At 68.6% G+C, this 114,926-nt stretch carries 98 protein-coding genes, 2 tRNA genes and 1 riboswitch; of the genes, 38 read left to right on the top strand and 62 right to left on the bottom strand.

The window, feature by feature from the left end:
* Positions 1-95: 95 nt before the first annotated feature.
* Positions 96-1,196, top strand: coding sequence for a Gfo/Idh/MocA family oxidoreductase (locus ACIOJD_RS07425; protein ID WP_401909412.1), 1,101 nt, complete (start codon positions 96-98; stop codon positions 1,194-1,196).
* The gene (locus ACIOJD_RS07420) at positions 1,193-1,654 is read left to right on the top strand and encodes a heme-degrading domain-containing protein (RefSeq protein ID WP_401909409.1); all 462 of its coding nucleotides are present in this window, start codon (positions 1,193-1,195) and stop codon (positions 1,652-1,654) included. The genes ACIOJD_RS07425 and ACIOJD_RS07420 overlap by 4 nt, the downstream gene beginning before the upstream one ends.
* 178 nt (positions 1,655-1,832) lie before the next feature.
* On the opposite strand, the gene ACIOJD_RS07415 is transcribed toward ACIOJD_RS07420, so the two are convergent.
* The 5 genes from ACIOJD_RS07415 to ACIOJD_RS07395 all read right to left on the bottom strand — a co-directional run bounded on the left by ACIOJD_RS07415 (position 1,833) and on the right by ACIOJD_RS07395 (position 6,096).
* Complete coding sequence (locus ACIOJD_RS07415; RefSeq protein ID WP_401909407.1) at positions 1,833-2,690, bottom strand: fumarylacetoacetate hydrolase family protein; 858 nt, start codon at positions 2,688-2,690, stop codon at positions 1,833-1,835.
* A 196-nt stretch (positions 2,691-2,886) separates the two neighbouring features.
* The gene (locus ACIOJD_RS07410) at positions 2,887-3,654 is read right to left on the bottom strand and encodes a YidC/Oxa1 family membrane protein insertase (protein ID WP_401909405.1); all 768 of its coding nucleotides are present in this window, start codon (positions 3,652-3,654) and stop codon (positions 2,887-2,889) included.
* A 103-nt stretch (positions 3,655-3,757) separates the two neighbouring features.
* Positions 3,758-4,075 carry a DUF6412 domain-containing protein gene (locus ACIOJD_RS07405; protein WP_401909402.1) on the bottom strand — a complete coding sequence of 106 codons (318 nt, stop codon included), beginning with the start codon at positions 4,073-4,075 and terminating at the stop codon, positions 3,758-3,760.
* A gap of 186 nt (positions 4,076-4,261) precedes the next feature.
* Positions 4,262-5,833, bottom strand: coding sequence for a sodium:solute symporter (locus tag ACIOJD_RS07400; protein ID WP_401909399.1), 1,572 nt, complete (start codon positions 5,831-5,833; stop codon positions 4,262-4,264).
* Positions 5,830-6,096 carry a DUF3311 domain-containing protein gene (locus tag ACIOJD_RS07395; RefSeq protein ID WP_401909396.1) on the bottom strand — a complete coding sequence of 89 codons (267 nt, stop codon included), beginning with the start codon at positions 6,094-6,096 and terminating at the stop codon, positions 5,830-5,832. The genes ACIOJD_RS07400 and ACIOJD_RS07395 overlap by 4 nt, the downstream gene beginning before the upstream one ends.
* Before the next feature lie 72 nt (positions 6,097-6,168).
* Between ACIOJD_RS07395 and ACIOJD_RS07390 the strand changes: the two genes are divergently transcribed.
* From ACIOJD_RS07390 to ACIOJD_RS07360, 7 genes are all read left to right on the top strand, one after another.
* A complete protein-coding gene (locus ACIOJD_RS07390) occupies positions 6,169-7,167 on the top strand; it encodes an SEC-C metal-binding domain-containing protein (protein ID WP_401909393.1) in 999 nt (332 codons plus the stop codon).
* 212 nt (positions 7,168-7,379) lie between these two features.
* The gene (locus ACIOJD_RS07385) at positions 7,380-7,784 is read left to right on the top strand and encodes a very short patch repair endonuclease (protein ID WP_401911604.1); all 405 of its coding nucleotides are present in this window, start codon (positions 7,380-7,382) and stop codon (positions 7,782-7,784) included.
* A gap of 118 nt (positions 7,785-7,902) precedes the next feature.
* The gene (locus tag ACIOJD_RS07380; RefSeq protein WP_401909391.1) at positions 7,903-9,438 is read left to right on the top strand and encodes an ATP-binding protein; all 1,536 of its coding nucleotides are present in this window, start codon (positions 7,903-7,905) and stop codon (positions 9,436-9,438) included.
* Positions 9,431-10,405, top strand: a complete 975-nt coding sequence (locus ACIOJD_RS07375; protein WP_401909389.1) for a PD-(D/E)XK motif protein — start codon at positions 9,431-9,433, stop codon at positions 10,403-10,405. Before ACIOJD_RS07380 ends, ACIOJD_RS07375 begins: the two co-directional genes overlap by 8 nt.
* Positions 10,406-10,421: 16 nt before the next feature.
* Positions 10,422-13,367, top strand: coding sequence for a Z1 domain-containing protein (locus ACIOJD_RS07370; RefSeq protein WP_401909386.1), 2,946 nt, complete (start codon positions 10,422-10,424; stop codon positions 13,365-13,367).
* Between the two features lie 110 nt (positions 13,368-13,477).
* On the top strand, positions 13,478-14,485 hold the full coding sequence (locus tag ACIOJD_RS07365) for a DNA cytosine methyltransferase (RefSeq protein WP_401909383.1): 1,008 nt from the start codon (positions 13,478-13,480) through the stop codon (positions 14,483-14,485).
* 76 nt (positions 14,486-14,561) lie between these two features.
* Positions 14,562-15,809 (top strand): DNA cytosine methyltransferase, encoded by a 1,248-nt coding sequence (locus tag ACIOJD_RS07360; protein ID WP_401909381.1) that lies wholly within the window; start codon positions 14,562-14,564, stop codon positions 15,807-15,809.
* A gap of 7 nt (positions 15,810-15,816) precedes the next feature.
* Here the strand turns inward: ACIOJD_RS07360 and ACIOJD_RS07355 are convergent, their stop codons facing one another.
* From ACIOJD_RS07355 to ACIOJD_RS07345, 3 genes are read right to left on the bottom strand one after another with little or no spacing between them, the layout of a single operon-like run.
* Positions 15,817-16,722 carry a DUF6339 family protein gene (locus tag ACIOJD_RS07355; protein WP_401909378.1) on the bottom strand — a complete coding sequence of 302 codons (906 nt, stop codon included), beginning with the start codon at positions 16,720-16,722 and terminating at the stop codon, positions 15,817-15,819.
* Positions 16,719-17,684, bottom strand: a complete 966-nt coding sequence (locus tag ACIOJD_RS07350) for a hypothetical protein (RefSeq protein WP_401909376.1) — start codon at positions 17,682-17,684, stop codon at positions 16,719-16,721. Before ACIOJD_RS07350 ends, ACIOJD_RS07355 begins: the two co-directional genes overlap by 4 nt.
* Positions 17,681-19,762 carry a helix-turn-helix transcriptional regulator gene (locus tag ACIOJD_RS07345; RefSeq protein WP_401909373.1) on the bottom strand — a complete coding sequence of 694 codons (2,082 nt, stop codon included), beginning with the start codon at positions 19,760-19,762 and terminating at the stop codon, positions 17,681-17,683. The genes ACIOJD_RS07350 and ACIOJD_RS07345 overlap by 4 nt, the downstream gene beginning before the upstream one ends.
* A gap of 424 nt (positions 19,763-20,186) precedes the next feature.
* Here ACIOJD_RS07345 and ACIOJD_RS07340 point away from each other — a divergent pair, with 424 nt between their 5' ends.
* Positions 20,187-20,351 carry a hypothetical protein gene (locus ACIOJD_RS07340; RefSeq protein ID WP_401909370.1) on the top strand — a complete coding sequence of 55 codons (165 nt, stop codon included), beginning with the start codon at positions 20,187-20,189 and terminating at the stop codon, positions 20,349-20,351.
* A 22-nt stretch (positions 20,352-20,373) separates the two neighbouring features.
* Here the strand turns inward: ACIOJD_RS07340 and ACIOJD_RS07335 are convergent, their stop codons facing one another.
* Positions 20,374-21,027: an ATP-binding protein gene (locus tag ACIOJD_RS07335; RefSeq protein WP_401909367.1), complete on the bottom strand. Its 654-nt coding sequence runs from the start codon at positions 21,025-21,027 to the stop codon at positions 20,374-20,376.
* Positions 21,028-21,233: 206 nt separating this feature from the next.
* On the opposite strand from ACIOJD_RS07335, the gene ACIOJD_RS07330 reads away from it, so the two are divergent.
* The 3 genes from ACIOJD_RS07330 to ACIOJD_RS07320 all read left to right on the top strand — a co-directional run bounded on the left by ACIOJD_RS07330 (position 21,234) and on the right by ACIOJD_RS07320 (position 23,619).
* The gene (locus ACIOJD_RS07330; protein ID WP_401909364.1) at positions 21,234-22,079 is read left to right on the top strand and encodes a helix-turn-helix domain-containing protein; all 846 of its coding nucleotides are present in this window, start codon (positions 21,234-21,236) and stop codon (positions 22,077-22,079) included.
* The gene (locus tag ACIOJD_RS07325) at positions 22,079-22,273 is read left to right on the top strand and encodes a DUF397 domain-containing protein (RefSeq protein WP_401909361.1); all 195 of its coding nucleotides are present in this window, start codon (positions 22,079-22,081) and stop codon (positions 22,271-22,273) included. Before ACIOJD_RS07330 ends, ACIOJD_RS07325 begins: the two co-directional genes overlap by 1 nt.
* Positions 22,274-22,668: 395 nt before the next feature.
* Positions 22,669-23,619, top strand: coding sequence for a hypothetical protein (locus ACIOJD_RS07320; RefSeq protein ID WP_401909358.1), 951 nt, complete (start codon positions 22,669-22,671; stop codon positions 23,617-23,619).
* A gap of 1 nt (position 23,620) precedes the next feature.
* On the opposite strand, the gene ACIOJD_RS07315 is transcribed toward ACIOJD_RS07320, so the two are convergent.
* Entirely contained in the window at positions 23,621-24,571 is a 951-nt protein-coding gene (locus tag ACIOJD_RS07315) for a hypothetical protein (protein ID WP_401909356.1), read from the bottom strand.
* Positions 24,572-24,876: 305 nt separating this feature from the next.
* A complete protein-coding gene (locus ACIOJD_RS07310) occupies positions 24,877-26,328 on the bottom strand; it encodes a DUF445 domain-containing protein (RefSeq protein WP_401909353.1) in 1,452 nt (483 codons plus the stop codon).
* Positions 26,329-26,486: 158 nt separating this feature from the next.
* Here ACIOJD_RS07310 and ACIOJD_RS07305 point away from each other — a divergent pair, with 158 nt between their 5' ends.
* Complete coding sequence (locus ACIOJD_RS07305; protein WP_401909351.1) at positions 26,487-27,812, top strand: SGNH/GDSL hydrolase family protein; 1,326 nt, start codon at positions 26,487-26,489, stop codon at positions 27,810-27,812.
* A 48-nt stretch (positions 27,813-27,860) separates the two neighbouring features.
* Here the strand turns inward: ACIOJD_RS07305 and ACIOJD_RS07300 are convergent, their stop codons facing one another.
* From ACIOJD_RS07300 to ACIOJD_RS07285, 4 genes are all read right to left on the bottom strand, one after another.
* A complete protein-coding gene (locus tag ACIOJD_RS07300; RefSeq protein WP_401909348.1) occupies positions 27,861-28,628 on the bottom strand; it encodes a DUF1707 domain-containing protein in 768 nt (255 codons plus the stop codon).
* Between the two features lie 31 nt (positions 28,629-28,659).
* A complete protein-coding gene (locus tag ACIOJD_RS07295; RefSeq protein ID WP_401909346.1) occupies positions 28,660-29,745 on the bottom strand; it encodes an ATP-binding cassette domain-containing protein in 1,086 nt (361 codons plus the stop codon).
* 82 nt (positions 29,746-29,827) lie between these two features.
* Positions 29,828-30,676 carry an ABC transporter permease gene (locus ACIOJD_RS07290; protein ID WP_401911601.1) on the bottom strand — a complete coding sequence of 283 codons (849 nt, stop codon included), beginning with the start codon at positions 30,674-30,676 and terminating at the stop codon, positions 29,828-29,830.
* A 76-nt stretch (positions 30,677-30,752) separates the two neighbouring features.
* A complete protein-coding gene (locus tag ACIOJD_RS07285; RefSeq protein ID WP_401909343.1) occupies positions 30,753-31,553 on the bottom strand; it encodes an ABC transporter permease in 801 nt (266 codons plus the stop codon).
* A gap of 319 nt (positions 31,554-31,872) precedes the next feature.
* Between ACIOJD_RS07285 and ACIOJD_RS07280 the strand changes: the two genes are divergently transcribed.
* A complete protein-coding gene (locus ACIOJD_RS07280) occupies positions 31,873-34,380 on the top strand; it encodes a transglycosylase domain-containing protein (RefSeq protein ID WP_401909340.1) in 2,508 nt (835 codons plus the stop codon).
* Positions 34,381-34,432: 52 nt separating this feature from the next.
* On the opposite strand, the gene ACIOJD_RS07275 is transcribed toward ACIOJD_RS07280, so the two are convergent.
* The 3 genes from ACIOJD_RS07275 to ACIOJD_RS07265 form a co-directional block, all read right to left on the bottom strand.
* On the bottom strand, positions 34,433-34,753 hold the full coding sequence (locus ACIOJD_RS07275; protein WP_401909337.1) for a DMT family transporter: 321 nt from the start codon (positions 34,751-34,753) through the stop codon (positions 34,433-34,435).
* Between the two features lie 33 nt (positions 34,754-34,786).
* Positions 34,787-34,872, bottom strand: a riboswitch (guanidine-III (ykkC-III) riboswitch).
* Between the two features lie 61 nt (positions 34,873-34,933).
* Positions 34,934-35,236 carry a co-chaperone GroES gene (locus ACIOJD_RS07270; protein WP_046506547.1) on the bottom strand — a complete coding sequence of 101 codons (303 nt, stop codon included), beginning with the start codon at positions 35,234-35,236 and terminating at the stop codon, positions 34,934-34,936.
* A 161-nt stretch (positions 35,237-35,397) separates the two neighbouring features.
* Complete coding sequence (locus tag ACIOJD_RS07265; protein WP_401909335.1) at positions 35,398-35,718, bottom strand: DUF3618 domain-containing protein; 321 nt, start codon at positions 35,716-35,718, stop codon at positions 35,398-35,400.
* A 156-nt stretch (positions 35,719-35,874) separates the two neighbouring features.
* Between ACIOJD_RS07265 and bcp the strand changes: the two genes are divergently transcribed.
* The 3 genes from bcp (at position 35,875) to ACIOJD_RS07250 (ending at position 39,269) form a co-directional block, all read left to right on the top strand.
* Entirely contained in the window at positions 35,875-36,342 is a 468-nt protein-coding gene (bcp, locus tag ACIOJD_RS07260; RefSeq protein WP_401909332.1) for a thioredoxin-dependent thiol peroxidase, read from the top strand.
* 161 nt (positions 36,343-36,503) lie between these two features.
* A complete protein-coding gene (proP, locus tag ACIOJD_RS07255; protein ID WP_401909329.1) occupies positions 36,504-38,000 on the top strand; it encodes a glycine betaine/L-proline transporter ProP in 1,497 nt (498 codons plus the stop codon).
* A 1,183-nt stretch (positions 38,001-39,183) separates the two neighbouring features.
* Positions 39,184-39,269 (top strand) — tRNA-Leu (locus ACIOJD_RS07250).
* 78 nt (positions 39,270-39,347) lie between these two features.
* Here ACIOJD_RS07250 and rdgB read toward each other — a convergent pair.
* The 4 genes from rdgB to ACIOJD_RS07230 all read right to left on the bottom strand — a co-directional run bounded on the left by rdgB (position 39,348) and on the right by ACIOJD_RS07230 (position 41,845).
* Positions 39,348-39,950 (bottom strand): RdgB/HAM1 family non-canonical purine NTP pyrophosphatase, encoded by a 603-nt coding sequence (gene rdgB / locus ACIOJD_RS07245; RefSeq protein WP_401909327.1) that lies wholly within the window; start codon positions 39,948-39,950, stop codon positions 39,348-39,350.
* A gap of 84 nt (positions 39,951-40,034) precedes the next feature.
* On the bottom strand, positions 40,035-40,442 hold the full coding sequence (locus ACIOJD_RS07240; RefSeq protein WP_401911598.1) for a hypothetical protein: 408 nt from the start codon (positions 40,440-40,442) through the stop codon (positions 40,035-40,037).
* Between the two features lie 228 nt (positions 40,443-40,670).
* Complete coding sequence (rph, locus tag ACIOJD_RS07235; RefSeq protein ID WP_401909325.1) at positions 40,671-41,402, bottom strand: ribonuclease PH; 732 nt, start codon at positions 41,400-41,402, stop codon at positions 40,671-40,673.
* A 146-nt stretch (positions 41,403-41,548) separates the two neighbouring features.
* Positions 41,549-41,845, bottom strand: coding sequence for a glucose PTS transporter subunit EIIB (locus tag ACIOJD_RS07230; RefSeq protein ID WP_401909322.1), 297 nt, complete (start codon positions 41,843-41,845; stop codon positions 41,549-41,551).
* Positions 41,846-42,029: 184 nt separating this feature from the next.
* On the opposite strand from ACIOJD_RS07230, the gene ACIOJD_RS07225 reads away from it, so the two are divergent.
* Together ACIOJD_RS07225 and ACIOJD_RS07220 are read left to right on the top strand one after the other, a co-directional pair.
* On the top strand, positions 42,030-43,322 hold the full coding sequence (locus ACIOJD_RS07225; protein ID WP_401909319.1) for a PTS transporter subunit EIIC: 1,293 nt from the start codon (positions 42,030-42,032) through the stop codon (positions 43,320-43,322).
* 317 nt (positions 43,323-43,639) lie between these two features.
* Positions 43,640-44,917, top strand: coding sequence for a PTS transporter subunit EIIC (locus ACIOJD_RS07220; protein ID WP_401909316.1), 1,278 nt, complete (start codon positions 43,640-43,642; stop codon positions 44,915-44,917).
* Between the two features lie 82 nt (positions 44,918-44,999).
* Here the strand turns inward: ACIOJD_RS07220 and ACIOJD_RS07215 are convergent, their stop codons facing one another.
* The 8 genes from ACIOJD_RS07215 to clpS all read right to left on the bottom strand — a co-directional run bounded on the left by ACIOJD_RS07215 (position 45,000) and on the right by clpS (position 50,984).
* Positions 45,000-45,752 (bottom strand): MBL fold metallo-hydrolase, encoded by a 753-nt coding sequence (locus tag ACIOJD_RS07215; RefSeq protein WP_401909313.1) that lies wholly within the window; start codon positions 45,750-45,752, stop codon positions 45,000-45,002.
* A gap of 268 nt (positions 45,753-46,020) precedes the next feature.
* The gene (locus ACIOJD_RS07210) at positions 46,021-46,971 is read right to left on the bottom strand and encodes a PLP-dependent cysteine synthase family protein (RefSeq protein ID WP_401909312.1); all 951 of its coding nucleotides are present in this window, start codon (positions 46,969-46,971) and stop codon (positions 46,021-46,023) included.
* Positions 46,971-47,273, bottom strand: coding sequence for a MoaD/ThiS family protein (locus ACIOJD_RS07205; RefSeq protein ID WP_401909309.1), 303 nt, complete (start codon positions 47,271-47,273; stop codon positions 46,971-46,973). The genes ACIOJD_RS07210 and ACIOJD_RS07205 overlap by 1 nt, the downstream gene beginning before the upstream one ends.
* Before the next feature lie 103 nt (positions 47,274-47,376).
* The gene (locus ACIOJD_RS07200) at positions 47,377-47,493 is read right to left on the bottom strand and encodes a putative leader peptide (protein ID WP_401885142.1); all 117 of its coding nucleotides are present in this window, start codon (positions 47,491-47,493) and stop codon (positions 47,377-47,379) included.
* Positions 47,494-47,591: 98 nt separating this feature from the next.
* On the bottom strand, positions 47,592-48,005 hold the full coding sequence (locus tag ACIOJD_RS07195) for a Mov34/MPN/PAD-1 family protein (RefSeq protein ID WP_401909307.1): 414 nt from the start codon (positions 48,003-48,005) through the stop codon (positions 47,592-47,594).
* A 217-nt stretch (positions 48,006-48,222) separates the two neighbouring features.
* Entirely contained in the window at positions 48,223-49,719 is a 1,497-nt protein-coding gene (locus ACIOJD_RS07190; protein ID WP_401909305.1) for an amino acid permease, read from the bottom strand.
* A gap of 381 nt (positions 49,720-50,100) precedes the next feature.
* A complete protein-coding gene (locus tag ACIOJD_RS07185; RefSeq protein ID WP_401909302.1) occupies positions 50,101-50,679 on the bottom strand; it encodes a DUF2017 domain-containing protein in 579 nt (192 codons plus the stop codon).
* Positions 50,679-50,984: an ATP-dependent Clp protease adapter ClpS gene (gene clpS / locus ACIOJD_RS07180; protein WP_401909300.1), complete on the bottom strand. Its 306-nt coding sequence runs from the start codon at positions 50,982-50,984 to the stop codon at positions 50,679-50,681. The genes ACIOJD_RS07185 and clpS overlap by 1 nt, the downstream gene beginning before the upstream one ends.
* A gap of 183 nt (positions 50,985-51,167) precedes the next feature.
* Here clpS and ACIOJD_RS07175 point away from each other — a divergent pair, with 183 nt between their 5' ends.
* Together ACIOJD_RS07175 and ACIOJD_RS07170 are read left to right on the top strand one after the other, a co-directional pair.
* Positions 51,168-52,496: a nicotinate phosphoribosyltransferase gene (locus ACIOJD_RS07175; protein WP_401909297.1), complete on the top strand. Its 1,329-nt coding sequence runs from the start codon at positions 51,168-51,170 to the stop codon at positions 52,494-52,496.
* A gap of 167 nt (positions 52,497-52,663) precedes the next feature.
* Entirely contained in the window at positions 52,664-53,260 is a 597-nt protein-coding gene (locus tag ACIOJD_RS07170) for a nicotinamidase (protein WP_401909294.1), read from the top strand.
* A 63-nt stretch (positions 53,261-53,323) separates the two neighbouring features.
* Here ACIOJD_RS07170 and ACIOJD_RS07165 read toward each other — a convergent pair whose 3' ends face one another.
* On the bottom strand, positions 53,324-53,677 hold the full coding sequence (locus ACIOJD_RS07165; protein WP_401909292.1) for a hypothetical protein: 354 nt from the start codon (positions 53,675-53,677) through the stop codon (positions 53,324-53,326).
* Positions 53,678-53,801: 124 nt separating this feature from the next.
* Complete coding sequence (locus ACIOJD_RS07160; RefSeq protein ID WP_401909289.1) at positions 53,802-56,198, bottom strand: immune inhibitor A domain-containing protein; 2,397 nt, start codon at positions 56,196-56,198, stop codon at positions 53,802-53,804.
* A 438-nt stretch (positions 56,199-56,636) separates the two neighbouring features.
* Between ACIOJD_RS07160 and ACIOJD_RS07155 the strand changes: the two genes are divergently transcribed.
* On the top strand, positions 56,637-56,942 hold the full coding sequence (locus tag ACIOJD_RS07155) for a hypothetical protein (protein WP_401909287.1): 306 nt from the start codon (positions 56,637-56,639) through the stop codon (positions 56,940-56,942).
* A 38-nt stretch (positions 56,943-56,980) separates the two neighbouring features.
* Here ACIOJD_RS07155 and ACIOJD_RS07150 read toward each other — a convergent pair whose 3' ends face one another.
* Entirely contained in the window at positions 56,981-57,751 is a 771-nt protein-coding gene (locus ACIOJD_RS07150) for an RDD family protein (protein WP_401909284.1), read from the bottom strand.
* A 165-nt stretch (positions 57,752-57,916) separates the two neighbouring features.
* Positions 57,917-59,560, bottom strand: a complete 1,644-nt coding sequence (locus ACIOJD_RS07145) for an RDD family protein (RefSeq protein WP_401909281.1) — start codon at positions 59,558-59,560, stop codon at positions 57,917-57,919.
* A 728-nt stretch (positions 59,561-60,288) separates the two neighbouring features.
* Between ACIOJD_RS07145 and ACIOJD_RS07140 the strand changes: the two genes are divergently transcribed.
* Positions 60,289-60,765: an SsgA family sporulation/cell division regulator gene (locus tag ACIOJD_RS07140; protein ID WP_401911596.1), complete on the top strand. Its 477-nt coding sequence runs from the start codon at positions 60,289-60,291 to the stop codon at positions 60,763-60,765.
* Between the two features lie 100 nt (positions 60,766-60,865).
* On the opposite strand, the gene ACIOJD_RS07135 is transcribed toward ACIOJD_RS07140, so the two are convergent.
* Positions 60,866-62,233 carry an FAD-binding oxidoreductase gene (locus ACIOJD_RS07135; RefSeq protein ID WP_401909279.1) on the bottom strand — a complete coding sequence of 456 codons (1,368 nt, stop codon included), beginning with the start codon at positions 62,231-62,233 and terminating at the stop codon, positions 60,866-60,868.
* Between the two features lie 98 nt (positions 62,234-62,331).
* Between ACIOJD_RS07135 and ACIOJD_RS07130 the strand changes: the two genes are divergently transcribed.
* Positions 62,332-63,945 (top strand): tetratricopeptide repeat protein, encoded by a 1,614-nt coding sequence (locus tag ACIOJD_RS07130; protein ID WP_401909276.1) that lies wholly within the window; start codon positions 62,332-62,334, stop codon positions 63,943-63,945.
* An 80-nt stretch (positions 63,946-64,025) separates the two neighbouring features.
* Here ACIOJD_RS07130 and hppD read toward each other — a convergent pair whose 3' ends face one another.
* Positions 64,026-65,105 carry a 4-hydroxyphenylpyruvate dioxygenase gene (hppD, locus tag ACIOJD_RS07125; RefSeq protein ID WP_401911593.1) on the bottom strand — a complete coding sequence of 360 codons (1,080 nt, stop codon included), beginning with the start codon at positions 65,103-65,105 and terminating at the stop codon, positions 64,026-64,028.
* Between the two features lie 307 nt (positions 65,106-65,412).
* On the opposite strand from hppD, the gene ACIOJD_RS07120 reads away from it, so the two are divergent.
* The 5 genes from ACIOJD_RS07120 to ACIOJD_RS07100 all read left to right on the top strand — a co-directional run bounded on the left by ACIOJD_RS07120 (position 65,413) and on the right by ACIOJD_RS07100 (position 69,906).
* Positions 65,413-65,901 (top strand): Lrp/AsnC family transcriptional regulator, encoded by a 489-nt coding sequence (locus ACIOJD_RS07120; RefSeq protein ID WP_401909274.1) that lies wholly within the window; start codon positions 65,413-65,415, stop codon positions 65,899-65,901.
* Between the two features lie 64 nt (positions 65,902-65,965).
* The gene (locus ACIOJD_RS07115) at positions 65,966-66,613 is read left to right on the top strand and encodes an ABC transporter permease (RefSeq protein WP_401909271.1); all 648 of its coding nucleotides are present in this window, start codon (positions 65,966-65,968) and stop codon (positions 66,611-66,613) included.
* 52 nt (positions 66,614-66,665) lie between these two features.
* Entirely contained in the window at positions 66,666-68,012 is a 1,347-nt protein-coding gene (locus tag ACIOJD_RS07110; RefSeq protein WP_401911590.1) for a betaine/proline/choline family ABC transporter ATP-binding protein, read from the top strand.
* A complete protein-coding gene (locus ACIOJD_RS07105; protein ID WP_401909268.1) occupies positions 68,009-68,863 on the top strand; it encodes an ABC transporter permease in 855 nt (284 codons plus the stop codon). Before ACIOJD_RS07110 ends, ACIOJD_RS07105 begins: the two co-directional genes overlap by 4 nt.
* Positions 68,863-69,906 carry a glycine betaine ABC transporter substrate-binding protein gene (locus ACIOJD_RS07100; RefSeq protein ID WP_401909265.1) on the top strand — a complete coding sequence of 348 codons (1,044 nt, stop codon included), beginning with the start codon at positions 68,863-68,865 and terminating at the stop codon, positions 69,904-69,906. The genes ACIOJD_RS07105 and ACIOJD_RS07100 overlap by 1 nt, the downstream gene beginning before the upstream one ends.
* Positions 69,907-69,959: 53 nt before the next feature.
* Here the strand turns inward: ACIOJD_RS07100 and ACIOJD_RS07095 are convergent, their stop codons facing one another.
* The 4 genes from ACIOJD_RS07095 to ACIOJD_RS07080 form a co-directional block, all read right to left on the bottom strand.
* Positions 69,960-70,748 carry a S16 family serine protease gene (locus tag ACIOJD_RS07095; protein ID WP_401909262.1) on the bottom strand — a complete coding sequence of 263 codons (789 nt, stop codon included), beginning with the start codon at positions 70,746-70,748 and terminating at the stop codon, positions 69,960-69,962.
* Between the two features lie 131 nt (positions 70,749-70,879).
* Positions 70,880-71,521, bottom strand: coding sequence for an IclR family transcriptional regulator (locus tag ACIOJD_RS07090; protein WP_401885101.1), 642 nt, complete (start codon positions 71,519-71,521; stop codon positions 70,880-70,882).
* A 548-nt stretch (positions 71,522-72,069) separates the two neighbouring features.
* Complete coding sequence (locus tag ACIOJD_RS07085) at positions 72,070-73,860, bottom strand: DEAD/DEAH box helicase (protein ID WP_401909260.1); 1,791 nt, start codon at positions 73,858-73,860, stop codon at positions 72,070-72,072.
* A 543-nt stretch (positions 73,861-74,403) separates the two neighbouring features.
* The gene (locus ACIOJD_RS07080; RefSeq protein WP_401909258.1) at positions 74,404-75,927 is read right to left on the bottom strand and encodes an MFS transporter; all 1,524 of its coding nucleotides are present in this window, start codon (positions 75,925-75,927) and stop codon (positions 74,404-74,406) included.
* 211 nt (positions 75,928-76,138) lie between these two features.
* Between ACIOJD_RS07080 and ACIOJD_RS07075 the strand changes: the two genes are divergently transcribed.
* From ACIOJD_RS07075 to ACIOJD_RS07060, 4 genes are all read left to right on the top strand, one after another.
* Positions 76,139-76,210: transfer RNA gene (locus ACIOJD_RS07075), tRNA-Cys, on the top strand.
* 722 nt (positions 76,211-76,932) lie between these two features.
* Entirely contained in the window at positions 76,933-77,391 is a 459-nt protein-coding gene (locus ACIOJD_RS07070; RefSeq protein ID WP_401909255.1) for a hypothetical protein, read from the top strand.
* Positions 77,392-77,480: 89 nt separating this feature from the next.
* Positions 77,481-79,547, top strand: coding sequence for a hypothetical protein (locus ACIOJD_RS07065; RefSeq protein ID WP_401909252.1), 2,067 nt, complete (start codon positions 77,481-77,483; stop codon positions 79,545-79,547).
* Positions 79,548-79,571: 24 nt separating this feature from the next.
* Positions 79,572-80,198 carry a hypothetical protein gene (locus tag ACIOJD_RS07060; RefSeq protein ID WP_401909249.1) on the top strand — a complete coding sequence of 209 codons (627 nt, stop codon included), beginning with the start codon at positions 79,572-79,574 and terminating at the stop codon, positions 80,196-80,198.
* 372 nt (positions 80,199-80,570) lie between these two features.
* On the opposite strand, the gene mycP (ACIOJD_RS07055) is transcribed toward ACIOJD_RS07060, so the two are convergent.
* On the bottom strand, positions 80,571-81,818 hold the full coding sequence (gene mycP / locus ACIOJD_RS07055; RefSeq protein ID WP_401909246.1) for a type VII secretion-associated serine protease mycosin: 1,248 nt from the start codon (positions 81,816-81,818) through the stop codon (positions 80,571-80,573).
* Between the two features lie 842 nt (positions 81,819-82,660).
* On the opposite strand from mycP (ACIOJD_RS07055), the gene ACIOJD_RS07050 reads away from it, so the two are divergent.
* Positions 82,661-82,807: a hypothetical protein gene (locus tag ACIOJD_RS07050; RefSeq protein WP_401909244.1), complete on the top strand. Its 147-nt coding sequence runs from the start codon at positions 82,661-82,663 to the stop codon at positions 82,805-82,807.
* Between the two features lie 487 nt (positions 82,808-83,294).
* Here the strand turns inward: ACIOJD_RS07050 and ACIOJD_RS07045 are convergent, their stop codons facing one another.
* The 13 genes from ACIOJD_RS07045 to ACIOJD_RS06985 form a co-directional block, all read right to left on the bottom strand.
* The gene (locus tag ACIOJD_RS07045) at positions 83,295-83,783 is read right to left on the bottom strand and encodes a hypothetical protein (RefSeq protein WP_401909241.1); all 489 of its coding nucleotides are present in this window, start codon (positions 83,781-83,783) and stop codon (positions 83,295-83,297) included.
* Positions 83,784-84,069: 286 nt separating this feature from the next.
* Entirely contained in the window at positions 84,070-85,446 is a 1,377-nt protein-coding gene (gene mycP, locus ACIOJD_RS07040) for a type VII secretion-associated serine protease mycosin (protein WP_401909238.1), read from the bottom strand.
* A gap of 32 nt (positions 85,447-85,478) precedes the next feature.
* Positions 85,479-87,017, bottom strand: coding sequence for a hypothetical protein (locus ACIOJD_RS07035; protein ID WP_401909235.1), 1,539 nt, complete (start codon positions 87,015-87,017; stop codon positions 85,479-85,481).
* Between the two features lie 36 nt (positions 87,018-87,053).
* Positions 87,054-87,557: a hypothetical protein gene (locus ACIOJD_RS07030; RefSeq protein ID WP_401909232.1), complete on the bottom strand. Its 504-nt coding sequence runs from the start codon at positions 87,555-87,557 to the stop codon at positions 87,054-87,056.
* 150 nt (positions 87,558-87,707) lie between these two features.
* The gene (locus ACIOJD_RS07025) at positions 87,708-90,017 is read right to left on the bottom strand and encodes a xanthine dehydrogenase family protein molybdopterin-binding subunit (protein ID WP_401909229.1); all 2,310 of its coding nucleotides are present in this window, start codon (positions 90,015-90,017) and stop codon (positions 87,708-87,710) included.
* Complete coding sequence (locus ACIOJD_RS07020) at positions 90,014-91,540, bottom strand: (2Fe-2S)-binding protein (protein ID WP_401909226.1); 1,527 nt, start codon at positions 91,538-91,540, stop codon at positions 90,014-90,016. The genes ACIOJD_RS07025 and ACIOJD_RS07020 overlap by 4 nt, the downstream gene beginning before the upstream one ends.
* Positions 91,537-92,433 (bottom strand): FAD binding domain-containing protein, encoded by an 897-nt coding sequence (locus ACIOJD_RS07015; RefSeq protein ID WP_401885078.1) that lies wholly within the window; start codon positions 92,431-92,433, stop codon positions 91,537-91,539. Before ACIOJD_RS07015 ends, ACIOJD_RS07020 begins: the two co-directional genes overlap by 4 nt.
* Positions 92,434-92,737: 304 nt before the next feature.
* Positions 92,738-94,387 (bottom strand): beta-N-acetylhexosaminidase, encoded by a 1,650-nt coding sequence (locus ACIOJD_RS07010; RefSeq protein ID WP_401909223.1) that lies wholly within the window; start codon positions 94,385-94,387, stop codon positions 92,738-92,740.
* A 42-nt stretch (positions 94,388-94,429) separates the two neighbouring features.
* On the bottom strand, positions 94,430-95,269 hold the full coding sequence (locus tag ACIOJD_RS07005) for a carbohydrate ABC transporter permease (protein WP_401909220.1): 840 nt from the start codon (positions 95,267-95,269) through the stop codon (positions 94,430-94,432).
* Positions 95,266-96,402, bottom strand: a complete 1,137-nt coding sequence (locus ACIOJD_RS07000; RefSeq protein ID WP_401909217.1) for a carbohydrate ABC transporter permease — start codon at positions 96,400-96,402, stop codon at positions 95,266-95,268. Before ACIOJD_RS07000 ends, ACIOJD_RS07005 begins: the two co-directional genes overlap by 4 nt.
* A gap of 5 nt (positions 96,403-96,407) precedes the next feature.
* Positions 96,408-97,712 carry an extracellular solute-binding protein gene (locus ACIOJD_RS06995; protein WP_401909215.1) on the bottom strand — a complete coding sequence of 435 codons (1,305 nt, stop codon included), beginning with the start codon at positions 97,710-97,712 and terminating at the stop codon, positions 96,408-96,410.
* 348 nt (positions 97,713-98,060) lie between these two features.
* Complete coding sequence (locus ACIOJD_RS06990) at positions 98,061-98,348, bottom strand: DUF3039 domain-containing protein (protein WP_401909213.1); 288 nt, start codon at positions 98,346-98,348, stop codon at positions 98,061-98,063.
* A 135-nt stretch (positions 98,349-98,483) separates the two neighbouring features.
* Positions 98,484-99,044 (bottom strand): YqgE/AlgH family protein, encoded by a 561-nt coding sequence (locus tag ACIOJD_RS06985; protein ID WP_401909210.1) that lies wholly within the window; start codon positions 99,042-99,044, stop codon positions 98,484-98,486.
* Between the two features lie 263 nt (positions 99,045-99,307).
* On the opposite strand from ACIOJD_RS06985, the gene murA reads away from it, so the two are divergent.
* Entirely contained in the window at positions 99,308-100,648 is a 1,341-nt protein-coding gene (murA, locus tag ACIOJD_RS06980) for a UDP-N-acetylglucosamine 1-carboxyvinyltransferase (RefSeq protein ID WP_401909207.1), read from the top strand.
* A 343-nt stretch (positions 100,649-100,991) separates the two neighbouring features.
* Here murA and ACIOJD_RS06975 read toward each other — a convergent pair whose 3' ends face one another.
* The 8 genes from ACIOJD_RS06975 to ACIOJD_RS06940 all read right to left on the bottom strand — a co-directional run bounded on the left by ACIOJD_RS06975 (position 100,992) and on the right by ACIOJD_RS06940 (position 111,626).
* Complete coding sequence (locus ACIOJD_RS06975; protein WP_004571953.1) at positions 100,992-101,273, bottom strand: HU family DNA-binding protein; 282 nt, start codon at positions 101,271-101,273, stop codon at positions 100,992-100,994.
* 466 nt (positions 101,274-101,739) lie between these two features.
* Positions 101,740-103,176, bottom strand: coding sequence for an NAD-dependent malic enzyme (locus tag ACIOJD_RS06970; protein WP_401909205.1), 1,437 nt, complete (start codon positions 103,174-103,176; stop codon positions 101,740-101,742).
* 436 nt (positions 103,177-103,612) lie between these two features.
* On the bottom strand, positions 103,613-106,159 hold the full coding sequence (locus ACIOJD_RS06965) for a HelD family protein (protein WP_401909202.1): 2,547 nt from the start codon (positions 106,157-106,159) through the stop codon (positions 103,613-103,615).
* Between the two features lie 62 nt (positions 106,160-106,221).
* Positions 106,222-107,073 (bottom strand): zf-HC2 domain-containing protein, encoded by an 852-nt coding sequence (locus tag ACIOJD_RS06960; RefSeq protein WP_401909199.1) that lies wholly within the window; start codon positions 107,071-107,073, stop codon positions 106,222-106,224.
* Positions 107,070-107,657, bottom strand: a complete 588-nt coding sequence (locus tag ACIOJD_RS06955) for a sigma-70 family RNA polymerase sigma factor (protein ID WP_401909196.1) — start codon at positions 107,655-107,657, stop codon at positions 107,070-107,072. The genes ACIOJD_RS06960 and ACIOJD_RS06955 overlap by 4 nt, the downstream gene beginning before the upstream one ends.
* Positions 107,658-108,142: 485 nt before the next feature.
* The gene (locus ACIOJD_RS06950) at positions 108,143-108,745 is read right to left on the bottom strand and encodes a CGNR zinc finger domain-containing protein (RefSeq protein WP_401909193.1); all 603 of its coding nucleotides are present in this window, start codon (positions 108,743-108,745) and stop codon (positions 108,143-108,145) included.
* 180 nt (positions 108,746-108,925) lie between these two features.
* On the bottom strand, positions 108,926-110,065 hold the full coding sequence (locus ACIOJD_RS06945; RefSeq protein WP_401909190.1) for a uroporphyrinogen-III synthase: 1,140 nt from the start codon (positions 110,063-110,065) through the stop codon (positions 108,926-108,928).
* Between the two features lie 181 nt (positions 110,066-110,246).
* A complete protein-coding gene (locus tag ACIOJD_RS06940; RefSeq protein WP_401909187.1) occupies positions 110,247-111,626 on the bottom strand; it encodes a nitrate/nitrite transporter in 1,380 nt (459 codons plus the stop codon).
* A 485-nt stretch (positions 111,627-112,111) separates the two neighbouring features.
* Between ACIOJD_RS06940 and ACIOJD_RS06935 the strand changes: the two genes are divergently transcribed.
* Positions 112,112-113,497 (top strand): family 2B encapsulin nanocompartment shell protein, encoded by a 1,386-nt coding sequence (locus ACIOJD_RS06935; RefSeq protein ID WP_401909184.1) that lies wholly within the window; start codon positions 112,112-112,114, stop codon positions 113,495-113,497.
* Positions 113,484-114,809, top strand: coding sequence for a SufS family cysteine desulfurase (locus ACIOJD_RS06930; RefSeq protein WP_401909181.1), 1,326 nt, complete (start codon positions 113,484-113,486; stop codon positions 114,807-114,809). The genes ACIOJD_RS06935 and ACIOJD_RS06930 overlap by 14 nt, the downstream gene beginning before the upstream one ends.
* Positions 114,810-114,926: the final 117 nt, after the last annotated feature.

The raw sequence follows: 114,926 nt of genomic DNA, 5'->3' as shown, positions 1-114,926 counted from the left end.
TTCTCCCGATCGGCGCCCGTATCCGTACCTCTGTTCACATCGGCCATTGTGCACCGGCCTTGCACTTTGGCAACAGCGTTGCTTAAGTGGATCGCATGACTGGTACAGGCACTCCCCTGCGCGTCGGGCTCGTGGGCTACGGGCTCGCGGGCTCCGTCTTCCACGCCCCGCTGATCACCGCCGCCGAGGGGCTCGTCCTCGACACCGTCGTCACCTCCAATCCGGAGCGCCGGGCGCAGGCGCGCGCGGAGTTCCCGGACGTACGTTTCACCGCCTCGCCGGAAGAGCTGTGGGCAGGGGCACGGGCCGGCGAACTGGACCTGATCGTCATCGCCTCCCCCAACAAGACGCACGTCCCGGTCGCGGCGTCCGCCCTCAGGGCCGGTCTGCCCGTCGTCGTGGACAAGCCGCTCGCGGGCAGCGCGGCCGAGGCACGTGAGCTGGCCGCGCTCGCCGAGGAGCGCGGGCTGCTGCTCTCCGTCTTCCAGAACCGCCGCTGGGACAACGACTTCCTCACGCTCTCCCGCCTGGTCAAGTCCGGTGAGCTGGGCGACGTACAGCGTTTCGAATCCCGCTTCGAGCGCTGGCGCCCTCAGCCGAAGGGCGGCTGGCGCGAGTCGGGCGCGCCGGAGGAGATCGGCGGACTGCTGTACGACCTCGGCAGCCATGTCGTCGACCAGGCGCTGGTGCTGTTCGGGCCGGCGGTACGGGTGTACGCGGAGCGGGACGTACGGCGTCCGGGCGCCCAGGCCGACGACGACACCTTCATCGCGATCACGCACGCGAACGGCGTCCGCTCCCATCTGTACGTCAGCGCCACCACCGCCCAACTCGGCCCGCGCTTCCGGGTGCTGGGCTCGGCGGCCGGTTATGTGAAGCACGGCCTGGATCCGCAGGAGGCGGCCCTGCGCAGTGGCAGGCGACCCGGCGCGGAGCGTGGCTGGGGCGTGGAGGGCGAGTCGCTGTGGGGTCGGATCGGCGCGGGCGAGTCGGCGCTGACGGGCGGCGGCAACCCGGTGGAGACCGAGCCGGGCGACTACCCGGCGTACTACGCGGGGATCGCCACCGCGCTGCGCGAGGGCACCGCACCGCCGGTGACGGCGCACGAGGCGGCGGCGGCGCTCGACGTACTGGAGGCGGCGAAACTCTCGGCCGCCGAGGGCAGGACGATCACGCTGGAGGTCACGCACTCATGAGCAACCCCACTGTCGCCGAACTGGAGTCCCAGGAAGCGCGCCTGACGCTGCCTCACTTCACATACGACGACGCCTGGAAGCTGGGCAACCTGCTGGTCGAGCTGGCGCGCGACCGGAACGCGCCGGTGGCGATCGACATCCGCCGGGGCGCGCAGCAGCTCTTCCACTGCGCGCTGCCGGGCTCGTCGGCGGACAACGACGCGTGGATCGACCGCAAGCGCCGGGTGGTCGAGCGGTACGGCGCAGCCTCGTTCCTCGTGGGGACCCGTTTCCGCGCGAAGGGCACGACCTTCGAGGAGTCGTCCCGCCTGGACCCGGACGTGTACGCGGCGCACGGCGGCTCGTTCCCCATCGCGGTGGAGAACGCGGGGATCGTCGGCACGGTGACGGTCTCGGGTCTTCCGCAGGCGGAGGACCACGCGCTGGTGGTGGAGGCGCTGGAACGACTGGTGGGGTGAGGAACGACTGGTGGGGTGAGGCGGGGGCGCGAGGCGGGATGAGAGGGGGGCGGGACAAGGCGGGGCGCACTCGCATGCGCCCCCGCGCCCTTCCCTTCCGCTCCCTCTACGCGTCCCTCAGCTCCCCAAGGCCCTCAGCTCCCCAAGGCCCTTAGGGCCCTAAGGCCCCTCAGGCTCCCTACGCGTCCTTCAACTCCTGCCGCTGACGGCCCAGCCCCTCGATCTCCAGCTCCACCACGTCCCCCGCCCGCAGGTACGGCTTCGGCTCCGGCCTGCCCATGGCCACGCCCGCCGGCGTCCCCGTGTTGATGACATCGCCCGGGTACAGGGTCATGAACTGGCTGACGTACCGCACGACTTCGCCCACCCCGAAGATCTGCTCGGCGGTCGTCCCGTCCTGCTTGAGCTCGCCGTTGACCCGGAGCCGCAGCGGCAGCGCCTGCGGGTCGGGCACCTCGTCCGCCGTCACCAGCCAGGGGCCCAGCGGATTGAACGTCTCGCAGTTCTTGCCCTTGTCCCAGGTGCCGCCGCGCTCGATCTGGAACTCGCGCTCGGAGACGTCGTGCGAGACGGCGTATCCGGCGACATGCGCCAGGCCCTCCTCGGCGGACTCCAGATAGCGGGCGGCCCGTCCGACGACGACGGCGAGTTCGACCTCCCAGTCGGTCTTACGGCTGCCCCGGGGTACGAGAACGGTGTCATGAGGTCCGACCACTGTGTCCGGCGCCTTGAAGAAAATGATCGGCTCGGCGGGGATCTGCGCACCGGTCTCGGCGGCGTGATCGTGGTAGTTCAGCCCGATGCACACGATCTTGCCGATCCGGCCGAGCGGCGGCCCGACCCGTACCCCGTCGGCGTCGAGTACGGGCAGCTCGCCCGAGGCCCCGGCCGCCCTGATCCGGTCGAGCGCGGCCGCATCGGCGAGCAGGGCACCGTCAATGTCCGTGACCAGGGCCGACAGGTCCCGAAGGGTTCCGTCCTGATCGAGCAGCGCCGGGCGCTCAGCCCCCGCCGTACCGACACGCAGCAGCTTCATGGTCTGAATCTCCCTCTGACGGGGTGGGGCCGGCCGACGGGCTGACGGAGGTGGGTCCGGCCGACGGGGTGCGACCGGGCCGGTGGGCGCGACCGTCGGCGGACTCGGCCGATCCTCCAAGACATCGGATCACCCTGCAAGACCCGGTTCACACACTGGACTCACTCGCAGGGCTCACCGCCGACCGCCCTGACCGTCAGGCGGCACTCGCCGCGCCCGCCGCCTGTACCCCCGCGACCCGCATGTCCCGGTAGAGGAAGTACCGCTCGACCGCCGTCCAGGTCGTGCTGGTCACCACGTACAGCGCGGCGGCCAGCGGTACGAAGCCGACGGTGAAGAGCGTCGCGAAGGACATCAGCGGCATCATCCTCGTCATCGCGCCCATGCCCGGAACGGGCTGCCCGTCGGGTCCCGCCGGCATCGTCGTCGGGTTGGCCGCCATCTGGCGCTTCGTCTGGCGGAAGGTGAACGTGGCGACGCCGGCGACGATCGCGAAGAGGGCCACGTACACGATGCCCGCTCCACCGAACAGCCCGCCGTCCGACAGCGCGTCCGTCCAGCGGTCGCCGAGGGGCGCGGCGAAGAGCGAGTGGCCGAGCAGTCCGTTCGGCCGGCCACCGATCTCCCGGCTGGAGAAGAGGTGGTACATCAGGAAGAACGCGGGCATCTGCAACAGGCTCGGCAGGCAGCCGGACAGCGGCGAGACCTTCTCCTTGGTGTGCAGTTCCTGGAGCGCCTTCTGCATGCGCTCCGGGTTCTTGCCGTGCTTCTTGCGCAGCTCGGCGATCTGCGGCGCGAGTTTCGTACGGGCCTTCTGCCCACGGGCGGCCGCCCGGGAGAGCGGGTGGACCGCGAGCCGTACACAGGCGGTGAAAAGGACGATCGCCGCAGCGGTGGCGCCGGTGTGGAAGAGCGGCTGGAGCAGATCGGCGAGGTGTCCGACCAGGCTGGCGAAAACGGACATGTGAGCCCTCCGTGGGGTCTCTCGTCGTGCCGGATGAATGCGATTCGGCATGACGGACCCACGCGGGGTGCGACAGGAACGGAAGAGAGGGTGCCCTGTGCCCCTACGCGGCCGTCGGCAGACGACGGCCCGGGGCTCGGGGCCTGGTGCGGCCCGAGGCGTCGGGATCCCGTTGGGGCAGGAAGGCGGTGCGTTGCTCGCGGTCGCGGATGGCCGTCCGTACCCGCTGACGCGGTACGGCGGGCACGGAGCGCGCGCTGATCACGGCGCAGACGACGAGCGCGGATCCCACGGCGGCGGTGGCGGTGGCGGCGAGCGCGACGGTGGCGGTGAGGCCGCCGGCGTCGATGAGCAGGACTTCGGCGAGGAGGAACAGCAGCAGACCGGTGGGGCGCAGCTGACGCAGCACGCTGCGGACCATGTCCTGCTCCCCTCTCGTACGGTTTCTCCGGTTCATCCGATGTGTAGTACGACTGTCATCTCAGTACAGCGCAACCACTCCAGCCGTTATACACGATCGGGCTACGTCGACTGAAGCCGCTGACGGAGACGGAGCGGGGCCCGGCCGAACCGGATCCTGCGGGTCCGGACCGGGCCGCGGATCACGCTACGGACCGGGCGTATCGCTCGCGCCACCCGAAGAGCCCGAGGCGCCCGGAGCGCCCGAGACGCCCGGACCGACCGGGTCGTGGGCAAGCACGTCCCCGTCCCCGGCCCCGTCCCCGTCCCCGTCCGGCAGCCGGCCCCGACGGCCCACGTACGTCACGGCCAGCGCGACCAGCAGGTTCGCGGCGAGCGCGACGATCCCGGCGTTCACTCCCCACACCGGATCGTGACCGGTGAAGACCAGCCCGCACACCGCCCCCACCCCCACCGCGAGCCCGCTCAATCCACCGATCAGGGTGAATCTCCGCCACACCAGACCCAGCAGCATCATCGGCAGGAGCTGCGCCATGCCCTCGTACGAGATGAGGGAGAGCCGTACGAGCGTATTGGGCGCCATATACGTCAGGACCAGCGCGATCGCACCCGCCGCCACGACCACCACCTGCGCCGCGCCCTTCTCCCGGGCCCGCCAGCGCGGTACGAGCGAGAGCACACTGCGCCCCCACATCGTCCCGATCACCAGCATGAACACGGCCATCGGCACGATCGACGAGAGCGCCGCCGCCACCCCGATGATCCCGACCGCCCAGGCGGGCAGCGAGTCCACGACGAGCTTGAAGAGCGCGAGGTTCGAGTCGGCGCCGGTGAGACCGGGGACGACGAAGAGCGCGGCCATCCCGAGCAGCATCGGGACGAAGAGCAGCACGTTGTAGGCGGGCAGCCAGATCGCGTTACGGCGCAGCGCGTCGGCGTCGCGCGCGCCCAGATATCCGGCGACGGTCGTGGGGAAGATGACGACGGTCAGCGCGTTCAGCAGCGAGGTGGTGATGAACCAGGCCGTGCCCAGCCCGCTCGCCCCCTGTCCGCTCTGGTGTCCGGGCAGCGTCAGCCACTCCCTCTTCCCGGCCACGAGCCGGTCGAGGAGCGGCCCGTACCCGTCGAAGTAGTGCAGCGGCACATAGACGGCGAGGAACCCGAGGGTGCCGATCACCAGCACGTCCTTGAGCACGGACACCCAGGCACTGCCCCGCAGCCCGCTCACCACCACGAACCCGGTGGTGACCGCGAAGCTGATGAAATAGGCCCAGTCGAGGCTGATCGCGCCGTACGAGATGGTCGAGACGACCACGCCCATGCCGGTGATCTGGAGCTGGATGTACGGCAGGAGGAAGACGGTCGCGAGTACGGCGACGAGGGCGCCGAGCCAGGGCCGTCCGAAACGGTGGGCGAGTATGTCCGTGATACCCACGAGATCATGACGCCGGGCGTACGCCCACAGCATGGGTCCGACCACATAGCCGACGGCGTAACCGCAGGACATGTAGGCGACCACGTAGAGAACGGGGGCGCCGTAGTTGTAGCCCCAGCCCGCGGCACCCAGATAGCTGAAACTGGTGTAGCTCTCGCCCGCCATCAGCACCCAGATGAAGACGGCGCCGAGACTGCGCCCGCCGACGGACCACTCGGCGAGCCCGCCGGTGCCTCCGCCTCGCCCCCGTACGGCGAGAAGCCCAAGACCCACGGTCCCCATCATGAAGACCGAGAAGATCGAGGTGGCGATCACAGCGTTCATTCCGCGCCCTCCCCTGGTGCCGACGGCCGCGCGGGCCCCGGCCCCGATATCGGCCGCGCCGCCGACCTGCGCCGCAGCCGCTGATCGCCGCGCCACGTCAGCCATACGGCGAAGGGCGTGGCCACGGTCGCCCCGAGCAGCCACAGGGAGAGGAACGGGAGCCGGAGGATGACGGGATCGACCCGGTTCACCCAGGGCAAAACCACCAGGAACAGGACGAAGGGAACGAGTAACCAGAGCAGATGAGGACGGTGTCGAAGCACGTCAGGACCTTAGACGGCCCGTCCCGGCCATCCCCCTCCGCCCGTGCCCCGTACAGCAGTACGGTGTGCATCATGCGCCCCGATATGCCTGTCGATCACACCACGGAAGCCGAGCGCCTGCTGCGCACCGCTGCCCAGTACCCCGAGGATCACGAGCCCCTGTTCCTCCAGGCCGCGGCCCATCTGGAACTGGCCGGGGACCGTGCCCGCGCCGCGGGCCTCTACGACACCCTCCTCGCGGCCTCCCCCGACCACCCCCACCTGGTGAAAGCCCTCAAGGCCGCCAACCTCTGGGAGTACGGTCACGAGGCCGAGGCCCGCGCGATCATCGACGGCCTGCGCACCGCCGCCCCGCTGGACCCGGCGCCCTGGGAGATCGTGGCGGAGACCCTGGAGCACCACGACGAACTGGAGGAGGCCCACGACTCCTTCACCTCGGCCCTCAACCTGCTGCTCACTCCGGGCGAGGAAGTCCCGTACGCCACCCACACCCTGCTGATCGGCCGCCACCGCGTCCGCCGCCTGCTGGGCCTGGACCACGACCCCTGGGACGCCCTCGCCGACAGCGTCCACCCGTCCTCCGTCGGCCTGGACGAACTCCACGACCCCAAGCGCCTCTGGTCCCTGGGCTCCGACAACCCGGCCGAACTCCAGGCCGAGATCGCCCGCCTCCGCGCCGAACTGGGCTCCTACCGCACGGCCCTCTCCCGCCCGTTCCCGGTGGCGGTCCTGCACTGGCCGGCCCCGGAACTACGCGAACTACTCGCCGCGTACCCGACCCTGGCCACCGAGTACCCCTCCCACGAGGCCCACCTCACCCAACTGGAAACCTCCCTCCGCGACCTGGCCGCCACCGGCACCCCCAACCTGGGCATCGTCACGGCCACGGTCCCCTCGTACGAAGCCTTCGCGGCCTCGGAACAGTCCTCCCCCTCCAACGCGGACCTGCTCCCCCAATACGCCACCACCCTGGCAGCCCGAGGCCGAGCCACCCCTTGGCCGCCGCCCCGCAACGCCACTTGTTGGTGCGCTTCGGGCCGGCCGTACAGGGAGTGCCACGGCGCGGGATAGCACATGGGCGGCGGGTCGGAACGAACCCCGCCGCCCTTACCCGACGAAGGCCATCGGTCGTAACCGACCACAGCCTGGAGGCTCGCGTCGACCAGGCTCCCCAACAGGAGCTGAGAGTCGGATCGTGGGACTCCCGGCACTCAGGGCGAGCGCGCCGGCACAATGCCAAAGTGCCTGATGCTGTCCCTTCCTCCGCCGCCGTCTCGGCCCGCATGAGCCGCCAGGGCTCCCGTGACACGGCTCCCGAAGTCGCCGTGCGCAAGTTGCTCCACGCCGCAGGCCTGCGCTATCGCGTGAACGTCCCCGTACCCGGCATGCCTCGCCGCACGATCGACATCGTCTTCGGACCGGCCAAGGTCGCCGTCTTCATGGACGGATGCTTCTGGCACGGTTGCCCTCAGCACGCCACGCAGCCAAAGGCCAATGCCGGGTGGTGGCGCACCAAGCTCGACAAGAACATGGCTCGCGACATGGAAACGACCGAGCATCTCGAAGCCCAAGGCTGGACGGTTCTGCGCTTCTGGGAGCACGAGAGCCCGGCAGCCGTTGCCCGAACTGTGGCTGAGGCTCGAGAAAGCGCGACACCACCGAGCCAACCGCCGAAGAGCGGACGTTAGGTGCGAGCAGTTCCGGACTCCATGCCTCCTCTTCGCGAGGTTTCTTCGCCGTTGTCCGACCCTGCCGATACCGTCAGCATTGATCGTATTAAATATCCGTCATCCGCAGGGCGAGGCAATGACCCACGACTGGCAGTTCGACGTCCCCACCGCTGGGAGTAAGCATCTCCCGCCCGACGCGAGGTATATGGAGGCGCTCAGCAGTCAGGGATACGCCTTTGAAGTGGCAGTCGCCGATCTCGTCGACAACTCCATCGACGCCGGTGCCAAGGACGTGGTCATCCACTTCCTGCGTGACGGTGACCAGTTGGTCAGCCTTCTGGTGGTCGACGACGGCAAAGGCATGGACGACCCAGCCCTCGATGTCGCGATGACGGTCGGCGGCCGTCGTGACTACGCCGCCGACGCCCTGGGCATGTTCGGTACCGGCCTCAAGTCCGCCTCTCTCAGTCATGCCTCGGCCGTCACCGTCGTCAGCACCACCAAGCGCACCCGTACAGCGGGCCGCCGTTGGCTGATGGAGCGCGCCATGTCGAGTTTTCAGTGCGACATCGTGGACCCGGACTACGCCCAGACACTCATCGACCGCTACGACAACAAGCGCCCGATCGAATGGCAGGGCACGGTCGTTCGCTGGGACGGCGTGAAGGACTTCCCCAAGCACGGGGGCGGCGGACAGACAGACCGGTATCTCCATCGAACGATCAACAAACTGGGCCTGCATCTCGGCCTCTATCTGCACCGATTCCTGGCCCGGGACGACTTCAACATCACCATCGCGGCCGAGGACGTACGGACCCGCACGATCTACATGAACTTCGGCGTCGAGCCACTCAATCCATTCGCCTACCCAGTTCCCGGGCACCCGGAATACCCGAAGGCGTTCAGGGCCTCGATCCCCACGGTTGGTGACATCACTCTCGATGCCCACGTCTGGACGCCCAAGTCCAACCTTGACGAGTACAAGGCTGTCGGCTCGGTCATGGATCGGCAGGGTTTCTATTTCTATCGTCACAACCGCCTGGTACAGGCCGGTGGTTGGAACAACTTCCGACAGCCCGAGCAGCACCTATCCCTGGCACGCGTCGCCGTCGATCTTCCCGACCACCCTGGGGACGTCTTCCGCCTCACTGTCAAGAAAGCGGGCGTGGACGCCTCGCCCGAGTTCACCACGGCGCTGGAAGAGGCCACCACCGACAACGGCCAGACATTCCTCGACTATCTGGCCGCGGCAGACACTGTTTACCGTGACGCCCGCAAGCGGGCCGGCACCACACGCAAGCCGGTTCTGCCTCCGGGCAAGGGACTGGCCCCGGCCGTACGGGAGACGATCGAGGACGAGTTGCCAATGATCGCGTACGAAGAACCCATCGCGCTCCGCTGGCAGAAGCTCGACAACGAGCTCTTCTTCGACATCGACCGCGAGGACCGGACGATCGTCCTCAACCAGCACTACCGGGCAGCGATCCTGGGCGGCCGACGCGGTGGGCTCAACGATGCTCCGCTACTCAAGTCGCTGATGTACGTGCTGCTCCACCAGGTCTTCGAGAAGGAGTACAGCGGAAGCCGGGAGAAGGACAACCTTCAGTTGTGGCAGTCGATCCTGGTGTCGGCTGCCCGCGCCGAACTCGACAAGGTGGCCGACGATGACTGACGGACCCTACGTGCCATGGCGCTCGGTCGAGCACTATCTCGGCGAGAACCAGTCCACTTCCTACCGGCTGTCCGCCCCCTCTGCTCATCCGGAGGTGTCGTACGTCGTCGGCGACGGTGGTCATGAGATCGCTCTGCACGTGGAACTGGACCGACGCCACAAACCGCCGAACTCGCCCCTGCCCCTGGTCCGTATCGACCAAATCGCGGAGCGGGGTATGCGCATGGCTCGTATCAGAACCACGCAGGCAGCTCTCGTCCGCGACTTCCACGATCTCCTGAACGCCGTCGCCGATCGCATCGTCACGCACGACCGCACCCTGGACCAGGCCTTCGGGGAAACCGTGCGGTCGTGGAGCGCACTACTGAACAGGCCGAGGGGGCTGGGCACAGAGAAACGTATCGGCCTGATCGGGGAGCTCTCCGCTCTCGCCTCGATCGCCCGAACCTACGGCTGGTCCACCGCCCTGCAGTCCTGGAAAGGCTCGACCAACGAAGAACACGACTTCGGATTGCCCGGCTGCGACGTCGAGGTGAAGACCACCTCTTCTGAGCAACGTCGCCACACCATCCACGGGGTAGGGCAGCTGACTCCAACCGCCGACCGACCACTGTGGCTGGCCTCGTTGCAGGTCACGAGGGGTGGCACCGACGGCCGTACGCTCACGGATTGTGTCCGGGCCGTTCGGGACGAAGTGGCCGACCAAGCCCCCGCACACCTCGACCGGCTCGACGGACAGCTCGCAGCAGCGGCTTGGGACCCCGAGATGCCGGACGACGAGCGATGGCGTCTGCGTTCCTCGCCCGTCGCCCTTCTCGTGGACAGCCGGCTGCCGCGTCTCGGTGTGGAGTCCGTACCCGCCCAGTTCCGTGATCGCGTACGCGACGTCACGTACACACTCGACGTCACCGGCCTCACGCCCTCTCCCGAGCCGCCTTCCGCCCTGATCGACCTTCGCCTTCCGTAAGTCCAAGGAACCATCGATGAATCCCTCCGAAACACTCCGGCTCACGCTCCACTCTTCTGCCCTGTCAGGCATGGAGAGCCGCCCCAAGAACCTTTTGCGGGCCCTGGCCTACCACTCCGAGGAAGAGGGACCCGAGGCTCAAGCTCTGGCCACCGAGTCGGACTTCCACAGGACTCTCAACGCCGCGCATTCCACGGACCAGTTGGTCGAGCTGTGGCGCAAGCAGCTCACACACTGGGACTACGCGGAGGCTCCTCCATGGACACCGACCGAGCCCCGCTCCGACGAGCGCCGCGCTGTGATCCTCACACTCCTCGGCCTGTCCGAGGACACACAGAAGATCCTCAACTTGCTGGTACCGGTACCGAAGGCAGCCGGACCGGTCGTCATCAGCGAGGAATTTGTCCCTTGGTACACGCCCCAGTCTCAGCGGGGCCGCAGCTGGTACTGGCCCGCGTACCGTCGCCTCCTCTCCGAGAAGGGCTGGCCGGAATCCGCCGTAGCGAGCCTGGACGCGGCCTCGGACCGGGTCGTAGAACGCCTCGCCGACCCAACTGCCGAGAACGTGTACCAGTCCAAGGGCCTGGTTGTCGGTTACGTCCAGTCCGGTAAGACCGCCAACTTCACCGGTGTCATCGCGAAGGCCGTGGACGCCGGCTATCGCCTGGTCATCGTCCTGGGCGGCACTCTCAACCTGCTGCGCGCACAGACTCAACGCCGACTCGACATGGAGCTCGTCGGCCGGGAAAACATCCTGCGAGGCGCCTCGGAGTACGAGTCCGACTACGCGGACGACCCGGCGTGGGCCCAGGACAAGTTCCTCACCCACGGCGGGCTGCCGTCCGCCCTGGGCGGCTTTGACGTTGTCCGTATGACCACGAGGGACAACGACTACAAGAGCCTCCTTCAAGGAATCGTCGCGCTCGAATTCGAGAAGCAGGAACCGGCACTCTCTCTTCACAACCCACGCAACCTGCATCGTTCCTCGGCACGGCTGATGGTGGTGAAAAAGAACAAGTCTGTACTCGCCAAACTGGTGAAGGATCTCAACAAGATCAAGACTCCGCTTGCCGAGATTCCCGTGCTCATCATTGACGACGAGTCCGACGAAGCCTCGGTCAACACCTCCAACCCCAACAAGCCCGACGCCGAGCGCACTGCCATCAACGAGAAGATCTCGGAATTGCTCCGGCTCCTGCCCCGCGCCCAGTACGTCGGCTACACAGCGACGCCCTTCGCGAACGTCTTCATCGATCCGAGCGACTCCGAAGACATCTTCCCGAAGGATTTCATCGTCTCTCTACCGCGCCCGGACGGGTACATGGGTGTTCAGGACTTCCACGACCTGGACTCCCCAATCTCCAGGGACGAGCGAACCTTCGCCAATTCAAACGAGAAGGCGCATGTCCGGGACATCAAACTCTCCTCGGAGGAGGACAACACAGCACTGCAGAAGGCCATGGACATGTTCGTCCTCACCGCAGCCATGAAGCTCTACCGCGAGAACCACGGCCTGGGAGACCGTTATTTCCAGCACCACACCATGCTTATCCATGAGTCGGTCCGTACTGCCGATCACCGTGAACTGCGCGGGAGAGTGAACCAGTTGTGGTGGTCCGCCGGCTACACAGGCCCCGCGGGCCACGAGCGACTGCGCGCACTGTTCGAAACGGACGTCGAACCTGTCTCACGAATCCGATCCGACGGCTTCGCAGTTCCTGCTTCGTACGATGACCTCTCCCCGTACGTCGGCGCCGCTGCGATTCGCATCGGCGGCGACAACCAACCGATCATCGTTGTCAACGGAGACAAGGACATCGAGAATGGCGAGGCCGACTTCGACAAACGCTCCCTTTGGAAGATCATCATTGGCGGTCAGAAACTCTCCCGTGGCTTCACCGTCGAAGGCCTCACGGTCACCTACTACCGCCGACGCACGAACAACGCCTCCACCCTCATGCAAATGGGCCGGTGGTTCGGCTTCCGCAAGGGATACAAGGACCTGGTACGCCTCTACTTGGGCCGGGAGGAGACCATGGGAACGAAGGACATCGACCTGTACGAAGCCTTCGAGGCGATCTGCCGCGACGAGGAGAGCTTCCGCGAGCAGCTCCAACAGTACTCGGTCATGATCGACGGAAAGCCGCAAGTCACACCGGAGCAAGTACCGCCTCTGGTCTCCCAACACCTTGCTTGGCTCAGGCCCGCGAGCGCGAACAAGATGTACAACACACGTGTGGTGGAGATCCATTCAGCAGGCAAGTGGGAGGAACCGACCGCGTACCCGATGGGAGCACCCGCCCTGCGGCACAACACCGGCCTGTGGGCCCCCGTCCTGGAGTCCTTGTCGACCGCCCCGAGCACGTTTGAGTACTACTTCAACGATGGGAACACCCACCACAGCTTCAACGCCCTCACCGGCAGGCTTTCCTCGAAGGAAGCCCTGGAACTGCTCCAATCCTTGAAATGGGATGCTGCGGGACGGTTCGACCCGCACCTCACATACCTCAATGAGATCAGTGGGGCTTCTCCGGCCAAGGTAGAAGACTGGCTGGTACTCGCTCCCCAACATGCGTCGAGCATCAGGCAACTCTCCGTCGGCACGTCGACTCGTACCTTTTCCTGGTTCAGTCGCCAACGCCGCCGTCGTGAGGTCTTCGGCGCCATCAGTGAGCCGAAGCATCGCGCGGCGGCCCTGCGAATCGCCGGCGCTCTCCCCCACGGCGGGAATGCCACGACCGAGCAGCACGTAGCGGACCGCCGCGGTGTCATCTGCCTCTACCCCGTGGTGGAACCGGAGCACAGGGCCGGTCTCGAAGCTTCAGGACGAATCGAACCGGGGCAGGTCGTGATGGCTTTCACCTTCGTGGCGCCGGCCTCCGCAAGGAGCAATGACGGCAAGGTGGTTCGCTTCACCACGATCGACTCCTCGGGCAGGAGTTCAGCGGGCACCGGACCCTGACCAGGGGGAAGCACCATCCAGATGCCTGTCACACGACGCTGTATCGAATCGGGGCGGTTCCGCTCCTAACATGGAGCACATAAGCGTTGAGTCGGGGGGAAGGCCTACACATGGAAGAACAGCGTTTCACCGCAATCGAGTTGTGTGCCGGGGTCGGGGGGCAGGCCTTGGGACTCGAACGAGCGGGATTCGAAGTCATCAGCGCTGTCGACATCGACCGGGACACCTGTGTCACGCTCTCCCAGAACCGACCTGGTTGGTACACAGTCTGTGACGACCTCAACCAGATCGAGCCCGTAAACCACCGGCCGATGGACTACGCCGATGTCCTCAGCTGCGGCCTTCCTCGCTCCCCGTACACCGTCGCGGGCAAGCAACTCGCCACTGATGACAAGCGCGACACCCTTCGCGCCACGCTGGACATGGCCTCGTACGTCAGGCCTCGAGTGCTCCTCCTGGAGAACATTCCCACTTTTCTCCACGCAGCCAGGTTCGAAGCAGAAAGGCAGGCTGTACACGAAGCTGTCGAGGATCTTGGCTACGAACTGACGTCGTCCGTGTTGTCGGCCACGGATTTCGGGGTGCCTCAGCAGCGACCGCACGGCTTCATGGTCGCCATGCACGCCGATGATCTGGCCCACTTCGAGTGGCCCACACCGAATTATCTGCGCTGCCCCAGCCTTGGAGAGACGCTGTACGAGTCGATGGCGTCGGACGGGTGGCCGGAAGCCGCCGATTGGGCGGCACGCGCATCGGAGCCGGCACCACTGATCATGGGCGGGGCCACCGGCCGAGGAGGGGCAGACCTTGGTGCGAGCCGCGCGAAGGCGATCTGGGCACGTTGGGGCATCTATGGCGGAAGCATTGCGGACGCCGTGCCAGGGCCCGATTTCCGAAGCAACTTCGAGATCGAGCCGCGTCACGGGCTACCCGGGATCACGGTCGACCAGGTCGCACTTCTCCAGGGCTTCCCCAGCGACTGGAAGATCCACGGTAGGAAGACCTCCGCCTACCGGCAGATCAGCCAGACCACTCCTCCGCCCATCGCAACCGCGCTCGGCCTGCGGATCCTGACTGCTCTTCGCTCCTCCACCCGCGCCGCGCGAAGCCACATTTAGGCATATTCAGTGATGGCCGGTGAGCTGGTAGACGTACCATTAGGCCTCGCCGACCATCACAGTAGACTCACCCAACATGGCGATCATCCCGACTGACACTGCTGTGGGCTCGACACTGACCGAGCCCACGATCAAGGTGGTCGACCTGTTCTCCGGCGCAGGCGGGTTCTCTGCCGGTTTCCGCTCGTACGAACCGTCCGGCGCCGGATCCTCCCCCTTCCAGTCCGTCGCGGCCGTGGAGTTCGACGAAGCTGCAGCTGCGACGTACGCGGCGAACTTCGGATCGGCGCACGTCGCCAATATCGACATCAGCACATGGGACGCGAAGCCCTACGAAGGGCAAGTGGACATCGTCATGGGAGGCCCTCCCTGTCAGGGGTTTTCCGCACTCAACAGGGACGACCTCGAGAAGAAGCCCCCCAAGGCCGATGACCCGCGAAACAAGCTCTGGCGCGAGTACATGCGCGTGGTCACGACGATCAAGCCCAAGATCTTCGTCCTTGAGAACGTCGATCGTTTCCTGAAGTCCCAGGAGTTCCAGGATCTCGAGAGGGCCACCGAGGACGACGGCGACCTTTCGGACTACAGGCTGTGTGCGAAGGTCCTCAACGCTGCGGACTACGGGGTCCCCCAGGCCCGGAGGCGAGCCATCGTCATCGCGACGCGCAAGGACTTGGGCGAGCCCTTGGAACACCCACAGCCCACGCACGGTCGAAACGCAACCCGCCCGCAGCCGACTCTCGATGAGCAAGAAGACCATGCCATCCAGCCGGCCCCGTGGGTGGCCGTCGGCCCTGCGGTGTTTTCCCACACTCCCAAGGCTGCGCCTGAGATCAATCTGCCCGATCGCACCGGCAAGCCATTGGGCGTGGCCCTGCCGGGCCCCTTCAAGACGACCGACCTTCACATCGGTCGCACACCGACCGAGCTGTCTCTGGCGCGGTACAGAGCGATCGGCCGCAGCGGTAATCGCCATGACCTTCGTGGCCAATGGGCAACGATCCAGGGCAAAGAGACATACCTGTCCACAGAGAGTTGGGACAGGCACAACAGTGGCTCCGGCGATGTCATGGGTCGGATGCACGAGGACCGCCCTTCCATCACCATCCGCACGGAGTTCTACAAGCCTGAGAAAGGCCGCTACCTCCACCCTGTCGAGGACCGGCCCATCACTCACTACGAGGCAGCCTTGATTCAAGGATTCCCCGCCGACTTCAAATGGTTCGGCAGTAAAATCCAGATCGCGCGCCAGATCGGCAATGCCGTCCCGGTCGGCCTGGGCCGTGCGCTCGCCCAGGCCATCCATGAGCGACTGAGCCGCTGAGTACGACTCAGTCGTCTCTGTTGTCGGCGTTGCCCTCCTCATCGACAAGCTGTTTGCCTCGTACCGGCGCATCGGCGAACAGCTTCTCGAACCAAGTGGTAAGAGTTTCTGCGGCATGGTGGGGAACGCTGCCGTCCTTCGGCCCCTGAGGCAGGGTGTCGTACTGCACCGCAGGGTCATCGCCGGCGGCGAGGATCCACTCCCGGAGCGCCTCTGCGTCTTGCAGTTCGTCCGGCGCCATGGCCTCGTACACCAGGGTGACACCGGCCGCGTTCGCCACCGATGCAGCTGCGTTGACATCTCGGCCTGTGCGTACAAGGCCCCTGCTCTGAAGCCTCAGGAGCGCTTGTGCAGCCGGGCGGTGCTGGATCATCTCCTGCCTCATGACCGTATTGAGGATGTCCTGGTTTCCACAAGCGAGCTCAGCCGGACCGTAGTTCTTGCCGTCCCGGAACAATTCCGCCGCCCACCACAAACGAGAGAAGCACTGAAGGTCCCACCGTCCCGAATAGCGAGCAGCTTGCCCCACCTCTCGACCGCTCTGCCCCTTTCCCCAACGCCACTGAACAAAGTCGGGCGCCACGCACAGGGCGAGGAAATTCCACAGCTCCGTGTCCGATGCCTCTGCCCGCGTGAGGCGGAGCGTGTAGTGGAGTCGAGGCGCCAACCAAGCATCACTGGCCGTCGCTGCCGATTGCGCGAACCGTCGCTTCGCCTCGGCAAACAAGTCCATCACCGGCCCAGAATCCCAACGCGGGGAGTCGTCGACGGGCCACTCAGTTTTTTCCTTGAACTGTGCAAAGGACAGGGGCTCGAAACCTTGCAGGACACGCGGGGTGATCGCCCGGGTCGCAACTGGGTTCGGTAGTCTGCCTATCCTGTCCGGTACTTTCGACCCCTTTTTTACGTTCACGAATCACCCTTCGACTCGCTCATACGCGCCAGTGTGCGCACGGTGGTTGCCACTGTCTTCTGCTTCCGCGAATGCAACGTCGCCGAGTGCATCAGCCGAGCATGCAAATCCGCTCCACTTTCCCCACTCACTCTGCGTCCCACGAGTTCAGCAAGCGCCTCGTCCGGCGAGATTTCCGGGAAAAAGTCAGGAAGCATCCGCCTAAGAACATCTTCCTGCCAACCACCGGGCCATTGCGACTCTCCGCCCTTCGCCTCGCTGGCATACAGTGCGGTATTGAACATTGCCGTCCATGCCTCTGATGCTATGTGCGATGCCACGACTTCACGAACAAGCTTCTGCTCCGCGCTCGCAGCGCCTTCAAGTACAGGCCGGAAACCTTCAAGGGACGAGTTCAGGTAGAGAACAGGCTCATTGGACTCCGCATCCAATATCCACGGATCATCGCGGAACTCATCCAGAAACGGGTGACCTGCAAAGTCCTTCCAGAGCATCTTGATACTCCGCTGACTGGTGGGCTGCTTCGCTTCGAAGTCCGCACTCCATCGATTCTCCGCCCTGCCGATCAGTCGCCCCTCGACTCCCTTCACCTTGGCAACGACCCACGCGTCTATCTCGCAGCGCCCCACATGCTCCCCCCTACGCAGTTCGACCTCACCGTTCCAACGCCCCTCACCCTCGTAGTACAGGGGGAACGTCAGACGAAGATTCGTCTTCCTGTTGCGCACGGAGGCAACGCATGTCGGCGACGCCCACACGCCGGCACCCAACTCATCGGAGTCGACAGCCACCGATACTCTGACCCGAATCTCGTCCCAATCCCGTTTGATCGCATGAAGGGCAATGACATGCTCATGGTCGGATATGAGGTTGAGGGAGAGTGGAATGTTGTCCACCCACACCTCTTCTGCCCTCAGAGTGACACCCCCGACCAAGATCGGATACGGAAAGGCTGTCTTCACTCCACGATCTCCTTGGCCCTCGGTACATCAACCTCTACACACGACATGTCGGCGGTCACGGGGTGGGTCGACGCATCGGTGACTCCCCTGAAAACTCCTCTTCGTGCTCCTTCTCGAAAACGTAGGTTCCCGTTCTTCGTCAGCTCACAGTCCCGTTCCGGGACCAACGTCCCCGCCCACCGCACAGAAATGTTGCTCCCCGACCGCACGACAAAGCGAGCGACGGGCGAGAGAACCCAGGCGTCTCCCCGCTCCGGCAGCTTCACCGTCACCCGCAGACGCCACGCCCCGGCTTCGGACACCTCCCCCTCAACGGCGTGCACCACCGGGAAGCCTTGAGTACGAGGCTTTTTCGGCACAGTCAGAGTCAGCAAGTCGCGAAGAACCTGGGGACCTTCGTCTGCATCGCTGTCGTCGTCCTGGCCTTTCAGCAGATCACGGATGGACTGCTCAGCGGTCCTCTTGAAGTTGAGAATGCTCTGTCGGGCGCCACGGACGAATGTTGCCGTGAGGTCCTCAGTACTGGTCCAGTCATTGTGATCGGGAGGCTCCGCCGTACGAAGGAACTGTTCGGCGTCTGCCGCGTCCGCGGTGTCACTCCCCGTGGCCAGTCCCGCCAGAAGAACCGCCTGAAAGCGACGATGCCCCAGGGGTAGGTCGCTGACCCGCTTGTTCTTGACCACCATGCGAGTGGCCCTCATGTACGCAATGTGATCAGGCCTCGGGTCGTCCTCGACCGTGGGCGTGACGAGCAGCACGGCTTCATGCGAATTCGGGCGCCTTACCCCGCCAAGCTCCGGTTGCTTGCGAGCGGGCAGCTTGAGCGGCACGGCAACCTGCAACACGTCTTCGCGAGAGGTCAACTCGTGAGTCGTACGGCCATCGAGGAACGCCTTGACCGCCCGCGACCTCGCGGGCTCGTACACATGAGGGTCGATGTGACGTTCGGACCTCACGACTTCGCCATTACGCCATGCCGCGACGGATGCACGCAGCAGCGGGCCGGCTTTTGCACCGCCGACCATGGAGGCCCAGAAGTTGTGTGCAACACCCGAGGTCAGTTGCTCGTGCATCTCCTCCAACTCCTCGGTGTCGCCGGAGCCGTCGTAGGCGCCGACGACCAGGAACGAGGTTCCGGGAGAAGGGTCGTTTCTCTCCAAGTACAAGCTCTCGGCAGTGGCCCCGTCGGCCCAGCAGGACCGCGCCGAGTTCTGGCGCTCGCGGTCCGCGATACCGAACCAGGCGGGCCCCGCGAATTCATCGCCGTTCAGGGCATGCCAGGGGAGTTCGAGCCTGCCGGCGATCCGTCGCTCATGACGCCCTCCCTGGTGCTCGGACAAAGTGCTGTTGACCAGCACCAGACCGAACCGGCTCGCCGCCCAGAGAGCCGCCTTCCCAAGACCGTACGATCCCCCCTGAGAACCGGCCTTGCCACTGTCCAGCGTGCGCCTCATCACCCGCGCAAACCGTCCGTCGTCGTAATCCGGACCGGTCAGCCCGCTGGCGTTGTAGTCATCGATTCGAAGCAGAACGAGTCGCCCGGTCCGTTGCAGCTCGTTCAGACCGTCGACCAGGACTCGGCCGACCTTCTGCTGCGGATCCGCGGCCTGACGCAGATGCTCCTCGATCGAGTCCCACCGCAGAGCCGCCAGGAACTCCTGCAAGTGCCGACCGGTCAATTCATGGAGTTCAAAACGAGAAACGACGGGTTGATTCTGCTCATACCGCTCATCAAGACTGTTCTGAGTCGCCTCTCGCGCGAGCACCTCCAGGTTCGCGGCGAAGGCGTACGCAGCCGCGTTACCGCCGTTCCTACTGCCGTCCTCCGGCGCGTTCTGGAACACCCACTCCAGCTCGGACCCGGCGGACTCGGGGGGCCGGCGGCTCACCGCATCCTCGACGGCTACGCCCAACGCCTCTGCTATTGCGGCGATCTTCGCGTACCGAGGCACCGATCGCCCCTTCGCCCAAGCATTCACCGCCGCCGGCGTCACCCCCACCAAGTGTGCCAGTTCCTTCTGAGACATGTCCCGCTGACGCAGGACCCCACCAAGCCAATCTTCGAAGCCTTGCGTCACTCCAGCACCCCTCTCACCCTCTGCATTCCGGAATGATACAACCCCATAGTTCATTGACGGTCCGCCGGTGAAGAATCCTAACATCGCGACTCTTCCATATACGGACATTATTAACAAATAGCCCAGTCGGCCAGCTCGATAATCACCCTCACCCTCGACAACCTAGGGGCAGCGCAACGCTGAACAGGTGTACGATCGGACGCCCCACACCCCGAACGGGCCCCTCTCTTGCGGCAGATGGCGATGCCTCGGGGAGCGATCCGACCAACCGAGGAAGCAGTCCACTACGGCATTCACGCCCCCTCACGCCTAACCAATATGTCCAAATATGGCAATTTCAGGATTGATGGGAATTTAGAGCTGTTTCAAGCAGGTAAATCCCATCAAAGCGGCCCATAAAGCCTTGGAGAAAGGATCCTCTCGCATGCCCGCGAAGAAGATGGTCGAGTACAGCGTCGCCGTACCCGCCGACAGCAAGACGTCGATCTCCCTCAACCACACGCCTGGCGGCGTGACTTGCACCATCGAGTCGAAGGACACCCGCTGCGACATGTCGTCCCGGCAGTACGACGTGGACGAAGACGAGTGATCCGGGGGCGGGCTGAGGCGCGTCAGCCCGCCCCCGGCTCTGCCTCGAAGTACATCTGAGCGCGGTCCAGCGCCTCGTCCGGGTCGCAGCCGTGGGCGCGGAGCCAGTGGAGGAGGTCGGCGATCAAGTCGATCGCGGCTTCCTCCGCGACCGCCACGCTCAGCCGTTCGCACTGCTGCGACTCGGGCGTGACTCCACCGCAGTGGCGAGTCAGAAGCGCTTCCGCCTTGGCGACTTGAGGGTTCTCGACGTGGCCGCCCTCCGACCTGAGGCCCGTGGGCAGCTCGCACCATGTGATCTTCGAGTCGCCGCGCGGAATGACACCCCAGCGTTCCGTCACAGCATCCACGAGCGCCATACCCCTTCCACCCTCGGCCTCGCCCGTCGCCGCGATGAGCGTCGGAAGGGCACGGGCGTCCGGGTCGGTCACCTCGAGACGGAGATGCGCGCCATTCATGGAGACAGCCAGGGTGGTGGGCGTTCCCGGGCCGACATGCGTGATGACGTTGGTGACCAACTCGGTTACGCAGAGCTGCGCGAGGTCGACCAGGTCCGGCAGCCCCCACAGGCGCAAGTGAAGACGCACGACTCGCCGTAGGCCGGCGAGCTCCTCGGCCTCCGCAAGGAAGGGGAGATCCCACCCCTTCCTCTCGATCTTGAATCGGCACTCGCCCACACCAACCACCTCTGCCCCAACACCCGATGGTCACCTTGCGTGCCCATCCATGCCTTCAGAGTGACACTGGAAGTCTCAATATGGAACTCTCAGAATGGCGTTCAGGGAGCATTCCGGTGGCGTGCGCGCCCCCGGCGCGCGCTGTCTTGCTCGTATCGCGCGGCACCGTGCACGCTCTGTGAGATCAAAGCGAAGGGCGACAACTCATGGCAGTCGGACCGACCACTCGAAGGCGTCAACTCGGTGCCGATCTAAGGCGGTTACGCGAGCGCAGGGGCTTCACGCTGGAGGAGGCAGGGGCCCTGGTCAACATCTCCAAGGCGACCTTGAGCAGGTACGAGACCAAAGAAGGAACGGTCAGATGGCCTGCGGTCGACGCCCTCTGCCGCGAGTACGGGGCAACCGAGCAAGAGCGGCTGACGTTGGTCGAGTTGGCCAAAGGGGCCAAGATTCGCGGATGGTGGCGCTCGCTGGCCGATCCGATCCCCGAGTCGATGAACCTCATGCTGACGCTCGAGAACGAGGTCGTCAGCGAGAATCACTATTCCTGCATGTACGTCCCTGGCCTGCTTCAGACCCGCGCCTACGCGGAGGCAGTGCACCGGGCCTCCGAAATGCGCTGCGGCGACCAGGAGATCGCGCACATGGTCGACATCCGCATGAAGCGGCAGGAGTTGCTGGAGAGGGACGAGCCTCCGCACATGTGGGCTGTGATCGACGAGGCGGTGATCCGTCGAACGGTCGGTGGGCCGGACGTCATGCGTGAGCAGTTGCGTCACCTGCTCACGCGTGCGCGTGAGCCTCACATCACCTTCCAGATACTGCCGTTCGCGACAGGAGCTCACGCCGCCGCAGTCGGGAGCTTCGTCATCCTCGGGGGAGCGACACCCGAACTCGACGTGGTGTACGTGGACATCCTCGGCGGTGGCCTGTTCATGGAGAAGCCGCAGGAACTCGCGCGCTATAAATTGGCGTTCGAGTACCTGCGCGCGCAGGCGTTGGACATCGAGGCCTCCGTCGCGCTCCTGAATCGGGTTTGCAAGGAGCTGTAATGCATCGCGAGGACGCCCGCTGGTTCAAGTCGTCGTACAGCGGCGGAAGCGGTACCGAGTGTGTGGAGGCGGCCCGCATGACCGACAGGACGGCCATACGGGACTCGAAGGACCCGAACGGAGCCAGGCTGGCGTTCGCCGGCGAAGCCTGGGCCGAATTCGTCAGCGCCCTGAGGGGTCAACAGCTGGGCTAGCGGCGGAAGACGCCACGCCTTGCCTGGCGCGGGCCGCACCACTACCTCGTCAGACCGAGGCGCAGTCCGGGTGCTGCCGAAGCTTGAGTCTTGAGCTTCGAGGGGCGAGCCTCGGGGGTTGGGGCCGGCCGCCGGATTCGGGGCTCTGAGCTGGGGGTTTGGGGTGACTCGTGGGCTCGGGGCTCAAGTTTCGGGGGTCGAGCCCTGGTTGTAAGGATCGGTTGGTTCTTCTTTCCCACCCACCCTCCCTGCCGCCCCAGTTGACTTTTCGCATTCGGCTTGCCACTCAGGGTTACGACGGTTTAGCGTGCCCCCAGAACGTAAAGCGGCCCCCGCCTGGTGCTACCAACACCCGACAGAGGCCTCACCACACAAGATCGGAATCAGCGATCCCCATGGCTGACAGCCAGTTTAGTGACGCCCCGCCCTCCGCGCACGCAGCTCCGCACCCCATGGCCAATCCCGGTTACGGCAAGCGTTCGGCAGGCGAGCAACAGAGCTCCGAGCCAGGGGACTTCGCGCATCTTCCGGCCCGCGAAGCGGCCATCGCCGGGTTCATCGACCGGCTGCCGGACGGGGCGGACATCTCTGTGAAAGCCCTCGCCAAGGTGCTGGACTACGGCCAGTGCGCGCTGCGGACCGCCCTCAACCGCCTTCAGCGGGCCGGGCATCTGCGCCGGGGCCGTGAGCACGTGATCGGGGCGGGCGGTGCCCGTTGGGTCACCCGTACGTGGTTCTCCCGTACGGCCCGGGACAACGCCTGGTGGGCCTCGTACGTCGCCGGTGCCCCTGTCGACGTGCCGGACGTCGCCCCCGCGACGGCCGCTTCCGCCCCGCCCGCCCGCCTTCCGGAACGCTCGCGCGCCTACGCCGTGCTCGTCGCCGTCGGCCGCAGGAACCCCGCCGTGTCGCTGTCCGCCGCCGACTGCGCGGCCCTGGAGCCGCTGGCCGCCGAGTGGTTCGTACGAGGGGCCACCGAGGACGACGTCCTGCGCACCCTCACCCATGGGCTCCCCGTGCCCGTCCACCATCCGGCCGGGCTCATCCGCGAGCGGCTCAAGTCCAAGCTCCCGCCCGTCCCTTCGGCTGCGGAACGGGCGCCTCTGCGGATCATGGAATGCGCCACGTGCCGCGCCCCCGGACGTCCCGAGGCCCTTGTCGACGGCGACTGCGGCGCCTGCCGGGGCGAGCCCGAGCCCGTACGCCGGTACGCCCCGCTCTCGCCCGACACCGTCCACGCACGCGCCGCCGAAGCCCGCGCCGCCGCCTCCCGTCCGCCCGCGTCCACGTCCGGGCCCGCGTCCGCGCCCGCGCCCGCGGAAGGGCTCCGCACGGCTCGTACGTAACTCAGTCGGGAGCGCCCAGCCGTACCGTCGGGGCGGGGCTCGCCGCGCCTGTGGCCAGGGCCGCGTGGAGCGTGGTCATGAGGCTCTCCGGGTCGTCCCTGAGCTGGGACGGGGAGACCGACAGGACCGTGAGGCCGTGCCTGATCATGAGGTTGCGGCGGGCCATCGTGCGCTCCCAGTCCCCCGGGCCCAAGTGCCATTCGCGGGAGTCGATTTCGAGGACCACACCCGCGTACGGCCAGTAGGCGTCGGGGCGGGCCAGGAAGGTGCCGTCCAGCAGGTACAGGTCCTGGTTCCATCGGGGGTCCGGGATGCCGGCCTCGCGCAGGAGGGGGCGGGCGGCGGCCTCCGCGACCGAGCGGACTCCGGCCGTCAGCCCCTCAAGCGTCGTCGCCACCCGTGGGTCGCTCCCATGGCGACCGGAGCGCAGCGCGGTGGTGAGTTCTTCGAGCGTGCAGCGGCCCCGCTGGACGACCTCGGCGAGCAGGGCCGTCACCGCCGTCCGGCCGGTCAGGGAGGGGATCGCGTCGGCGGTGGCCCGGGGCAGCGACGCGCAGGGCAGGCCCCGCACCGGCAGGCGCCGGCAGGGGCGCTCGGTGCGGTGCACGCGGACGTACGCGCGACTGCGCGGGTTGCGCGTACCGGGTACGAGTACGTCGACCGTGCCCAGCCGCGTCACCGGCCCCGCCGCCCGGACCTCGTACAGCGCGAGCGCCGCCGTGCCCGTGAGCAGGGCGCCCTCCCCCGCGAACAGGAGCGCGGCGCGCAGGCGTTGACGGGGGCTCGGGGCGCCCGTCTGGAGGAGGATCACCCGGGGGAGTAATCGCTGCCAGGGGCCGCCCGGGGCGCAGCGTCGGGCGATGGTCGACGTGGCCCAGCCCAGGCCGACGAGTTGCCGGGGCGTGGCGAGGCCGTCCTGGGCTACGACCAGTGGATCCATGTGCGTACGCATACGTCCTGCATGCCCCCACCCGACCCGCAACTACCCTGCGTTACGAGAACGGCGGACACTCGCCACGCACCGCCTCCACCAACGCCCCGTCCCCGTCCCCGATTTCCCGCCTCGCGGGCATTTCCGTACACGAAGGCCCTGGAAAAAGATTTTTCCGGGACGTTGAACGGGGCCGGACCGGCCGCCGTACTTAAGAGCAACTCCCCCATGGTGGCTGGGCGCGTGAACGGACGACAGGGTCCGGATCACGCGCCCAGCAACTTTTTACGCACCCGGCACCTTGCGCACCCGGCACCTGCCCGCCGCTACGCGCCCAGCGCCTGCGACACCGTGTAGATCAGCAGGCCCGCCAGCGCGCCGACCACCGTGCCGTTGATCCGGATGAACTGGAGGTCACGGCCGATGTGCGCCTCGATCTTCTTCGAGGTGTCATCCGCGTCCCAGCTCGCCACCGTGTCCGAGATCAGGGACGTGATCTCCGCGCGGTACGTCGAGACGAGATACGAGGCCGCGTCCTCGATCCACCCCTCCAGCTTCCCCTGCAAGCGGGTGTCCGTCGCCAGCCGCGAGCCCAGCGACAGCAGCGACGCCCGCGCTCGCAGGCGCAGTTCGCTACGGTCGTCCTCCGCCGCTGAGATGATCATGGCGCGTACGGAGGCCCAGGCGGAGGCGATGATGTCCTGCACCTCGGGGCGCGCCAGCAGCTCCGACTTCAGGCGCTCCACCCGCGCGCGGGTGTCCGTGTCCGACTGGAGGTCGGCGGCGAAGTCCCGCAGGAAACGGTCGATCGCGCCGCGCGCCGGATGGCTGGGCATGTCGCGCATCTCCGTGATGAAGCGCAGCAGTTCCTTGTAGACGCGGTCGCCGACCCTGCGGTCGACGAAGCGCGGCGTCCAGCCCGGCGCCCCGCCCTGGACCGCGTCGGTGATCGAGTCGCCGTGCTCCACCAGCCAGTCGTGCGCACGGCCGCAGATCAGGTCGACGGCTCGGTGGTGGGCGCCGTCGGTGACGATCTTGTCCAGGGTCTTGCCGATGCCCGGGGCGATCTCGACGGCGTCCGCGCGACGGGTGATCGCCTCGCCGACGACCGCCTGTACGTCCGAGTCCCGCAGGACGGTCAGCGCGCCGCGCAGCGCCGTGGACAACTCGGCGGTGACCCGGTCGGCATGGGCGGGTTCGGCGAGCCAGGCGCCGAGCCGTCGGCCGATGCCGAGGGCGTGCAGCCGGGTCCGTACGACCTCGGCCGACAGGAAGTTCTCCCCGACGAACGTGCCGAGCGAGGCGCCCAGTTGGTCCTTCTTGTGCGGGATGATCGCGGTGTGCGGAATGGGCAGGCCGAGCGGGCGCCGGAAGAGCGCCGTCACCGCGAACCAGTCGGCCAGCGCGCCCACCATGCCCGCCTCGGCCGCCGCGGCCACATAGCCGGGCCAGCCGCTCACCCCGGAGTTCTTCGCCCAGGTGGCTAGGACATAAATCACAGCGACCACCAGCAGCAGACCGGTCGCGGTGATCTTCATCCGGCGGACGCCGCGCCGCTTCTCCTCGTCGGCGGCTGTGTACGAGAACGAGCCCAGGGGCGAGCGCCCTCCGGCCGGCCCCGCAGAAGGCCCGGTGGCAGGGCCCGCAGGCCCCGCAAGCCCCGCGGGGCCCGTGGAAGGCCCCACCGCGGGCCCCGTGTCCGGCTCCGTCGGAGGCCTCCCGGACGCCCCGTCACCACCGCCCGGCTCCGGCGCTTTCTCAGGATCTGTATGTTCCATCCGCTCCACCCGTTCGCGCGCGCTTCCTACCCAAACCCACCCGAAACCCCGCCTCTGCACAGTGTCTCCTTCTCAGGTACTCCCGGGCGGCACGTCGAGTTCCCAAGCGATGTCGGATGATGTGTTCCGGACGTCGGTGTGAGGGAGACACGGGGGCCATGGCCAGGTATCGAGGATTTGCCCTGCTCGGGGCACTTGTGGGAGTAGTGGCGCTGGTGTGCGCCGCGATAATCGGCGGGTTCGGCCTGCTCGGCACCGGCTCGGGAGCCTTCTGGGGCGGCTCGGGCGACGGCTCGCGGGACTCCCGCGCCCAGGGCCGTACCCCCGTCGGGACAGCCGCACCCGCGTCCTCCGATTCCTGGACCGGCACCTGGGCCGCCGCTCCGGTCGGCGTCGAGCGGTTCGCACCCTTCGGCTTCCCCGGGCACTCCATCCGTAACGTCGTGCACACCAGCATCGGCGGCACCAGCGTCCGGGTCACCCTCTCCAATCTCTACAGCCACAAGCCGCTGGTGGTCGGCCGCGCCTCGGTCGCGGTCGGCAACGGGGGCGCCGAGGCGGTCGCCGGGACCATGCGGCAGCTGTCGTTCGGCAGGAAGCCGACCGTGACCATTCCGGCCGGCGGGCAGATCGTCAGCGATCCGATGCCGATGCGGGTGCCGTACGACAGCGATCTGCTGGTCTCCCTCTACACCCCGCAGGCCGGCGGTCCCGTCACGTTCCACTCGCAGGCGATGCAGACCTCGTACCTCGCGGGCGGCGACCGTACGGTCGACCCCACCCGGAACGCGTACACCCGGCCGGCCAAGGTCTGGCGCTATGTGACCGCCGTCGATGTCCTCAACCGCGATTCGCCGGGCGCGGTCGTCGCCTTCGGCGACTCGATCACCGACGGCGTGAAGTCGACCAACGACGCGAACCGCCGCTGGCCCGACGTCCTCGCCGCCCGGCTGCGCGACCAGCACATGGGCGTACTCAACGAGGGCATCGGCGGCAACCGGGTCCTGGGGGACTCCGTCCCGTTCCGCGCCGGCGCGGCCGGTGTCTCCCGGTTCCAGCGCGATGTCCTCGACCGGGCCGGGGTCAAGGTCGTCGTCATCGACCTCGGCATCAACGACATCCTGCGCGGCCGCGAGACCGACCCCACCAAAATCACCAACGGGCTCAGGGAACTCACCCGGCAGGCGCACGCGCGCGGAGTGCGCGTCGTCGGCTCGACGCTGACACCGTTCGGCGCGCACCGCGGGTACAACCCCGTCACCGAGTCCGTACGCGACCGGGTCAACGAGGAGATCCGGTCGGGCCGGGTCTTCGACGAGGTCGTGGACTTCGACCGGGCGCTGCGCGATCCGTACGCGCCGGACCGGATGCGGCCGGTGTACGACTCCGGGGACGGGCTGCACCCTAGCGACGCGGGCTACCGGGCGATGGGCAGCTACCTCAACCTCCAGTCCCTGGTGGGCAAGGCGCAGGCCGACCTCTGACGCGGCACGGCTCGTCGGGCGGGCCGCTCAGGCCCTCGGGCGGGCCGCTCAGCCCAGTTCCTTGCGCTCCCGCCGCTCCTGCTTCCGCTCCGACTCCCCCTGCTTCCTCTCCAGCTTCTGCCGCTTCCGTTCCTCCTTGAGGCGGCGCTTCTCCGACTCCCTCGCCTTCCGCTCCACCCCGACCCCGCCCATCAGCGCGAAGCCGGTGACGATCACCCGCGGTGAGCCGGAACCGACCGACGTCTCATCCGTCCTGTCCGTCCCATCCGTCTCCCGCGCCTCTCCCGTTTCTCCGAAGCCACCCATGAACCCGAAGCCCCGGACCTCGACATCCATGTCCGGGGGCACGGTCACATGGACCCCGCCCATGAACGCGAAGCAGCGGATCACGACGTCCGGAGCCTCGAACCGCGCGTCGCGCAGATCGATCTCACCGCCCGCCTGGAAGACGGCCGCGGTGAACTTCCGGCCCACCGTCCACGTGCCCTTGCGCCGGAAGCCGCCCCAGAACGCGAACGCCCCCTTCGAGGTGGCGGGCCCGCGCCCGATCCGGTCGGCCCAGCCGGAGCCGCGCTCGGGGGCGAGCGCCACGTCCGTCGTCGTTCCCGGCGCGGGCAGGTCCCGTACGAGTGGCACCAACTCGCCATGTGTACGCGCCTTGTAGGCGGCCCCCAGGCGCTCGTCGAACTCCTCCATGTCGAGCCGCCCCTCCGCCACGGCCTCGCGCAGCCGCTCCGCGACCTGTTCCCGCTCGGCGTCGGAGGCCCGGGTGTCGGCGTGCACATCGGGGCGCGTGTCGGGCCGCTCGCTCGTCATGTCAGCAGATTAGCCAACAGCGAGGCACACCTCACACGGTTGAACGATCGGCGTACATCTTGGCGATCACCGACTCGATGTCCGGCTCGCGCACCGAGAGATCCTTCAGCGGGCACTCCGCGGCGATCCGCGCGACCAGCGGCGCCGCCGATGCCGTCGCGGGAAAGGCGAGCCACTGGCGGGGTCCTTCCACCTTCACCACCCGCGCCCCGGGCAGTTCGATCGGCGGAAGCTCCCGTTCCAGGTCGACGACCAGCGTCCGCTCACTCTCGCCCACCTCGTGCAGGCCGCCCAGCGCCCCGTCGTACAACAGCCGGCCATGGTCAATGACCATGACCCGCTTGCAGAGTTGCTCGATGTCGGTCAGATCGTGGGTGGTCAGCAGCACCGTCGTGCCACGCTCCGCGTTCAGATCCCGCAGAAACTCCCTGACCTTGGCCTTCGAGACCACATCGAGCCCGATGGTCGGCTCGTCCAGATACAGCACCTCGGGGTCGTGCAGCAGCGCCGCCGCGATATCGCCGCGCATCCGCTGGCCGAGAGACAGCTGCCGTACGGGTACGTCCAACAGCTCGCCCAGGTCGAGCAGTTCGACACAGCGCTCCAGATTCACCCGGAACCGCTCGTCCGGGACGCGGTACATCCGGTGCATCAGGCGGTACGAGTCGATCAGCGGCAGGTCCCACCACAGCGTGGTGCGCTGCCCGAAGACCACGCCGATGCGCTGCGCCAGCCTCGTACGCTCCCGGGACGGATCGATGCCCGCGATCCGCAGGCGCCCGGCGCTGGGGGTCAGGATGCCGGTGAGCATCTTGATGGTGGTGGACTTGCCGGCGCCGTTCGGACCGATGTAGCCGACCATCTCGCCGCGCGCCACCCGGAAGCTGATGCCGTCGACGGCTCGCACCTGGTGCTTCTCGCGGCGCAGGAGCCCGGCCCGGCGGCGGACGTCGAAGACCTTCTCGACCCCGTCCAGTTCGATGAAATCCGCGCCGGCCGCGGGATGCACGCTCCCGGCCGCGCTCCCGGCCGCGCTCTCCGCGCAGTCCCTGTCATTGTCCGTGCTCTTCGTGCAGTCCGTGTCGTTGTCCGTGCTCTTCGTGCTGTCCCTGCTCATGAACGCTCCACCCAGCTCTCCTCGTACGACGCCCCGTTGAACCCGCAGGCTCCCCGTACTCCCCGTACCTGGCTCCCCGTACCTAGCTCCCCGTACTGCGGTACGCCCTGAGCCCCAGCCGCCACATCAGCCCCGCCGGAACGCAGCACAGCACCGCCACCACCGGTGGCAGGAACGCGACCACGTCCGGCAGCCCCAACGGGTCCTCGCGGCCCAGGATGTACAGCGCCGGCAGCCAGTTGACGAAGGCCAGCGGCACCAGGAACGTCACCCCGCGCACCAGGTCCTTCGCAAAGACCGTCGGCGGATACTGGAGCAGCGTCGTCCCGCCGTACGTGAACGAGTTCTGCACCTGTGAGGCGTCCTGCGCCCAGAACTGGAACGCCGCGCCCGCCACGAACACCGCCGCGAAGATCGCCGCCCCGCTCAGCAGCATCATCGGCAGCATCAGCACCCGCACCGGCGTCCAGTCGATGTCCACCGTCAGCAGGGCATAGCCCAGCACCAGCAGCCCCTGGAGGACCCGGCCGACCCGGCGCAGCGCGAAGCGGTCCGCCGCCACCTGTGCCAGTACGGGCACGGGCCGCAGCAGCAGCGTGTCGAGCGTGCCGTCACGCACCCGGCGCCCCAGCCGGTCCATCGAGCCGAGCATGAGGTCGGCGAGGCCGAAGGCCGTGGCGGACGTCCCGTACAGAAAGGCCACCTCGGGCAGCGCGTAGCCGCCCAGGGCGTCCACCTGGGAGAACATCAGCATGATCGTCACGAAGTCGAAGGCGGTCACCGTGAAGTTCCCGAGCGCGGTCATCGCGAAGGACGCGCGGTACGCCATCGTGGACCGCATCCACATCGCCACGATCAGGCCGTACGCCCGGAACCCGTCCCGCAGGGCCTCGCGCCGGGAGGCGCGCGGAATCCACGGATCGGCGGCCACCTCCCCGGAGCCCCGGGACGCGCCGGGCTCCTCCGCACGTACCTCGTCGGCTCCCGCCGCCGCCCGAGCCGTCTCCTCAGCCACCCTGGACCACCACCCTGCGTGTCGCGACGGACTGGAGCGCCCGCCCGGCCGCCAGCAACGCCAGCGCCCAGGCCGCCTGGAACGCGTAGGCCGTGACCAGGTCCCAACCGGTGCGTCTGCCGAGGAAGATGTCCGCCGGGATCTGGAGCAGCGAGGACCAGGGCAGCGCCCGCGCGACCTCGCCGAGCAGGCCGGGGAAGATGTTCAGGGGCAGCAGCATCCCGGAGAAGAACGTCCCCAGCAGCATCGTGATCTGTGCCGTGCCCGCGCCGTCCATCAGCCAGAACGCGGAGAGCGCGACCATGAAGCGGATCGCGAAGCTCACCACGACGCCGAGTGCCACGGCGACCAGGAACGCCACCCAGGTCAGCGGGTTCGCCGGCAGCGCGAGGTCGAAGGCGAACGAGCCGATCACCATCGGGAAGATCCCGCGCCCCAGCAGGTGGAAGGCCGCCCGGCCCAGGTCCCCGGCCAGCCACCACAGCTGGAGGTCGGCGGGCCGGTAGAGGTCGACGGCGATGTCGCCGGTACGGATCCGCTCGATCAGTTCGTCCTCGAAGCCGCCGCCCATCATGACGCAGGTCATCAGCAGCGCCTGGCCCAGCCATACGAAGGTGACGGCCTGGGACAGGTCATAACCGCCGAGGTGCGGGCGTTCACTCCACAGAGCCGTGAAGGTGTAGGCCAGGATGAACCCGAAGACGGTGTTGGTGAACGCTCCCGCCAAGGTCTCCACGCGATACGTCGCATAGCGCCGGAACCCGCCCACGGCCACCACCGCGTACAGCCGCACAACAGCCCCTCCCCTCGCCCCTCCGAGCGCCCGGACCGGTCGGCTGACCCGCTGGCCCGCTGACCAGCGCCGATCCGCCGGTCGGCCCCGTACAGCCGTCCAGGCACCAAAGCGCCCGAGCCTAGTCCAGCGGCGTCAGCCGTCGCGACCGAATATCCGGCCGCCGCTCCGGCCGTCTCCCGCCTCCGCCTCACCTCCCCCTCCGCCATGTTTCATGGTGATGCGCGGCGTTTCATGGGCTTGTACATCGAATCGCCTGATACGACACCGTTATGCCGGAGAGTGAACCACCGGCCATGGCCGAGGAGTCTTCGCACATATGAGTGACGAGCCGCAGCAGCAGGGCTGGGCCCCACGGGATCCCTCGGCCGCCGGTCCCGGGTCTTCTCCGGACGGGAAGGACGCGAGCGGGAAGGGCGCGAGCGGGAAACGCCCCAGGCGTGCCGGCCGTCGCAGACTTCTCCCCACCTGGCGGATGGTGCTCGGCGGACTCCTGTTCTGCGCGTTCGTCCTCGTCCTCGGCTTCATCGTGGGTTACAAGATCGTCGACATTCCGGCCGCCAATGTCGCGGCCACCGCCCAGTCGAATGTGTACCTCTACGCGGACGGCACCCAGATCGCCCGGGACGGCGAGGTCAACCGCGAGAACATCAAGCTCGCCCAGGTCCCCTTGTCCGTACAGCGGGCCGTGCTAGCCGCCGAGGACCGCGGCTTCTACAACGAGCCCGCCGTCGACCCGCAGGGCATGGTCCGCGCCGCCTGGAACACCGCCACCGGCAAGGGCACCCAGGGCGGCTCCACGATCACCCAGCAGTACGTCAAGAACTACTACCTCGGCCAGGAACAGACCATCGTCCGCAAGACGAAGGAGTTCTTCATCGCGATCAAGCTCAACCGCGAGCAGACCAAGGGCCAGATCCTCCAGGGCTACCTGAACACCAGCTATTTCGGCCGGAACGCGTACGGCATCCAGGCCGCCGCCCAGGCCTACTACGGCAAGAACGTCCAGGACCTCAGCACCGCCGAGGGCGCCTATCTGGCCTCCCTGCTCAACGCCCCCAGCGAGTTCGACGTCGTCCTCCATCCCGACAACAGACCGGCCGCCGTCGCCCGCTGGAACTACGTACTCGACGGCATGGTCAAGGAGAACTGGCTCAGCCCCGCCGCCCGCGCCGGCGCGCGGTTCCCGGTCCCCGGAAAGGTCAGGCACTCCACGATCGGGCTCTCCGGGCAGCGCGGCTACATCGTCCAGGCCGTCGAGGAGTACCTCGCCGGAAGCAGGATCATCGACGAGAAAACGCTGGCCTCCGGCGGCTACCGGATCACCACCACGCTGGAGCGCAAGAAACAGAACGCCCTCGGCAAGGCCGTCGAGGACCAGGTCACCTCCCAGCTCGACAGCGATCGCCCGGCCGATCGCGATGTCCGTGTCGGCGCCGCCTCCATCGACCCGGAATCGGGCCATGTCGTCGCCATGTACGGCGGCATCGACTACACCCGGCAGTACGTCAACAACGCCACCCGCCGCGACTACCAGGTCGGCTCCACCTTCAAACCGTTCGTCTTCGCCTCCGCCGTCGACAACGGGTCCCAGACCCAGAACGGCCGGCGCATCACCCCGAACACCGTCTACGACGGCGACAACCACCACATGGTCGAAGGCCCCGACGGCTCCACCGGCTACGACCCGGCGAACGAGGACGACGTCGACTACGGCCCCATCCCCGTCCGCACCGCCACCGACAAGTCCGTCAACGCCGTCTACGCGCAGATGGCCCAGGACGTCGGCCCGGCCACGGTCCGGGACACCGCCGTCGCCCTCGGCCTCCCCGGGAACACGCCCGACCTGTCGCCCTACCCCTCCATCGCGCTCGGCCCGGCCACCCCGAGCGTCCTGGACATGGCCGGGGCGTACGCGACACTCGCCAACCACGGCATGCGCAACCCGTACACCCTGGTCAAGAAGATCAGCAAGAACGGTACGACCCTGGCGCTGCCCCGCCCGACCACCAAGCAGGCCGTCAGCCGCGAGGCAGCCGACACGACCACCTCCATCCTCCAGAGCGTCGTCGAGAGCGGCACCGGCACCGCCGCCCGCGCCGCGGGCCGCCCCGCCGCGGGCAAGACGGGCACGGCGGAGGACGACAAGGCAGCGTGGTTCGCCGGGTACACACCGAACCTGACCACCGTCGTCGCGATCATGGGCGCCGATCCGAAGACCGCCCGGCAGAAGCCGCTGTACGGAGCGCTCGGCCAGGCCAGGATCAACGGCGGTGGAGCACCCGCCCAGATCTGGGGGCAGTACACGGCCGCCGCGCTCCAGGGCACCGCCCCGGCCCACTTCGAACTACAGCTGGAGGACGGCGCGGAGGAGGCCGCACCCCCCGACGGCCAACAGTCGGACGGGCCCGGCACACCCAGTGCGTCACAGTCCCCCGGCGGCCGGGGACAGACCCAGGGCCAGACGTCCGAAGGCCAGGACCAGGGCCGGTCCCAGGGGCAGACCGGCGGCCGGACCCAAGGACAGACACAGGGCGGCCGGACGAATGGCGGCACCGACGGCGGCCAGTCCCAGACACCCACGCAGGGCCGGAGCCAGGGACAGACGGCCGAGGGCCGGACACAGGGCCAGAGCCAGGGACAGTCCGACGGCGGTACGGACACCGGGGGCGGCGACACCGGCGGCGGATCGGCCGACGGCGGTACGTCGACCGGCGCCGACGGCCCCGGAGGCGGCGGGCCGCCCGGGGACACCGGAGGTGGCACGCACGACACCGGCGCCCATCCGCCCGCCCCGGATCAGGGCCACACCAGGCCGCGGGACTAGGGCCTCTCGTTTGGATCTTGCCGGGCCCGGAACCGCCCCGACCTGCCTGTCGTCAGTGGCCCGATGTCGCCTTCAGCCCCACCACGGCCACCAGCAGCAGACAGACGAAGAAGATCCGGGCCGCGGTCACCGGCTCCCCCAGCGCCACCATCCCGAGCACCGCGGCACCGGCCGCGCCGATACCGACCCACACCCCGTACGCCGTACCGATCGGCAGGGTCTTCGCCGCCTGCGACAGCAAGAGCATGCTCACGACGATCCCCGCGCCCGTGAACACGCTCGGCCACAGTCGGGTGAAACCATCGGTGTACTTCATTCCGATCGACCAGCCGACTTCGAGCAGACCGGCCACGATCAACAGAACCCACGCCACGACGGCACCTCCGGCACGAAAACACGGACAACAGGTGCGTCGTCTTTCGTTGGGGAGGTCTCGCCTCCTACCCGGTACGGCGCGTCTCGTCGGGGTTCTTCCACGCTAGCAAAGGCCGCGGACGCGCCGGAAACAGGACCGTCGGGGCCGGGGCCCGCCGGAGCCGGGACCGTCAGAGGTTCAGAGGTACAGCCCCGTGGAGTCCTCGGAGCCCTCGAACCGGTCCGCCGCGACCGCGTGCAGATCGCGCTCCCGCATCAGGACGTACGCCACCCCGCGCACCTCGACCTCGGCCCGGTCCTCGGGGTCGTACAGCACCCGGTCGCCCGGCTCCACCGTCCGTACGTTCTGACCCACCGCCACCACCTCGGCCCAGGCCAGCCGCCGGCCGACCGCCGCCGTCGCGGGGATGACGATGCCACCGGACGAACGCCGCTCGCCCTCCGGGATGTCCGTCCGGACCAGCACACGGTCATGGAGCATCCGGATGGGCAGTTTGTCGTGTTGGTTGCGGGGGTTCTCGCTCACGCCCCAGAACCTACCTGCCCGCGCGCGTTCCGTACGCCACAAGGGGTCCGCGACGGGGCACCCGCGACGCGCCCGGCCGCCCGCGTCCCGCTCCGGGGCCCTGCCCCGCGCTCATGTCAGCCCCGGCGGCGCTTCGTCGACACCGCGAGCAGCCCCACGACACCGATCGCGACCAGCACCACCGGCACCACCCGCTCCAGCCGCGGCCCGCCGTCGGCCCCGACGAACTGCGCCCGTACGCCCGACACCGTCCTGTTCACCACGACGAACGCCCGCCCGGCCGTCTGATCCACCCGCGAGGCCACCCGGGCCTTCGCGTCGCCGACGATCGTCTTCGGATGCACGCGCACCCCGATCTCGTCGAGTGTCTCGGCAAGCTGCCCGCGCCTGCGGACGATGTCCGCCTCGATCTGCGCCGGGGTCCTGGAATCCGACACCGCGCTGCCTCCGTGGTCGTGTCCGGTAAACCTTCGTCGACAGTCTGTCAGCTCCACCGCCACCGCACCCGACGGCACCCCCGATTACGCTCGGCCGCGTACGCCACGTACACCGCGTACACCCTGACCGTCACAGCAGCTCCACCGAGGAGAACCATGAGCGAGCGCCTCCAGCCCGGCGACACCGCCCCCGCCTTCACCCTGCCCGACGCGGACGGCAAGGACGTGTCGCTCGCCGACCACAAGGGCCGCAAGGTCATCGTCTACTTCTACCCGGCGGCACTCACCCCCGGATGCACGAAGCAGGCCTGCGACTTCACGGACAACCTCGACCTGCTGGCGGCCGCCGGCTACGACGTCATCGGCGTGTCACCGGACAAGCCGGAGAAGCTCGCGAAGTTCCGCGAGAAGGAGAACCTCAAGGTCACTCTGGTCGGCGACCCCTCCAAGGCCGTCCTGGAGACGTACGGAGCCTTCGGCGAGAAGAAGATGTACGGCAAGACCGTGACCGGCGTCATCCGCTCGACGATCGTCGTCGACGAGGAGGGCAAGGTCGAACAGGCCTTCTACAACGTGCGGGCGACCGGCCACGTCGCGAAGATCATCAAGGATCTGGGCATCTGAAATATCCGGTCATCCTGACGGATCCGGGCCTCTGAGCTGCCCGTTTCCGAGGAGACTCCGTGTGACCGAGGTCCCACTTAGGTGGGACTTCGGTTTGCGAACGCCACGATCGCGCAGAAGGTTCCCTTGGAGTGTTCACCACCGAGGAAAGGACCACGCCAATGGCCGGCCCGGAGCACGACGAGGTGGCCGACCCCGCCGCGGTCAAACGTCATCCCGCTCTCTTCCGCACCATCCGGCAGCGGAAGAACCCCAAGCTGCGCCGGTCCGACATCACCGTCACCGACGAAGCGGCGGTCAAGAGGGCCGTGAAGGCCGCATCCCTGGGTAACGCCATGGAGTGGTTCGACTTCGGCATCTACAGCTACTTGGCCGTCACCATCGGGCACGTTTTCTTCCCTTCCGGGAACCCGACCATCGAACTGCTCTCCTCCTTCGCGACGTTCGCGGTCGCGTTCCTCGTACGCCCGCTCGGCGGCATGTTCTTCGGCCCGATGGGCGACCGGCTAGGCCGCAAGAAGGTCCTCGCCCTCACCATGATCATGATGGCGATCGGCACGTTCGCCATCGGCCTGATCCCCTCCTTCGCGACGATCGGCTTCTGGGCACCGGTCCTGCTGATCTTCTTCCGGCTGGTCCAGGGTTTCTCCACCGGCGGCGAGTACGGCGGCGCCTCCACCTTCATCGCGGAGTACGCCCCGGACAAGCGCCGCGGATTCTTCGGCAGCTTCCTGGAGTTCGGCACCCTCGCCGGATACGTCGGCGCCGCGGGCCTGGTCACCGCGCTCACCGCCGCGATCGGCTCCGACGCCATGGAGGCCTGGGGCTGGCGCGTCCCGTTCCTGGTCGCGGGACCGCTCGGCCTGGTGGGTCTGTATCTGCGACTGCGCCTCGACGAGACGCCCGCCTTCCAGAAACTGGAAGCGGACAGCGCCCGCGCCTCCGAGGCGGCGGACTCCGTGGAGATCACCACGAAGGAAGACCTCTCCAAGATCTTCCGGCAGTACTGGCCGGCGCTGATCCTGTGCATCGGCCTCGTCGGCGCGTACAACATCACGGACTACATGCTGCTGTCGTACATGCCGACGTACCTCTCGAAGGAACTGGGCTACAGCGAGACCCACGGGCTGCTGATCCTGCTGGCCGTCATGGCCTTCCTGATGCTGATCATCAGCCAGGTCGGCAAACTCAGCGACCACTTCGGCCGTAAGCCGCTGCTGATGAGCGGCATGCTCGGCTTCCTGTTCCTCTCGCTGCCGGCCTTCCTCCTGATCAGGCAGGGCAGCATCCCGGCCATCGTGATCGGCATGCTGATGCTGGGCCTGTCCCTGGTCTGCCTGCTCGGCACCATGTCGGCGGCGCTCCCGGCCCTGTTCCCGACGGAGGTCCGCTACGGCTCGCTCTCGGTCGGCTACAACCTCTCCGCGTCCCTCTTCGGCGGCACGACCCCGCTGGTGATCACGGGCCTGATCGACCTGACCGGCAGCAACCTGATGCCCGCGTACTACGCGATGGCGGCGGCGCTGGTGGGCGTGATCGCCGTGGCGTGCATGAAGGAGACGGCGCAGCAGCCGCTGGAGGGCTCGCCGCCGTCGGTGGAGACGAAGGAAGAAGCGGCGGAACTGGTCCAGTCCCAGACGCCGGAACCGAAGTTCTGACCCCACCTCGCCCCGGACGCAAAGGCCCGCACCGTGCGACTCGGTGCGGGCCGTCGCGTTTCCCTGCGGTGACCATCCCCCATCCGGTTCGTCACTCAGTGCCATGCGGCGAACACGCGGCCGGAGCGAGGGGTGCGAAAATGCCGGTGCGATATACGCACGCACTGATGGAAGAAGCTGCGAGAGAAACGACGAACTATGACGACGCGGTCCGGTGGTGCAGGGGCGTTCCGACCGCCGGGAGCCGACAATATCGCGTTCCTGGCGAACGCCTCCGACGCGAACTGCTCCGTACCGGCGTGGCGGAGTCATGCTCGATGTGCGGCAACGGCACGGAGTGGAACGGCAAGCCGCTACGCCTCGAGGCCGATCACCTGAACGGCGACTGGTGGGACAACCGTCCAGAAAACCTCCGGCTGCTCTGCCCCAACTGCCATACGGTTACCGATACTTACCGGGGCCGGAAAAGAAGTGCCAGAGCATGGGTGCGAACCACAGGTACCCCCGGGACCTTCTGAGGCGCACCGCCGCCGAAGCCGTCAGCCTTGTTGATCTGCTGCGCAGGTTGGACGCCCCTCTGGGGAGCAACCCCTCCGCCATGTCCGGCAACGTCCTGAGCACTACGGCATCGACACGACGCACTTCACTCGCGGTCGTGCGTGCAACGCGAGGCTCCTGCCCCGCGACGAGTTGGCGTCGGCCGTCGCCGCTTCCACGAGTGTCGCCGGGGTAGTGAAACTCCTGGGCCTGCGCGAGGGCAGGGCAGCCCGCTCACTCGTGAAGCTCGGCATCGAGGCCCACGACTTGTCGTCCCCGCACTTCACCGGTCAGGGGCACAATCGTGGCGTGCCCTCGCCGGGGCGCAAGTCCGCGGCCGAGATCTGCGGCGCATGGAGCCCGGAGCCCCGCGCACGAGGACCGTGCTGCTGAGGCGGGCCCTTGACGACATCGGGATACCGCACACCTGCGATGAGTGCGGCCTCGGCGACACATGGCAGGGCAACCGGCTCGTGTTGGAGATCGACCGCATCAACGGCGACCGTCTGGACAACCGGACTGAGAACCTGCGCTACCTCTGTCCCTCGTGCCACAGCCAGACGGGCACATTCGCGGTGCGTCACCGCTGGTTGCCAAAACCCACCCCCACAGACACTCGGCGAAAGCCAGTAGAGTAGGCAAGCGAGCGGCCGTGGCGGAATGGCAGACGCGCGCCGGTTTAGGTCCGGGTGAGCTTCGCTCGTGTGGGTTCGAATCCCACCGGCCGCACCACTCTCGCGCGATGGCCCCGTCCTCCTTGGGACGGGGCCATCGGCGTCGGCCGGCCCGGTGGTTCCCGTACCGCGTCGGTCAGCCCAGGAGTTCGCGTACCGCCGGGACCAGTGCGCGGAACGCCTTGCCCCGGTGGCTGATCTCGTTCTTCTCCGCCGCCGACAACTGCGCGCAGGTCCGCGTCTCGCCCTCCGGCTGGAGAATCGGGTCGTAGCCGAAGCCTCCCGAGCCCGCCGGGGTCGCGCGCAGGGTGCCCAGGAGGCGGCCTTCCACCACGCGTTCCGTGCCGTCCGGGAGGGCGAGGGCCGCCGCGCAGGCGAAGTGGGCCGCGCGGTGCGGGGTGTCGATGTCGGCCAACTGGGCCAGCAGCAGGGCGAGGTTGGCGCGGTCGTCGCCGTGGGTGCCGGCCCAGCGGGCGGAGAAGATGCCGGGGGCGCCGCCCAGGACGTCCACGCAGAGGCCGGAGTCGTCGGCGACGGCGGGCCGGCCGGTGGCTGTGGCCAAAGCGTGGGCCTTGAGGAGGGCGTTCTCGGCGAAGGTGACGCCGGTTTCCTTGACGTCGGGAATGTCGGGGTAGGCGTCCGCGCCGACGAGTTCGTGGGGCAGGCCCGCGTCGGCGAGGATGGCCTTGAGTTCGGTGATTTTCCCGGCGTTGCGGGTGGCGAGGATCAGGCGGGTCATGCCCCCAGTATCGGGCCCGCTCCGGAGCCGGCTGTCACCCCGTCCGGGGCTTGTACGGCCCGGGACGGGGAGCGCCCGCGCCTCTCAGGGGGTGCAGATCTTGCCTATCTCCGATGCCGCGTCGGTGATGGGGGCGAGGTCGGGGGTCTCGTCGCCGTTCTTGACGGACGTACGGACGTTGTCGACGCCCTTGCCGAGGTTGTCGACGGCCTTGCCGAGGTCGGCGTTGTCGGTCGTGTCCCCGAGGTTGTCGATCTCCTTGTCGATGTCGTTCAGGGCCTGTTCGACCTTGAGCGGATCGTCCCCGACGCTGGAGACGGCCTGTTGGAGGTCGCTGACGCTGCCCGCTATGGCGTCGGCGGTCTGTACGCAGTCCAGCGCCTTGTCGAGGGCTCCGCAGCCGACGGTGAGCGGCAGGGCCAGCGCGGCGGCGGCCAGGGCCAGCGGGAGACGGCGTCGGCGTACGGGCGTGGTCGTGGACCGTACGGGCATGGTTGCGGACTCGGACCGTATGGGCGCGGACATGGCGCGGTTCCCTTTCCGGGGGTTGGACGGGCGCACGGTTCGGTCCGTGCGCCCGTGCCGGTGGAGACGCTCGTGGGGGTGTTCTTGGTTGCTTCTTTACCCGGGTCGTAGCCCAGGACGGCCTCGCCACTCCCCGGCAACTGGTCGGCCTGGGCTGGGCCACGTCGCGGCCCGTTCAGCCGCGCGACCCGTCGGTCAGCGGATCTGTTCCAGGGCTGTCTGCTGGAGCGTCGCCAGGTCCGCGCAGCCGCCGGTTGCGAGGTCGAGCAGGGCGTTCAGTTCCTTGCGGTCGAAGGGTTCGGCCTCGGCCGTGCCCTGGACCTCGACGAAGCGGCCGTCGCCGGTGCAGACGACGTTCATGTCGGTCTCGGCGCGGACGTCTTCCTCGTAACAGAGGTCGAGCAGGGGCACGCCGTCGACGATGCCGACGCTGACGGCGGCGACGGTGCCGGTGAGGGGGCGCCGGCCGGCCTTGACGATCTTCTTGCCCTGGGCCCAGGTGATGGCGTCGGCGAGGGCGACGTACGCGCCGGTGATGGCGGCGGTGCGGGTGCCGCCGTCGGCCTGGAGGACATCGCAGTCGAGCACGATGGTGTTCTCGCCGAGCGCCTTGTAGTCGATGACGGCGCGCAGGGAGCGGCCGATGAGGCGGCTGATCTCGTGGGTACGGCCGCCGATCTTGCCGCGTACGGATTCGCGGTCGCCGCGGGTGTTGGTGGAGCGGGGCAGCATCGAGTACTCGGCGGTGACCCACCCTTCGCCGCTGCCCTTGCGCCAGCGGGGGACGCCTTCGGTGACGGAGGCGGTGCAGAAGACCTTGGTGTCACCGAAGGAGATGAGGACGGAGCCCTCGGCGTGCTTGCTCCATCCGCGTTCGATGGTGACGGGGCGGAGCTGTTCGGGGGTGCGGCCGTCGATTCGAGACATGGACGTGAGCCTATCGGGACGTAAAGGAACGTAAAGGAGGGGCCTGTTCCGGTGGTACGGATCAGGCCCCTGTTGATCCGGATCAGGCCCCGGCGCCACGGATCAGGCCCCGGGCGGGGTGACTTCCGGGCTTCACATTCCGGGCTTCACATCATGTCTTCGATTTCCCCCGCGATGGGGTCCGCGTCGGTGCCGATGACGACCTGGATCGCGGTGCCCATCTTGACGACGCCATGGGCTCCGGCGGCCTTCAGGGCGACCTCGTCGACCAGGTCGGGGTCGACGACCTCCGTACGGAGGCGGGTGATGCAGCCCTCGACCTCTTCGATGTTGTCGAGCCCGCCGAGCCCGGCGACAATCTTCTCAGCCTTGGTGGCCATCTCTTTCTCCCTGACTCTCCGACTGACTCTCTGAACGACTCGCTGCGTGACCGTGTGGCTCATCGGCACGCGGAAAACCCGGACCGGCCGGTCCGTTTCGTCACGGTAGCGCACGGTTGGGCCATCTTCGCGAGCGCGCGATCACCGCGTACCCAATGATGACGATCACCGGCACCCCGCCCGCGACCGACCCCCGGGAGCCTATCGCAACTGGTCTACACCAGTCGTGAACGACGGGAGAGCACCGATGAGTTCCGACAGCACGGCAGCGCCGCAGCCGAGCCCGGCAGGGCCGGTCAGGCGGCGCGGGAGCGGGTGGAACCAGCTGTTCCAGGGACTCCAGAAGATCGGGCGGAGCCTCCAGCTCCCGGTGGCCGTGCTGCCCGCCGCCGGGCTGCTGATCAGCCTCGGGAACCTCTTCACCGCTTATCTGCACGGCGCCTTCTGGGACAAGACGGCGAAGGTCTTCACCCAGGGCGGTACCGCCATCCTGGACGGCGCGTTCGGGCTGCCGCTGCTCTTCGCCATCGGGGTCGCGATCGGCTTCGCCAAGAAGGCGGACGGCTCCACCGCGCTCGCCGCCGTCGTCGGCTTCCTCATCTACCACAACGTCCTGGCCGCCTTCCCCGTCGGCGGCTCGGTGACCAAGGCGCTGCCCGAGGGCGTCCCGCAGAATCCCGGTGTGCTCGGCGGCATCCTGATCGGGCTGCTCACGGCGGTCGTCTGGCAGCGCTTCCACCGTACGAAGCTGGTGGACTGGCTCGGCTTCTTCAACGGCCGCCGCCTGGTGCCGATCCTGATGGCCTTCATCTGTCTCGTCCTGGGCGTGATCTTCGGGCTGCTGTGGGAGCCCGTGGGTGACGCGCTGACCTGGTTCGCCAAGCGTCTGATCGGCCTGGGCGCCTGGGGGGCGGGCATCTTCGGCGTCGCCAACCGGCTGCTCATCCCCATCGGCATGCACCAGTTCCTCAATACGTTCTTCTGGTTCCAGGCCGGCAGCTTCACCAAGCCGGACGGCACGGTCGTCCAGGGCGACCTGACGCGGTTCTTCGCCGGGGACCCGTCGGCCGGCCAGTTCATGTCGGGCTTCTTCCCGATCATGATGTTCGGCCTCCCGGCCGCCGCGCTCGCCATCACGCACTGCGCCCGCCCCGAGCACCGCAAGAGGGTCGGCGGGCTGATGTTCTCCGTCGCCCTCACCTCGTTCGTGACCGGTGTGACCGAACCGCTGGAGTTCTCCTTCATGTTCGCGGCACCCCTGCTGTACGGCGTGCACGCGCTGCTGACGGGAGCCTCGATGGCGATCACCTGGGCGCTGGGGGTGCACGCGGGCTTCAGCTTCTCGGCCGGTCTGATCGACTACGTCGTCAACTGGCATCTGGACACCAAGCCCTGGCTGATCATTCCGATCGGCCTGTGCTTCGCGGTGATCTATTACGTGATCTTCCGCTTCGCGATCAAGGCGTTCGACATCCCCACTCCAGGGCATGAGCCGGAGGAGCTGGAGGAGGAGGGCGAGGAGCAGAACACCAAGGCGTAGCGGGGCTGTTGGGGCTCGCGGGGCACACCGTCCGCGCCCCGCCCCCTCTCCGTACGAGTGATCGGCAGGCCTCCGGACCGGGCGTCCGGGGGCTTCTGGCATGCTCTCTGCGGCAGGGCTTCCGGCGGGCCCCGTCCGGCCATCTCACAGGCCGGAGACCTGGCGCATTCCTTACCCAGCCCCTACCGTGTACAACTGGTCTACACCACTTGACGGTGTCGGGCCACACGGCCTCGTGCCGCGTTTCTTCGGACGCCGCCCCCATCTTTCTCTCCCTGTCCCCCGGCGGCGCCTTGCCCGGATCATGGAGGAAGTCGATGTCCACGGCCAGCGCCGCCACGGCGGACAAGAAGCCCCCGGCACAGAAGAAGGGCGGCGGCGCGATGTCCGTGATGCAGCGCATCGGCCGCAGCCTGATGCTGCCGGTCGCCGTGCTGCCCGCCGGCGCCCTGCTGGTGCGTCTCGGCAATGCCGACATGCTCGGCCGCGAATCGTTCCCGGCGTTCATCACCAAGATCGCCGGCTTTATGGCAGCGGGTGGCAACGCCATCCTGGACAACATGCCGCTGCTGTTTGCCGTCGGCATCGCGATCGGCTACGCGAAGAAGTCGGACGGCTCCACCGCGCTCGCCGCCGTCACCGGCTATCTGGTCTTCAAGAACGTGCTCGCCACCTTCACCGACTCCAACCTGCCCAAGGTGGCGCAGGTGGTGGACGGCAAGATCGTGATGACGAGCGCGCCCGTCGACGCGAAGGTCCTCGGCGGCGTCGTGATGGGCCTCGTCGTCGCGCTGCTCTACCAGAAGTTCTACCGGACCAAACTGCCCGACTGGGCGGGCTTCTTCGGCGGCCGTCGGCTGGTGCCGATCCTCGCCGCCTTCGCCGGTCTGGTCATCGGCATCGTCTTCGGTTACATATGGCCGGTTCTCGGCACGCTGCTGCACAACTTCGGCGAGTGGCTGGTCGGTTCGGGCGCCGTCGGCGCGGGCATCTTCGGCGTCGCCAACCGCGCGCTGATCCCCGTCGGCATGCACCACCTGCTGAATTCGTTCCCGTGGTTCCAGGCCGGTACGTTCGACGGCAAGAGCGGCGACATCAACCGCTTCCTGGCGGGCGACCCGACGGCCGGGCAGTTCATGACCGGCTTTTTCCCGATCATGATGTTCGCCCTCCCGGCGGCCTGCCTCGCGATCACCCACTGCGCCCGCCCCGAGCGCCGCAAGGCCGTCGGCGGCATGATGCTCTCGCTGGCTCTCACCGCGTTCGTCACCGGTGTGACCGAGCCGATCGAGTTCACCTTCATGTTCATCGCCCCGTTGCTGTACGCGGTCCACGCCGTACTCACCGGTGTCTCCATGGCCCTGACCTGGGGACTCGGCATGAAGGACGGCTTCGGCTTCTCGGCCGGCGCGGTGGACTTCTTCCTCAACCTGGGCATCGCCACCAATCCGTGGGGACTGGCCCTGGTGGGTCTCTGCTTCGCGGCGGTCTACTACGCGGTCTTCCGCTTCGCGATCGTCAAGTTCAACATCCCGACGCCGGGGCGGGAGTCGGACGAGGAGCTGGCGGAGCTCCAGAAGGCCGAGGCGAAGTAGCCTCGGTCGGTCCAAGTACGCGGGTGGGCCCGGCCGTTGACGACAACGGCCGGGCCCACCACCGCGTTCGCGGGCCGTCCGGTCAGATCTCGTAGACCGCTCCTGGAACGGCCAGTTCCGCCGGACCTCCGTACACCGCGCGGGCGTCGGCCAGGTTCTGTCCGGCGTCCGTCCACGGCGGGATGTGCGTGAGGACGAGCCGGCCCGCCCTGGCCCGAGCGGCGTGGGCGCCGGCCTCGCGGCCGTTGAGGTGCAGGCCGTCGATGTCTTCCTTGCCGTACGTGAAGGCCGCCTCGCAGAGGAAGAGGTCCGTGTCCTCGGCGAGCTCGACCAGCGGGTCACAGACACCGGTGTCGCCGGAGTACGTGAGGGACCGGCCGCCGTGCTCGACGCGGATGGCGAACGTCTCGACCGGATGGGCGACCTTCTCCGTACGGACCGAGAAGGGCCCGACCTCGAAGGCGCCCGGCTTGAGCGTGTGGAAGTCGAAGACCTCGCTCATGGACTTGTCCGTCGGGGTGTCCGCGTAGGCCGTGGTGAGGCGCTGCTCCGTGCCTTCGGGGCCGTAGACCGGGATGGGGTCGCAGCGACCGCCGTCGAAACGGTAGTAGCGGGCGACGAAATACCCGCACATGTCGATGCAGTGGTCGGCGTGGAGATGGCTGAGGAAAATGGCGTCGAGGTCGTAGAGACCAACGTGGCGCTGCAACTCGCCAAGGGCGCCATTACCCATGTCGAGGAGCAGCCGGAAGCCGTCGGCCTCTACGAGGTAGCTGGAGCAGGCGGATCCCGCGGCGGGGAAGGAGCCCGAGCAGCCGACGACGGTGAGCTTCATTGAGCGTGAACCTCCGTGGCATGGAAGGAGGGGCGACGGGGGCGTGCGATTTGTCGAGCGTAAAGCGCGAAACGGCTGGTCGCTCCTCCAGGACGGGCGGTTGTGGGGGAACTCACCTGCGCTGTCACCGGTTCGGATGGTCCTCTTGCGCGGCCGCGTCGGGCGGGGTATCGGGGCCGGTCTCCCGGGGGCCGCGGGGCGCCCCGCGCACGAAAGCGGCCCCCGCCTTCTCCCGGAGGGAGGAGACAGGGGCCGTGAGCCGTGGGCGTCACGCCCAGAGCTGGCCTTGCAGTGCCTCGATGGCCTCTTCCGTCGTCGCCGCCGTGTAGACGCCCGTCGAGAGGTACTTCCAGCCGCCGTCCGCGACCACGAAGACGATGTCGGCGCTCTCGCCGGCCTTGACGGCCTTCTTGCCGACGCCGATCGCCGCGTGCAGCGCCGCGCCCGTCGAGACGCCCGCGAAGATGCCTTCCTGCTGGAGCAGTTCACGGGTACGGGTCACCGCGTCCGCGGAGCCGACCGAGAAGCGGGTGGTCAGTACGGACGCGTCGTACAGCTCGGGGACGAAGCCCTCGTCGAGGTTGCGCAGGCCGTAGACCAGGTCGTCGTAGCGCGGCTCGGCGGCGACGATCTGGATGTCCTTGACCTGTTCGCGCAGGTAGCGGCCGACGCCCATCAGGGTGCCCGTGGTACCGAGGCCCGCCACGAAGTGGGTGACGGAGGGCAGGTCGGCGAGGATCTCCGGGCCGGTGGTGGCGTAGTGGGCGCCCGCGTTGTCGGGGTTGCCGTACTGGTAGAGCATCACCCAGGAGGGGTTCTCGGCCGCCAGTTCCTTGGCGACGCGTACCGCCGTGTTGGAGCCGCCCGCGGCGGGGGACGGGACGATTTCCGCCCCCCACATGGCGAGCAGGTCACGGCGCTCCTGGGAGGTGTTCTCCGGCATGACACAGACGATGCGGTAGCCCTTGAGCTTGGCCGCCATGGCCAGGGAGATGCCGGTGTTGCCGCTGGTGGGCTCCAGGATCGTGCAGCCCGGGGTGAGCCGTCCGTCCTTCTCGGCCTGTTCGACCATGTGGAGGGCCGGCCGGTCCTTGACGGACCCGGTCGGGTTGCGGTCCTCCAGCTTGGCCCAGATCCGGACGTCGTCCGAGGGGGACAGCCGTGGGAGCCGTACCAGCGGCGTGTTGCCGACCGCCGCCAGCGGGGAGTCGTACCGCATCAGGCCTGGTGCGTTTCGAGCGCGCCGCCGGCCACGGCCGGGAGGATCGTGACGCTGTCGCCGTCGGCGACCTTGGTGGTGATGCCGTCGAGGAAGCGGATGTCCTCGTCGTTGAGGTAGACGTTCACGAAGCGGCGGAGTTCGTTGCCCTTGGCCGGGTCGACGAGGCGCTCCCGGATGCCGGCGTGACGTGTTTCGAGGTCGGCGAAGAGCTCGGAGATGGTGTCGCCCGTGCCCTCGACGGCCTTGGCTCCGTCGGTGTAGGTGCGGAGGATGGTCGGGATGCGGACCTCGATGGCCATGACATGGGCTCCTGTTCGGGAGATGGCGTGACGGGCGCGCGGCTCGGGCCCCCGCGCGAGGGGGTGGTACGAAAAAACGGAGAACTGCGCTCGGGGCCGTCGCTCAGCCTGCGGCGCTGTCGGGACAGATGGCACTGGCGAGGCGGCACAGATCGACGTGCAGCCGCGCTACGAGCAGCGGGGTGCTCGGCGTCTTGTCGCTCACGTCGGTGGAAACCATACGGTCATCGTATCGATTCCCGGTCCGCGCTCGGGCATGGGATCTCGCATGGTGGATGGATAGCGTTCGCCAGGTGGACAGTCCCGCTTTCCGGCCGGTCAGACGATCGCCACGTCCTCTTCGGTGACCTGGCCGTCGACGATGCTGTACGAGCGGAACTGGAAGGGGCCCGCGTCGTCCGTGTCGGCGGTGGAGACCAGGACGTAGTGGGCGGCCGGCTCGTTGGCGTAGGTGATGTCCGTACGGGACGGGTAGGCCTCGGTCGCGGTGTGCGAGTGGTAGATGATCACCGGCTCCTCGTCGCGGTCGTCCATCTCGCGGTAGAGCTTGAGCAGATCCGCCGAGTCGAACTCGTAGAAGGTGGGCGAGCGCGCGGCGTTGAGCATGGGGATGAAGCGCTCGGCCCGCCCGCTGCCGGCGGGACCGGCGACCACGCCGCATGCCTCGTCGGGGTGGTCGGCTCGCGCGTGCGCGACGATCTGGTCGTGCAGGGCCTGCGTAATGGTGAGCATGGAGAAAATATAAAGGGGCACGCCAGGGCGCCGGTCGGGCGGTGCGCGCCAGGCGGCTCGGGCGGTACGCGGGCGCTGTACGGGCCGTACGCGGGCGCCGCACCGGCCCTGCGCGGGCGCCACGGCCCGTACGCGGACAGCGCGACGGCCCCCGGACCGGTGGCGTACACGCTGTGTACGTGCCAGGGTCCGGGGGCCGTGAGGTGGCGGGAAGGCGTCAGCCCTTAGGGCCGCCGCCCGGTGCCCCGGCATAGCTGGGCGCCGGCGTACCGTCCCCGTCCTGCGGGGTGCGGCGCTTCATGACCTGCCAGCCGACCGCCAGGCCGATCGCCCAGACGGCCCCCACGTACAGACAGACGCGCGCGTCCTTGTCGTACGCGATCAGACAGGTGACGAGGGCGAGGAAGCCGACGGCGACCCAGCTGAACAGCGTGCCGCCGGGGGCGGGGAACGACGAGGCGGGCAGCAGGCCCGCCCGTACACCGCGGCGGTAGCGGATATGGCTGATGAGGATCATCAGCCAGGTCCAGATTCCGGCCGCCGTGGCCACGGATGTCACATAGCCGAAGGCCTTCTCCGGCACGATGTAGTTGAGGATCACGCCGATGCCCATGAGCGTGACCGAGATGGCGATGCCGAAGGCCGGGGTCCTACGGGAGTTGAGCCGGCCGAAGACCTTCGGTGCCTCGCTGTTGGCGGCGAGGTCGCGCAGCATCCGGCCGGTCGAGTACATGCCGGAGTTGCAGGAGGAGAGCGCGGCGGTCAGCACGACGAAGTTGACGATGCCGGCCGCGAGCGGGATGCCCATCTTCTCGAAGGCGTGCACGAAGGGGCTGGCCCCTTCGGAGAACTCGGTCCACTTGACGACCGCGAGGATGACGGTGAGCGCGCCCACGTAGAAGACGATGATGCGCCACGGCAGCGTGTTGATCGCCTTGGGGAGGGTCTTCTCCGGGTTCTCGGACTCGCCCGCGGTGACGCCGACGAGTTCGACGGCGAGGTAGGCGAACATGACGCCCTGGAGGGTCATCAGGCTGGAGCCGATGCCGTTCGGGAAGATCCCGCCGTGCGCCCAGATGTTGGAGACGGACGCGGTGTCACCGGCGTCGGAGAAGCCGAGGGTGAGCACGCCCAGGCCGATGACGATCATGCCGATGATCGCGGTGACCTTGATCATCGAGAACCAGAACTCGACCTCGCCGAAGATCTTCACCGAGATCAGGTTGACACCGAAGAGCACCACCAGGAAGACCAGCGCGCTGACCCACTGCGGGATCTGGGGGAACCAGAAGTGGATGTAGATCGCGGCGGCGGTCAGTTCCGCCATGCCGGTGACCACCCACATCAGCCAGTACGTCCAGCCCGTGGCGAAGCCGAAGAACGGGCCGAGGAACTCACGGGCGTACTCCGCGAAGGAGCCCGAGACCGGCCGGTAGAGGAGCAGCTCACCGAGCGCCCGCATGATGAAGAAGATCACGACGCCGGCCAGGGCGTACATGAGGATGATGCTGGGACCGGCCTTGGCGATGTTCGCTCCGGCACCCATGAAGAGGCCGACACCGATCGCGCCGCCGATCGCGATCATCTGGACCTGCCGGCTGCCGAGTCCACGCTCGTAGCCCTCTTCGGCCGTGACACCGGCGGGCGCAGTGCCACCGGCCGGGCCTCCCGAGGTGCCGTCGCCGCCGTACTTGTCGACCTGCGGAGAGGTCATGGTCGTGTGCCCTTTCTCCACACCGATCCGCGCCTCGCTGGCTTGCGGATCGGTTCCCGATCCCCCCGGACATAGATGGAGTGCTACCGACGGTCGGCCGGCGAAATCACCCCCGGGGACAGGGGTGGAGTCCCCGGGGGGTCGTGCAGATCTATCACGCCGGGTCGACTGTTTTCGCCCCGCTACTGTGGCTCACCCCACAGGAAGAAGCGGACAAATCCCCCCTGGGATCTCAAAGATCCCCAGGGGTTTGACGGGATCGTTATCCGGAATTGAGCATCCGCTGAGCGTCCGGAAGGAGGACCCGAGGGGGTTGTGGGAGGGAGGGAAGAAGAACGGAAGGAGACCATCACTCGCGTCAGGACGATCACTCGCGTCAGCTCAGGGCATCAGGGTCTCCACGAGCGTCTCCTGGAGCGCCCCGAGCCAGAGGTACGCCATCACCATCGGCTTGCGCGGGTCGGAGTCCGGCAGCCGGTACAGCTCGCCGCTCTCGTCCTCGTCGGAGACCTCCAGGCGCGTACCGATCGTGAGCCGCAGATCGTTGAGCGCGCCGAGCCAGTGCCGGCAGTCGTCGGGGGTCAGTTTCAGTACGGCGCCGCCCTCGCCCGCCGAGACGAGCGCGTCCAGCGAGCGGACCATCGCCACACCGTCCTCGCGCTTGCGGCTGCGCAGGTCGTTCTCCGTGAACCGCCTGAACTCCGAGGAGTATCCGCGCAGTTCGTCGTCGTCATCGCCGTACGCGTCCGGGAAGAGCCGGGCGAGCGCCGGGTCGGCGGGCGGCTCGCTGGGGCCTTCGGTGAAGAGCGAGGCGAGCGGGTCCTCGCCCTGTGCGGGCTCCTCACCGGGGCCGATCAGCTCCAGCAGCTGTACGGCCAGGGAGCGCAGGATCGAGATCTCGACCTCGTCGAGCGCGACGGCCGCTCCGCCGCCCGGGATCGCCTCGAACTGCCCGGCCATCAGGTGCGGTCCTGCGAGAGGGTCGCCCAGAGCCCGAACCCGTGCATCGCCTGCACGTCGCGCTCCATCTCCTCGCGGCTGCCGCTGGAGACGACCGCGCGGCCCTTGTGGTGGACGTCGAGCATCAGCTTGTGCGCCTTGTCCTTGGGATAGCCGAAATAGGTCTGGAAGACGTACGCCACGTAACTCATGAGGTTGACCGGGTCGTTGTGGACGATCGTCACCCACGGCACATCGGGTTCCGGGACGATATACGTCTCCTCGGCCGATTCTGGGCGTTCGATCTCAGTCGGAGCAACACTCACGGTTCGGGACGACCTTCTTCTCTGCCGGGGCGTGCGAGCGGAACGGGGCCTGCCGGAACCGAGGCTCCGCGGCCCCGGGATTCACAGCCTCACATGACCATGCTGCCACCCGGCAGGGCGTGTCGCACAAACGGCCTCCTAGAAATCGTCAATGTGACGAGTATTCGGGGGTAGCATCGTCGTATGAACACTGCGGACCTTGGGCTGCCGGTGGACGTGCCGTCGACCGCGCTCTTCACCGATCAGTACGAGCTGACGATGCTCCGGGCGGCGCTCCAGGGCGGTACGGCCGACCGCCGCTCCGTCTTCGAGGTCTTCACCCGGCGACTGCCCGAGGGGCGCCGCTACGGGGTCGTGGCGGGCACCGGGCGCGTGCTGGACGCCGTGGAGAACTTCCGGTTCGACGCGGATGTGCTGGGCTTCCTGCGCGAGCACGGGATCGTCGACGAGCCGACGCTGGAATGGCTCGCCTCGTACCGCTTCCGGGGGGACATCTGGGGCTACCCGGAGGGCGAGGTGTACTTCCCGGGCTCGCCGATCCTGCGCGTGGAGGGCACGTTCGCGGAGTGCGTGCTCCTGGAGACCGTGATCCTCTCGATCCTCAACCACGACTCGGCGATCGCCGCCGCGGCCTCCCGGATGTCGGCGGCGGCGGGCGGGCGCCGGCTGATCGAGATGGGCGCGCGCCGTACGCACGAGCTGTCCGCGGTCGCCGCCGCGCGCGCCGCGTACGTCGGGGGCTTCGACACGACCTCGGACCTGGCCGCCGGATTCCGCTACGGCATTCCGACGGTGGGCACCAGCGCCCACGCCTTCACCCTGCTGCACGACAACGAGCGCGACGCCTTCCAGGCGCAGGTCGACTCGCTCGGGCGCGGGACGACGCTGCTGGTCGACACGTACGACGTGGCCGAGGCCGTGCGGACCGCCGTCGAGATCGCGGGCCCGGAGCTGGGGGCCGTCCGCATCGACTCCGGCGATCTGCTGCTGGTCGCGCACCGGGTACGGCAGCAGCTGGACGAGCTCGGCGCGGTGAACACCAAGATCGTGGTGACCTCGGACCTGGACGAGTACGCGATCGCCTCGCTCGCGGCGGCGCCGGTGGACTCGTACGGGGTCGGCACCCAGCTGGTCACCGGCAGCGGGCACCCCACCTGCTCCATGGTCTACAAGATCGTCGCCCGCGCCCAGTCGGCGGACCCGAAGGCCCCGCTCCAGCCGGTCGCGAAGAAGTCGCTGGGCGGGAAGACCTCGGTCGGCGGCCGCAAGTGGGCGGCGCGGCGACGGGACGCCGAGGGGTACGCCGAGGCGGAGGTGCTCGGCACGGGCGCGGTGCCGTCGTCGCTGCTGGACCGGCAGCTGCTGGTCGAGCTGGTCAAGGGCGGCGAGGTCGTCGCGCGCGAGCCGCTGGACGCGGTACGCGACCGGCACATCGCGGCGCGGGCGGGGCTGCCGATGTCGGCGGTCCAGCTGTCGCGGGGCGAACCGGTGATTCCGACGGAATACGTCTGAGGCGACCGAGTACGCGTGAGGCGACCGGGCATGTGTGAGTCGACCGGGCGCAGGCGAGCCGATGGGCTGAGCAGGTCTCCCGCCCCTCCCGCCCGGCGGCCGGAGTGTCTAGGCTCACACTCCCACCCGTCCCCCGCTCGTCCGTCCCCCACCGAAGGACCACCGCCATGCACCGCGCGTTGATCGTCGTCGACATCCAGAACGACTTCTGTGAAGGCGGCAGCCTCGCGGTGACCGGGGGCGCCGACGTCGCCGCCGCCATCACCGATCTGATCGGCCAGGCGTCCGCCGGATACCGGCATGTGGTCGCCACCCGAGACCACCACATCGACCCGGGCGACCACTTCGCCGCCCCGCCGGCCGCCCCGGACTACGTCCACTCCTGGCCGGTGCACTGTGTCGCCGGTACGGAGGGCGTGGGCTTCCACCCCAATTTCGCCCCCGCCGTCGCCTCCGGCGCGATCGACGCGGTCTTCGACAAGGGCGCGTACGCGGCGGCGTACAGCGGCTTCGAGGGCGCCGACGAGAACGGCGTCGGGCTCGCGGACTGGCTGCGGGCGCGCGAGGTCACCGAGGTCGACGTGGTCGGCATCGCGACGGACCACTGTGTACGGGCGACGGCGCTGGACGCGGCCCGCGAGGGCTTTGTCGCGCAGGTGCTGCTCGACCTGACGGCAGGGGTGGCCGCGGGGACCACCGAGCGGGCGCTGGAGGAGTTGCGCACGGCAGGGGTGGAGCTGACCGGGAAGCCGGTGGTCCAGTAAGCCCGGAAGCCCGGGAAGCAGCCCGGAACCGGCCACGCGCACGGCGAGGCCCGGGAAAGCCCGTCAGTACCCCGTGGGTCCGGCTTTCTCGTACCCCATCGGGCTCACCCTCGCCGCGGGCCGCATCAACGCCCGTATCGGCTGCCAGAGCTGCTCCAGGCACTCCGGGGTCGCCCGCCACAGCAGGCCCTCCGGGTGGTGCAGGACCGCGGTGATCTCGTCCAGGGTCGGCGGCTCCGCGTTGCCGCGCAGATAGACCGCCCGCAGTCCGAGATTCCGCAGCCTGGTCAGGGCGCGGGCCCGGTTCACGGCGTGGACCAGGACACGTACCGAATCGCCCTCGGCGGCCGGGCTGGGCAGGGTCAGTGCCACCACCACGGTGCCGCCGGGGAGCTTGCTGAAACCTCCGCCGGCCATGTCTTCCCTCTCCCCCGTAAGACGTCGTGTCAATAAGAGTTCGTAGGACGCACCTAAACACGAACGGCCGCCGCCCGCTAGAGGGCGACGGCCGATCATGCTCTTGACCTGGGGTTACTTACGGTTACTTGCTGGAGGGTCCCACCTTGACCGTCATCGTGCTGCCGTCCAGCGGCTGATTGACGATGCTGATCTTGGTGTTGGTGTCAGTGACCTTGACGCTCGCGGTCGGGTTGTCCTGGCTCCAGTACGTGCCCTTGCGGTCGTCGAAGACCGGGGACCCGAGCTGCGGCGAGATCCGCGTCAGCGCGTCCGCCTTGTGCAGCGACAGACCGGACGTCGGCCTCCAGCTGAACGCCGAGTCGTACGCCTGCACCCTGTTGCGCATCAGCGTGCCGTCCGCCCACTTCAGCGGCTTGGCGTGCGAGTCGATCGGCAGGACCAGACCCTGGCCCGGGTGCTGGCTGGTGTTGTTGTTCAGCTGCGAGGTGTCCCACTGCCAGATCAGCAGACCGGGCTGGTAGGCGTAGTGCTCGACCTTGGCGTCGTTGGGCGCCTTGAAGCCGAAGTTGTACGGGCCGGTCTTCAGGGTCTTGTCGTACGAGACGTACTGGCGGTTCTCCGCGATGTAGTACTGCTCGTAGTCCTTGGTGAAGGACTCGCCGATGCGCGAGAAGCCCTTGCTGGTCCAACCCGCGTCGTCGGCCTCGGCGTTGTCCGTGAACAGCGGCGAGCCGTCGGCGTTCACACTGATCTCGTCCGCGGTGAAGCCCTTGCCGCCCGCGCCGCCGTCCGTCTGGTAGCGGAAGCGGAGGTCGATCTTCTGGCCGGCGTAGGCGTCCAGCGAGTAGACGAGCTTCTTGTACGCGCCCGACACATCGGTCAGCGCCGGCTTGTCGGCGGCGTCACGGGGGATCGCCTTGCCGTCCGCCGTACCGTCGAGCGGCGTGTAGTTGGCGCCGCCGTCCGTCGAGACCTCGGCGTACAGGTAGTCGTAGTTGGCCTCGATGTCCCACCAGCCCTGGAGCTCCAGGGAGGCCTTGGACCTGCCGGTCAGGTCGACCGGGCGGGCGAGGGTGTTCTTGAGGTCGTCACCCATACCGCTCCACCACTGGTGCGAGCCCTCGGTGGGCTTCACCACCGAGGTGGTCGTGGACTTCTTGGGCAGCTCGACTACCAGCGCCTGCGGGTTCTTGGTGTTGTACGCCGAGACGCCCAGCTTGTGCGTGGAGCTGGTCGCGGCCTTGCCCTTGGCGTAGTTGAGCCAGCCGAGCTGGAGCTTGTCCCAGGCGGTCATGTCGCCGGGCAGGTCGCCGATCTCGTTCTTGCCGGTGCCCAGCCAGGAACCGGACGACATCAACGTCCAGAAACCGGTGGAGTTCTCGCCGCCCGCGGTGTCGTAGTGGTCGGGCAGGCCCAGGTCGTGGCCGTACTCATGGGCGAAGACGCCGAGTCCGCCGTTCTCCGGCTGCATGGTGTAGTCGCCGACCCAGATGCCGGTGTCGCCGATCTGGGTGCCGCCGGCCTTGTTGTCGGCCGGGCCCGTGCTGCCCGCGTTCGTGCCGTACGCGTACCAGCGGTGCGCCCACAGGGCGTTCTCGCCCTCGGCGCCGCCGCCGGCCGACTCGTCCTCGCCCGCGTGGACGAGCTGGAAGTGGTCGATGTAGCCGTCGGGCTCGTTGAAGTCGCCGTCGTTGTCGAAGTCGTAGCGGTCCCACTCGTCGTACTGGGCGAGGTCCGCCTTGATCTGGGCGTCCGTCCTGCCCTGGGCCTTCTGGCCGGCGGTCCAGGCGGTGACGCCGTCGCGGACCGCGTCCCAGACGTTGGCGCAGTTGGTGTCGCCGCAGTAGTTCGAGCCGTAACGGGCCTCGTTGTACTTGACCTTGACCCAGTCGGAGACCTCGCCGTCGACCGAGTAGCGCCCGGAGGACGTCTTCTCGTAGTAGGTCTTCAGCGATTCCTTCTGCTTGCCCGTCTTGTCCTTGCCCTCACCGAAGTAGAGGTCCTGGAAGTGGGCCTGGTTGTAATCGGCCTGCCAGGCGGTGGAGTTGTCCACCGTACGGTCGGGCTCGGCTATCTCGTTGTGCAGCGGGCCGCGCTCGCCGCCGTACTTCTTGACCGGCTCCAGCGGGCCCTCGGGACCGTCCGGGTCGTACATCGTGGTGTTGTCGACCTCGTCGCCGAACTCCACGAGGATGGTGAAGATCTTGTCGGTCTTCTCCCGGCCCAGCTCGACGTACTTCTTGTTGCCGAGCTTGACGACCTGGGAGCCGCCGCGCTTCTCCATCCGGGCATCACCGGATATCACCTGCTGGAGCGCCGCCTCGCGCTGCTGCGACTGCTGCTTGCTGAACGGGCCTTCGAGGTCGTGATCGACATCACCCTTCTGCGGCGCCGGATCACGGCGCTCGACACCCGCGGGAGCGGACGAGGGGTTGTCCTGAGCCTGCGCCGTGGTGAAGGCTGAAGCGGTCGCCGCCGTCGCGGCCAGGGCCACGATCACCGCGGACGTTCGTCTCACCCGTTGGTTTCTGATCACTTGATGCGTTTCCTCCCCGGCGCACACGGTCCGCGGAACGGGAGTGAGGGATCCGCGCGCGTATGCGCGACATAAGTGACGTCATTCGACCGGAGTTAAGTGAGAAAAGCCAGCCCTTGACTTGAACTGGCCGACTGCATTATGCGACAGTCCGACTCCGTTATCCGAACGTGGCGAGAATCGGACAACAGGCGCACCGAATCCACCTGTTGGCAGGCGTGATGACTCCATGCGCCCCCCGTGCGACGGCACCATGGGCCGGCCCATGCTTACGTGTCGCTCCACTCGGGCATCCACCGTCGTAGAGTCGCTTGAGAGTGCGACCGACTTGCGAACTACGTGCGAGATCGGCGCAACATCCCCCATATCTCCGCCTCCATGTCTATGCCCGGATCGACGCCCCGAGGGACGGATACCGCCATGCCGCGTCCGACTGCCGCCCAGCTCGCCTACGGCTCCGCCACCGTCGTCTGTTCCACCCTCGTCATGCTGTTGCTCTCCGGCACGACCACCGGAATCGGGGTCGCGGTGATCGCGATCGCCGCGCTGGGGCTCGGACTTCTGGTCGCCCTGACCGTGACCACGCCGGGCAGGTCCCGGACGGTGGGCGTGGCCGGTTCCCGCCGGACAGCCGCGCCCGGGGAGGCCCCGGAGGTCCGGATGCCGGGCCAGCGCGTGCGTACGGGCGGCGAGGCCGGGGCCCGCCAGCACTCACTTCGGCGCTGAGCTGTCAGAAGGTCGGAAGACCCCGTCTGCTGTCGGGTCTACAGGCCTTCCTGTCGCTCCTCCTCATCCGCCGTCACCACGACCGTCCTGGCCGCCTTGTCGTGCAGGCCCTGCCGATACGGCCTGCTGGCCAGGATCGTCACGATGATGACGAGCCACCAGACACAGAAGCAGCAGATCAGCGCGGGCAGCCAGAGCACGAGCGCCCGCAGCAGCGAGGAGCCGGTGTCCGGCACGGTGCCGTCGTTCAGCATCGCGACCCGCAGCCTCAGCCAGCGCTTGCCGAGGGTCTGCCCGTACTTCCTGTTCATCAGGGTGTCGTAGCCGACGTACGCGACACATGAGATGAGCGACCAGAACCACTGTCTGCCGGTGTTCACCTCGCTGGAGAAGTCGTTCCAGCCGCCGCCGTTCGAGCCGTCGCCCCAGCCGCCGCCGGCGAACACCGAGATGATCGCCAGCGGGATGAAGATGATCAGGGCGTCGATGACACGGGCCGCGAACCGCTTGCCGAACGGTGCGAGCGGCGGCATACCGGCGAGCGGATCCCCGCCGTACGGACCGCCGCCGTAGGCGTTCGGGTCATAGGGCGGCGCGGAGGGCGGCGGGTGGTCGCCGCCGTAGGGAGAGCCGTACGGGGAGCCGGGTGGCGGACCGGGCGGTGGTTCGTGGGGCGGTTCACGCGGTGGTTCGCCGGGGGGTTCACGCGGTGGCTCGTGGGACGGGCCGCCCGACGGCGGCGCCCCCTGCGGCCTCTTGAGAAACGGGTCGTCATCGGGTGGCGGGCCGGGCGGCTGATCGTTGCTCATGGGGGCAGTGCACCGCGCCGGACAGGGGCCCGCAACGGCTTACCCGCCGTTCGGGGGAACGGCCTGCGGCGACCCCGTTCGGCGGCCCTGTCCGGTGGTCCTGACAGGCGGTCCCGACAGGTGGTCCTTTCAGGTGGTCCTGTCCGGCGGTCTCGCCCCGCCTCGTCAGCCCGCCACGAAGGTATGGGCCACCTTGTCGTGCCAGCACTGCCGCCACGGCCGGTCGAACAGGCACCACACCACGTTCAGGACGCCCACGACGAGTACCCCGAGCACGCTGTAGACCAGCCAGCGGCGCAGCGCGGCCCCGAAGGCCGGGGCCTCGTGGGTCTCGATGTCCCGCACTTCGAGACCGCACAGCTTCTTGCCCAGCGTGCGCCCCCATTTGGCGGTCGGCAGCGCCTCGTACAGCAGCCCGACGACCAGCAGGGTGACGAGGACCCCGCCGAGGCAGGCGGCGGTCGTGGCGTCGAGCAGCCAGACGGTGACGGTCTCGCCGGTCTGCCGGGCCGCCTCGATCTTCTGGTCGATGTGGGTGCGGGCCCTGGCGAAGAGCGGGACGGCGAGGGCGCCGACGACGACGCCGAGGACGAGGGTGTCGATCAGCCGGGCCGCGAACCGCTTGCCGAGGGCCGCGGGCCTGGCCGCCGCCTGAGCCTGCGCGGCTTGCAGGAACGGGTCGCTGACCGGGGGTTTCCAGGGCACGACGGGCTGATCGGTCCCGTCGGGCCGGGTGAGCTGGTGGGCCTGCTGGGGCCAGGAAGCGGAGCCGCCGCCGACGCCGGAGCTGATGGGCGAGGCCGGACCGGCCGCGCCGCCGTGGCCGGACGACGGCTGCGTCCGGGACGGAGCCGCGGGCTGCTGGGCCTGCGGGGACGGGAGTTGCGGGGGCTGCGGGGACGCAGGCAGCTGGGACGGACCCGGCTGCTGATGCGGCTGGGAGCGGGAGGGGAGCAGCGGCTTGGGCTGCCCGGACGCCGTGCCCGCACCGGATCCGCCCGGGTTCAGCGCGCGGATCGCCATCGTGCCCTCGGCCTGACCGGTCCGGCCGGACTCGGCCTCCTCGTCCTTCGCGCGGCGTGCGGCGCGCAGGGCACGCATGGTCATGGTGCTGTCGGCGGGCGGCTGTCCGCCCTCGCGCGGGGCCGGCAGTCCGGGCGTACCTGCCGCGGCTTCCCGGCCCGCGTCCGTGCGGTCGGCGCCGGACCCGGCGCCGGAATCCGGGCGGGATCCCGGTCCGGCGCCCCGCCTGCCGCCGGACCTGCCGCCGGGGCGCGTGGCACGGATCGCGACCGTGCCGTCGGTGGGCGGCCGGCCGTCGTCCGCGCCGGGGCCCAGCGCGCGTACGCCCGGCAGGGCACCGCCGGTCGGGTCGGAGGCAGGCCGCGTCTCGTCCGGCGCGTGGGCGGTCGCCGCCGCCTGGCCGGGGATGCGCGGGTCCTGGCCGGGGCCACGGGGATCGTCGCCGGGGACCCGGGGATCCTGGCCGGGCGCTCCCCAGGAGACCCGGGCGTCGCGCTCGCCGCCGAAGCCGGTCTGCCGCGAGGCGTCGGCCTGCCATGCCGAAGCGGGCTCCTGCCCCGACCCGTCGGACCGCTCGTCGTCGAGGAAGACCGGCCCGGTCTCGTCGACGGCGGGCGGCGCGGTCGCCGAGGTGCCCGGCATCGCCTCGCCGCCCTGGGGCGCGGGCCGGCTCGTGCCGGGCACCCAGGAGGCACCGTTCCAGTACCGGACATATCCGGGGATGGACGGGTCTGGGTAGAACCCTTCCCGGGGTACGTTCCCGCCGTCACCAGGAGGAGTAGCCACTGACCCCAACTCCGTTCATTCACACCACGTTTGACCTGTCCGGGCCGCCAGCGCCGATCGACCTCCGGCCGAGCGGCCGAGAAAAGCGCGGCCGGGCTCCGGTGCCGGACATGTCCACGGGCTGTGCGTCGCACGTCCCGCAGCGCCGGGCGCGTACCTCCGCTTGTCCAAGGAAGACAGTAACGAAGAACGCGGGGCACCGAAGAGGGAGACCAGCAGAAGGGACCGCATTCGAGCAGCAGATCGAAGATGTCGAAGCGAAGCGTAAGGCCGTGGGGTGAACTCCGTTCGCCAGGGCGTACGGACGGCCCGACGCCAGTACGCACAAAGGAGACGCCGGTACGCACAAGGAAGCGGTCGATCCCGACAAAAGTCAACCAGCGCGACGTGATTTCCCCCATCAGGCTGGCAGGCGATCCGGTTTCGGCGCGGACGGGTTTGCCCGTGGCACGTGATGACCGGCCGCGCGGGGTGACGAGTGCGCGCCGCGTGTGACCGATCCGCGCAGCAATGAGCACCAACTTTCCACATCTCCCGCGCGCTGCCGGCGCCCTCCGCGCCCTCTTATCTCTCTCGTATCTCTCGCGGCCCTCTCCCGCCCCTCTCCCCTCGCCGGAGTTCCCTGAAAGTCGTCGCCGAAAGTCGCGTCATGAATCAGAGGGCACGGCCTCTCTCCAGGTACGGCCCCTTCGCCGGGCCCCGCCGAAGCAGGAGAGGAAGTGCCGTTCATGCACACCGTGGTGGAACGCGAGCTGGAACTGAATCTGGTGCTGTCGCCCGAGCGCAGCATCCCCGTCCCCGCCCGCCTGACCTATCGCACGGACGATCCGTACGCGGTGCACATCGTCTTCCACATCGGGTCCGACACTCCGGTGCACTGGACCTTCGCCCGTGAGCTGCTGGTGGAAGGGGTGTTCAGGCCGTGCGGGCACGGGGACGTACGGATCTGGCCGACCAAGGTCGACCGGCGCAGCGTGCTGTGTTTCGCGCTCTCCTCCCCCGACGGCGACGCGCTGCTGGAGGTGGGCTCCGAGGCGGTGTACGCGTGGGTCGAGCGGACGCTGAGAATCGTGCCGCCGGGTACGGAGGCGGAGCGGCTCGGCCTCGACGACGGGCTGGCCCGGCTGCTGGCCCCGACCCCGGCCGACGACCTGTGGCTACGGGACCCCTGGCCGTCGGACGAGTCCATGGACGGCGAGGCGTAGGGCCCGTGGCACCAGACGCCGGGCCGGTGGTGCGAGACGCCGGGCCCTTGGCACGAGACGCCGGGCCCCGCCCCCGGAAGACCTCTCGCCGGAAGAGCCCTCAGAAGAGCTTTCCGGGGTTGAGCAGCCCCAGCGGGTCGAATGTCCGCTTGATATCGCGCTGCAACTCCAGCCCCACCGGCCCCAGTTCACGCGACAGCCAGTCCTTCTTCAGGACGCCCACACCATGTTCGCCGGTGATGGTGCCGCCCAGTTCGAGGCCGAGCGCCATGATCGCGTCGAAGGACTGCCTGGCCCGCCGGGACTCGTCCGGGTCGGCCTGGTCGAAGCAGACGACGGGATGGGTGTTGCCGTCGCCCGCATGGGCGCAGACACCGATGGTCAGGTCGTACTTCGCGGCGATGGCCGCCGTGCCGTCGATCATCGCGCCGAGCTGTGAGCGCGGTACGCACACGTCGTCGATCATCGTGGCCGACCGGACGGTCTCCAGCGCGGGGAGCGCCAACCGGCGTGCCTTGAGCAGCAGTTCCGACTCGGCGGCGTCGTCGGCGGGGACCACTTCGGTGGCGCCGGAGGCGGTGCACAGTGCGCCGACGGCGGCCAGGTCGGCGGCGGGGTCCGGGGTGTCGAAGGCCGCCAGCAGCAACGCCTCGGTGGTTTCGGGGAGGCCCATGTTGGCCATCGCGTTGACGGCGCGGACGGTCGTACGGTCCATGATTTCGAGGAGGGACGGGGTGTGGCCGCGCTCCATGATGCGGCAGACGGCGTCGCACGCGGCGGCCGCGGAGCCGAACTCGGCGGCCAGGACGAGCTGTTGGGGCGGCCGCGGCTTGAGTGCGAGGACCGCCTTGACGACGATGCCGAGGCTGCCCTCCGAGCCGACGAACAGCCGGGTCAGGTCGTATCCGGCGACGCCCTTGGCGGTACGGCGGCCGGTGGTGAGGAGGCGGCCGTCGGCGAGGACGACGTCGAGGCCGAGGACGTACTCCGCGGTGACGCCGTACTTGACGCAGCACAGCCCGCCGGAGGCCGTGCCGATGTTCCCGCCGATCGTGCACGTCTCCCAGCTGGAGGGGTCCGGCGGGTAGCAGAGGCCCTGTTCGCCGACGGCCCGGGAGAGGGTGGCGTTGATGACGCCCGGTTCGACGACGGCGATCCGGTCGACGGCGCTGATCTCCAGGATCCGGTCCATTTTCGTCAGGGAGAGCACGATGCACCCGTCCGAGGCGTTCGCGGCGCCCGACAGTCCCGTACGGGCGCCCTGCGGGACGACGGGAACACGCAGCGCGGTCGCGGTGCGCATGACGTGCTGGACCTGTTCGACCGAGCGGGGCAGGACGACCACGGCGGGCATGCCCGCCTCGCAGAAGCCGGCCATGTCATGGGCGTAGGAGGCTGTGATGTCCGGATCGGTGATCAGGGCTTCGGTGGGGAGCCCGGCCCGCAGCTGTGCGAGGAGATCATCCATGATCCCAGAGTCGCATCCGGGGCCATCGGTGTGAACCCGTCTGCGATCCCGGGTGGTACGACGCGGTGTACTCATCATATTGACGCACAGTAACCTCCATGAACCCCATGAAGACGGAGCAGGTCGGACAGGTCGGGCAGGTCAAGAGGGCGGCGCTGGCCGCCGGGGTCGGTGCGGTACTGGTCGGGGGCGTGCTGCTGTTCGTCCCCGACGAGATCCCGGCGCCCGCGCCGGGCCCCGAGGCCCGCGCGATGGCCGCGACGGGCACCGGGGTACGGGCCGCGCTCACGGACCTGACCGCGCTCATCAACAACCGGGAGGCCTGGGTGCGCGAGCACCCCGAGGACGGGGGCGCGTGGGCACTGCTCGGGCAGGCGTACGTACAACGCGGGGTCAGGCTGGCGGATTCGGCGGACTACCCGAAGGCCGACCGGGCGTTGCGACGGGCGCTGGCCGTACGGTCCGCCGGGGCCGGAGGGCGGGGAGAGGCGGGAGCGCACGCGAAGTCCGGCGTGGACGCCAAGCCCGGCGGGCCTGCCGCCGCACACGGGAACGCGGAGGCGCTGACCGGCCTCGCCTCGCTCGCCAACGCCCGGCACGACTTCGCCACCGCCCGGAAATGGGGCGAGGCGCTGCGGAAGCAGGATCCCGCGCGGTGGGCCACGTATCCGGTGCTGATCGACGCGTACAACGGGCTCGGCGACTACCGGGCGGCGGGCCGGGCCCTGGACCGGCTGACGAAACTGCACTCCGGCGTCCCGGTGCTGACCCGCTCCACCGCGGTCCTCCGCGACCTCGGCCGGCGGGAGGACGCGGCGGCGAAGGCGGACGAGGCGGTGGCCCTCGCCAAAACGCCCGCGGAGAAGGCGGAGGCGCTGCACACCCTGGGCGAACTGGCCTGGGAACGCGGCGAACCGGCCGAGGCCCTGAAGCACTACGACGCGGCGCTGATCGCGGAGCACGGCCGGCCCGGGACACTGGCCGGCCGGGCGCGGGCGCTCGCCGCCCTGAGCCGGACGGACGAGGCGTACCACGACTACCAGACGGCGCTGGAGAAGCTGCCCCGGCCCGAATACGCCCTGGAGCTGGGCGAACTGTACGACTCGGCCGGCCTGGACGGAGACGCCCGTACGCAGTACGCGGTCCTGGCCGCGCAGACCACGAAAGCGCGGCGGGACGGCGTGAACGAGGCGCTGGTCCTGGCCCGCTTCGAGGCCGACCACGGGAACCCGCGGGCGGCGGTCGTGCGGCTGAGGGCGGAGTGGAAGCACGGGCGCCGGAGCATGGAGGTGGCGGACGCGCTGGGGTGGGCACTGTTCCGGGCGGGCCACGGCAAGGAGGCGCTGACGTACGCGAAGAAGGCGACGGACCAGGGGCTGCGGAGCGCGCTGTTCTCGTACCACCGCGGGGAGATCGAGCGGTCGCTGGCGATGAACGGCCCGGCCCGCCGCCACATCGAGGAGGCGCTGCGGACCAATCCGCACTTCTCACCGCTGCTGGCACCGAAGGCGCGGGCGGCGCTGGAGGAGCTGGGCGAACCGGAGGAGGGCGGCCCGAGGGACATGTACGAGGACACGGAGCCGGGGGGTGCGGAGCCGGGGGGTACGGAGCCGGGGGGTACGGAGCCGGAGGGTGCGGAGCCGGGGGGTGCGGAGCCTCCCGCCACCGGAACCGCGCAGAGGCGTACGCCGGCTTCCGCGCCGGCGCTGTAGGAGAGACGCTGTAGGGGGAACGGAAGACGGTGAGCCGGGGCGTGATGCGGGCCGCACCACGCCCCTCCGGACAGCGTGCGTCAGAGGTTCCCGCGCTTCTCCTGCTCCCGCTCGATCGCCTCGAACAGCGCCTTGAAGTTCCCCTTGCCGAAGCCCATCGAGCCGTGCCGTTCGATCATCTCGAAGAAGACCGTGGGCCGGTCCTGGACCGGCTTCGTGAAGATCTGCAGCAGATACCCGTCCTCGTCCCGGTCCACCAGGATCTTCAGCTCGCGCAGGGTGTCGACCGGCACCCGCGTCTCCCCCGCCCACGCGCCGAGGGTGTCGTAGTACGAGTCGGGGGTGTCCAGGAACCGCACGCCCGCGGCCCGCATCGCCCGTACCGAGGCGACGATGTCGTTCGTGGCGAGCGCGATGTGCTGGACACCGGCCCCGCCGTAGAACTCCAGATACTCGTCGATCTGCGACTTCTTCTTGCCGGCCGCGGGCTCGTTGATCGGGAACTTCACCTTGAGCGTGCCGTCGGCGACGACCTTCGACATGAGCGCGGAGTACTCGGTGGCGATGTCGTCGCCCACGAACTCCTTCATGTTGGTGAAGCCCATGACCTTGTTGTAGAAGCCGACCCATTCGTTCATCCGGCCGAGTTCGACATTGCCCACGCAGTGGTCGATGGCCTGGAAGGTGCGCTTGGCGGCGGGCTCCACCATCGGGTCGGCCGCCTCGTAGCCCGGCAGGTACGGGCCGTCGTAACCGGAGCGGTCGACCAGGGTGTGGCGGGTCTCGCCGTACGTGGCGATGGCGGCCAGGACGACGGTCCCGTACGCGTCCTTGATCTCGTACGGCTCCTGGATACCGCGGGCGCCGTGCTCGGTGGCGTAGGCGTACGCGGCGCGCGCGTCCGGGACCTCGATCGCGAGGTCGACCACGCCGTCCCCGTGCGCGGCGACATGCTCGGCGAGGAATCCGCCCCACTCGGAGGACGGCTTGACGACGGACGTGAACACGAAGCGGGCCGAGCCGTTGGTGAGGACGTAACTCGCCGTCTCACGGCTGCCGTTCTCCGGCCCGGAGTAGGCGACGAGCCTCATTCCGAAGGCCGTGGAGTAGTAGTGCGCGGCCTGCTTGGCATTGCCGACCGCGAAGACGACGGCGTCCATGCCCTTCACCGGGAAGGGGTCGGCATCGCGCGCGGTGTGGGGGGCGGTGTCGACGCGCGCGGTGTCGATGTTCGTCGAGATGTCGGTGTGCTCGGAGCGCTCGGAGTGCATCGAGGTGTCAGCCATGGGCTCACCCTCTCCCCGTTCCACAAGGTGCGCAACAGTTCGCGTTTTCACTGGTCATTCTGTACAGCACAACGCGAGAATGGCGGGGCGATCTGCACAGCATGACCATGGAACGGCCCGGCTGGACGACGGGACGGCCCGACTGAACGACGCGACGGAGAACCGGATGAGGGGACGAGACATGAGCACGGACGGTATCGACGGACTCGACGGCAGGCTCATCGTGCTGCTGGCACGGGAACCCCGGATCGGAGTGCTGGAGGCGTCGCGCCGGCTCGGGGTGGCGCGCGGCACCGTCCAGGCACGGCTCGACCGGCTTCAGTCGAATGGAGTCATCCGGGGATTCGGGCCGGCCGTCGATCCGGCCGCCCTGGGCTATCCGGTCACCGCCTTCGCCACGCTGGAGATCAAGCAGGGGCAAGGCGCGGACGTACGGGCCCATTTGACCACCGTCCCCGAGATGCTCGAACTGCACACCACCACCGGTCAGGGCGACATGCTCTGCCGTCTCGTCGCCCGCTCCAACGCCGATCTCCAGCGGGTGATCGACCTGGTTGTCGGATTTGATGGCATTGTCCGGGCCTCCACGGCGATCGTCATGGAGAACCCCGTACCGCTGCGGATCATCCCGCTGGTGGAACAGGCCGCCGCGGACTCCGGCCGGGACTGACGGGACCGACGGGACACGGACATCTGCACGGACACGGACACGGGTACGTACGAGGGGAGCACGCGTGAGCTTCTTGACCTATCTGTCCGACCAGCACCAGCAGTTGCTCACCGACGCGCTCCAGCACGTCAGCGCGGTCTTCCAGTGCATGGTGATCGCCACCGCGCTGGGCATCCTCATCGGCGTCCTCACCTATCGCAGCCCGTGGGCGGGGAATCTGGCGATCCTCTCCACGGCCTCCCTGCTCACGATCCCCTCGCTGGCCGCGATCGGCCTGCTGATCCCGCTGGTCGGGCTGGGTGTGGCGCCCACGGTGATCACGCTGACGCTGTACGGGCTGCTCCCCATCGTCCGTAACTCCGTCGTCGGACTGCGCGGGGTGGACCCGGCGCTCGTGGACGCCGCGACAGGCATCGGGATGTCGCGGGCGGCCCGGATGCTGCGGGTGGAACTGCCGCTCGCCTGGCCGCCGATCCTCACCGGGATCAGGGTCTCCACCCAGATGCTGATGGGGATCGCCGCGATCGCCGCGTACGCCTCCGGGCCGGGCCTCGGCAACGAGATCTTCCGCGGGATCGCCTCTCTGGGCAGTGCCAACGCGCTCAATCAGGTGCTCGCGGGCACGATCGGCATCGTCATCCTCGCCCTGCTCTTCGACGCGGCGTACGTCCTGCTCGGCAGGCTGACCATTCCGAGGGGGATCCGTGCCTGAACCGGTCCCGTCCGCGGCCGACGCGTCCGGAGCGGACTCCTCCGGCACGGACTTGTCCGGCACGCGCTCCTTCGCGGCTTCCGGCGGCAGGGCCGGCTCCGCCTCCGGGACCGCCTCCGGGGCCGGTATCGAGCTGGAGGGCCTCACCAAGCGGTATCCCGGCAATCCGCAACCCGCCGTGGACAACATCTTCCTGGAGATCAAGCCCGGCGAGACGGTGATCCTGGTGGGGCCGTCCGGCTGCGGCAAGTCGACGACCCTCAAGATGATCAACCGGCTGATCGAACCGACCTCCGGGCGGATCAGGATCGGCGACGAGGATGTCACCGGCATCGATCCCGTGAAGCTGCGCCGCAAGGTCGGATACGCGATCCAGTCCTCCGGCCTCTTCCCGCACATGACCGTCGCCGAGAACATCGCGCTCGTCCCGAAGATGGTCGGCTGGTCCAGGTCGAGGGTGAAGGACCGGGTCGAGGAGATGCTCGATCTGGTCGGGCTCGACCCGCGCGAGTTCCACGGCCGCTATCCGCGCCAGCTCTCGGGCGGCCAGCAGCAGCGGGTCGGGGTGGCACGGGCGCTCGCCGCCGATCCGCCGGTGCTGCTGATGGACGAGCCGTTCGGCGCGGTCGACCCGATCACCCGCGACCATCTCCAGGACGAACTGATCCGGCTCCAGTACGAGTTGCACAAGACGATCGTGTTCGTCACCCATGACTTCGACGAGGCGATCAAGCTCGGCGACCGGATCGCGGTCCTGCGGGAGCAGTCGCACATCGCGCAGTTCGACACCCCGGAGGCGATCCTCACCAATCCGGCCGACGACTTCGTCTCGGGTTTCGTGGGCGCGGGCGCGGCCCTGAAGCGGCTCAATCTGACGCGTGTACGGGAGGTCGAGATGGCCGAGTTCCCGACCGTGACCGTGGACGACCCCCTCCAGTCGATCTTCAACAAGCTGCGCGCGGGACCGCACAACGAACTGCTGCTGCTGGACCGCAGGAACCGCCCGTACAAGTGGCTGCGGCGTGGCGATCTGATGCGCGCGAAGGGCTCGCTGGCGCGGGCGGGCCAGCTGGTGCACGACACGGTGACCAGGGACGCGACGCTGCGCGACGCGCTGGAGGCGGTCCTCACCGACAGCGGTGGGCGGGTCGCGGTGACCGGGCGGCGTGGTGAGTACATCGGGGTGGTCGACATGGAGACCCTGATGAACTCCGTGCACGAGATGCTGGAGGCCGACCGGCTCACCGCCTTCGAGCACCAGCACGAACAGGCGGACCACCGTTCGGCCGAGCACGCCGAGCACGCCGAGCACGTGGACCGCGTCGAGCGCATCGAGCGAGCCGAGCGAGTCGAGCACCCGGAGCGCCGGCCTCTGGAGGGCGGCGGTGCGGACCTATGAACTCCCCGGCGCGCCACGAGGGTTCACCGGGCGAGCGGCCGCCGGGCGAGCACGACGTCAAGGGCCTGGCCTTCCGGGACGAGGAGGAGGAGCCCGCGCCGCCGCCCGCCGCGCCGAAGCGCCGGATCACCTGGCAGAAGCTGGTCACCCTGCCGACCGTCGTCGCCCTCATCCTGCTGGCGACGTACCTGTGGATCACCAACATCCAGCTGGACGTGATCGCCCGGAACTCCCTGTCGGGCGGCAACGTGCAGCTGCGCCTGTGGCAGCACATCCAGCTCACCGCGATCTCCACCTTCTGGGTACTGATCATCGCGCTCCCCCTGGGCGTCGCGCTGACCCGGCGGCGGCTGAGCAGGGCCGCGCCGCCGTTCACCATGCTGGCCAACATCGGGCAGGCGACGCCCGCGATCGGACTGCTGGCGCTGCTCGTGATCTGGCTGGGCATCGGCCCCTCGACGGCGATCACGGGCATGGTGATCTACGCCGTACTGCCGGTGCTCTCCAATACGGTGGCCGGGCTGCGGGCCATCGACCCGGAGCTGGTGGAGGCCTCCCGGGGCATCGGCATGTCGGCGGCGGGAACGCTGTCGAAGGTCGAACTGCCGCTGGCCGTACCGCTGATCCTGGCCGGGGTACGGACGGCCCTGGTGCTGAATGTCGGTACGGCGACGCTCGCGACCTTCGGCGGGGGCGGCGGACTCGGTGACCTGATCACCTCGGGCATCCAGACACAGCGGATGCCGGTCCTGATCATCGGCTCGGTACTGACCGTATGCCTGGCCCTGGTGGTGGACTGGCTGGCCTCGCTGGTCGAACTGTTCCTGACTCCGCGCGGGTTGGAGGGCTGATGCGGTCCGGGGCGCGCGGCACGGGACCGTACCGAGGCACGGGACCGTACGGAGGCACGGGACCGTATCGACGGACAGTTCTGGGCGGGGCGGCGGCCCTGCTGCTGGCCTGCGCGGGCCTCGCCGGATGCGGACTGAAGAGCGGCTCCCCGATGGTGGACGATGTGGTGCCCGGCCGGCTGGGCGTGGGACAGCCGCTGAAGGGCGCGTCGCTGACGGTCACTTCGAAGAACTTCAGCGAGAACATCATCCTCGGCGAGATGATCGGCCTGATCTTCAAGGCGGCGGGCGCCGAGGTGCTGGACCGTACGAACCTGCCCGGCTCGATCAGCGCGCGCGAGGCGATCATCAACGGCGACGCGGACGCGATGTACGAGTACACCGGGACGGCCTGGATCACCTATCTGGGTCACCAGAAGCCGATCATCAACGGAGAGAAGCAGTGGGCGGCGGTACGGGACGCCGACCGTCGCAACGGGGTGACCTGGCTGCCCAAGTCCACCCTCAACAACACCTACGCCCTTGGGATCAACCGCGCCAACAACAGGAAATACCGGCTCAGGACACTCTCGGACGTGGCCGCCCTGGCGAAGCGGAATCCGTCGGCGGTGACGATCTGCGTGGAGAACGAGTTCGCCTCGCGCGACGACGGCCTGCCCGGCATGCAGAAGGCGTACGGCATGCACCTGCCCGCCGCCAACATCAAGAAGATGGACGCCGGGATCATCTACACGCAGGTGTCGAAGGGCGGTTCGTGCCTGCTTGGCGAGGTGTTCACGACCGACGGCCGGATCAAGGCGCTGCACCTGGAGACCCTCGCGGACGACCGGCACTTCTTCCCCATCTACGACGCGGCCCCCGCGCTGCACACGCCGACGTACAAGAAGTATCCGGTCATCGCGAAGCTGCTGGACCCGCTGTCGAAGCGGCTGAACACGTCGGTGGCACGGGAGTTGAACGGGAAGGTGGATGTGGCGGGTGAGGATCCGCACCTCGTGGCGAAGGACTGGCTGATCAAGGAGGGGTTCATCAGAGAGGGATGAACGTACGGGACGGATCGGGGGGGGACGCCGGCCGCCGTTCCGTACAGCCGCCGTCAGCAGCTGGGGACCTTGCCACCCTTTTCCAGCGCCCGGAGCGAGGACACCGCACCCTTGAGCGTGGTGACGGGAACGAGCCGCATCCCGTCGGGAAGCTCGGACTTCGCGTCCGCGCACTCCGCCTGCGGTACGAGGAAGACGGTCGCCCCGTCGCGTCCCGCCGCCTGCGTCTTGAGGGAGACCCCGCCGACCGGACCGACCTTGCCGTCGCCGGTGATCGTGCCCGTACCCGCGATCGTGCGGCCGCCGGTCAGATCGCCGCCCGAGCCGTCGCCGTCGAGCTTGTCGACAATGCCGAGGGCGAAGAGCAGCCCGGCGCTGGGCCCTCCGATATCGGCGAGCCGGAGGGTCACGTCGACCGACTTCGGATCCCTGTCCAGGTAGCCGAGGGCCGCCTGGGTCGCGGAATTCTGCGACTCGACCATGTCGTGGACGTTGCGCTTCTCGATCTCCTTGTCGGAGTCGCCCGACGGATAGACCGCCTCGCGCGGCAGCACCGCCCGGTCCGTACGGAACCAGCTCTCGGCCACATCGCCGAAGTCGACATCGGTGGCCGGGCCGGTCGCCACGATCGTCGTCATCCGGAGCTGGCCCTCGGCCGCCCGGGTGGGGGCCTTCTTCACGGTGATGACCGGCCGGTCCTGGTGGTCACCGAGCACGTTCACGGTCGACCCGGGCTGCGCCACGGCGTACGGCAGCGGCGCGGCACCGACGACGACGAACAGCACGACGATCGGGACGGCACAGAGGGCGAGGACGCTGGGGCGCGAGAGGCGAGAGAACACGGGTGTCAATCTATCTTCCGGACGGAATGCCCGGTCCGGGGCTCCGCCCCCCGCACCGACGGCGGGCACCGACCTGTGAAAGTACCGCGAACGTGTGGCGGAGGTGCGGCAGTGAGGTGTCAGGCGTCTGCTCAGCGCAGCGCGTCCGCCACTTCCCGGGCCGCGTCCACGACGCGCGGCCCCACCCGTTCCGGTACGCAGTCCGCGAGCATCACCACACCCACACTGCCCTCTATGCCGGTCACCCCGACCAGCGCGGCGGCCGCACCGCTGGCGCCGGCCTCCAGCTCACCGTGGGTGAGGGTGCAGCGCGGCTCGGTGAGAACGGTCTGGCGGGCGGCGAGGATGGCCCGGCCCGCGGCGCCCCGGTCGAGTGGATGGCGGAATCCGGCCCGGTAGGCGACGTGGTAATCGGTCCAGGTCGGCTCGACGACGGCGACGGCCAGGGCCTCCGCTCCGTCGACGAGTGTCAGGTGCGCGGTGGCTCCTATGTCCTCGGCGAGCGAACGCAGGGCGGGCAGGGCCGCTTCCCGTACCAGCGGATGCACCTGACGGCCCAGGCGCAGCACACCGAGGCCGACCCTGGCGCGGCCGCCCAGGTCGCGGCGGACCAGGGCGTGCTGTTCGAGGGTGGCGAGCAGTCGGTAGACGACGGTTCTGTTGACACCGAGTTTGTTGGACAGTTCCGTGACGGTCAGACCGTGATCGGTGTCGGCGAGCAGTTTGAGGACACGTAGTCCCCTGTCGAGCGTCTGGGAGGTCTCCGCGGTCACGACGCCCTCTCCTTCGGAGTGAGTGGCGACGGCACTCTCACGAAACCCGCGGCACGGGTCCCATCGGTTGCACACGGAGAGGCCGTCGGCGGGCCATGGCACACCGGCCGGTTCCACGGCGGCGCTGCCGCGGAGTGTTTGCGTTTCGTGCGGGGACAGTAACCAGGGACACCGCTCAGCGGAAGTCCTCGTCCAGAATCCGGTCAGACAGGGAGAGTTGATCTCCCTTCGCCGTAAATTCGTAATCAAAGTACGACAGAACGCCGACTTCGGATGATCAATTAGGGATCAATACGGCATGCGGAGCGGCTGCCGGGGGCGGTGACAGCCGCTGCCGACGACCCACGAGGGCCACCACGTGCGAGAATCGCCACGGCGCCTTGCTCATATCTCTACGGCTTCATCGCAAGCGGTTTCCCTGCGTCCGGGTAGGAGGGGACGCGGAGACGAGGGGCGCGTGGCTCGGGGCTCGGGGCTCGGGCCAACGGGAGGAACGGGCAACGGGAGGACAGCGGCCGAGCGTCACCCACCGGCTTACGACGCCGGCTTCACCGCATCCGGGTCGCCCACTCCTGCACCTTCGCGATCCGTTCCCGTATCTGCCCGGCCGTGGCCTCGGCGCTCGGCGGCCCGCCGCACACCCGGCGCAGCTCCGTGTGGATCACCCCGTGCGGCTTGCCGCTCTGGTGGACGTACGCGCCGACCATCGTGTTGAGCTGCTTGCGCAACTCCAGCAGTTCCTTGTGGGAGACCACCGGACGCCGCTCGGCCGGCAACTCCAGCAGGTCCGCCTCCTCGTCCGGCTTCTTGCGGCTGTGCGCGATCTGCCGGGCCTGCCGCTTCTGGAGCAGCAACTGCACCTGGTCGGGCTCCAGCAGGCCGGGGATGCCGAGGTAGTCCCGCTCCTCCTCGCTGCCCGGGTGCGCCTGCATGCCGAACTCGGCGCCGTCGTACAGCACCCGGTCGAAGACGGCGTCGGACTCCAGGGCCTCGAAGGGCAGCGATTCCTGCTCCCCGGTGTCCTCGTCCTGTTCCTTCTCGGCCTCGGCCATCTCCTTCTCGGACTCGGCGTACGGGTCCTCGTCGCCGTCCTTCTTCGGCTTGTCGAGTACGTGGTCGCGCTCGACCTCCATCTCGTTGGCGAAGCCGAGCAGGCCGGGGATGGTGGGCAGGAAGACGGAGGCGGTCTCGCCACGGCGCCGGGAACGTACGAAACGGCCCACGGCCTGCGCGAAGAACAGCGGGGTCGAGATGGTCGTCGCGTACACGCCGACGGCGAGGCGCGGCACGTCGACGCCTTCCGACACCATGCGGACCGCGACCATCCAGCGGTCCTGGCTGTCGGTGAAGTCGTCGATCCGCTTCGACGCGCCACCGTCGTCGGACAGGACGACGGTCGCCTTCGTACCGGTGATCTCGCGGATGATCTTGGCGTACGCGCGCGCCGAGTCCTGGTCGCTCGCGATCACCAGACCGCCGGCGTCCGGGATGCCCTTGCGTACCTCGGTGAGCCGCTGGTCGGCGGCGCGCAGCACGTTCGGCATCCAGTCGCCGCGCGGGTCGAGCGCGGTGCGCCAGGCCTGCGAGACGGCGTCCTTGGTCATGGGCTCGCCGAGCCGGGCGGCGATCTCGTCCCCCGCCTTGGTGCGCCAGCGCATGTTGCCGCTGTAGCTGAGGAAGATGACGGGCCGGACGACGCCGTCGCCGAGGGCGTTCCCGTATCCGTAGGTGTAGTCGGCGGCCGAGCGGCGGATGCCGTCGTTGCCTTCCTCGTACGCCACGAAGGGGATCGGGTTGGTGTCGGACCGGAAAGGCGTACCCGTCAGCGCGAGCCGCCGGGTGGCGGGTTCGAACGCCTCCAGGCATGCCTCGCCCCAGGACTTGGAGTCGCCCGCGTGGTGGATCTCGTCCAGGATGACCAGCGTCTTGCGCTGCTCGCAGCGGTTGCGGTGCAGCATGGGCCGCACGCCGACACCGGCGTAGGTGACGGCGACACCGTGGTACTCCTTGCTCACCGGCCCCGCGCTGTAGTCCGGGTCGAGCTTGATGCCGATCCGCGCGGCGGCCTCCGCCCACTGCTTCTTGAGGTGCTCGGTCGGCGCGACGACCGTCACCTGCTGGACGACATGGTGGTGCAGCAGCCAGGAGGCGAGCGTCAGCGCGAAGGTCGTCTTTCCGGCGCCGGGGGTCGCAACGGCGAGGAAGTCACGGGGCTGCTCCTCGAGATAGCGGCCGAGGGCACTCTCCTGCCAGGCGCGCAGCTTGTTGGCGGTGCCCCAGGGGGCGCGGCCGGGGAAGGCGGGCGAGAGATGGTGGGAGGAGGAGGCTGTAGTAGTCACGGTCTCCGGTTCGGACGCTCGGGCTGACGGGGCTACGGACGAGGCTATGGGCGGGGCACGGGCGGGGATGCGTACGACAACCGGGCCACCCTACCGGTGACGGGAGGGCCTCTTCCTACGAAGGGGCCCCTGGGCGGGAAGGTGCGACGGGGGCCACACTCGCGGATACGCCACCGCGGCGTGACCGCCGCATGACTGCTGTGTCACCGCGTGAAAAGCGGCGCGCACCTCGTCGATACCGAGACGCCGCGCACCTCGTCGATACCGAGACGCTTGGCGAGGGCGAGCAGCTCGGGAAGTGTCGGGCAACTGCATCAGGCGAGCCTCCGGTTGAGCTCCTCGCTCGCCTTCAGCACATGGTCCGCGGCCTCGTTGAACAGGCGCGCGCTCGTTGACGGCGGTGATGACCGCCTCGTGGGCGAACGACTGCATGCTGCGGCCTTCCGCTTCGGCGCGGCTCGCGCAGTGCGTCCAACCCTTCCTCGGCGAACCTCAGATGCGGACCGGCCATGCACCATTGGTTCCGCGCGATACCAGGCGGTGCTACAGCCCTTCTCCTCGCCCCGGTACCCGTACCCGCGTCGCCACCCACACCCCCACCAGCGCCACCACCGCCATCGGCAGGAACACCGCCGCGAAGGCGGCCGGATGCGAGCCCGTGGCGGCGCCCGCCGCCCCCGTCGCGGCCGCGGCCGCGTGGCCGCTCATCGCGCCACCGCCCAGGGCCGCGAACGCGGCGCCGCCCGCCGCCAGGAGCAGTACGTTCGAGAGCCCGTCGGAGATCTGGAGCGCGGCCGAGTTCGCGCCCGCCTCCCGCGGAGCCGAGAGCTTGAGCAGCAGCACGCTCGTCGAGGCGATCACCGCGCCCATGCCGAGGCAGCCGACGCCCCACGCGATGCCGACGATCCATACCGGTACGGACGCGATCAGCACACTCGGTACGGTCGCGATGGCCAGGGCGACCAGCACCATCCCGCCCGCCATCAGCCGCTCGCGGTACGGCTCGGCGCACGGACGGGACTGTACGTACGAGCCGAGCGCCCAGGTCGCGCCGCCGACCGCGAGCGAGAGTCCGGCCATGGTGGGCGACAGCCCGCGCTCGGTGACCAGCATCAGCGGGACGAAACTCTCGGCCGCGACGAAGGACCCGGCGGCGACCCCGCGCAGCAGCACCACGGACGGCAGCCCGCGGGCCGCCCGCCAGGTGCCGCCGGGCAGCAGCCCGAGGACGGCCGGTACGAGCAGGACGGCGCCCGCCACGGCCGGGAGGAGCGAGAGCGGGCGCAGGTCCTGGCCGGCGTACTGGAGCAGCCCCGCACCCACCGAGATCCCGAGGGCGAGCCGGATCCTGCGCCGGTCGAAGGCGGCGGGAGCCGCCGAGGGATCGGCCGGGCCGGACGCCATCCGCCGGATCGCGGGCAGCGCGAGCGCCAGCGGCGGGACCACGAGGACGGGGATGCCGATGAAGACCCAGCGCCAGCCCAGATGTTCGGTGACGGTACCGGCGGCGAGCGGTCCGACCACGGAGGGGACCACCCAGCTCGCGGCGAACGCGGCCATGATGGCGGGCCGCAGCTTCTCCGAATAGGCGCGGCTGACGACGACGTACAGCGCGACGATGACCAACCCGCCGCCGAGCCCCTGGACGGCGCGGCCGAGGATGAACAGCCACATCGTGCCGGCGGTACCGGCGAGCAGCAGCCCGGCGCCGAAGGCGCTGATCCCGGTGGCGAGCGGCGCGAGCGGCCCGCTGCGGTCGGCCCACTGACCGGCGAGCACCATGGCGAACAGGCTGGTGGTGAAGTACGACGAGAAGGCGAACGCGTACAGCGCGATCCCGTCCAACTCCCGCGCGGCCACCGGCATGGCGGTACCGACGGCCATCGCCTCGAAGGCGATGAGCAGGACGACGGAGACGATGCCGATGCTGAGAGCCCGATGCTCGGGACCCAGCACGCCGCCCCGGCCGGCGTCCTCGGCGGGCAGGGGTGCGCCGGTTGACGCATCCGACTTGTCGAACGCGTCGGCGGCAGCGACGTCCGCGTCGCCTGGTTCCAGGGTGGCCATGGGCCCAGCGTAAGGAACAAACACCCGGTTGAACCCTGTCGCGAGGCGGAACGGCACTGGTCCCTTGGTCGTACGCCCGTGACCGGCCCGGACCTTCCCGACGGTGAAGGCCCCCGGACCATGAACGGAATATGGCAGTCGCATTGCGGCCCGCGCGAGGGTCTTGAGCTACGAGCACCGTCCGCTTACGGTCAATAACAGCGAAAGACACGGCCGTGTGCCCGAGTGGTTTAGGGGCTCGCCTGCAAAGCGAGTTACGTGGGTTCGATTCCCGCCACGGCCTCGACGGCCCGCCATGGCCTCGCTGGAGACACGAATGCGGCCGCCCCCGCGATCCGGGGACGGCCGCATTTCGCGTACGCGCCTCGTGAGCCGGTAGGCCGCAACGGGGCGGCCCCTGGCTACGCGAGACCGGGGATGCTTTTGACTCGCAGAGTAGATGACGGCACTCCGCCAAGGCGTGGAATCCACGATCACGGCCGAAGACCTCGTCAGTCAGATGCCCTCCGGCAGCCTCTGGCAGGGGACCCACCACCGAGGTTGCCCGGGAACTGTCGGATGCCACCGACAGACACCCGCCCTCCCCTTCGCGAAGCCGGTCTCGTCGATGGCCAGCACCCCGCCAGCCCTGTCGGCCAGCCTATCCAGCGTGTAACGGCAGACTCGGTAACGCAGCTCGTCAACATCTCACCTCGCCCGGTCGAGCAGGTGCAGCTGTCCGCCGGGACACCGCCAACTGCCAGCCGTCCCACGAGAGACCGGCCGACATCCCACCCACACTTGGCGCAGCCCACCCACGCTGATCCGCCTGCGGCAAGACATCACCAATCCGCAGCAACGAATCTCCAACTGGCTTCCCCACAGGAAACTTGGGACACCACAGCCGACCAAACCTCCGTAACCGGTAGCTACCAGGCGCACCTGATCACCCAGCTACAAGTGAACGGGTAGGTTGAGTTGGAAGATGGTCGAGACAACAGCTTGCACGGGGACGGGGACCCGCAGATGACGTGGGACGAATGGGAACAGTCGAAGACCGAAGCCGCTGAGAAGCGTTCGACACAGATGCAACTCAATCAGCTTCCGGCCGATGGCGGCGCAATGGTTGGTCACGGAAACAAACAGGGCGACCTGACCGTGGATCAGAAGGACCTGGCCACGGTCGGGAACAGCGCGTTCAAGCTCTTCGAGGACCTGGGTCGATACGGCCGCGACGCATGGTCCAGCAGTCAGACCGCCGCGAAAGACCTCACCACACAGAAATTCAAACTCGGCGGCGCTCTTGATCACGTACAGAGCCGGTGGGAAAAACAGTTGCAGTCACTCTTAGACGCCTGCGCCCACATATCCAACCATATGGACTTCTCCAAAAAGGCACACCAGGGCGATGAGTACTACATCGCCTCGACCTTCAGCAGCATCGCTCAGCTGGACAAGGGCTTCGATGAAAGGACCCAGCGCTGATGGACTTCGAGGCACTTCGGCACGGTAATTTCGCATCACTAGGCGTAGCGATAGACGACTGGTCCAGCGTCGTCAAGAGACTCACAACCATGGCGGAAGACGCGCGCGACGACCTCAAGGCCAAGGCGAACAGAGCCAACTGGGCAGGAGTCAATGCCACCGTCTCCCGTGAGTTCATCAGCAAGACCGCGGGAGAATTCTCAGACGCCGTCAGTCAGGCCACCACCATTCGAAACATCCTCAGGGACACCCGTAGCGAACTAATCCAATACCGCGACGACCTCAATGAGGCCATCGACCGAGGGTGGGACAAACACCTCAGCACCTACGGTACACAAGGTGGCGGCTTCAGCATCTTGGTCAACGTCCACCCCGAACCCGCCAACAGCAAACAGGCAGCCGAAACTCTCCGCAACGAACTGCAGGGAATCCTCGACAAAGCCACCACCAGCGACGAGACCGCAGCCCAAGCGCTCCGCGCCATAGCCGATCAGGAAACCGCCGGCTTCGCAGACATCAAATACAAAGACCGCGACTCTGCCGCCGAAGCCCTACAAAAGGCCGACACTCTCGCGAAACTCGCAAAGAGAGACCCGAATGACCTGTCCGCCAAAGAGCTCAGCCAGTTCAATAGCACCCTTCACAAGTATCGCCACGACAGCCTCTTCGCCGAGAGATTCGCGACAAATATGGAGGCCAAGGGGACCCTTCAGTTCTGGACTGGAATGGCCGATGCTCACGCCGGAGCCAGAGGAAATGAACTCAAGGAGCTCAAGGATCTGCAGAAGAACTTGAGTATGACATTGGCTACCGCAACCTTCTCCGACTCGCCTGAAATGCGAGAGTGGAAGCAGGGCATTATCAATGAAGGAAATACGAGCTTCAGGTCTGATTCTTCGATTCCATCCAAGCCCATCGGGGCTCTTGGATTCCAGGTCATGAGCAGCCTGATGAGCCAAGGAAAATATGACACCGAGTTTCTGAATGACTACGGTAAGCAACTACTCAAGATGGACAAGGCTCCGGCCGGCATCCCAGGAATGGGCACCAATGAAATCTGGAAGGAATCTCAGATCACTGATCTCACTTTCGGAAAAGACGACGGAAGGGATCCGATGATCGGTTTCGCGAACGCACTCGCGCATAATTCCGAGGCTGCAACAAGCGCGTTCGACTCCAAGTCTGATCTTGAACACGTCCTCCAGAGCACCAAGTACACAGACAGGGGGCAGTCGGTAGGGCACGCACTCGAAGCCGCCGTCACTGGAGTCTCACGCGGAGAGACGCCATCCGGTCCGCTACCGCACACCAAAGCGCAAGTCGAGATCATGCAGAACGTCATGCATGCCGTTGCGCAGCCGAATGCAGGCGCAGACCTCGTGGACAAGGCGATCGGCGAAAGCTTCGGGCATATGGCCTCCGCTTACATGCCCGAGATCAACCGAACAATGGCCGGCCCTGGAGCGGAGTCCATATTTTTGACCAACAGCGCCGATCCGGACGGACTCAACAAGAGAGATGCCACGCGGTTTCTTTATGAGGTGGCAAGAGACAACAATGGGGCAGCTGGCATCCGTTACGGCGAGAGCATCTACACGAGCAGCCTACTGGAAGCCCACATCGCGGATCCCTCTCTCTATGACGGCAGCACGAATGACGCGATTCGCACGATCACCGAGAACACAGGCATCGTAGAGGGCATCGTTGGACATTCATTGGCCGACGCCGGAATATCGGAATCCGTCGACAACGAGAAAGATAACAACGATGCCCTCAAGTCGCAGGGAGATTTCTTTAAAGCCATTCTTTCTGCAGGAATTGGAGTGGGGGCGGTAGCAATCGCTCCGCCGCTAGAGGGGGCGGCTGCTGGGGGATTCCTAGGAGGAGTGGCAGGCATGGCTGTCGACCGCCTCATGAACGGGCGCGACGGGGATACCGCTCTGGATGATGCCTTGTACCGCACAGGACAAGATCTAAATGAATCCCTGGACTCGGCCACGCGCCAGACACAGACTTCGGCCCAGGACGCAATTGATGCGCATAAGTCAGACTTGCAGGAAGGCGAGACCAAGAACTTGATCCGCGATGCACTAAAAGACGGATGGCTACAGAGCGACACTGTCCTGGAAGATTCCCACAAGCGCCCTAGCGCTTAATTCAGATTGGGCGCTACAGCCATCATGAAGATCACCTCAAAGAAAGCAGCGATAAGAGTCCCCCTGATCTGCATCATCCTGAGTATGGGAGTCTTCGGGTATTTGGAGATCTTCACCAAGGGACTTGATCGCCTACCCGCCAAGGTGTGTGACGGGGCAGTGAACCGAGAGACTGCGGCCGATGCCCTACCGGACACGCGAAAAGCACTTGAGCGCGGAAAAATGCTCACCACCTGGAACGGCTTCACGTTCGCTTGCTATGTCAAGGTCAGCAGTCAAGATTCGATCATTTCAGGCGAAGCCAAAACAGCTGATGCCAGTGAAGCTACATGGAGAGATAGCGTGGTGGGGGACGGCGACGGTAAAGAAATCAAGATGTCGTCAGGAGGAATTGAGATAATTTCATGGCGCGATCAAACACAGGTCTACATTCTGTGCGTGCCACCGGGAAAGAAAAAGGAAAAGGCGCTCCAGAGCTATTCATTGATCACTCAAGCGAGGACAATAGGTGAGACTCGCGCAAAAGGTGATCAACTCCGCCAGACAATTACAGACTTTGCCTATCAGACAGCTAGGCATGCATATAAGGTCGGCGAATGCCAGGAGCGCCAAGAGTTCCCTGCTGAACTTCCACGCCTGCCATCAGAATGACCTCAAATGCCATCGTTGAGCCTGCATCGGTGAAAAGTAAATAATGCTGCGCCGCTACGTTTACCCCGTGGCCTGTGCCGAGCATGCAGATCTCATTCGCCTGTATTCCAACCAAGTGCGAGCGCAGTTGGCACACGGTCCCGGCGTGCGCAGGAGGCTCTGCGAAGCCCAGCAGCATCAGCCCCGGGGAGTCAGCGCAGCACGCCCGTAAACCCGCCAACCGCCCATAGTTGATGCGCGTTTACCTCTCAAGCCAATTCCATACGGGATCAGGTCACTCGTGGCCGACTTCGCGCCTCCGAACCAGCTGCGGTAGCTGGTGCCCCGAGGATCGGCGTGCGGCGGCTGGTACGGCACGAAGGCTGGCGAAAGCTATTGTGGGACAGCGGCACGACGCCGAGAACGGACGAGTGCCGTCGCGACGGCACCGCCCACGAGCAGGGCGGCGATGCCCACACCGATCCAAAGACCGGTCCTACCTCCGTCGTCGGACGTGGCGGTCGCTGTGGCCTGCTCCTTGTCGTCCTTGCCACTCTCGCCACCGCCTGTGGCCTGGGACCCTTCGGGCGAAGGCGACGGGGAGGCGGCGGCAGCGAGGTCGGGCAGCGGAAACTCGTCGGCGGGCCCCGGGTCGCCCGGGGTCTTCAGCGCACGGAGCGGACGTACCGCGCCGTAGCCGATGGAGTCATTGCGCTTCTCGCCGCTCGTAGGCTTACCGATGGTGTTGAGCATGACCCGGAGGACCTGATTGTTGGTCCACTTCGGATGCTTGGACCAGATCAGCGCGGCGGTCGCGGACGCGATGGCGGTGGCGTCACTGGTGCCGTGAGATGTGCACAGGCCGGTCTTCCCACCACACGCATGCACCATCTCGTCGCCTGGCGCCGACATGTCCACCTGGGGGCCGTACTGGGACTCGTCGGTCCTCTTCAGGTCCTTGCCAATAGCTCCGACGCCGATGACGCCTGGGGTTCCTGACGGGAACTCCAGATCATTGCCGGATTCTGCAGTGTTACCTGTGGCAGAAAAGATCAGGGATCCATTCTCCACGGCGTACTCAACCGCATCTGTCAACTCTTGAGAGCCCTCACGTGAACCAAGGGAGATATTGATGACTTTGGCGCCCTCGGCCACGGCGTAACGGATGGCCACAGGCAAGGATTTGTTGAACTCCTTGACCTCTGACTCTCGGTTGGCATCCCAACCTGAGTTCCGCATTCGGATCGGAAGGATCTTGGCCCCCGGCGCGAGGCCGAATGCTCCGTCTCCCCCACCGCTCTTGCCCGTGCCAGCGATGAGGCCGGCCATGCCCGTACCGTGTCCGTCGTAGTCAGAGCGCTCGTCGCCGTCCTCATCAGGGGCCAAGTCCTTTCCATTCAGAACCTGGCCCAGAAGGTCGGGGTTTGAATCATCGACCCCACTGTCGATCACCGCGACAGTCACACCTTTGCCCGTGCTGAGCTGCCAGATCTCCTCGGCGCCCATGGCATCAAGATGCCATTGCTTGGACCGTATGGTCTCCGCGTACGCCGGGGTCGCCGCGATGCCCACCAGCAACAGGCCCAGGCCGGCCGATACCAATGTGCTGGGCCGACCAACTCGCTTATTGCTGGCGCGCATTCAAATTCCTCTGGCTCTATCTGTGAGATCAGTCGATGACGGGCGGGACCACACGGCGGCCGCCTTGCTGCCAGGTCTCTTCGTCTTCGGTCAGGTAGTCCGGACGCTCACCGTTCGGATCGTCCCTGCGACGGCTCGCACCTCGCCGCGAGCCGGGCGGGACTGCTGTCTGTCCGGAACGCGCACCACCGTCGGCGGCTGCCCCTCGAACGAGGCCCGAGCCACCTGGAGTGAAGGGCCTTCCCGTTCTCGTGCCCGGCTGGACGGGCCGTCCGCCGACCACGCCACCGGCCTCGGACGCCAGGCGCCTCCCTCCGGTGATTCCGCTCTGGCCGCCCCCCATTCCGCCACCGATGCCGTGTCCCATGGGTGTACGCCCCTGGTTGTGCTCACCGCCGATGACCGCTCCCCTGGGAATCCCCCCACTGGCACGTCCCGAAGATGTCGGCACGGGGCGACCACCCGAAATACCGTTGTTCTGTGGCAGGCGACCGGTCTGCCCGGTTCCCGGCGAACTCTGTCCTGGAAGCAGGGGAGAACGCGCACCCGGCACGGAGCGCCCGCCTGCTACTCCCGGGCCCTGATTTCCTGGACCACTGGTGAAAGCGGGAGGGATCATTCCTGTCAGCGGCAGGCTCATGCCATCTGGCTTGCCAACAGGAGGCGTGCCAACAGACGTACCCGGAGGTGCCACAGGAGACTGCGGCCGCGTATCGATGCTGTCAACTTCCATCTCGACAGGGCTTTCCACCGGCTTGATACCCGAAGACGGCACGTTGGCAATGCCGTGCGCCGAAGCCGATCCGCCTTGCGGAGAGGCCACGTATGTACCACCTCCGGACATGCTCGGACCGTCACCGCCTCCGGTGCGCCCCAAGCTCTCCGCCGAGTCCCGCTTCCCGCCTCCCGGGACGAACTCGGTCGGCGGCGGCTGGAACGTCGGCAGCTCCAGCTTCGCCATCTGGGTCTGCGACTGCTGGTACGACTGAGCCAGCCTCCGCATTTGGGCCGCCGCTTCCAGGCGGTTCATCTCCGGGAGCGGCTCCAACGGCGACGCAGGCGTCACAGCACGGGCGATCGGGCCCTTTTCTCGTGGGATGGCGCTCTGTGCCTCGGTGATCGCTTCGGAGGCCCGCCCCAGCCACTTCGAGGCTTCGTCGCTGTAATCAGCCAGCCGGAAGGTCGCACCGGACAAGCTCGCGCCCCACTCGACAAACGCCTTGTTGCCCTCGCCCTCCCACACCACGCGCTCCGGACGCTTCTTGAGCTCCTCCGCGATGGAGCGGATCTCCCCCGCCGCTGCGGCGAGACTGTCGGCCGCCGCCTGTACCGCTCCGCTCTCCGCCTGGTCCAGCCATGCCAGCATCTGCTTGTGGGACATGCTCTCGAAGGACGTCGCTCCGCCCCCGCCCTGGTCCTTGCCACCCATTCGGTTCCCCGTTCGTCGCCCGTAGTAGTCCTCAGACCACCACGTCGCTACCTGATGCCTTCAGCGCTCGTCTCGCTGCTTTCGGGCTTCGGCTCCTTGCCTTCCTTGCCCGACTCCGGGTGCTGGGCTGACGGATCGCGCTGCGGATCGTAGTACTTCTCCGCGCTCGCATGGATGGCACGCATCCGCCTGCGGATGTCGTCGTCCAGCCCCTCGAAGCCATCCTTGGAAGCGACCACCGCGATGCCCATGCCCTCAAGCGAATCCGCCAGCAGCTTCGACAACTGCTTCAGCTGATCGATGACCGTCTCGTACGCGGTGGACAGACCGGCTGCCTCTGCCCACGCGCCATCGCCCCCGCCGAACTGCGCCCGTCCCAGGGGTTCGGCACCGACCTTCTTCGGGCCGGCGGGCGAACCGTTGAGATTGATGATCAGCTGATCGATGCGCGCCTTGAACTTGACCATCGACTCCGGGTCGTAAAGCGCCGAAGCCATCACAGGATTGACCCTGCGCAGGGCTTCCTCATCGGTCAAGGGTGTTGGCCCCGCTCCACCACCGTCCGCGCTCAGCACAGATACCTCCCCCGTGTTCTCCAACAACCTCGATCACAACTCTAGCCAGCGCCACCGACACTCCGCACACCAGGCTTGCATGTGCAACAGGGACGACACCAGCGCTAATTGGGGTGGCAGCCGACTGAGACCAGATCGCAAGGTGTCAGTGGGCCAGGTAACGGGGCTCGTGCCGACGAGCGGCCCTCCCACCAGCAACGGCGCAACCGCCCGGCAGGACGCGGTCAACGGCTACGCCCCCCGAACCTCACACATCGCGTTGCCCGGGGCCGGGCTGCTGGGGGTTGTAGGGCGGCTGCTGCGGCGGGTACGGCGGCTGCTGCTGGTACGGAGCCGGGGCAAAGGCCGGAACCGGCGGCTGGGAGGGTGAGGCCGCGCGGCGACGGGAGCGGACGACCGGTACTGCGATCGCCGCGCCCAGAAGAACCGCGGCGCCGATGCCGAGACCGATCCAAAGGCCCGTGTTGCCGCCGTCGTCCGACGCGGCGACCGCTCCGGACTGCTTGTCGTCGTCCTTCTTGTTGCTCTCGGTACCGCCCGTGGTGGCCTCGGAGCCCTCGGAGCCTTCGGACGAAGGTGACGCGGACGGTTCCGCCGCAGCCAGGTCGGGCAGCGGGTACTCGTCGGCCGGGCCGGGGTCGCCCGGAGTCTTGAGAGCGATACGGGGGCGGACGGCGCCGTATCCTCCGAAGTCGGTACGAGCTTCCCCGTTCTCGGCTTTACCTGCCGTGTTGATCAGGACGCGGAGCACCTGGTTGTTGGTCCACTTCGGGTGTTTGGACCAGATCAGCGCGGCGCTGGCGGAGGCGAGCGCCGCGGCATCGCTCGTACCGTGACTGTCACATATCTGCGAACCGCCGGGACATGCAGAAACCATGTCCATTCCAGGAGCGGTGAGGTCTACCTGCGGACCATGCTGCGACTCCGCCGTCACCTCGGAGTTCCTGTCGATTGCCGATACGCCCACAACGCCCGGCGTCGCTGCCGGGTACATCGGCGGGTTTCCCTTGTCACCTTCGTTGCCGACCGCGGAGAAGACCAGCGAACCCTTGTCATGGGCGTACTTGACAGCCTCGGTGACATTTTCCGCAGTCTCGGTTGATCCCTGCGAGATGTTGATGACCTTTGCGCCTTTGTCGGTCGCGTGCCGGATCGCCTTACTGAGCGACTCGGTCCACAAAGGCACGTTGATCGCCAGCTTCGTCCCTTCGTTCACCTTGGGCAATCTGATGGGGAGAATCTTCGCCCCAGGTGCGAGGCCAAATGCCCCCTGCCCCCCAGGCCGCTTGCCTGTTCCCGCGACCAGGACGGCCATCTGCGAGCCATGTCCCTCGTAATCCGAGTACTCGTCGCCCGGTTCCTTCGAGAGGTTGAGTCCAGGCAGGACCTGCCCCACCAGATCCGGCAGGCTCTTGTCCACGCCTGTGTCGATGACCGCGACAGTGATGCCCTTGCCCGTACTCGTACGCCACATCTCATCGGCTTTCATGGCATCGAGATGCCATTGCTCCTCGCGAATCGTCTCCGCGTGGGCCGGTGTTGCGGCAATGCCCACCAGCAGCGTCCCCAGGACTGCGGACACCGCCCGCGCATTCCTCACTGCTCGACGGCTGCTGGTGTGCATCTGATTCCTCTTGCCGAATGCGTACAGGGTTATTAGTCGATGACGGGAGGGACAATACGGCGGCTGCCCTGCTGCCAGGTCTCTTCGTCCTCGACCAGATAGTCCGGACGCTCGCCGTTCTCCCGTTCCTCACGAGACCGGGGGCGACGCGTACCGGGCGGAACCGCGCCGGAACGCCCATTACGGGTGTCGCCGTCTGCCGGTGCCTTACGAACGAGACCGGACCCTCCCGGGGTGAAGGGCTTCCCCGAGGCTCCCTGCTGGCGAGGCTTGCCCCCGACAACGCCCCCGGACTCCGAGGCGAGCCGCCGTCCCGCGGCCATTCCTCCCTGGCCGATCCCCGCGCCGGGGCCATGGGGCATGCCCATACCTGCTCGGCCCTGGCCGTACCCACGGCCTTGGCCTGTCTCTCCCCCGATGACCGTGCCCCGAGGGATTCCGCCGGCCGGACGGCCCGCGTTCTGCGGGACGGGCCGACCGCCCACGATGCCGTTCTGCTGCGGCATCCGCCCTGGCGGAACGCTGCTTACGGAACCCTGCCCAGGCAGCAGCGGACCACGGATGCCGGTACCCGTTCGGCCGCCGGTCGGGCCGGAATTCGGCGGTGTGACACCCCCACCGAACGCGGGTGGGATCACACCGGGCGAAGGAGGGAAACCGAGTCCGTCGGGCTTGCCTCCTGCCGGCGCGGTGCTCTGTACCGGAGACTGCGAAGTGGGCGCCTGAGGCAGCGTCGTCGCTCCGTCGATCTCCATGTCGACCGGACGGTCCGGCACCACCGTGGAGGGCGGCGTCACCCGCGAAGCGCTCTCCAACGGCACGGAACCGTTCTGGTTCGACGATGACGAACTCGACGCCGAGGACGAGTACGAATCGGCCGAAGACCCACCCCTGCTACCGCCCCCGGTGACCGAACCGCCACCCCGTCGGTTCGTTTTGCTCAGCGACTGGGCGGGCGGCGGCATGAACTGCCCCGGCGGCGGCGGAAACGTCGGCGGCTGCAAGGACATGATCTGGTCGCCGGAGCCGGCGTACGTCTGCGCCAGCCTTCTCATCTGGTCGGCCGCTTCGAGCCGGGCGGACTCCATCCCCGCCAGAGCGGTGCTCTCTTGGTTGCGGTACTTGGACAGGTCCTTGGGAGCGCCCGGATCATTCCGGGCGGCCTTCAGAGTGCTTCGCGCTTCCTTGGCCTGCGTTTCGAGGGCCGTCGGCCTGCCTGGGACGCCGCCGTCCTTGGCATAGGCGATGGCGGTGGCCACCTCGGCCAGCGACGAAGACGCCTGCTTGCTGTACTTGGCGAGTTCGAGGGTGGCCATCGCCGCCTGGTGACACCAGTTACGGAATGCCTCGCCGCCCTCTCCGTCCCACACGACACGACTCGCGTGCCCCTTGAGGCCCATACCGATCTCATCGATCTTCGACGAGGCGTCGGACAGCTTCTTCGCGAGCCTCGAAGCCGACTCGCTGCTGGCTCCGTCGAGCATGTCCAGCAGTTCCTGATGGGTCTTGGACTCGAAGTCGGTCTGCTCGAGTCCCGGTGCCTTGTGGCTCGACTTCGGCTGGTCAGCCATGTCTCATCCCCGCTCCCACTGCTCCCCCGTCGTTCATCACACCCCGAATTTCTTGGCCCCGGACGTCGCGTTGCCGCCGCCCTGGCCCGCGTCACTCCGAGCCTGCTCCTGCTCCTGCTGATACGCCCTGGACTCCTGCCCGAGCCGCCGCATACGCTGCCGAATGTCCTCGTCAATCGACTCGTAGCCGGTGCGGGACGCCTGAACCGCGATGCTCAAGCCCTCCATCTGCATGGCGAGCATCTTGGAGAGCCTCTCCAACTCGTCATGGACGATGGTGTACGCGCCGTACAGGTACGCGCTCTCCTTGAGGGCCGGCGTACCGAGGTGGCTCTGCAGCAGGCGATCGCTGGAGACCTTTTCGGGCGACGCCTCGGATTCCTCAAGCTCGATGAGCAGTTCGTCGACCTTGGACTTGAACTGCCCCATCGTTTCGAATTCCGCGGCTATCTTCTGCGCGGCCACCGCGCCACCCGCGAAGGGAATCATCGCCAATGCCGCGAATGTCCCCGCTGTCGCTGCCCCGTTGTCCTCCGGCACCGCTGCCTCCCCCGTTGAAACAAAGCTGCGGAGGCCAGCTTAGCCAGCGCCAGTGACAGTCCGCTCCCCCAAGGCTCCCATGTGCAACGCGGATCACACCACTGCGAATTGGGCACTGCCCCGTCACAGAAGTCCCGCCACGAAAGCCGGCTACGAAGGCGAGACCGCCACCGCCGCCTGCGGCCTGATCGGGAGACGGCTCACCGGGCGGCCCGTCGCCGCGCGGACCGCTGAGGCGACCGCTGCCGGGGCCGTGACCACCGGGGCCGCGCTGGCCGGTTTGGCGCCGAAGGGGGCCACCACGTCGCGTTCTTCGATCAGCTTGACGATGCGGACGTCCGGGGCGTCCAGGGAGGTCGGGAGCGCGTAGCCGGTGAGGTCCGGGCGGCGGACCAGGCCTCGGGTGGTGCGGAGGTTCTCCGTGAGGGCCGTGCCGATGCCCTGGGTGACGCCCGCCTCGATACGGGTGGCCAGCTGGGCCGGGTTGAGGATGCGGCCCACGTCCTGGGCCACCGCCATCTCCACCACCCGGATCGAGCCGAGTTCGATGTCGACGTCCACGACCGCGCGGATCGCGCAGAAGGCCATGCCCACGAAGGCGTCGCCCTGGCCCGACTCGTCCAGGGGCTCCGTGGGGTGGGGGCGGCACTGGGCCGTGGCCCAGAGTTCCTTGCCGTCCATCGCCTCCGTGACGGTGGTGGACAGCACGCCGTCGTACGAGGTGATCTTGCCGTCCGTGATCTGGAGCAGCTCGGTGGACATCCCGAACTTGTGGGCCAGCGGCTGGAGCAGCTGCGTACGGACCATCTTCGCCGCCCGCTCGACAGCGCCGCCCGAGACCCAGGTGTGCCGGCCGTGGGCCGCCGGGCCCGCCGGGGGCTGGTCCGTGTCGACGGAGGCGACATGGACCTCCTCGATGCCCAGGGTCTCCTGCACGATCTGCCGGGCGAGGGTGGAGAAGCCCTGGCCGGTCTCGACGGCCGCGCAGATGACCGTGGCCACGCCGTCGTGGACCTTGACGGTGGCCGTGGAGACCTCGTCCGCGCCCTCGGCGCCGAGCATGTGGACCATGCCGATGCCGTAGCCGACACCTCGGCGTACCGCGCCCGGTTCGCCCGCGCCCTCCGGGCCTCCGGGCAGCAGCCAGGCCGCCTCCGGAGTGTCCTTGGGGAGGGCGGGCAGCGGGAAGTCTCGTACGGCGTGGAGCAGTTCGGCCACCGGGGCCGGGCAGGTGACCGTCTGGCCGGTGGGGAGGATGTCGCCGGTGGCGAGGACGTTACGGAGGCGCAGTTCGGCCGGGTCGAGGCCGAGCTTGGCGGCCAGTTTGTCCATCTGGCCCTCGTAGGCCGCGCACACCTGCATCGCGCCCTCGCCCCGGACATGGCCGGACGGCGGGTTGTTGGTGCGTACGGCCCAGCCTTCGATGAAGGCGTGCGGGACGACGTACGGGCCGCAGGCGAAGGACACCGCCGCCGCGAGGGACTCCGACGAGGAGTCCGCGTACGCGCCCGCGTCCAGCAGGATCTGTGCCTCGACCTTGACCAGCCGGCCCTCGGCGTCCGCGTGGTGGCGGTAACGCAGCAGGGTCGGGTGGCGGTGGGCGTGGCCGAGGAAGGACTCCTCGCGGGTGGCGGCCAGTTTGACCGGGCAGCCGGTGCGCAGGGCGAGCAGGCCGAGCGGGATCTGGAAGCCCGGGTCCTCGCGGTCGCCGGTGGCTCCGGGGACGCCGGTGACGACGACCTTGACACGTTCCGGGTCCAGGCCGAAGCAGGCCGCGGCCAGGTCGCGGTCGGTGTGCGGGTCGGTGGACGCGGTGTAGAACTCGACGCCGCCGTCGGGTCTGGGCACGGCCAGACCGGCCTCGGCGCCGATCGGGGCCGGGTCCTGGCGGCCGATGCGATAGAGCCCCTCCACGACGACCTCGCCGGTGACCGCCGAGTCGCCGTAGCGCAGCGGGATGTGGCGGATCAGATTGCCGTCGGGGTGCAGCGGCTCGGCGGCGAAGGCCTTCTCGGGGTCCGTGACCGGGTCGAGTACTTCGTACTCGACGGCGATCGCGGCGGCGGCCAGCCGGGCCGTGTCGGGATGGTCGGCGGCGACCGCGGCGATCGCCTCGCCGTGGTGGCGTACGACCTCCGAGGCGAAGACGGGCCGGTCGACGACCCTCCTGCCGTACGAGGGGTCTCCCTGGACGTCCTCGTGCGTGACGACGGCGCGTACGCCGGGCATCGCGGCGGCGGCCTCGGTGTCGATCGAGACGATGCGGGCGTGCGGGTGCGGGGAGCGCAGGATGGCCGCCCACAGCAGCCCCTCGGCCCACAGGTCGGCGGCGTACGGGAACGTGCCCTCGGTCTTCGCGCGCGCGTCGGCCGGGGAGAGTGATGCGCCGAGTCCGTGCGCGGGCGGCTCCTGCTGGGGGCCGTCGAGCGTCGGGGTCTCGGTGGCCGCGTCGTTGCTCACGCCATGCCTCCGTCGGGCGAGTGCGGGGGCTGGGCGCTGCCGGCCCCGGGGGGTGCCTGGTGCGGGATTCGGGCTTCTTCGGAGGCCGCGGCCGCGGCCTCCGCGCTCGCTGTGCGTTCGGTGACGACTTCGCTCACCGCGTCGAGTACGCCGCGGTAACCGGAGCAGCGGCAGAGGTTGCCGCAGAGCGCCTGGCGGGTCTCCAGCTCGCTGGGGGCGTGGTTGCCCTCCAGGAGGTCGTGGACGGTCATGGCCATGCCGGGGATGCAGAAACCGCACTGCACGGCCCCGCACTTGGCCAGCGCCCGCTGGACGTCGGAGGGTTCGCCGTCGGCGGCCAGTCCTTCGACCGTACGGACCTCGGAACCGGCCGCGGTGGCGGCGGGCACGAGGCAGGAGGCGACGAGCCGGCCGTCGACCTGGACGTTGCAGGCGCCGCATTCGCCCTGCGAGCAGCCGTCCTTGGCGCCGGCGAGGCCGAGGCGCTCGCGCAGTACGTACAGGAGCGACTCCCCGATCCAGGCGTCGGTAACGGGGCGGTCGGCGCCGTTGACGCGCAGGATGTAGGAGCCGGAGGGGTGTTCGGCGCTGTCGCTGCTGGCAGAGAGGGGCTCCTCCGCCGGATCCGGTGTTTGCTCGGGACCGGACTGCGCGTCCGGCCGCGGATCGGCCAGGGATTCCGCCGTGCGCTCCGCTTCCGGTACGGCCCCGGGACCTTCCGGTACGGCCCCGGGAACGCCCTCGGGGGCGTGTCCCGTCCCGCCTTCCGGCGCCATCCCCGGCAGGCCCGCCGGATCGGGCCCCGGGCCCGGCTCCGGCCCTCCAGCCGGTCCCGGCCCGTACTCCGGCGCCTCGGTGAGGCCGTGGACGGCCTGGTGGATGACATGGGGGGCGTCGACGGCGCCCTGCGGGCCGGTGTCGCCGTCCCGGACAGCCGGTTCCGACAGAGCCGCCCAGGGCGCGGCCGCGCCGCCGGGGAGCGTCGTGGGCGGGTTGCCGCCGTTCCACTGGGATGCCAGCACCGACGTGCTGAACTCACCCGATTCGTCCGGCAGATCACCCTGGGCGACCGGGATCGCCCAATGGCCGGTCAGCTCCGAGGGGTCCCCGGTGCCCGTGGCGGGCCCGGCGCCCCCGGCCGTACCGTCACCGCGGTCGGTGAAGTTCCACTGCCCGCTCTGCCCCGCCGCCTGCGGTTCGTAGCCGCTCGCCAGGTGCGGCTCCGGCCAGCGCACACCGCCCGTCCCGGCGTCCGGATGCTGCGCGGCCCAGCCGCCCGGCATCGACGGATCGACCGCCGCCGGATCTCCCGGCGGCGGTGCCTGCGACATGATCTGCGGCGGTACGTATCCGTGCCCCGGCGCGGCCAGTGGCGCGTCGAACACGTCCTCCGGGGGCAGTTGCACGAACGCGGTCGACTCCGCGTCGTACTCCCCGCCCTGCGGGATCGGCTGCCATGCGCCCTGCCCCTCGGGGCCCGGCCCCTGGCCGGAACCCGAGCCGGAGTGCTCATTGGTGGTCACGACAGCGCCCTCCCCAGTGCTCGTCGGGCCAGCGCGGCGACGGTGCGCCGCAGATGCAGTACGGCGGCCGACGGCGGGGGTGCCTCTCCCCCGTCGGCCGGCGGCGCCGGGTCCGGGATGCAGGCGGCGGCCACGTACTCGCCGAAGGCGGCGAGCGCCTCCTGCGCGAGACCCCGCGCGCCGTCCCAGTCGATGAGTGAGGCGATCCAGCGCTCGGCTTCCAAAGGACGCAGCGGCATGGGCGCGATCGCGCCGACCGCGCAGCGCACGCCGCGCCGCGCCGGGTCGAGCACGACGGCGACGGAGGCGGTGGCGCGGCCGGGCCCGGTCCGTCCGGTCGCCTTGAGGAAGACCTGCGGTGCGTGCAGCAGGGGCACCCGCACGAAGCCGATCAGCTCGGCGGGCTCCAGCATCTCCCGGCCGGCCAGCAGGTGCGAGACGGGGAGCTCACGGCGCGCGCCGCCGGGGCCCGCGACCACCAGGTCGGCCTCCAGGGCGGCCAGTACGGGCAGCGCGTCGCCGGTCGGCGCCGCGGTGGCGATATTGCCGCCGAGCGTGCCCGCGTTGCGGATCTGGGGCGGTCCCGCCGCACGCGCGGACGCGGCGAGTGCGGGGATGAGGGCCGCGAAGTCGGGCCTGCCCATGCGCGCGTGGGTCAGACCGGCGCCGAGTACGGCGTGACCGTCCTGGTAATGCCAGCCGCGCAGCTCGCTGATCCGGCCGAGGCCGACGAGCCCCGCGGGCCGCAGCAGCCCCTTGTTGACGGCCGCCATCAGATCGGTGCCACCCGCGACGGGCACGGCGGCAGGCATCGCGGTGAGCGCCGCCACGGCCTCGTCGAGCGAGGCCGGCAGCGTCACGGACTGCGCCGTCTGCGGTGCGTGCGTGGTCAACCCAGCTGCCCCTTTCCGGTGTCCCGGTGTCCCGCCTGTGTTGCCGTACCGTACGTGCTCACAGCCCGGACGAGGCAACTCTGGCACATCTTCCGGGCCGTCCGGCGCGAGGGTCCACGAAGGACGGATCCGTCCCCGAGCTGGGGGTAGGTCCGCTTTCGCACCTCTTCGCCGTCACATACGGAATGCCACGCTTCGGCGCTCCTTATGCGACATATCCTTACGGATTACCAGGATCACCTGAACTCACGGTCCCAGCGGCACGGATGGGGCACGGACGCGGGGCACGGACCTGCGGCCGAGCTCACACGTTCGGGGGCGCCCCCTCGATCGGGCGTCCCAGACCGGCGCTGTTCCCGTCGGGCGCGGGGCGTCGCTGCCACGGCAACGGGCCACCGGGGGGCCGGTATTCGACGCCGAGGGCGTCCAGGCGCCGGTAGTGCTCGGTCATCCGCTGTTCGAAATCGGCGAAATCACGCTCCGCGGGGGCCGGGAGGGGCGACCAGGCGACCTCGGCGAAGGCGGCCAGGCGCGGGAAGACCTGATAGTCGACGCGGGAACGGTCCTGCATCACCTCGGTCCACACATTGGCCTGGGTCCCGAGAACGCGCGCCGCCTCCTCCTCGGTCAACTGCGGTGGTACGGGCTCGAAGCGGTACACGTCCTCCAGGGTGCGGACGTACCCGATCGGCATCGGCTCGTCCTCGCCCGGCGCCTGCCGGTGGTCCAGATACACCTGCTGCTCCGGGCACATGACCACGTCGTGACCGGCCTTGGCGGCGGCGATCCCGCCCGCGTACCCGCGCCAGGACGACACGGCCGCGCCCGGCGCCAGGCCGCCCTCCAGGATCTCGTCCCAGCCGATGAGGCGCCGCCCGCGGTCGGTGAGCCAGCGGCCGAAGTGCCGGATGAACCAGGACTGGAGTTCGTTCTCCCCGCTCAAACCCAGTTCCGCGATACGGGCCTGAGCGGCCGGGGACTCCTTCCACTGGTCCTTGAGGCACTCGTCCCCGCCGATGTGGATGAAAGTGGAGGGGAAGAGTCCGAGGAGTTCCTCGAAGACGTCCTCGTAGAACCGGAGGGTGCTGTCAGTGGGGGCGAGTACGTTTGCGGTAATGCCCCAGGTGTCCCAGACGGTGAGGGAGGTCGTGTCGATGACATCGGTGTTGCCGAGTTCCGGATACGCGGCGATGGCCGCCTGTGAGTGGCCCGGGATATCTATTTCGGGGACGACGGTGATATGCCGCTCGGCGGCGTACGCGACGATCTCCCGGATGTCGTCCTGGGTGTAGAAACCGCCGTGCGGCTTCTCCTCCCACAACTCGGAGGCGCGGTGGCCCCATTTGGTGCGCGGGCGCCAGGCACCGACTTCCGTCAGCCTCGGGTGGCGTTTGATCTCGACGCGCCAGCCCTGGTCGTCGGTGAGGTGGAAGTGGAAGACATTCAGCTTGTGGGCGGCGAGGAGGTCCAGATAGCGCAGCACACCGTCCTTGGGCATGAAGTGCCGTGCCACGTCGAGCATCATGCCCCGCCAGGCGAAGCGGGGCGCGTCCTCGATGACGGTCATCGGTACGGACCACTCCCGCGCGGGATCGATCGGTGTCCTGCGGTACGCGTCGGGGCCGAGCAGCTGACGGAAGGTCTGCGCCGCCCAGAAGACCCCGGCCGCGCTGCCGCCGTCGATCCGGACCGCGTCCGCGTCGACGGTGATCCGGTAGCCCTCGGGGCCCAGCTCCCGGCCGGTGCCGGGGCCGATGCCGAGAACGATCCGGTTGTCACCGCCGGCGCCCTCCGGAAGCGGCAGCCCGGTCGCGGCCCCGACGGTCGTACGGAGCCACCGGGCCACGCCCTCCGTGCCGGGGCCCGCCTCGACGACCGTCTCCTCGTCGAGCGCGTACGAGCCCCCCGCGCGGAGCACCGGCCAGGCCCGCAGGGGATCGGGGATCAGATCCATCTCGTCCGTCCTTTCGGTCCTTGAACCTTTGATCCTTGACGGCTAATCCTTGACCGCGCCGCCGAGTCCGGAGACCAGGCGTCGCTGTACGAGTACGAAGAAGACCAGCACCGGAACGGTCATGACGGTGGACCCGGCCATGATCCCGCCCCAGTCGTTCTCGTCCGGTTTGAAGAAGACCAGCAGCGCCATGGGAAGGGTCGACTGGGAAGTGTCGCTGATGATGAAGGACTTGGCGAAGAGGAAGTCGTTCCAGGTCGAGATGAAGGAGAAGACACTCGTCGCGACAAGCCCCGGGAAGACCAGCGGAAAAAGGATCTGCCACAGGAACCGGGTACGGCTCGCGCCGTCGATGCAGGCCGCCTCCTCCAGCGCCTCGGGGACCGCCTTGACGAATCCCCGCAGCATCCAGACGGCGAACGGCAGCGAGAAGGCGAGGTGCGGAAGGACCAGCGAGCCGAGTGTATTGAGCAGGCCGGCATCACGCATCAGGAAGAACAGTGGAATCGTCAGCGCCTCGATCGGCACCATCTGCGCGACCAGGAACATGATGAGCAGAGTCGTCCGGAATCGGAAGCGGAAGCGGGTCACCGCCGTCGCCGCGAGAAAGGCGATGAGCGCGGACGCGATCACGACCGTGCCGGCGACGGCCAGGCTGTTGAGGAAGTAGCGCCCGAATTCCTCCTGTTCGAAGACGCGGCGGAAGGAGTCGAGCGACGGCGAGAGCGTCCAGGGGCGGGCCTCGGTGGACTGGATCTCGCCTTGCGGTTTGAACGCGGAGAGCACCATCCAGTACAGCGGAAAGGCCACGATCACGGCGATGACGAGGGCCGATGCCTCGGCCGCCAGCCGCCAGGGGCGGCGTATACCGAGCGGGTTCACAGTTCTTCTCCCCGGCGTCGCAGCAGTCGCAGATAGACCAGCGTGACCGCCAGCAGAATCAGCAGCATGACCACGCCGATCGCCGAGCCCAGGCTGTACTGGGAAGAAGCGAAGGCCTTCTGATAGGCGTAGACATTGAGCACGAGATTCTGTCCGGCGATTCCGCCACCGTTCGTCATCACATAGATCTGGGTGAAGACCTTGAAGTCCCAGATGATCGACTGGATGGTGACGACCACCAGGATCGGCCGCAGCATCGGCGCGGTGACGGACCGCCAGATCCGCCACTGCGAGGCGCCGTCGAGCGAGGCCGCCTCCAGCACCTCACCGGGGATCGCCTTGATCCCCGCGTACACGGTCACCATCACGAACGGGAACGAACACCACACCACCTCGAAGAGCACCAGCGCGAAGGCGCTGTAGCGGCCGTACGTCCAGGAGAAGTCACCCAGCCCCAGCAGCCGGTTGACCGGGCCGTAGTCCGGGTCGAAGAGGAAGACCCAGACCGTGGAGCCGGTGATCGCGGGGGTGGCCCACGCGCCGAGGGCGGCGAGCATCAGCGCGAGGCGGGGCACTGCCCGTACGCGCGTCAGCAGTACGGCGAGCGCGCAGCCCACCACGAGAGTGGCGACGACGCACCCGGCGGCGAACAGCACGGTCGCGAGCAGCACCTGCCAGAACTGGCCGTCGCCGAAGAGCGTGGCGTAGTTGCCGAAGCCCTGGAAGGAGGTCGGCTGCCCGCCGCTGACCTGAGCCTGGGTGTACTCCAGGAAGGAGATCAGGCCGAGTTGGTAGATCGGGTAGACGAGCAGCCCGCCGAGGACGACGAGGGCGGGCGCCAGGTAGAGCCACGGCGTCCAGCCCGCCTGCCCGGCCCGCCGGGGAGCCCGCCCCGGCCCCTTACGGGCGCCGGACGGCGCGGCGGGACCGGCCGCGACGGCGAGCGCCGCGCCCCCGGCCGACCGCGCGGAGGGGGCGACGGGGCTGCCCTCAACGGATCTGCCCTGAACGGCCGTACGGCCCGCTCCGGCCACAGCACCGCCGTCCGCAGGGCCCCCGGCCTCGGCGCCACCAGACGTGGCGCCACCAGACGTGGGGCGGCCGCTCCGGCGGTCGCCGGTGTCGTTCGTCATCGCGCTCAGCCCGCGGACGTGAACGCCGCGTCCATCTTCTTCGCCGCGTCGTCGGACGCCGCGTCGACGTCCTTACGGCCGCTGACGATCTCCTGGAACATCGTCGGGAGGACCAGCGAGGAGTCGATCTGCGCCCAGCCCGGCGACGCCGGGACGAACTTGGCGCCCGCCCCCAGCGTCTTCACGAAGGGTTCGACGAACGGCTGCTTCCTCGCCGAGTCCGCCAGCACATCCGTGTACGTCGGCAGGAAGCCCATCGCGTCGAACAGCTTGGCCTGCGTGTCCTTTCCGGCGATCGTCTTCATCAGGTCCACGGCAAGCGTGCGGTGCGAACTGCTCTTGAGTACACCGATGTTGTTCCCACCCGCGAACGCCGGCGCGACCGACCCCTCCTTCACGCCCGGCAGCGGCACGACCGCGTACTTGCCCTTCGCAGCGCCCGCCTCGACGGCCGCATGGCTGAAGTCGCCGCCTATCGCCATCGCGGCCTTCCCGGAAGCGAAGGCCGTCACCGTCGCGTTGCCGCCCATCGGGGCGCACTTGGCGGCCGGACAGTTGTCGTCGCCGAAGAGGGAGGTGTACGCCTCGATGCCCTTGCGGGCGGCCGGACTGTTGACGGTGGCCCTGAACGAGCCGCCGCTCTTCTCGGCGAGTTCTCCCCCGTTCGCCCAGACGAACGGCATGGCCCCGTAGGTGTACGCGCCGCCGACCGCGAGTCCGTACAGACCGGGCTTCGCCTGGTGGACCTTCTTGGCGGTGGAGATCAGCTCCGCCTGGCTCCTGGGGGCGGAGAGCCCCAACTCCTCGAAGACGTCGGTGCGGTAGTACAGGGCGCGGACGCCGACGAAGAACGGCGCCCCGTAGATCTTCCCGTCCACCGTGGCGGACTGCTCGGCCGTCGGGTCGGTGTCCTTGGCCTCGTCCCAGGCCCTGAACTCCTCGGTGACATCGGCGAGTCCGCCGTCCTTGACGTACCCGGCCGTGTCGGTGTTGCCGTACTCGATGAGGTCCGGGGCGCTCTTCGGGTCGTTGAAGGCGGCCTTCACGCGCTGGGCGCGGGTCTCGACCGGGATGTACTCGACCTCGACCTTCGCGCCCTGGTGCCGCTCACGGAAGGCGGCGACCGCGGCGTCGACGACCTTCTCCTTGGGCTTGTTGCCGACCTCCTGGAAGAGCCATACGCGCAGCGTGCCGCTCTTCTCGTCCTTCGTCGCGCTGTTGTCGGAGGTCTGCGGGGCGCAGGCGGTGGCGGTGAGGCCGGCGAGCACAAGTGCCGTGACCGGGGCGGCAAGGCGAGCAGAAAGCTTCATCCGGGATCCCTACGGGTATCGGCGCTGCATCATGACGTGCATCGACGTTGCATCATGCGCAACGAACGTTTCGTGCTGCACAACTCGCTGGAGATTAAGCGCGGCTGGACACGCCGACAAGTGGTCTCAACCAATCTGTGACCGCGGGATACGCCCGCGCGTGGATGCCCGTACGTCGATGAACGGCCCGCGGACAGGACTTCGGACCCACACGCAGGACTTCGGACGCACGCGCGCCCGGCGCCCCGGAAACGGGCTCACGCGCTCCCCGCGCCCCGGAAACGCCGACGGCCCCCGGAAGGCACGCTCACGCGCGCCCCGGGGGCCGTTCCAACGGAGGACGGGCCGCTACTTCTTGTCCTTGCCGCCCTTGTCCTTGTCCTTGTCCCCGCCGGGACCCATGGACTCGTAGATCTCCTTGCACATCGGGCAGACCGGATACTTCTTGGGGTCGCGCCCCGGTACCCAGACCTTCCCGCACAGTGCGACCACGGGAGTGCCGTCGAGGGCACTCGCCATGATCTTGTCCTTCTGGACGTAGTGGGCGAAGCGCTCGTGGTCGCCGTGCGACACCTCTGGTGTCGGCTCCACGAGGGTGCTCGTACCTGCCCCGCGTTCGGGCTCAAGAGTGCTCATAGGAGCCAAGGGTACCCACGCCGGGAGCGTCCCGGAGGCGCTGGGGCCCTGCACTCCGGAGCCGGACGCTCACGCATCGCTCCGACACGCCGTACGAACACCGGGCCCCGCCCGGTCGGTCCGCCCCTCGCTCCGTCAATTGAGCGACGGATCGTCCGCGTACGTCGCGACCATGGCCAGTTGACTGCGCTGCCGCCGCAGCACCGCCCGCCACAGCCCCTCCGGCCGCGGCGACGACACGTCGCCCGGCTCCGACTCCACCACGTACCAGGCGCCTTCACTCAGTTCGGAGTCCAGCTGGCCCGGACCCCAGCCCGCGTATCCGGCGAAGATCCGCAGCGAGCCGAGCGCCCGCGCGAGCAGCTCCGGCGGGGTCTCCAGATCTACGAGGCCGATCGCCCCGTGCACCCTGCGCCACCCCAGCGGCCCCTCGTCGCCGGGGATCACGGCGAGGCCGAGCGCCGAGTCCAGCGAGACCGGGCCGCCCTGGAAGACCACACCGGGCTCGCCCGCCAGCTCCCCCCAGGACTCCAGGATGTCCCCCACCCCCACCGGTGTCGGTCTGTTGAGGACCACGCCGAGGGAGCCCTCCTCGTCGTGATCGAGCAGGAGGACCACCGCGCGGTCGAAATTCGGGTCACCGAGGGCGGGTGTCGCGACGAGCAACCGCCCTGTGAGCGAGGACACCTCGGTCATGCGAGACATGATCCCGCATATTCGCCTTCTGCGGGGCGTGCCCGGCAGAGTATGCGTGAACCCAGCTCAGGGCGCACCGCGGCAGCGGAAGCGCACGGCTCCCGGAAAAAGAGAACGGTCACACTCAGCGAGGAAGGAGGAACAGTGCGTGTCACGCCGGATTTATTACCCGTCCGACGCTCCCCAGGCCTTACGGGACAGGGGGTCCGGCCCCGTACCCTTTTCCTTGGCCACCTGCCCGCCCACTCCGGAACGCGAGATTCATGACCGGCACAGACGATGTAATGCTTGTCCACGGCGGAACCCCGCTGGAGGGCGAGATCCGCGTTCGCGGTGCGAAGAACCTGGTGCCCAAGGCCATGGTCGCCGCACTCCTCGGCAGCGGCCCGAGTCGGCTGCGCAATGTGCCCGACATCCGCGACGTACGTGTCGTACGGGGACTGCTCCAGCTGCACGGCGTGACCGTACGCCCCGGCGACGAACCGGGCGAGCTGATCCTCGACCCGACGCACGTCGAGAGCGCCAACGTCGCCGACATCGACGCCCACGCGGGCTCGTCGCGCATCCCGATCCTCTTCTGCGGCCCGCTGCTGCACCGGCTCGGTCATGCCTTCATCCCGGGGCTCGGCGGCTGCGACATCGGCGGCCGGCCCATCGACTTCCACTTCGACGTGCTGCGCCAGTTCGGCGCGACGATCGAGAAGCGGGCGGACGGCCAGTACCTGGAGGCCCCGCAGCGGCTGCGCGGCACCAAGATCCGGCTGCCCTACCCGTCGGTCGGCTCGACGGAGCAGGTGCTGCTGACGGCCGTCCTGGCCGAGGGCGTCACCGAGCTGTCGAACGCGGCGGTGGAGCCGGAGATCGAGGACCTCATCTGCGTACTGCAGAAGATGGGCGCGATCATCTCGATGGACACCGACCGGACGATCCGGATCACCGGTGTCGACCGGCTCGACGGCTATACGCACCGGGCGCTGCCGGACCGCCTGGAGGCCGCCTCCTGGGCGTCCGCGGCGCTGGCGACCGAGGGCAACATCTATGTGCACGGCGCGCAGCAGCGGTCGATGATGACGTTCCTCAACACCTTCCGCCGGGTCGGCGGTGCCTTCGAGATCGACGACAAGGGCATCCGCTTCTGGCACCCGGGCGGCTCGCTCAACGCGATCGCGCTGGAGACGGACGTACACCCCGGCTTCCAGACCGACTGGCAGCAGCCGCTGGTGGTGGCCCTGACGCAGGCCTCGGGGCTGTCCATCGTCCACGAGACGGTGTACGAGTCACGGCTCGGCTTCACCTCCGCGCTCAACCAGATGGGTGCGCACATCCAGCTCTACCGGGAGTGCCTGGGCGGCTCGGACTGCCGCTTCGGGCAGCGCAACTTCCTGCACTCGGCGGTCGTGTCGGGTCCGACCCGGCTCCAGGGCGCGGATCTGGTCATCCCCGACCTGCGCGGCGGCTTCTCGTACCTGATCGCGGCGCTGGCGGCCCAGGGCACGTCCCGGGTCCACGGCATCGAACTGATCAACCGCGGCTACGAGAACTTCATGGACAAGCTCGTCGAGCTGGGCGCGAAGGTCGAACTCCCGGGCGGCGCGCTTCTCTGACCGCCGGCCTTCTTTGACGGCGGGCCGGCCACCAGAAGGAGGCCGGCCACCAGGAAGCCGCCCGGACCGGCCGCTTCCCGTACAGCACCGCCTGTGGCCCCGCTCCTCGGAGCGGGGCCACAGGTGTCTCCGCGGTGGGCACAGGGGCACACATGCCCCGCCCGGCCCCTTCTGAGTGTGTGTCCGACGTGTTCCGGCCACGTGTGACCCGCGCACCACGTGTGACCCCGCGCGGGTCACATCTGACCCGTGACCCGTGTCCGGACACACAGCAGGGGCGGCCGTCCGGTTCGGACGGCCGCCCCTGTGCTTTCCCGGGCCCGGTCGGGGCTCGGGAGAGGTCTTACTTGCCCTTGGCGGCTTCCTTGAGCTTGGAGCCCGCGGAGACCTTCACGCTGTAGCCGGCCGGGATCTGGATCGGGTCGCCGGTCTGCGGGTTACGAGCGGTGCGAGCGGCACGGTGGGTGCGCTCGAAGGTCAGAAAGCCGGGGATGGTGACCTTCTCGTCGCCCTTGGCGACGACTTCGCCGACCGTCTCGGCGAGAGCGGCCAGCACGGCGTCGGCGTCCTTGCGGGTCACCTCGGCACGGTCGGCCAGGGCGGCCACCAGCTCACTGCGGTTCATGTTGTTACTCCCGTGTTCTTCTTGCCTGTAAGGCGTGAGATCGAAGCCGATGCTGCCAGGGCCCTCGGACAGTCCCCGGACCCGGGTCTGCTGACAGACCCTCGCGCCCGAATACGCATCCTGCCCCCACCAGCGGCGGGAAAGCCAATCCGGCACCCTCCGGAGTCACACGAAAGCGCCACTGCCTCGTCGTCGTGACGTTCCGTCGACTCTGTGGGGACTCCTCGGAGCCTTGGCCTTGGAGCCGTGAACCCCCCGAAGGCCCTGAAAACCTCCCTGGAGCGGCGGGGCTCATGGTCCGCCACCCTAGAGGGGCCCGTGGGGCCCGGCGAATCGCGACGCGCCGGGCGTCGGGCGGACGTACGGCACACCACGGGGTGCCCGGAGTGGGACTCACCACAGGGTGAGCGTTCCGCCGGACCGCGGTGTGCCGCCGTGAACGGTCGGCTACCCCGTGCCCCGTGGGTTACGCGTGGGTGCTCGGTGCCGACTCCGTCACACCGGCCGCCTTGGCGGCCTCGCGCACCGCGCCCGCCACAGCGCCCGCGACCTTGTCGTTGAAGACCGAGGGCACGATGTAGTTCGGGTTGAGCTCGTCCTCCGTGACGACGTCCGCGAGGGCTTCCGCCGCGGCCAGCATCATTTCGGTGTTGACCGTACGGGACTGGGCGTCCAGCAGGCCTCGGAAGACACCGGGGAAGACCAGCACGTTGTTGATCTGGTTGGGGAAGTCGGAGCGGCCGGTGGCCACGACCGCGGCCGTCTCGCGCGCGATCGCCGGGTCGACCTCCGGGTCGGGGTTCGCGAGCGCGAAGACGATCGCGTTGTCCGCCATGGCCGCGACGTCGTCGCCGTCCAGCACGTTCGGGGCCGACACGCCGATGAAGACGTCCGCGTCGACCACGGCCTCCTTCAGGGTGCCGGTGACGCCCTCGGGGTTGGTGTTGTCGGCGATCCAGCGCAGCGGCGACTCGGGGGCGGCGTCGACCAGGTCGGCGCGGCCCGCGTGCACCACACCGTGGATGTCGGCGACCACCGCGTGCTTGACGCCCGCGGCGATGAGCAGCTTGAGGATGGCCGTACCGGCCGCGCCCGCACCGGACATGACGACCCGTACGTCCCCGAAGGCCTTGCCGACCACGCGCAGCGCGTTGGTCAGCGCGGCCACCACCACGATCGCGGTGCCGTGCTGGTCGTCGTGGAAGACCGGGATGTCCAGCGCCTCGCGCAGCCGTGCCTCGATCTCGAAGCAGCGGGGCGCGGAGATGTCCTCCAGGTTGATGCCCGCGAAGCCGGGGGCGATCGCCTTGACGATCTCGACGATGGCGTCGGTGTCCTGGGTGTCCAGGCAGAGCGGCCAGGCGTCGATGCCGGCGAAGCGCTTGAAGAGGGCCGCCTTGCCCTCCATCACGGGCAGCGCGGCCTTGGGGCCGATGTTGCCCAGGCCCAGGACGGCGGAGCCGTCCGTGACGACCGCCACGGAGTTGCGCTTGATGGTGAGCCGGCGGGCGTCCTCGGGATTCTCCGCGATCGCCATGCAGACCCGGGCCACACCCGGCGTGTAGATCATCGAGAGATCGTCACGGTTGCGGATGGGATGCTTGGACTGCATCTCGATCTTGCCGCCGAGGTGCATCAGGAACGTACGGTCGGAGACCTTGCCGAGGGTGACCCCCTCGATCTTCCGCAGTTCCTCGACGATCTCGTCCGCGTGGCCGGTGGAAGAGGCGGCGATGGTGACATCGATCCGCAGCTTCTCGTGGCCGGAGGCGGTCACGTCCAGGCCGGTAACAGAGCCGCCGGAGGACTCCACAGCAGTGGTCAGCTGGGATACCGCGGTACCACTCGCGGGAACCTCCAGCCTGACCGTCATCGAGTACGAGACGCTGGGCGCCGTTGCCATGACCGTGTTCCTCTTCTTTCCCTAGCCTTATTGCCGCGCCGCCCGACCGAGGTCCCTGCGGTGCTTACCGATGGTCGCACCTACCCGCGGGTAGCAGGTAAAGCCCTGGGCCTCAGGAAAGTGTTTTCCATCATACGAGAGGACCCGGAGCGTGCCTGGTCGTGGCGTTCGCAACGGAATGACGGAAACCACGAGTCCATGGAAGCAGGCCTTCACCAACTGCGCGTGAAGGCCTGTTGACAGGAAGGTTTCGTGAAGCGGGTCATCAGCTCCGCGATGTCTGTGAAAGTGGCACCGACCCGCCATGCTCGCCTCGCGGCAAGTGGTCGCTCGTAGCGACGAAGGTTGGGCCCGGGGGCTTGGATCGGGCCGGTGCCACACCCAGGCTAACAAACCACTCCGGGAAGTGATTCCTCCAGCGCGAGTTGACCAGGAATCAATCCCGGAGCAGGTCCGGTACTCCCTGCGCGTCCGGCTCGTCGCGGGCCGCCGAGACCACCGTCAGCTGCTGGGTCGCCCGGGTGAGCGCCACGTACAGCACCCGCAGGCCGGCCGGGGACTCGTCCGCGATGTCCGCCGGGGACACCACGACCGTCGCGTCGTACTCCAGGCCCTTGGCCTCCAGGCTGCCCAGCGCCACCACCCGCTCGCCGAGCCCGGCCAGCCAGCGCGCCGCCTGCTCGCGCCGGTTCATCGCCACGACCACCCCGACCGTGCCGTCCACCTGGTCCAGCAGCCGCTGCGCCTCCGCCCGTACGGCCTGGGCCTGGTCGCCGTCCTGTACGACCCGGAACCGCGGCCGTACGCCCGTGGAGCGCACCGCCCTCGGCGACTCCATCCCGGGCATGGCGAGGGTGAGGACCTTGGCCGCCAACTCGGCGATCTCGGCGGGGTTGCGGTAGTTCACGGTCAGGGTGAAGCGGCGGCGCGGGCGGCTGCCGAGCGCCTCGTCGCGGGCCTCGGCGGCCTCGTCCGGATCGGACCAGGACGACTGCGCCGCGTCGCCGACGACCGTCCAGGTGGCGTGCCGTCCCCGGCGGCCGACCATCCGCCACTGCATGGGTGTCAGGTCCTGTGCCTCGTCGACGATGACGTGCGCGTACTCCGTACGCTCCGCCGCCAGCCGCTCGGCCCGCTCCCGCTGCGACTCCTCGCGCTGCGGCATCAGTTCCTCCAGCCCGGTCAGCTGGTCCAGCGGGTCGAGGTCGCGGCGCTTCCTGGGGCGCGGCGGCGAGCCGAGCAGCGTCTCCAACTCGTCGAGGAGCGCCACGTCGTGCACGGACAGCGGGCCGTCGCCCTCGGCTCCCAGCCGCTTGAGCGAGCGGGCGAGGCGCCGGGTCTCGCCCTGGTTGAGGACGCGGCGCGACCAGCGGACCAGCCGCCGCTCGTCGGCCATCGCTGCGAGCACCCCACGCGGGGTCAGCTCGGGCCACCAGGCGTCCAGGAACTCCAGGAAGGAGTCCTCGGAGGTGATGTCGTCGTCGAAGCCGCCGCGCAGTTCGGCGGCCAGTTCGGCATCGCCCTTCGACGTGTACTCGTCGGCGCGCGCGGCGGCTCCGGACTTCGCCCAGAGGGCGTCCAGCAGAAGTCTTCGGGCCCGTGGCCGGAGCAGGTTGACGGGGGCGGTGCCACCGAGCACGGACTGCCGGATGCGGTTCAGCTCGCCGGCCTCCAGCTCCAGCCTGCGGCCGAAGGCCACGACCCGGAGCAGGTCGGTCCGTACGGTCCGGGTGGGCGTGTCTCCGTCGGAGCCGTCGGAAGTGCCGGAGCCGTCGGAAACGCCGGAGCCGTCGGAGGTCCCGCTCCCGTCGTCACCGAAGTCGCCGAAGGCCAGCTGGCCGGTCCGCTGCCCGCCCCGGGTCCTGCCGCGTCCGCCACCGCGCGCCTCGGCGGAGCCGGGCCCGGTCAGGGCGCCTTCGAGCGCGCCTCTGGCCGCCTTGCGCAGCACCTTCAGCATCCGCGCCGAGCCCTTGACACGGGCCACGGCCGGTTCGTCGTACGCCGTGGCCTCCGCGCCGTCCACCAGCGACCCGACCGCGCGGATCGCCACCTGCCCCTCCTCGCCCAGCGAGGGCAGCACGCCCTCCGTGTACGCGACGAGCAGCGGCGTCGGCGAGACGACCAGGATGCCGCCCGCGTACCGCCGCCGGTCCTGGTAGAGCAGATACGCGGCACGGTGCAGCGCGACGGCCGTCTTGCCGGTCCCCGGACCGCCCGACACCTCGGTGACAGACGCGGCGGGCGCCCGGATCACCAGGTCCTGCTCCGCCTGGATGGACGAGACGATGTCCCGCATGGTGTGGCTGCGCGCCTGGCCGAGCGCGGCCATCAGCGCGCCGTCACCGATGACCGGCAGCGCCCCGCCGTCAAGCGACGCGGTCACCTCCGGGCGCATCAGGTCGTCCTCGACGCCGAGGACCTGGCGGCCCTTGGAGCGGATGACCCGGCGCCGTACGACCCGGCCCGGATCGACCGGTGTGGAGCGGTAGAACGGCGCGGCGGCGGGCGCGCGCCAGTCGATGACCAGCGGTGAGTAGTCGGAGTCCAGGACGCCGATCCGGCCGATGTGCAGCGTCTCGGCGATCTCGGCCGTCCTGTCGGGGCGGATGGCGTCGTCGGCCGGTTCGACGGAGGTGAAGGCGCCGTCCGGGCCCTTCTTCCCGTCCTTGCCCGGCAGCAGGTCGATCCGGCCGAAGAGGAAGTCCTCGAACTCGTTGTTCAGCCGGTTGAGGTGGATCCCGGCCCGGAAGACCTGGGCGTCACGTTCGGCGAGGGCTCCCGGTGTGCCTACCTGCCCCCGTTTGGCGGCATCGTTCATCAGAAACTCCGCCTCGTGGATCTTCTCCTCGAGGCGGCGGTACACCTGGTCCAGATGGCGCTGTTCGACGCCGATCTCACGGGCGCGTACGGAGTCGTGCCCCGTGTCGCGTACGGGATCGACGACGGGTCCAGCGGATTCAACAGCGGCATCCTGCGCGGCCACCGAGGCCCCCTTCATGACGTGCGTCGGGCAGCCGTCAACCGTACGCGAAGGGGGCGGGTATGTCAGGCGTCGATCTCCACCAGTCGCTTGCCGTCGAACGTACGGACCTCGAAGTGATCGATGTCGTCCTGGTCCATGGCCGTACCGCCCTGGATGTAGAGGGGGCTCTTTCCGGCCGGGTTGGGGCTGTCCGGGAGGCCGTAGCCCCACTCGGGCACCGACCAGGAGGTGATGACTTCCTCATCACCGGTCTTGGAAACGGCGATCAGGCTGCACTTGAGCGGGCCCTTGACGTTCTTCAGCTCCAGGGCGGTCTCGGTCCCCCAGGCCTTCGGCTCCATGGCGACGGTCGCGCTGACCTCGGTGGTGGCGTCGGTCGCGTCGACCTTGTCCGTCATGAGCTTGAAGTCTTCGGCCAGGGTGGTGGGACGCGCCAGCGTGTCGGGGGCCTTCTCGCCGCCCGACAGGGTGGCGACCCCCAGGGGCCCGCCGATGATCAGCGCGGCGGCGGCGGCGATCAGATACATGCCCCGGCGCTTGCGCTGGGCGCGCTTGACGGCCACCTCGTCGACGAGACGGTCGAAGAGGCGTGGAGTGGGCTGTACGGAGACGGAGGGCGTCGGCAACTGGGACAGGGGGGTGACCGGTGGGGACGTCTGACCCGGTGGGGACATCCGGCCCGGTGGGCCCGGTGGCGCGAGGGACGCGAACGGATCCGGATTGTCCGCCAGCAGAGCCAGCATCGGCTCCATCCCCGCGAACTCCTCCATGTGGACCGCGCACACCCGGCAGCCGGCCAGATGCGCCTCGAAGGCGATGGCGTCCGATTCATCGAGAATGCCGAGTACATACGCGCCGACGGCTTCGTGCACCGTGCCTTCGTCGCCCCGTCCGTACTGCTCGTGCGTGGTCATGCAGAGACCCCCCTCTCCTCCAGCGCGAGCTTCATGGAACGCAGTGCGTAGAACACGCGTGAGCGCACGGTCCCGCTGGGTATGCCGAGCGTCTCGGCCGCCTCGTTCACCGTACGTCCCTTGAAATACGTCTCTACGAGGACTTCCCTGTGAGCAGGGGTCAAATCCTCGAGTGCATCAGAGAGCGTCATCAGCCACAACGCCTTGTCGATCTCGTCCTCCGCGGGCATGACCTCCAGCGGCGACGGATCGACTTCCTGCGGCCGGGCCTGCCGGCTGCGGTGACCGTCGATGACGATGCGCCGGGCGACCGTCACCAGCCAGGGTCGGACAGAGCCGGTCGCACTGTTGAGCTGACCGGCATTCTTCCAGGCACGGATGAGCGTCTCCTGCACGACGTCCTCGGCTCGTTGGCGGTCGCCCGCGACGAGACGCATGACGTAGGCGAGCAGCGGTCCGGCATGTTCCCGGTAAAGAGCTCGCATCAACTCCTCGTCAGGCGCGGGAGAGTTGGTGCGCGGTGTCGCGCTCCGGTGTCGGGCCCGGTGAGGGCGGTCATCGGCCACGGCCGCATCCTTGCGCACCTAAACCTCCCGGTCGAGACCTTCATGGCTGCTTCTCCCTCATGACTACGGGTGTCCGCCCGGGGACGCTCAATGATGCGGGAAAAACTTTCAAGATCTTTTACAGGCGCCGGGGGGCGGCATGGGCGGTTCCGCCCCGGTCCGGGACCCTATGCAGATTCCATGTAGAGCCCATGGAGGTCTTGTCGAGAAGCCGCAGAGAAGCTGTGCGCACTTGGCCGAAAATCGCGCAAGAACGTTGCGATAACGAGGGCGGCGAGAGCTTCCGTGCGCCCCTGTTGTGCCCCTCGTACGGCAACACGCCCGGGTTGAACCCTGATTCCGGCCCGAGTTGACCGGGATTCAGGTCCGGATCGCGCCCACGTTCGGTTCCGCGGTGGGCCCGCCCGGGTCGGGGTTGGGCCGGTTCCGGTCTGTTCAGGCCTGGCCACCCGGTCTGTTCAGGCCCGGGGCCGGGGTCTGTTCAGGCCTGGATCTCCGGTTTGTCAGGCCTGTGTCAGCGCCGCCCTGCGACGGTGCCTTGCTACCCGCTCACGGTTGCCGCACACCTCGCTGGAGCACCAACGGCGGCGCCGGCCGCGCGAGGTGTCCACGTACACCCGGCGGCAGTTGTCCCCCTCGCACTGCCGGAGGCGGGCCCGCGCGGCCGGATCGGTGAGCAGTTCCACCGCGTCCCTGGCCACGGCGGCCAGCAGTGTCTCGCACGCCGGTTCGGCGCTCAGCGCCCGTACGAGCGTGCCGTCCGCGCCCCGTACGGCCCTGATCGCCGGCGGCGGCCCGGCGGCCAGCGCGTTGACCCGCTCCAGGGCCGCGGACGCCTCGCGGCCCTCGATCTCGGCGCGTACCAACCGCTCGATCGCGGCGCGCAGTTCGGCGAAGGACCGCACCCAGCGGGCGTCCGCCTGCGCGAGCCTCGTCCCTTCCGGCAGCAGGCCGGCGGCGATCAGCCACCGGCCGAGCGGTACGGAGCCGTCGAGCCGCTCCCACCCTCGTGAGGTGGCCTCTGATGTGGCCACCAGATCCAGGCAGACGCGCCCGGAGTCGAACCGCCACTCGTACGAGCCCATCGAGCCCATGCCCGCCGCCATGCGCCTGTCACCGCCTCGGGTCCACCGGTGGGTGCCGTGTCGTGCAGTGCCGTCCTCTTCAGAGTGCCTGCCCCGGGGCGCGCCCGTAACCCCTGGCACCGGACACGGATCAGCGGCCGCGCACATGACCGCGCGGCCGCGTCCGGCGGGCCGTCGTGCGGGAGCGCCGCTCCCCGTGCCTCACGTATCCGCGTACTTGGAGTCCGCGGACGGGTCCAGCGCCAGCCGGTAGCCGCGTTTGACCACGGTGTGGATCAGCTTCGGCGCGCCCAGCGCGGTCCGCAGCCGGGCCATCGCGGACTCGACGGCGTGCTCGTCACGGCCGGCGCCCGGGAGTACCCGCAGCAGTTCCGCCCGGGACACCACCCAGCCCGGCCGGCGGCTCAGTGCGTGCAGCATGGCCATCCCGGCGGGCGGCACCGGACGCAGATCGCCGTCGACGAGAACGGCGTGGCCCCGGATCTCGAGGCGGTGGCCCGCGACCGGCAGCGCCCTGACGCGGGCCGGCAGCTCCGCGCAGAGCACCTGGACGAGCGGCCCGAGACGGAAGCGTTCCGGCTGGACCGTGTCGATGCCGTGCGCCTGGAGCGGCAGCGCGGTGACGGGCCCGACACACGCCGCCAGTACGTCGTGGTGCAGGGCGGCGATCAGTTCCGGCAGCTGTCCGCGCTGTTCGGCGCGGGAGAGCAGCGAGGCGGCGGCGGGCGCGCTGGTGAAGGTGACGGCGTCCACGGCGCGTGCGAGGGCCGCGTCGATGAGGCGGTCGACGGGGGCGATGTCCTGCGGGGGCATCCAGCGGTAGACGGGTACGACGACGACATCGGCGCCCCCGGCCCGTAGCGACTCGACGAATCCGGGGAGGGGCTCGCCGTGCAGTTGCAGAGCGACCCGGCGGCCCTCGACGCCCTCCTCCAGGAGCCGGTCCAGCACCTCGGCCATCGACTCGGACGACGGTGACCAGGACTCGGTGAGCCCGGCCGCCCGGATGGCGCCCTTCACCTTGGGCCCGCGCGCGAGCAGTTCCACCCCGCGCAGACAGGCGAGCAGGTCCTCGCCGTGTCCCCAGCCGTCGGCGGCCTCCACCCAGCCCCGGAAGCCGATCGCGGTCGTCGCCACGACCACGTCGGGCACCTGGTCGATCAGTTCCTTGGTGGCGGTGAGCAGTTCCGCGTCGTCCGCGAGCTGCACGATCCGCAGTGCGGGCGCGTGCACGACGGAGCCGCCGCGGCGCTGGATCAGCACGCCGAGTTCCTCGGCCCGCCGGGCCGCCGTGACGCCGATCGTGAATCCGGCGAGGGGGCCGTGCTGCTCGGCGTTCATGCCTCTCCTCACCTCGTGTGCCACTCGTGTCGTCTCTTACCGGTGTCGTCCGGTCTTACCAGTGTCGTCCGGCTCGTGGCCGTCCAGCTCGCGCTGAAGCGACCGAGCCTGTCAAGCGTGCGTGACAGGCCCGGTTCGCCCACATGTCGGCGTTGTTACGTACCGCTCCACCGTCTGCGGCTCACACCTCCGCGTAGCCGAGCCTGGGCTTCGTCTCGGTGGCCGGGACGGGCCCGGCCGGTACCTTCCGAAGGTATACCGCCCAGGTGAGGCCCGCGCAGACGGCGTAGAAGAGCAGGAACGTGACGAACGCCGCGGTGCCGGTGCCGGCCGTCTGGAAGGACTGCCGGAAGGCGAGATTGATGCCGAGCCCGCCGAGCGCCCCGACGGCTCCTATCAGCCCCATCGACGCCCCGGACAGCCGGCGCCCGTACGCGGCGGCGGCTTCGCCGGTCATGCCCTGGTCCAGCGCCTTCGCGTGGAAGATGCCGGGGATCATCTTGTACGTCGACCCGTTGCCGAGCCCGGTCAGCAGGAACAGCGCGACGAATCCGACGAGGAAGACGCTCAGCGACTCGATCAGCGAGGCGAAGACCACGACGGCGGTGGCGGCGGCCATCGCGGCGAAGTTCCACAGGGTGATGCGGGCGCCGCCGTACCGGTCGGCGAGCCTGCCGCCGACGGGCCGTACGAGCGAACCGAGCAGCGGCCCGATGAACGTCATCGACGCGGCCTGCAACGGCGTGCGCGCGAACTGTGTCTGGAGCACCAGCCCGAACGCGAAGCTGTATCCGATGAACGAGCCGAAGGTCCCTATGTAGAGGACCGACATGATCCAGGTGTGCCGGTCGCGTACGGCTTCCCTGGCCGCCCCCGTGTCGTTCTTCACCGGCGCCAGATTGTCCATGAAGAGGGCGGCGCACACGGCGGCGACGACGATCAGCGGGATGTACACCCCGAGGACGATCCGCGGCTGCGCCGCCCCGGCGGTCCCGATCACCAGCAGCCCGACGAGCTGTACGAGCGGCACCCCGATGTTCCCGCCGCCGGCGTTGAGCCCCAGCGCCCAGCCCTTCTGCCGCAGCGGGAAGAAGGAGTTGATGTTGGTCATCGACGAGGCGAAGTTCCCGCCGCCGACCCCGGTGAGCGCGGAGACGATCATGAAGGTGGTGTACGAGGTCCCGGGCTCCATCACCGCGAAGGCGGCGCCGGTCGGCAGGAGCAGCATCAGCGCGCTGAAGATCGTCCAGTTGCGGCCGCCGAACCGCGCGACGGCGAAGGTGTACGGCACCCGCGCGATCGCGCCGATCAGGGTGGCCATGCCGATCAGGAAGAACTTCCCTGCGGGGTCGATGCCGTACTCGGGCCCCATGAACAGGACCATGACCGACCACAGGGTCCAGACCGAGAAACCGATGTGCTCGGAGAGGATGGAGAAGACCAGGTTGCGCCGGGCCACCCGCTCCCCCGTCTCCTTCCAGAAGGCTTCGTCCTCCGGATCCCACTGCTCGATCCAGCGGCCTCCTTCGCGCGCTGCGGTGGTGGTGGTCGGGGCAGTCATCACGCCTCCACGGACGGGAATCGAATGGTGGTTCCTGACCGTAGGTACGACGCGTTTCGCCCTGGTGCCTCAAGGTGACCAGCGCGCAACCTTGCTCTCACCCGTGCGTGGAAGTGACTGTGAGCAGCGTGACTGTCAGCAGTCGGTGGGGGCCTTCGGACGGTGCGCGGAGCGAGAGCCGGCTCGGCGCCATATAAATCACACTAAATGAATTACACATTACTCGAATGGGATTATTTTAGGTCGTCTGTGCCCTGTCGAAACTCCCGCCCGGAGGCGCTTCGGCCACCGTTCCCCTCCTCACGCTCCCGCTTATCGGCTCGTGATCGAGGGAGAGGCGGCAGGACGGGTGCACGTAATGGTGAACGCGTCCGTTCACCGTTCGAAGAGTTCAAGACTGCTGCGAGCACCTGATCGATTGTGGCGGATGATCGCAGACGTGATGGTGACGGGGCACTGATTCGCACCGTCTCCGGGAGGTCACGATGAACGATCACCAGCTGAGCCTCGGCCCCGATGCCGCACGGCAGTTGGCCACCACCACCAAGACCCGGCCGCAGATGCGCGCGATCACCCCGCGCTATCTGCTGCGGGCGCTGCCATGGGTGGACGTCGAGTCCGGCGTCTACCGCGTCAACCGCCGCCGTACTTTCGTGCTGGGCGACGACAGGATCAGCAGCTACAGCGAGAACGGCACTCATCGTGTCGTGGTCGAGGATCTGCGGGAGATTCCCTACCTGCGCGAGGCCGATTCCGACCTGCTCACCGAACTGGCCGGCTCGTTCACCACCGTCACCTTCGAGGCCGGCGAGGTCCTGGCCACGGAGGGCGAGCCCTGCGAGCGGCTGTGGGTGTTCGTCCAGGGCAAGGCGGAGAAGCGGGTCACCGGCCGCTACGGCGACGAAGCCGTCCTGGAAGTGATCGGTGACGGCCAGTTCTTCGACCTCGCGTCCTGGACCCGTGAAGCCCCCATGCCCCACCAGGTCAAGGCACTGACGCGCGGAGTGGCGTTATGTATCGGCCGCGGTGAGCTGTCCCGGCTCGGCGACCGCGACGAGCGACTGCGAGCGGCGCTGGACGCCTACACCGCCGGGGGCGCGCCGGAGCCGGGCTCCGAGGTGCCGGTGGACCTCGCCTCGGGACACGTCGGCGAACCGGACCTGCCGGGAACGTACGTGGAGTACGAGGACACCCCACGCGAGTACCACATGAGCCTGGCCCAGACCGTCCTGCGCGTGCACAGTCGCGTCGCCGACCTCTACAACGAGCCCATGGACCAGACCAGGTCCCAGGCCGATCTGACCGTCCAGGCGCTGCGCGAGCGCCAGGAGGCGATGATGCTGAACCACCCGGAGTTCGGCCTGTTCCACAACGTCGCCCCCGGCCAGCGCGTGCAGGCGCGCACCGGCGCGCCCACACCCGACGACCTGGACGAGCTGCTGACCAGGGTCTGGAAGCAACCGGCGTACTTCCTCGCCCATCCCCGGGCGATCGCCGCCTTCGCGAGGGAGTGCACCCGCCGGGGAGTGCCCCCGTTGACCGACACCCGGTTCGGCAGTCCCCTGCTGACGTGGCGCGGTGTGCCGCTGCTGCCCTCGGACAAGGTGCGCTTCTCCGGCCGGGCCGGCATGGGCACCACCGAGATCCTGCTGATGCGCGTGGGCGAGGCCGAGCAGGGTGTGGTGGGGCTGCGTCCGTCGAAGGTGACCGACGAGGTGGAACCGGGCCTGGCCATGCGGAACATGGGCATGGACCAGAAGGGCATCAACTCGTATCTGATGACGGCCTACTTCAACGCCGCCGTGCTGGTGGAGGACGCCACCGCCGTACTGCAGAACGTCGAGGTGTCCAAGTACCATGACTACGCGTGACCTCGCGGGGCGCGAAGCCCCCACAAGCCCGCCCCCGTACCGCCCCGCTGCCGCCGTCGCGGAGCGGCCTCCCGCAGAGCCCGGCGGTCACGGCGCCTTCTCCCCGGACATGGCGCGCAAGGACATACCCGTCCTGCACCGAACGGTCAACGGCCACCCCCTGGTCTGGCTCGACAACGGCGCCACCACCCAGAAGCCGCGTCAGGTCATCGAGGCACTGACCACCTACTACGCCTCCGCCAACTCCAACATCCACCGCGGCGCGCACACCATGGCGCGGGAAGCCACCGAGGCGTACGAAGGAGGCCGCGCCGCGGTCGCGGATCTGCTGGGCGCGTCCGCGCCGGAAGACGTGATCTTCGTCCGCGGCACCACCGAGGCGATCAACCTCGTCGCGCAGAGCTGGGGGCGGGACAACCTCGGCCCCGGCGACGAGATCCTGGTCCCGGTGTTCGAGCATCACGCCAACATCGTTCCCTGGCAGCAGATCGCCAAGGAGCGACGGGCCCGGGTGGTCCCGGTACCCCTCCAGCGGGACGGTCAGGTCGACCTGGACGCCTATGCCGACCTGCTGTCCTTCCGTACTCAACTCGTCGCGCTCAGCCATGCCTCGAACGTCCTGGGCACCGTGCCACCCGTCCGGGAGATGACCGCGCTGGCCCACCGCCACGGGGCCAGGGTGCTCGTGGACGGAGCCCAGGCGGTCGCGCACTTCCCGGTCGATGTCCAGGACCTGGACGCCGACTTCTACACCTTCTCCGGACACAAGGTCTTCGCGCCCACCGGCATCGGCGCCCTGTACGCCAAGCCGGAGGTGCTGCGGGGCATGCGGCCCTGGCAGGGCGGCGGGAACATGATCGACTCGGTGGACTTCGGACACACCACCTACGCGCCCGTCCCGCACCGGTTCGAAGCCGGCACCGGCCACATCGCCGGAGTCGTCGGCCTTCTGTCCGCCCTGAACTGGCTGACCTCCTTCGACCGGGAGGCCGTCGCCCAGTACGAGAGCGACCTCGCCGCCTACGCCCAGCAAGCGCTGGCGGGCCTGCCGGGCCTGGAGATCCTGGGTTCCGCACCCGGCAAGGTGGCCGTCCTGACCTTCACGCTCGCCGGACATGAGCCGGCCGAGATCGCCGACTGGCTCGACCAGGACGGAATCGCCGTCCGGGCCGGTCACCACTGTGCCCAGCCCGCGTTGCGGCACTACGGCCTGGAGGGGGCGGCTCGGGCCTCCCTCGCCCTCTACAACACCCCCGAGGATGTCGACCGGCTCGTGCGGTCACTGATGCGACTGCGCGAGACCGCCGCCTGATCCCTTCCGGGGGGGGGGGGGGGGGGGGGGGGGGGGGGGGGGGGCCCCGCCCCCCCCCCCCCCCCCCCGCGCGCGGGCCCCCCCCCGCCCCCCCCCCCCCCCCCCCCCCCCCCCCCG

The organism is Streptomyces sp. NPDC088116, assembly GCF_044741745.1.
Classification (GTDB): Bacteria; Actinomycetota; Actinomycetes; order Streptomycetales; family Streptomycetaceae; genus Streptomyces.
Note: the sequence above shows the minus strand (reverse complement) of the source record. Positions and strands in the feature narration are given on the sequence as shown.

Bases quoted from the DNA above. Each gene is read 5' to 3' on its own strand.
- ACIOJD_RS06975 (WP_004571953.1), bottom strand. From the start codon at position 101,273: ATGAACCGCAGTGAGCTGGTGGCCGCCCTGGCCGACCGTGCCGAGGTG.
- ACIOJD_RS07225 (WP_401909319.1), top strand. From the start codon at position 42,030: ATGAGTTCCGACAGCACGGCAGCGCCGCAGCCGAGCCCGGCAGGGCCG.
- ACIOJD_RS07425 (WP_401909412.1), top strand. From the start codon at position 96: ATGACTGGTACAGGCACTCCCCTGCGCGTCGGGCTCGTGGGCTACGGG.
- rdgB (WP_401909327.1), bottom strand. From the start codon at position 39,950: ATGACCCGCCTGATCCTCGCCACCCGCAACGCCGGGAAAATCACCGAA.
- ACIOJD_RS07060 (WP_401909249.1), top strand. From the start codon at position 79,572: ATGAAGATCACCTCAAAGAAAGCAGCGATAAGAGTCCCCCTGATCTGC.
- ACIOJD_RS07380 (WP_401909391.1), top strand. From the start codon at position 7,903: ATGACCCACGACTGGCAGTTCGACGTCCCCACCGCTGGGAGTAAGCAT.
- ACIOJD_RS07150 (WP_401909284.1), bottom strand. From the start codon at position 57,751: ATGAGCAACGATCAGCCGCCCGGCCCGCCACCCGATGACGACCCGTTT.
- bcp (WP_401909332.1), top strand. From the start codon at position 35,875: ATGAGCGAGCGCCTCCAGCCCGGCGACACCGCCCCCGCCTTCACCCTG.
- ACIOJD_RS07375 (WP_401909389.1), top strand. From the start codon at position 9,431: ATGACTGACGGACCCTACGTGCCATGGCGCTCGGTCGAGCACTATCTC.
- ACIOJD_RS07185 (WP_401909302.1), bottom strand. From the start codon at position 50,679: ATGGCCGGGCAGTTCGAGGCGATCCCGGGCGGCGGAGCGGCCGTCGCG.
- ACIOJD_RS07330 (WP_401909364.1), top strand. From the start codon at position 21,234: ATGGCAGTCGGACCGACCACTCGAAGGCGTCAACTCGGTGCCGATCTA.
- ACIOJD_RS07325 (WP_401909361.1), top strand. From the start codon at position 22,079: ATGCATCGCGAGGACGCCCGCTGGTTCAAGTCGTCGTACAGCGGCGGA.
- ACIOJD_RS06990 (WP_401909213.1), bottom strand. From the start codon at position 98,348: ATGAGCACTCTTGAGCCCGAACGCGGGGCAGGTACGAGCACCCTCGTG.
- ACIOJD_RS07370 (WP_401909386.1), top strand. From the start codon at position 10,422: ATGAATCCCTCCGAAACACTCCGGCTCACGCTCCACTCTTCTGCCCTG.
- ACIOJD_RS07310 (WP_401909353.1), bottom strand. From the start codon at position 26,328: ATGGAACATACAGATCCTGAGAAAGCGCCGGAGCCGGGCGGTGGTGAC.
- ACIOJD_RS07190 (WP_401909305.1), bottom strand. From the start codon at position 49,719: ATGACCTCTCCGCAGGTCGACAAGTACGGCGGCGACGGCACCTCGGGA.
- ACIOJD_RS07070 (WP_401909255.1), top strand. From the start codon at position 76,933: ATGACGTGGGACGAATGGGAACAGTCGAAGACCGAAGCCGCTGAGAAG.
- ACIOJD_RS07365 (WP_401909383.1), top strand. From the start codon at position 13,478: ATGGAAGAACAGCGTTTCACCGCAATCGAGTTGTGTGCCGGGGTCGGG.
- rph (WP_401909325.1), bottom strand. From the start codon at position 41,402: ATGTCTCGAATCGACGGCCGCACCCCCGAACAGCTCCGCCCCGTCACC.
- ACIOJD_RS07140 (WP_401911596.1), top strand. From the start codon at position 60,289: ATGCACACCGTGGTGGAACGCGAGCTGGAACTGAATCTGGTGCTGTCG.
- ACIOJD_RS06960 (WP_401909199.1), bottom strand. From the start codon at position 107,073: ATGACCACGCACGAGCAGTACGGACGGGGCGACGAAGGCACGGTGCAC.
- ACIOJD_RS07270 (WP_046506547.1), bottom strand. From the start codon at position 35,236: ATGCTCCATGACCGTGTGCTGGTCCGGACGGACATCCCGGAGGGCGAG.
- ACIOJD_RS07155 (WP_401909287.1), top strand. From the start codon at position 56,637: ATGCCGCGTCCGACTGCCGCCCAGCTCGCCTACGGCTCCGCCACCGTC.
- ACIOJD_RS07035 (WP_401909235.1), bottom strand. From the start codon at position 87,017: ATGGCTGACCAGCCGAAGTCGAGCCACAAGGCACCGGGACTCGAGCAG.
- ACIOJD_RS06945 (WP_401909190.1), bottom strand. From the start codon at position 110,065: ATGAACGCCGAGCAGCACGGCCCCCTCGCCGGATTCACGATCGGCGTC.
- ACIOJD_RS06930 (WP_401909181.1), top strand. From the start codon at position 113,484: ATGACTACGCGTGACCTCGCGGGGCGCGAAGCCCCCACAAGCCCGCCC.
- ACIOJD_RS07280 (WP_401909340.1), top strand. From the start codon at position 31,873: ATGAGTGACGAGCCGCAGCAGCAGGGCTGGGCCCCACGGGATCCCTCG.
- ACIOJD_RS07315 (WP_401909356.1), bottom strand. From the start codon at position 24,571: ATGCGTACGCACATGGATCCACTGGTCGTAGCCCAGGACGGCCTCGCC.
- ACIOJD_RS07420 (WP_401909409.1), top strand. From the start codon at position 1,193: ATGAGCAACCCCACTGTCGCCGAACTGGAGTCCCAGGAAGCGCGCCTG.
- ACIOJD_RS07105 (WP_401909268.1), top strand. From the start codon at position 68,009: ATGAACTCCCCGGCGCGCCACGAGGGTTCACCGGGCGAGCGGCCGCCG.
- ACIOJD_RS07065 (WP_401909252.1), top strand. From the start codon at position 77,481: ATGGCGGAAGACGCGCGCGACGACCTCAAGGCCAAGGCGAACAGAGCC.
- ACIOJD_RS07400 (WP_401909399.1), bottom strand. From the start codon at position 5,833: ATGAACGCTGTGATCGCCACCTCGATCTTCTCGGTCTTCATGATGGGG.
- ACIOJD_RS06940 (WP_401909187.1), bottom strand. From the start codon at position 111,626: ATGACTGCCCCGACCACCACCACCGCAGCGCGCGAAGGAGGCCGCTGG.
- ACIOJD_RS07100 (WP_401909265.1), top strand. From the start codon at position 68,863: ATGCGGTCCGGGGCGCGCGGCACGGGACCGTACCGAGGCACGGGACCG.
- ACIOJD_RS07010 (WP_401909223.1), bottom strand. From the start codon at position 94,387: ATGGATCTGATCCCCGATCCCCTGCGGGCCTGGCCGGTGCTCCGCGCG.
- ACIOJD_RS07220 (WP_401909316.1), top strand. From the start codon at position 43,640: ATGTCCACGGCCAGCGCCGCCACGGCGGACAAGAAGCCCCCGGCACAG.
- ACIOJD_RS07120 (WP_401909274.1), top strand. From the start codon at position 65,413: ATGAGCACGGACGGTATCGACGGACTCGACGGCAGGCTCATCGTGCTG.
- ACIOJD_RS07410 (WP_401909405.1), bottom strand. From the start codon at position 3,654: ATGTCCGTTTTCGCCAGCCTGGTCGGACACCTCGCCGATCTGCTCCAG.
- ACIOJD_RS07340 (WP_401909370.1), top strand. From the start codon at position 20,187: ATGCCCGCGAAGAAGATGGTCGAGTACAGCGTCGCCGTACCCGCCGAC.
- ACIOJD_RS06950 (WP_401909193.1), bottom strand. From the start codon at position 108,745: ATGGCGGCGGGCATGGGCTCGATGGGCTCGTACGAGTGGCGGTTCGAC.
- ACIOJD_RS07210 (WP_401909312.1), bottom strand. From the start codon at position 46,971: ATGCGGTACGACTCCCCGCTGGCGGCGGTCGGCAACACGCCGCTGGTA.
- ACIOJD_RS07200 (WP_401885142.1), bottom strand. From the start codon at position 47,493: ATGGTTTCCACCGACGTGAGCGACAAGACGCCGAGCACCCCGCTGCTC.
- ACIOJD_RS07170 (WP_401909294.1), top strand. From the start codon at position 52,664: ATGCACCGCGCGTTGATCGTCGTCGACATCCAGAACGACTTCTGTGAA.
- ACIOJD_RS07305 (WP_401909351.1), top strand. From the start codon at position 26,487: ATGGCCAGGTATCGAGGATTTGCCCTGCTCGGGGCACTTGTGGGAGTA.
- mycP (WP_401909238.1), bottom strand. From the start codon at position 85,446: ATGCACACCAGCAGCCGTCGAGCAGTGAGGAATGCGCGGGCGGTGTCC.
- proP (WP_401909329.1), top strand. From the start codon at position 36,504: ATGGCCGGCCCGGAGCACGACGAGGTGGCCGACCCCGCCGCGGTCAAA.
- ACIOJD_RS07050 (WP_401909244.1), top strand. From the start codon at position 82,661: ATGCTCGGACCGTCACCGCCTCCGGTGCGCCCCAAGCTCTCCGCCGAG.
- ACIOJD_RS07360 (WP_401909381.1), top strand. From the start codon at position 14,562: ATGGCGATCATCCCGACTGACACTGCTGTGGGCTCGACACTGACCGAG.
- ACIOJD_RS07175 (WP_401909297.1), top strand. From the start codon at position 51,168: ATGAACACTGCGGACCTTGGGCTGCCGGTGGACGTGCCGTCGACCGCG.
- ACIOJD_RS07405 (WP_401909402.1), bottom strand. From the start codon at position 4,075: ATGGTCCGCAGCGTGCTGCGTCAGCTGCGCCCCACCGGTCTGCTGCTG.
- ACIOJD_RS07215 (WP_401909313.1), bottom strand. From the start codon at position 45,752: ATGAAGCTCACCGTCGTCGGCTGCTCGGGCTCCTTCCCCGCCGCGGGA.
- ACIOJD_RS07165 (WP_401909292.1), bottom strand. From the start codon at position 53,677: ATGGCCGGCGGAGGTTTCAGCAAGCTCCCCGGCGGCACCGTGGTGGTG.
- ACIOJD_RS07000 (WP_401909217.1), bottom strand. From the start codon at position 96,402: ATGACGAACGACACCGGCGACCGCCGGAGCGGCCGCCCCACGTCTGGT.
- murA (WP_401909207.1), top strand. From the start codon at position 99,308: ATGACCGGCACAGACGATGTAATGCTTGTCCACGGCGGAACCCCGCTG.
- ACIOJD_RS06985 (WP_401909210.1), bottom strand. From the start codon at position 99,044: ATGACCGAGGTGTCCTCGCTCACAGGGCGGTTGCTCGTCGCGACACCC.
- ACIOJD_RS07390 (WP_401909393.1), top strand. From the start codon at position 6,169: ATGCGCCCCGATATGCCTGTCGATCACACCACGGAAGCCGAGCGCCTG.
- ACIOJD_RS07295 (WP_401909346.1), bottom strand. From the start codon at position 29,745: ATGAGCAGGGACAGCACGAAGAGCACGGACAACGACACGGACTGCACG.
- ACIOJD_RS07385 (WP_401911604.1), top strand. From the start codon at position 7,380: ATGAGCCGCCAGGGCTCCCGTGACACGGCTCCCGAAGTCGCCGTGCGC.
- ACIOJD_RS07135 (WP_401909279.1), bottom strand. From the start codon at position 62,233: ATGGATGATCTCCTCGCACAGCTGCGGGCCGGGCTCCCCACCGAAGCC.
- ACIOJD_RS07415 (WP_401909407.1), bottom strand. From the start codon at position 2,690: ATGAAGCTGCTGCGTGTCGGTACGGCGGGGGCTGAGCGCCCGGCGCTG.
- ACIOJD_RS07195 (WP_401909307.1), bottom strand. From the start codon at position 48,005: ATGCTCACCATTACGCAGGCCCTGCACGACCAGATCGTCGCGCACGCG.
- ACIOJD_RS07240 (WP_401911598.1), bottom strand. From the start codon at position 40,442: ATGCCCGTACGGTCCACGACCACGCCCGTACGCCGACGCCGTCTCCCG.
- mycP (WP_401909246.1), bottom strand. From the start codon at position 81,818: ATGCGCGCCAGCAATAAGCGAGTTGGTCGGCCCAGCACATTGGTATCG.
- hppD (WP_401911593.1), bottom strand. From the start codon at position 65,105: ATGGACGCCGTCGTCTTCGCGGTCGGCAATGCCAAGCAGGCCGCGCAC.
- ACIOJD_RS07130 (WP_401909276.1), top strand. From the start codon at position 62,332: ATGAACCCCATGAAGACGGAGCAGGTCGGACAGGTCGGGCAGGTCAAG.
- ACIOJD_RS07300 (WP_401909348.1), bottom strand. From the start codon at position 28,628: ATGACGAGCGAGCGGCCCGACACGCGCCCCGATGTGCACGCCGACACC.
- ACIOJD_RS07080 (WP_401909258.1), bottom strand. From the start codon at position 75,927: ATGGCCACCCTGGAACCAGGCGACGCGGACGTCGCTGCCGCCGACGCG.
- ACIOJD_RS06970 (WP_401909205.1), bottom strand. From the start codon at position 103,176: ATGGCAACGGCGCCCAGCGTCTCGTACTCGATGACGGTCAGGCTGGAG.
- ACIOJD_RS06935 (WP_401909184.1), top strand. From the start codon at position 112,112: ATGAACGATCACCAGCTGAGCCTCGGCCCCGATGCCGCACGGCAGTTG.
- ACIOJD_RS07320 (WP_401909358.1), top strand. From the start codon at position 22,669: ATGGCTGACAGCCAGTTTAGTGACGCCCCGCCCTCCGCGCACGCAGCT.
- ACIOJD_RS06995 (WP_401909215.1), bottom strand. From the start codon at position 97,712: ATGAAGCTTTCTGCTCGCCTTGCCGCCCCGGTCACGGCACTTGTGCTC.
- ACIOJD_RS07230 (WP_401909322.1), bottom strand. From the start codon at position 41,845: ATGAGCCACACGGTCACGCAGCGAGTCGTTCAGAGAGTCAGTCGGAGA.
- ACIOJD_RS07205 (WP_401909309.1), bottom strand. From the start codon at position 47,273: ATGGCCATCGAGGTCCGCATCCCGACCATCCTCCGCACCTACACCGAC.